At 69.7% G+C, this 108,199-nt stretch carries 116 protein-coding genes (2 of these 116 running past the window's edge); 52 read left to right on the top strand and 64 right to left on the bottom strand.

What is annotated here, in order from left to right:
- The 3 genes in view from recF to ACS5Q7_RS00825 are tightly spaced (at most 55 nt apart) and all read left to right on the top strand, a layout consistent with a single transcriptional unit that may run on beyond the window.
- Nucleotides 1-333, top strand: partial view of a DNA replication/repair protein RecF gene (recF, locus tag ACS5Q7_RS00835; protein WP_478337538.1) — the 3' end only. The gene continues 810 nt to the left of window position 1, outside the view; the window shows 333 of its 1,143 coding nt (coding positions 811-1,143); its start codon lies off the left edge, out of view; it ends in the stop codon at nucleotides 331-333.
- Between the two features lie 55 nt (nucleotides 334-388).
- Nucleotides 389-784, top strand: a complete 396-nt coding sequence (locus ACS5Q7_RS00830) for a VOC family protein (protein ID WP_478337537.1) — start codon at nucleotides 389-391, stop codon at nucleotides 782-784.
- Nucleotides 785-827: 43 nt separating this feature from the next.
- Nucleotides 828-1,418, top strand: a complete 591-nt coding sequence (locus ACS5Q7_RS00825; RefSeq protein WP_342163761.1) for a histidine phosphatase family protein — start codon at nucleotides 828-830, stop codon at nucleotides 1,416-1,418.
- A 130-nt stretch (nucleotides 1,419-1,548) separates the two neighbouring features.
- Here ACS5Q7_RS00825 and ACS5Q7_RS00820 read toward each other — a convergent pair whose 3' ends face one another.
- The 9 genes from ACS5Q7_RS00820 to bchO form a co-directional block, all read right to left on the bottom strand.
- Entirely contained in the window at nucleotides 1,549-2,292 is a 744-nt protein-coding gene (locus ACS5Q7_RS00820; protein WP_478337536.1) for an SDR family NAD(P)-dependent oxidoreductase, read from the bottom strand.
- The gene (locus ACS5Q7_RS00815) at nucleotides 2,289-3,236 is read right to left on the bottom strand and encodes a 3-hydroxyacyl-CoA dehydrogenase family protein (RefSeq protein WP_478337535.1); all 948 of its coding nucleotides are present in this window, start codon (nucleotides 3,234-3,236) and stop codon (nucleotides 2,289-2,291) included. The genes ACS5Q7_RS00820 and ACS5Q7_RS00815 overlap by 4 nt, the downstream gene beginning before the upstream one ends.
- Before the next feature lie 156 nt (nucleotides 3,237-3,392).
- The gene (locus tag ACS5Q7_RS00810; RefSeq protein WP_478337534.1) at nucleotides 3,393-4,421 is read right to left on the bottom strand and encodes a cyclase family protein; all 1,029 of its coding nucleotides are present in this window, start codon (nucleotides 4,419-4,421) and stop codon (nucleotides 3,393-3,395) included.
- Nucleotides 4,422-4,497: 76 nt separating this feature from the next.
- Nucleotides 4,498-5,607: an aldo/keto reductase gene (locus tag ACS5Q7_RS00805; RefSeq protein ID WP_478337533.1), complete on the bottom strand. Its 1,110-nt coding sequence runs from the start codon at nucleotides 5,605-5,607 to the stop codon at nucleotides 4,498-4,500.
- Nucleotides 5,608-5,682: 75 nt separating this feature from the next.
- Nucleotides 5,683-6,369, bottom strand: coding sequence for a nickel pincer cofactor biosynthesis protein LarB (gene larB, locus ACS5Q7_RS00800; RefSeq protein ID WP_478337532.1), 687 nt, complete (start codon nucleotides 6,367-6,369; stop codon nucleotides 5,683-5,685).
- A gap of 223 nt (nucleotides 6,370-6,592) precedes the next feature.
- The gene (gene larE, locus ACS5Q7_RS00795; RefSeq protein ID WP_478337531.1) at nucleotides 6,593-7,399 is read right to left on the bottom strand and encodes an ATP-dependent sacrificial sulfur transferase LarE; all 807 of its coding nucleotides are present in this window, start codon (nucleotides 7,397-7,399) and stop codon (nucleotides 6,593-6,595) included.
- Complete coding sequence (gene larC / locus ACS5Q7_RS00790) at nucleotides 7,396-8,691, bottom strand: nickel pincer cofactor biosynthesis protein LarC (protein ID WP_478337530.1); 1,296 nt, start codon at nucleotides 8,689-8,691, stop codon at nucleotides 7,396-7,398. Before larC ends, larE begins: the two co-directional genes overlap by 4 nt.
- 50 nt (nucleotides 8,692-8,741) lie before the next feature.
- Nucleotides 8,742-9,515, bottom strand: coding sequence for a gamma-glutamyl-gamma-aminobutyrate hydrolase family protein (locus tag ACS5Q7_RS00785; protein WP_478337529.1), 774 nt, complete (start codon nucleotides 9,513-9,515; stop codon nucleotides 8,742-8,744).
- Between the two features lie 65 nt (nucleotides 9,516-9,580).
- Nucleotides 9,581-10,489, bottom strand: a complete 909-nt coding sequence (bchO, locus tag ACS5Q7_RS00780) for an alpha/beta fold hydrolase BchO (RefSeq protein WP_478337528.1) — start codon at nucleotides 10,487-10,489, stop codon at nucleotides 9,581-9,583.
- Nucleotides 10,490-10,731: 242 nt separating this feature from the next.
- Here bchO and ACS5Q7_RS00775 point away from each other — a divergent pair, with 242 nt between their 5' ends.
- The gene (locus tag ACS5Q7_RS00775; protein ID WP_478337527.1) at nucleotides 10,732-10,875 is read left to right on the top strand and encodes a hypothetical protein; all 144 of its coding nucleotides are present in this window, start codon (nucleotides 10,732-10,734) and stop codon (nucleotides 10,873-10,875) included.
- A gap of 5 nt (nucleotides 10,876-10,880) precedes the next feature.
- Here ACS5Q7_RS00775 and ACS5Q7_RS00770 read toward each other — a convergent pair whose 3' ends face one another.
- Both ACS5Q7_RS00770 and bchI read right to left on the bottom strand, forming a co-directional pair.
- Nucleotides 10,881-12,527, bottom strand: coding sequence for a magnesium chelatase subunit D (locus tag ACS5Q7_RS00770; protein WP_478337526.1), 1,647 nt, complete (start codon nucleotides 12,525-12,527; stop codon nucleotides 10,881-10,883).
- Entirely contained in the window at nucleotides 12,524-13,534 is a 1,011-nt protein-coding gene (bchI, locus tag ACS5Q7_RS00765) for a magnesium chelatase ATPase subunit I (RefSeq protein WP_478337525.1), read from the bottom strand. Before bchI ends, ACS5Q7_RS00770 begins: the two co-directional genes overlap by 4 nt.
- Before the next feature lie 124 nt (nucleotides 13,535-13,658).
- On the opposite strand from bchI, the gene ACS5Q7_RS00760 reads away from it, so the two are divergent.
- Nucleotides 13,659-14,861: a hypothetical protein gene (locus ACS5Q7_RS00760; protein ID WP_478337524.1), complete on the top strand. Its 1,203-nt coding sequence runs from the start codon at nucleotides 13,659-13,661 to the stop codon at nucleotides 14,859-14,861.
- Nucleotides 14,862-14,886: 25 nt separating this feature from the next.
- Here the strand turns inward: ACS5Q7_RS00760 and hemA are convergent, their stop codons facing one another.
- The 14 genes from hemA to bchF form a co-directional block, all read right to left on the bottom strand.
- Entirely contained in the window at nucleotides 14,887-16,104 is a 1,218-nt protein-coding gene (hemA, locus tag ACS5Q7_RS00755) for a 5-aminolevulinate synthase (protein WP_478337523.1), read from the bottom strand.
- Between the two features lie 134 nt (nucleotides 16,105-16,238).
- Nucleotides 16,239-17,027 (bottom strand): putative photosynthetic complex assembly protein PuhE, encoded by a 789-nt coding sequence (gene puhE, locus ACS5Q7_RS00750; RefSeq protein WP_478337522.1) that lies wholly within the window; start codon nucleotides 17,025-17,027, stop codon nucleotides 16,239-16,241.
- 1 nt (nucleotide 17,028) lies between these two features.
- Nucleotides 17,029-18,093, bottom strand: a complete 1,065-nt coding sequence (gene acsF / locus ACS5Q7_RS00745) for a magnesium-protoporphyrin IX monomethyl ester (oxidative) cyclase (protein WP_243953381.1) — start codon at nucleotides 18,091-18,093, stop codon at nucleotides 17,029-17,031.
- Nucleotides 18,090-18,386: a hypothetical protein gene (locus ACS5Q7_RS00740; RefSeq protein WP_243953380.1), complete on the bottom strand. Its 297-nt coding sequence runs from the start codon at nucleotides 18,384-18,386 to the stop codon at nucleotides 18,090-18,092. Before ACS5Q7_RS00740 ends, acsF begins: the two co-directional genes overlap by 4 nt.
- Complete coding sequence (gene puhC, locus ACS5Q7_RS00735; RefSeq protein WP_478337521.1) at nucleotides 18,386-18,880, bottom strand: photosynthetic complex assembly protein PuhC; 495 nt, start codon at nucleotides 18,878-18,880, stop codon at nucleotides 18,386-18,388. Before puhC ends, ACS5Q7_RS00740 begins: the two co-directional genes overlap by 1 nt.
- A gap of 10 nt (nucleotides 18,881-18,890) precedes the next feature.
- Nucleotides 18,891-19,541 (bottom strand): photosynthetic complex putative assembly protein PuhB, encoded by a 651-nt coding sequence (gene puhB / locus ACS5Q7_RS00730; RefSeq protein WP_478337520.1) that lies wholly within the window; start codon nucleotides 19,539-19,541, stop codon nucleotides 18,891-18,893.
- A complete protein-coding gene (puhA, locus tag ACS5Q7_RS00725) occupies nucleotides 19,538-20,317 on the bottom strand; it encodes a photosynthetic reaction center subunit H (RefSeq protein WP_478337519.1) in 780 nt (259 codons plus the stop codon). Before puhA ends, puhB begins: the two co-directional genes overlap by 4 nt.
- 18 nt (nucleotides 20,318-20,335) lie before the next feature.
- Nucleotides 20,336-21,727, bottom strand: a complete 1,392-nt coding sequence (locus ACS5Q7_RS00720; RefSeq protein ID WP_478337518.1) for a BCD family MFS transporter — start codon at nucleotides 21,725-21,727, stop codon at nucleotides 20,336-20,338.
- Nucleotides 21,724-22,434 carry a magnesium protoporphyrin IX methyltransferase gene (gene bchM / locus ACS5Q7_RS00715; protein ID WP_478337517.1) on the bottom strand — a complete coding sequence of 237 codons (711 nt, stop codon included), beginning with the start codon at nucleotides 22,432-22,434 and terminating at the stop codon, nucleotides 21,724-21,726. The genes ACS5Q7_RS00720 and bchM overlap by 4 nt, the downstream gene beginning before the upstream one ends.
- Nucleotides 22,434-23,327 carry a ferredoxin:protochlorophyllide reductase (ATP-dependent) iron-sulfur ATP-binding protein gene (bchL, locus tag ACS5Q7_RS00710; RefSeq protein ID WP_243953374.1) on the bottom strand — a complete coding sequence of 298 codons (894 nt, stop codon included), beginning with the start codon at nucleotides 23,325-23,327 and terminating at the stop codon, nucleotides 22,434-22,436. The genes bchM and bchL overlap by 1 nt, the downstream gene beginning before the upstream one ends.
- A complete protein-coding gene (locus ACS5Q7_RS00705; RefSeq protein WP_478337516.1) occupies nucleotides 23,324-27,028 on the bottom strand; it encodes a magnesium chelatase subunit H in 3,705 nt (1,234 codons plus the stop codon). The genes bchL and ACS5Q7_RS00705 overlap by 4 nt, the downstream gene beginning before the upstream one ends.
- Nucleotides 27,003-28,574 carry a ferredoxin:protochlorophyllide reductase (ATP-dependent) subunit B gene (bchB, locus tag ACS5Q7_RS00700; protein WP_478337515.1) on the bottom strand — a complete coding sequence of 524 codons (1,572 nt, stop codon included), beginning with the start codon at nucleotides 28,572-28,574 and terminating at the stop codon, nucleotides 27,003-27,005. The genes ACS5Q7_RS00705 and bchB overlap by 26 nt, the downstream gene beginning before the upstream one ends.
- A 4-nt stretch (nucleotides 28,575-28,578) precedes the next feature.
- Nucleotides 28,579-29,853, bottom strand: a complete 1,275-nt coding sequence (locus ACS5Q7_RS00695; protein ID WP_478337514.1) for a ferredoxin:protochlorophyllide reductase (ATP-dependent) subunit N — start codon at nucleotides 29,851-29,853, stop codon at nucleotides 28,579-28,581.
- Nucleotides 29,850-30,368: a 2-vinyl bacteriochlorophyllide hydratase gene (gene bchF, locus ACS5Q7_RS00690; protein ID WP_478337513.1), complete on the bottom strand. Its 519-nt coding sequence runs from the start codon at nucleotides 30,366-30,368 to the stop codon at nucleotides 29,850-29,852. Before bchF ends, ACS5Q7_RS00695 begins: the two co-directional genes overlap by 4 nt.
- 311 nt (nucleotides 30,369-30,679) lie before the next feature.
- Between bchF and ACS5Q7_RS00685 the strand changes: the two genes are divergently transcribed.
- From ACS5Q7_RS00685 to ACS5Q7_RS00650, 8 genes are all read left to right on the top strand, one after another.
- Nucleotides 30,680-31,498, top strand: coding sequence for a cobalamin B12-binding domain-containing protein (locus ACS5Q7_RS00685; protein ID WP_478337512.1), 819 nt, complete (start codon nucleotides 30,680-30,682; stop codon nucleotides 31,496-31,498).
- A gap of 36 nt (nucleotides 31,499-31,534) precedes the next feature.
- Nucleotides 31,535-32,974 carry a transcriptional regulator PpsR gene (gene ppsR / locus ACS5Q7_RS00680; protein ID WP_478337511.1) on the top strand — a complete coding sequence of 480 codons (1,440 nt, stop codon included), beginning with the start codon at nucleotides 31,535-31,537 and terminating at the stop codon, nucleotides 32,972-32,974.
- A 125-nt stretch (nucleotides 32,975-33,099) separates the two neighbouring features.
- Entirely contained in the window at nucleotides 33,100-33,984 is an 885-nt protein-coding gene (gene chlG, locus ACS5Q7_RS00675; RefSeq protein WP_478337510.1) for a chlorophyll synthase ChlG, read from the top strand.
- Nucleotides 33,984-35,306 (top strand): BCD family MFS transporter, encoded by a 1,323-nt coding sequence (locus tag ACS5Q7_RS00670; RefSeq protein WP_478337509.1) that lies wholly within the window; start codon nucleotides 33,984-33,986, stop codon nucleotides 35,304-35,306. The genes chlG and ACS5Q7_RS00670 overlap by 1 nt, the downstream gene beginning before the upstream one ends.
- A gap of 3 nt (nucleotides 35,307-35,309) precedes the next feature.
- On the top strand, nucleotides 35,310-36,527 hold the full coding sequence (locus tag ACS5Q7_RS00665) for a geranylgeranyl diphosphate reductase (RefSeq protein WP_478337508.1): 1,218 nt from the start codon (nucleotides 35,310-35,312) through the stop codon (nucleotides 36,525-36,527).
- Complete coding sequence (locus ACS5Q7_RS00660; protein ID WP_478337507.1) at nucleotides 36,524-37,015, top strand: TspO/MBR family protein; 492 nt, start codon at nucleotides 36,524-36,526, stop codon at nucleotides 37,013-37,015. Before ACS5Q7_RS00665 ends, ACS5Q7_RS00660 begins: the two co-directional genes overlap by 4 nt.
- Nucleotides 37,015-37,335 (top strand): hypothetical protein, encoded by a 321-nt coding sequence (locus ACS5Q7_RS00655; protein WP_478337506.1) that lies wholly within the window; start codon nucleotides 37,015-37,017, stop codon nucleotides 37,333-37,335. Before ACS5Q7_RS00660 ends, ACS5Q7_RS00655 begins: the two co-directional genes overlap by 1 nt.
- Before the next feature lie 89 nt (nucleotides 37,336-37,424).
- The gene (locus tag ACS5Q7_RS00650; protein ID WP_478337999.1) at nucleotides 37,425-39,002 is read left to right on the top strand and encodes a cytochrome c; all 1,578 of its coding nucleotides are present in this window, start codon (nucleotides 37,425-37,427) and stop codon (nucleotides 39,000-39,002) included.
- Nucleotides 39,003-39,141: 139 nt separating this feature from the next.
- Here the strand turns inward: ACS5Q7_RS00650 and ACS5Q7_RS00645 are convergent, their stop codons facing one another.
- Nucleotides 39,142-39,441, bottom strand: coding sequence for a GIY-YIG nuclease family protein (locus ACS5Q7_RS00645; RefSeq protein ID WP_478337998.1), 300 nt, complete (start codon nucleotides 39,439-39,441; stop codon nucleotides 39,142-39,144).
- A gap of 85 nt (nucleotides 39,442-39,526) precedes the next feature.
- On the opposite strand from ACS5Q7_RS00645, the gene ACS5Q7_RS00640 reads away from it, so the two are divergent.
- Nucleotides 39,527-39,700 (top strand): YqaE/Pmp3 family membrane protein, encoded by a 174-nt coding sequence (locus ACS5Q7_RS00640; RefSeq protein WP_243953360.1) that lies wholly within the window; start codon nucleotides 39,527-39,529, stop codon nucleotides 39,698-39,700.
- A 10-nt stretch (nucleotides 39,701-39,710) separates the two neighbouring features.
- Here ACS5Q7_RS00640 and ACS5Q7_RS00635 read toward each other — a convergent pair whose 3' ends face one another.
- The 5 genes from ACS5Q7_RS00635 to ACS5Q7_RS00615 form a co-directional block, all read right to left on the bottom strand.
- Nucleotides 39,711-41,255 (bottom strand): L,D-transpeptidase family protein, encoded by a 1,545-nt coding sequence (locus tag ACS5Q7_RS00635; protein ID WP_478337505.1) that lies wholly within the window; start codon nucleotides 41,253-41,255, stop codon nucleotides 39,711-39,713.
- 144 nt (nucleotides 41,256-41,399) lie between these two features.
- Nucleotides 41,400-42,131 carry a DUF1796 family putative cysteine peptidase gene (locus ACS5Q7_RS00630; RefSeq protein ID WP_478337504.1) on the bottom strand — a complete coding sequence of 244 codons (732 nt, stop codon included), beginning with the start codon at nucleotides 42,129-42,131 and terminating at the stop codon, nucleotides 41,400-41,402.
- Nucleotides 42,128-43,090 (bottom strand): acetyl-CoA carboxylase carboxyltransferase subunit alpha, encoded by a 963-nt coding sequence (locus tag ACS5Q7_RS00625; protein ID WP_478337503.1) that lies wholly within the window; start codon nucleotides 43,088-43,090, stop codon nucleotides 42,128-42,130. The genes ACS5Q7_RS00630 and ACS5Q7_RS00625 overlap by 4 nt, the downstream gene beginning before the upstream one ends.
- Before the next feature lie 116 nt (nucleotides 43,091-43,206).
- Nucleotides 43,207-44,580: a PleD family two-component system response regulator gene (locus ACS5Q7_RS00620; RefSeq protein ID WP_478337502.1), complete on the bottom strand. Its 1,374-nt coding sequence runs from the start codon at nucleotides 44,578-44,580 to the stop codon at nucleotides 43,207-43,209.
- Between the two features lie 83 nt (nucleotides 44,581-44,663).
- Nucleotides 44,664-45,035 (bottom strand): response regulator, encoded by a 372-nt coding sequence (locus tag ACS5Q7_RS00615; RefSeq protein ID WP_243930743.1) that lies wholly within the window; start codon nucleotides 45,033-45,035, stop codon nucleotides 44,664-44,666.
- Nucleotides 45,036-45,108: 73 nt separating this feature from the next.
- Here ACS5Q7_RS00615 and ACS5Q7_RS00610 point away from each other — a divergent pair, with 73 nt between their 5' ends.
- The gene (locus ACS5Q7_RS00610) at nucleotides 45,109-45,411 is read left to right on the top strand and encodes a DUF3572 domain-containing protein (protein ID WP_478337501.1); all 303 of its coding nucleotides are present in this window, start codon (nucleotides 45,109-45,111) and stop codon (nucleotides 45,409-45,411) included.
- Nucleotides 45,412-45,435: 24 nt separating this feature from the next.
- Here ACS5Q7_RS00610 and ACS5Q7_RS00605 read toward each other — a convergent pair whose 3' ends face one another.
- The 6 genes from ACS5Q7_RS00605 to ACS5Q7_RS00580 all read right to left on the bottom strand — a co-directional run bounded on the left by ACS5Q7_RS00605 (nucleotide 45,436) and on the right by ACS5Q7_RS00580 (nucleotide 53,700).
- Entirely contained in the window at nucleotides 45,436-46,311 is an 876-nt protein-coding gene (locus ACS5Q7_RS00605; protein ID WP_478337500.1) for a cell envelope integrity EipB family protein, read from the bottom strand.
- Nucleotides 46,312-46,409: 98 nt separating this feature from the next.
- Nucleotides 46,410-47,513, bottom strand: coding sequence for a DUF4167 domain-containing protein (locus ACS5Q7_RS00600; RefSeq protein ID WP_478337499.1), 1,104 nt, complete (start codon nucleotides 47,511-47,513; stop codon nucleotides 46,410-46,412).
- A gap of 494 nt (nucleotides 47,514-48,007) precedes the next feature.
- A complete protein-coding gene (prmC, locus tag ACS5Q7_RS00595) occupies nucleotides 48,008-48,883 on the bottom strand; it encodes a peptide chain release factor N(5)-glutamine methyltransferase (RefSeq protein WP_478337498.1) in 876 nt (291 codons plus the stop codon).
- On the bottom strand, nucleotides 48,880-49,965 hold the full coding sequence (gene prfA / locus ACS5Q7_RS00590; RefSeq protein WP_478337497.1) for a peptide chain release factor 1: 1,086 nt from the start codon (nucleotides 49,963-49,965) through the stop codon (nucleotides 48,880-48,882). Before prfA ends, prmC begins: the two co-directional genes overlap by 4 nt.
- A gap of 95 nt (nucleotides 49,966-50,060) precedes the next feature.
- A complete protein-coding gene (gene ptsP / locus ACS5Q7_RS00585) occupies nucleotides 50,061-52,322 on the bottom strand; it encodes a phosphoenolpyruvate--protein phosphotransferase (protein ID WP_478337496.1) in 2,262 nt (753 codons plus the stop codon).
- A gap of 142 nt (nucleotides 52,323-52,464) precedes the next feature.
- The gene (locus ACS5Q7_RS00580; protein ID WP_478337495.1) at nucleotides 52,465-53,700 is read right to left on the bottom strand and encodes an aspartate kinase; all 1,236 of its coding nucleotides are present in this window, start codon (nucleotides 53,698-53,700) and stop codon (nucleotides 52,465-52,467) included.
- 215 nt (nucleotides 53,701-53,915) lie between these two features.
- On the opposite strand from ACS5Q7_RS00580, the gene ubiG reads away from it, so the two are divergent.
- Both ubiG and ACS5Q7_RS00570 read left to right on the top strand, forming a co-directional pair.
- A complete protein-coding gene (ubiG, locus tag ACS5Q7_RS00575) occupies nucleotides 53,916-54,665 on the top strand; it encodes a bifunctional 2-polyprenyl-6-hydroxyphenol methylase/3-demethylubiquinol 3-O-methyltransferase UbiG (RefSeq protein WP_478337494.1) in 750 nt (249 codons plus the stop codon).
- A gap of 46 nt (nucleotides 54,666-54,711) precedes the next feature.
- A complete protein-coding gene (locus tag ACS5Q7_RS00570; RefSeq protein WP_478337493.1) occupies nucleotides 54,712-55,257 on the top strand; it encodes a YbhB/YbcL family Raf kinase inhibitor-like protein in 546 nt (181 codons plus the stop codon).
- Between the two features lie 3 nt (nucleotides 55,258-55,260).
- Here the strand turns inward: ACS5Q7_RS00570 and ACS5Q7_RS00565 are convergent, their stop codons facing one another.
- Both ACS5Q7_RS00565 and gntA read right to left on the bottom strand, forming a co-directional pair.
- Entirely contained in the window at nucleotides 55,261-55,851 is a 591-nt protein-coding gene (locus ACS5Q7_RS00565) for a DUF1989 domain-containing protein (RefSeq protein WP_478337492.1), read from the bottom strand.
- Between the two features lie 34 nt (nucleotides 55,852-55,885).
- A complete protein-coding gene (gene gntA / locus ACS5Q7_RS00560) occupies nucleotides 55,886-56,641 on the bottom strand; it encodes a guanitoxin biosynthesis heme-dependent pre-guanitoxin N-hydroxylase GntA (protein WP_478337491.1) in 756 nt (251 codons plus the stop codon).
- 250 nt (nucleotides 56,642-56,891) lie between these two features.
- Here gntA and pyk point away from each other — a divergent pair, with 250 nt between their 5' ends.
- Nucleotides 56,892-58,328 carry a pyruvate kinase gene (gene pyk / locus ACS5Q7_RS00555; RefSeq protein WP_478337490.1) on the top strand — a complete coding sequence of 479 codons (1,437 nt, stop codon included), beginning with the start codon at nucleotides 56,892-56,894 and terminating at the stop codon, nucleotides 58,326-58,328.
- 137 nt (nucleotides 58,329-58,465) lie between these two features.
- Here pyk and ACS5Q7_RS00550 read toward each other — a convergent pair whose 3' ends face one another.
- From ACS5Q7_RS00550 to ACS5Q7_RS00530, 5 genes are all read right to left on the bottom strand, one after another.
- Nucleotides 58,466-59,476, bottom strand: a complete 1,011-nt coding sequence (locus ACS5Q7_RS00550; protein ID WP_478337489.1) for an alpha/beta fold hydrolase — start codon at nucleotides 59,474-59,476, stop codon at nucleotides 58,466-58,468.
- Between the two features lie 46 nt (nucleotides 59,477-59,522).
- Nucleotides 59,523-60,143, bottom strand: a complete 621-nt coding sequence (locus ACS5Q7_RS00545) for a tetratricopeptide repeat protein (protein ID WP_478337488.1) — start codon at nucleotides 60,141-60,143, stop codon at nucleotides 59,523-59,525.
- A 140-nt stretch (nucleotides 60,144-60,283) separates the two neighbouring features.
- The gene (gene ykgO / locus ACS5Q7_RS00540; protein ID WP_478337487.1) at nucleotides 60,284-60,409 is read right to left on the bottom strand and encodes a type B 50S ribosomal protein L36; all 126 of its coding nucleotides are present in this window, start codon (nucleotides 60,407-60,409) and stop codon (nucleotides 60,284-60,286) included.
- 152 nt (nucleotides 60,410-60,561) lie between these two features.
- Nucleotides 60,562-61,002: a DUF1036 domain-containing protein gene (locus tag ACS5Q7_RS00535; protein ID WP_478337486.1), complete on the bottom strand. Its 441-nt coding sequence runs from the start codon at nucleotides 61,000-61,002 to the stop codon at nucleotides 60,562-60,564.
- Between the two features lie 163 nt (nucleotides 61,003-61,165).
- The gene (locus ACS5Q7_RS00530) at nucleotides 61,166-62,488 is read right to left on the bottom strand and encodes a glycerate kinase type-2 family protein (protein WP_478337485.1); all 1,323 of its coding nucleotides are present in this window, start codon (nucleotides 62,486-62,488) and stop codon (nucleotides 61,166-61,168) included.
- Nucleotides 62,489-62,744: 256 nt separating this feature from the next.
- Between ACS5Q7_RS00530 and ACS5Q7_RS00525 the strand changes: the two genes are divergently transcribed.
- From ACS5Q7_RS00525 to ACS5Q7_RS00495, 7 genes are all read left to right on the top strand, one after another.
- Entirely contained in the window at nucleotides 62,745-63,500 is a 756-nt protein-coding gene (locus ACS5Q7_RS00525; RefSeq protein ID WP_478337484.1) for an N-formylglutamate amidohydrolase, read from the top strand.
- 23 nt (nucleotides 63,501-63,523) lie between these two features.
- Nucleotides 63,524-63,829: a DUF1244 domain-containing protein gene (locus ACS5Q7_RS00520; protein ID WP_478337483.1), complete on the top strand. Its 306-nt coding sequence runs from the start codon at nucleotides 63,524-63,526 to the stop codon at nucleotides 63,827-63,829.
- 104 nt (nucleotides 63,830-63,933) lie between these two features.
- On the top strand, nucleotides 63,934-64,212 hold the full coding sequence (locus tag ACS5Q7_RS00515; protein ID WP_478337997.1) for a DUF2312 domain-containing protein: 279 nt from the start codon (nucleotides 63,934-63,936) through the stop codon (nucleotides 64,210-64,212).
- Between the two features lie 263 nt (nucleotides 64,213-64,475).
- Nucleotides 64,476-65,702 carry an ABC transporter substrate-binding protein gene (locus ACS5Q7_RS00510; RefSeq protein WP_478337482.1) on the top strand — a complete coding sequence of 409 codons (1,227 nt, stop codon included), beginning with the start codon at nucleotides 64,476-64,478 and terminating at the stop codon, nucleotides 65,700-65,702.
- A gap of 234 nt (nucleotides 65,703-65,936) precedes the next feature.
- On the top strand, nucleotides 65,937-66,809 hold the full coding sequence (locus ACS5Q7_RS00505; RefSeq protein WP_478337481.1) for a branched-chain amino acid ABC transporter permease: 873 nt from the start codon (nucleotides 65,937-65,939) through the stop codon (nucleotides 66,807-66,809).
- Nucleotides 66,810-66,814: 5 nt separating this feature from the next.
- The gene (locus ACS5Q7_RS00500; RefSeq protein ID WP_478337480.1) at nucleotides 66,815-68,869 is read left to right on the top strand and encodes a branched-chain amino acid ABC transporter ATP-binding protein/permease; all 2,055 of its coding nucleotides are present in this window, start codon (nucleotides 66,815-66,817) and stop codon (nucleotides 68,867-68,869) included.
- Nucleotides 68,862-69,581 carry an ABC transporter ATP-binding protein gene (locus ACS5Q7_RS00495; RefSeq protein WP_478337479.1) on the top strand — a complete coding sequence of 240 codons (720 nt, stop codon included), beginning with the start codon at nucleotides 68,862-68,864 and terminating at the stop codon, nucleotides 69,579-69,581. The genes ACS5Q7_RS00500 and ACS5Q7_RS00495 overlap by 8 nt, the downstream gene beginning before the upstream one ends.
- Nucleotides 69,582-69,703: 122 nt before the next feature.
- On the opposite strand, the gene ACS5Q7_RS00490 is transcribed toward ACS5Q7_RS00495, so the two are convergent.
- From ACS5Q7_RS00490 to ACS5Q7_RS00480, 3 genes are all read right to left on the bottom strand, one after another.
- The gene (locus ACS5Q7_RS00490; protein WP_478337996.1) at nucleotides 69,704-69,964 is read right to left on the bottom strand and encodes a type II toxin-antitoxin system RelE/ParE family toxin; all 261 of its coding nucleotides are present in this window, start codon (nucleotides 69,962-69,964) and stop codon (nucleotides 69,704-69,706) included.
- A 29-nt stretch (nucleotides 69,965-69,993) separates the two neighbouring features.
- Nucleotides 69,994-70,281 carry a ribbon-helix-helix domain-containing protein gene (locus ACS5Q7_RS00485; protein WP_478337478.1) on the bottom strand — a complete coding sequence of 96 codons (288 nt, stop codon included), beginning with the start codon at nucleotides 70,279-70,281 and terminating at the stop codon, nucleotides 69,994-69,996.
- A 113-nt stretch (nucleotides 70,282-70,394) separates the two neighbouring features.
- Entirely contained in the window at nucleotides 70,395-71,429 is a 1,035-nt protein-coding gene (locus ACS5Q7_RS00480) for an aspartate-semialdehyde dehydrogenase (protein ID WP_478337477.1), read from the bottom strand.
- A gap of 329 nt (nucleotides 71,430-71,758) precedes the next feature.
- On the opposite strand from ACS5Q7_RS00480, the gene ACS5Q7_RS00475 reads away from it, so the two are divergent.
- Together ACS5Q7_RS00475 and ACS5Q7_RS00470 are read left to right on the top strand one after the other, a co-directional pair.
- A complete protein-coding gene (locus ACS5Q7_RS00475; RefSeq protein WP_478337476.1) occupies nucleotides 71,759-72,544 on the top strand; it encodes a hypothetical protein in 786 nt (261 codons plus the stop codon).
- 137 nt (nucleotides 72,545-72,681) lie between these two features.
- Nucleotides 72,682-73,104, top strand: coding sequence for a hypothetical protein (locus tag ACS5Q7_RS00470; RefSeq protein ID WP_478337475.1), 423 nt, complete (start codon nucleotides 72,682-72,684; stop codon nucleotides 73,102-73,104).
- Between the two features lie 112 nt (nucleotides 73,105-73,216).
- Here the strand turns inward: ACS5Q7_RS00470 and ACS5Q7_RS00465 are convergent, their stop codons facing one another.
- The 12 genes from ACS5Q7_RS00465 to ACS5Q7_RS00410 form a co-directional block, all read right to left on the bottom strand.
- The gene (locus tag ACS5Q7_RS00465; RefSeq protein WP_478337474.1) at nucleotides 73,217-74,287 is read right to left on the bottom strand and encodes a 5-oxoprolinase subunit C family protein; all 1,071 of its coding nucleotides are present in this window, start codon (nucleotides 74,285-74,287) and stop codon (nucleotides 73,217-73,219) included.
- Entirely contained in the window at nucleotides 74,284-75,012 is a 729-nt protein-coding gene (locus ACS5Q7_RS00460; protein ID WP_478337473.1) for a 5-oxoprolinase subunit B family protein, read from the bottom strand. The genes ACS5Q7_RS00465 and ACS5Q7_RS00460 overlap by 4 nt, the downstream gene beginning before the upstream one ends.
- Nucleotides 75,009-75,770: a LamB/YcsF family protein gene (locus tag ACS5Q7_RS00455; RefSeq protein WP_478337472.1), complete on the bottom strand. Its 762-nt coding sequence runs from the start codon at nucleotides 75,768-75,770 to the stop codon at nucleotides 75,009-75,011. Before ACS5Q7_RS00455 ends, ACS5Q7_RS00460 begins: the two co-directional genes overlap by 4 nt.
- A gap of 14 nt (nucleotides 75,771-75,784) precedes the next feature.
- A complete protein-coding gene (locus ACS5Q7_RS00450) occupies nucleotides 75,785-77,056 on the bottom strand; it encodes an MFS transporter (protein ID WP_478337471.1) in 1,272 nt (423 codons plus the stop codon).
- A gap of 178 nt (nucleotides 77,057-77,234) precedes the next feature.
- On the bottom strand, nucleotides 77,235-78,056 hold the full coding sequence (locus tag ACS5Q7_RS00445; protein WP_478337470.1) for a putative hydro-lyase: 822 nt from the start codon (nucleotides 78,054-78,056) through the stop codon (nucleotides 77,235-77,237).
- Between the two features lie 102 nt (nucleotides 78,057-78,158).
- A complete protein-coding gene (locus tag ACS5Q7_RS00440; RefSeq protein ID WP_478337469.1) occupies nucleotides 78,159-79,052 on the bottom strand; it encodes a LysR family transcriptional regulator in 894 nt (297 codons plus the stop codon).
- Nucleotides 79,053-79,117: 65 nt separating this feature from the next.
- Nucleotides 79,118-80,071 (bottom strand): hypothetical protein, encoded by a 954-nt coding sequence (locus tag ACS5Q7_RS00435; protein WP_478337468.1) that lies wholly within the window; start codon nucleotides 80,069-80,071, stop codon nucleotides 79,118-79,120.
- A gap of 103 nt (nucleotides 80,072-80,174) precedes the next feature.
- Nucleotides 80,175-80,825, bottom strand: a complete 651-nt coding sequence (locus ACS5Q7_RS00430) for an alpha-ketoglutarate-dependent dioxygenase AlkB family protein (RefSeq protein ID WP_478337467.1) — start codon at nucleotides 80,823-80,825, stop codon at nucleotides 80,175-80,177.
- Nucleotides 80,822-81,457: a 2,3-bisphosphoglycerate-dependent phosphoglycerate mutase gene (locus ACS5Q7_RS00425; RefSeq protein ID WP_478337466.1), complete on the bottom strand. Its 636-nt coding sequence runs from the start codon at nucleotides 81,455-81,457 to the stop codon at nucleotides 80,822-80,824. The genes ACS5Q7_RS00430 and ACS5Q7_RS00425 overlap by 4 nt, the downstream gene beginning before the upstream one ends.
- Nucleotides 81,458-81,578: 121 nt before the next feature.
- Nucleotides 81,579-82,376, bottom strand: coding sequence for a 4-hydroxy-tetrahydrodipicolinate reductase (gene dapB / locus ACS5Q7_RS00420; RefSeq protein ID WP_478337465.1), 798 nt, complete (start codon nucleotides 82,374-82,376; stop codon nucleotides 81,579-81,581).
- Between the two features lie 185 nt (nucleotides 82,377-82,561).
- On the bottom strand, nucleotides 82,562-83,059 hold the full coding sequence (bfr, locus tag ACS5Q7_RS00415; protein ID WP_243953321.1) for a bacterioferritin: 498 nt from the start codon (nucleotides 83,057-83,059) through the stop codon (nucleotides 82,562-82,564).
- A gap of 43 nt (nucleotides 83,060-83,102) precedes the next feature.
- The gene (locus ACS5Q7_RS00410) at nucleotides 83,103-83,378 is read right to left on the bottom strand and encodes a (2Fe-2S)-binding protein (RefSeq protein WP_478337464.1); all 276 of its coding nucleotides are present in this window, start codon (nucleotides 83,376-83,378) and stop codon (nucleotides 83,103-83,105) included.
- Between the two features lie 333 nt (nucleotides 83,379-83,711).
- Here ACS5Q7_RS00410 and ACS5Q7_RS00405 point away from each other — a divergent pair, with 333 nt between their 5' ends.
- From ACS5Q7_RS00405 to ACS5Q7_RS00395, 3 genes are all read left to right on the top strand, one after another.
- Nucleotides 83,712-85,328, top strand: coding sequence for a sensor histidine kinase (locus ACS5Q7_RS00405; protein WP_478337463.1), 1,617 nt, complete (start codon nucleotides 83,712-83,714; stop codon nucleotides 85,326-85,328).
- A gap of 274 nt (nucleotides 85,329-85,602) precedes the next feature.
- Entirely contained in the window at nucleotides 85,603-86,967 is a 1,365-nt protein-coding gene (locus ACS5Q7_RS00400) for an MFS transporter (RefSeq protein WP_478337462.1), read from the top strand.
- Nucleotides 86,968-86,998: 31 nt separating this feature from the next.
- The gene (locus tag ACS5Q7_RS00395; protein ID WP_478337461.1) at nucleotides 86,999-88,129 is read left to right on the top strand and encodes an L-talarate/galactarate dehydratase; all 1,131 of its coding nucleotides are present in this window, start codon (nucleotides 86,999-87,001) and stop codon (nucleotides 88,127-88,129) included.
- Nucleotides 88,130-88,149: 20 nt separating this feature from the next.
- On the opposite strand, the gene ruvA is transcribed toward ACS5Q7_RS00395, so the two are convergent.
- Nucleotides 88,150-88,767, bottom strand: a complete 618-nt coding sequence (gene ruvA, locus ACS5Q7_RS00390; protein WP_478337460.1) for a Holliday junction branch migration protein RuvA — start codon at nucleotides 88,765-88,767, stop codon at nucleotides 88,150-88,152.
- Between the two features lie 131 nt (nucleotides 88,768-88,898).
- On the opposite strand from ruvA, the gene ACS5Q7_RS00385 reads away from it, so the two are divergent.
- From ACS5Q7_RS00385 to ACS5Q7_RS00315, 15 genes are all read left to right on the top strand, one after another.
- Nucleotides 88,899-89,516: a YceI family protein gene (locus ACS5Q7_RS00385; RefSeq protein ID WP_478337459.1), complete on the top strand. Its 618-nt coding sequence runs from the start codon at nucleotides 88,899-88,901 to the stop codon at nucleotides 89,514-89,516.
- Entirely contained in the window at nucleotides 89,516-89,872 is a 357-nt protein-coding gene (locus ACS5Q7_RS00380; protein WP_478337458.1) for a hypothetical protein, read from the top strand. The genes ACS5Q7_RS00385 and ACS5Q7_RS00380 overlap by 1 nt, the downstream gene beginning before the upstream one ends.
- 176 nt (nucleotides 89,873-90,048) lie before the next feature.
- Entirely contained in the window at nucleotides 90,049-90,363 is a 315-nt protein-coding gene (gene rplU, locus ACS5Q7_RS00375; protein WP_243953315.1) for a 50S ribosomal protein L21, read from the top strand.
- Between the two features lie 65 nt (nucleotides 90,364-90,428).
- Nucleotides 90,429-90,695 carry a 50S ribosomal protein L27 gene (rpmA, locus tag ACS5Q7_RS00370; protein ID WP_243953314.1) on the top strand — a complete coding sequence of 89 codons (267 nt, stop codon included), beginning with the start codon at nucleotides 90,429-90,431 and terminating at the stop codon, nucleotides 90,693-90,695.
- 182 nt (nucleotides 90,696-90,877) lie between these two features.
- Entirely contained in the window at nucleotides 90,878-91,471 is a 594-nt protein-coding gene (locus ACS5Q7_RS00365) for a GNAT family N-acetyltransferase (RefSeq protein ID WP_478337457.1), read from the top strand.
- A 69-nt stretch (nucleotides 91,472-91,540) separates the two neighbouring features.
- Nucleotides 91,541-92,569 carry a GTPase ObgE gene (obgE, locus tag ACS5Q7_RS00360; protein WP_478337456.1) on the top strand — a complete coding sequence of 343 codons (1,029 nt, stop codon included), beginning with the start codon at nucleotides 91,541-91,543 and terminating at the stop codon, nucleotides 92,567-92,569.
- A 59-nt stretch (nucleotides 92,570-92,628) separates the two neighbouring features.
- Nucleotides 92,629-92,937, top strand: coding sequence for a hypothetical protein (locus tag ACS5Q7_RS00355; RefSeq protein WP_478337455.1), 309 nt, complete (start codon nucleotides 92,629-92,631; stop codon nucleotides 92,935-92,937).
- Between the two features lie 9 nt (nucleotides 92,938-92,946).
- Entirely contained in the window at nucleotides 92,947-93,351 is a 405-nt protein-coding gene (locus ACS5Q7_RS00350; RefSeq protein ID WP_478337454.1) for a type II toxin-antitoxin system VapC family toxin, read from the top strand.
- A gap of 60 nt (nucleotides 93,352-93,411) precedes the next feature.
- On the top strand, nucleotides 93,412-94,527 hold the full coding sequence (proB, locus tag ACS5Q7_RS00345; protein ID WP_478337453.1) for a glutamate 5-kinase: 1,116 nt from the start codon (nucleotides 93,412-93,414) through the stop codon (nucleotides 94,525-94,527).
- Between the two features lie 82 nt (nucleotides 94,528-94,609).
- Entirely contained in the window at nucleotides 94,610-95,908 is a 1,299-nt protein-coding gene (locus ACS5Q7_RS00340) for a glutamate-5-semialdehyde dehydrogenase (protein WP_478337452.1), read from the top strand.
- A gap of 25 nt (nucleotides 95,909-95,933) precedes the next feature.
- Complete coding sequence (locus ACS5Q7_RS00335) at nucleotides 95,934-96,536, top strand: nicotinate-nucleotide adenylyltransferase (protein WP_478337451.1); 603 nt, start codon at nucleotides 95,934-95,936, stop codon at nucleotides 96,534-96,536.
- 141 nt (nucleotides 96,537-96,677) lie between these two features.
- Nucleotides 96,678-97,073: a ribosome silencing factor gene (rsfS, locus tag ACS5Q7_RS00330; protein WP_478337450.1), complete on the top strand. Its 396-nt coding sequence runs from the start codon at nucleotides 96,678-96,680 to the stop codon at nucleotides 97,071-97,073.
- A 12-nt stretch (nucleotides 97,074-97,085) separates the two neighbouring features.
- Entirely contained in the window at nucleotides 97,086-97,580 is a 495-nt protein-coding gene (gene rlmH, locus ACS5Q7_RS00325) for a 23S rRNA (pseudouridine(1915)-N(3))-methyltransferase RlmH (protein WP_478337449.1), read from the top strand.
- A gap of 5 nt (nucleotides 97,581-97,585) precedes the next feature.
- Nucleotides 97,586-98,905, top strand: coding sequence for a murein hydrolase activator EnvC family protein (locus tag ACS5Q7_RS00320; RefSeq protein ID WP_478337448.1), 1,320 nt, complete (start codon nucleotides 97,586-97,588; stop codon nucleotides 98,903-98,905).
- A complete protein-coding gene (locus tag ACS5Q7_RS00315) occupies nucleotides 98,905-100,242 on the top strand; it encodes a S41 family peptidase (protein WP_478337447.1) in 1,338 nt (445 codons plus the stop codon). The genes ACS5Q7_RS00320 and ACS5Q7_RS00315 overlap by 1 nt, the downstream gene beginning before the upstream one ends.
- Nucleotides 100,243-100,294: 52 nt before the next feature.
- Here ACS5Q7_RS00315 and ACS5Q7_RS00310 read toward each other — a convergent pair whose 3' ends face one another.
- A complete protein-coding gene (locus ACS5Q7_RS00310; protein ID WP_478337446.1) occupies nucleotides 100,295-100,804 on the bottom strand; it encodes a ferritin-like domain-containing protein in 510 nt (169 codons plus the stop codon).
- Between the two features lie 332 nt (nucleotides 100,805-101,136).
- On the opposite strand from ACS5Q7_RS00310, the gene ACS5Q7_RS00305 reads away from it, so the two are divergent.
- The 3 genes from ACS5Q7_RS00305 (at nucleotide 101,137) to ACS5Q7_RS00295 (ending at nucleotide 103,621) form a co-directional block, all read left to right on the top strand.
- On the top strand, nucleotides 101,137-102,366 hold the full coding sequence (locus ACS5Q7_RS00305; RefSeq protein ID WP_478337445.1) for a divergent polysaccharide deacetylase family protein: 1,230 nt from the start codon (nucleotides 101,137-101,139) through the stop codon (nucleotides 102,364-102,366).
- A 62-nt stretch (nucleotides 102,367-102,428) separates the two neighbouring features.
- A complete protein-coding gene (locus ACS5Q7_RS00300) occupies nucleotides 102,429-102,968 on the top strand; it encodes an RNA pyrophosphohydrolase (RefSeq protein ID WP_478337444.1) in 540 nt (179 codons plus the stop codon).
- Between the two features lie 23 nt (nucleotides 102,969-102,991).
- On the top strand, nucleotides 102,992-103,621 hold the full coding sequence (locus tag ACS5Q7_RS00295) for a DUF2939 domain-containing protein (RefSeq protein ID WP_478337443.1): 630 nt from the start codon (nucleotides 102,992-102,994) through the stop codon (nucleotides 103,619-103,621).
- Nucleotides 103,622-103,629: 8 nt separating this feature from the next.
- On the opposite strand, the gene ACS5Q7_RS00290 is transcribed toward ACS5Q7_RS00295, so the two are convergent.
- Both ACS5Q7_RS00290 and ACS5Q7_RS00285 read right to left on the bottom strand, forming a co-directional pair.
- Nucleotides 103,630-104,001: a photosystem reaction center subunit H gene (locus ACS5Q7_RS00290; RefSeq protein ID WP_478337442.1), complete on the bottom strand. Its 372-nt coding sequence runs from the start codon at nucleotides 103,999-104,001 to the stop codon at nucleotides 103,630-103,632.
- A gap of 15 nt (nucleotides 104,002-104,016) precedes the next feature.
- A complete protein-coding gene (locus ACS5Q7_RS00285) occupies nucleotides 104,017-104,442 on the bottom strand; it encodes a response regulator (protein WP_478337441.1) in 426 nt (141 codons plus the stop codon).
- 207 nt (nucleotides 104,443-104,649) lie between these two features.
- Here ACS5Q7_RS00285 and ACS5Q7_RS00280 point away from each other — a divergent pair, with 207 nt between their 5' ends.
- Complete coding sequence (locus tag ACS5Q7_RS00280; RefSeq protein ID WP_478337440.1) at nucleotides 104,650-105,318, top strand: YoaK family protein; 669 nt, start codon at nucleotides 104,650-104,652, stop codon at nucleotides 105,316-105,318.
- A complete protein-coding gene (locus ACS5Q7_RS00275) occupies nucleotides 105,315-106,328 on the top strand; it encodes a WD40 repeat domain-containing protein (RefSeq protein ID WP_478337439.1) in 1,014 nt (337 codons plus the stop codon). The genes ACS5Q7_RS00280 and ACS5Q7_RS00275 overlap by 4 nt, the downstream gene beginning before the upstream one ends.
- A gap of 4 nt (nucleotides 106,329-106,332) precedes the next feature.
- Here ACS5Q7_RS00275 and ACS5Q7_RS00270 read toward each other — a convergent pair whose 3' ends face one another.
- A complete protein-coding gene (locus ACS5Q7_RS00270; RefSeq protein WP_478337438.1) occupies nucleotides 106,333-107,316 on the bottom strand; it encodes a GlxA family transcriptional regulator in 984 nt (327 codons plus the stop codon).
- A gap of 53 nt (nucleotides 107,317-107,369) precedes the next feature.
- Here ACS5Q7_RS00270 and ACS5Q7_RS00265 point away from each other — a divergent pair, with 53 nt between their 5' ends.
- On the top strand, nucleotides 107,370-108,080 hold the full coding sequence (locus ACS5Q7_RS00265; RefSeq protein WP_478337437.1) for a DJ-1/PfpI family protein: 711 nt from the start codon (nucleotides 107,370-107,372) through the stop codon (nucleotides 108,078-108,080).
- Nucleotides 108,081-108,147: 67 nt separating this feature from the next.
- Nucleotides 108,148-108,199, top strand: partial view of a heat shock protein HspQ gene (gene hspQ, locus ACS5Q7_RS00260; protein ID WP_478337436.1) — the beginning only. Its footprint extends 287 nt past the window's final position; 52 of the gene's 339 nt are visible here — the first part of the coding sequence; its start codon is at nucleotides 108,148-108,150; its stop codon lies beyond the right edge, outside the window.

The following is a 108,199-nucleotide window of genomic DNA, read 5'->3' as shown; positions in this document are numbered from 1 at the left end:
GCGGCGGGGCGCACCCTCAGCGGGCCGCAGACCAGCGACCTCGTGGTCCGCCACGGCCCCAAGGACGTGCCGGCGGGCACGGCCTCCACGGGGGAGCAGAAGGCGCTGCTGATCGGCCTCGTCCTCGCCCATGCGCGGCTGGTGCGGGCAATGAGCGGCATCGCCCCGGCGATCCTGCTCGACGAGGTTGCCGCCCATCTCGACCCGCGCCGCCGGCTCGGCCTGTTCGAGGCGCTGGACGCCCTCTCCGGCCAGGTCTGGATGACCGGCACCGACCCGGAGGCCTTCGCTCCGGCGGGGGCGATGATCGAGACCGTCCGCATCGGCCATTGAGCCGCCGGGCGACCGCACCACATTGGCACCACCCGAACACGGAAGCGACGAGACCATGGCCAAGCCCGTCCACAGCATGATCCGCGTGCGCGATGAGGCGCGTTCCCGCGACTACTACGCCCGCGCCTTCGGCCTGGAGCCGGCCGACCGGTTCGACTTCCCGGATTTCACCCTGCTCTACCTGAAGGACCCGTCCTCGCCGTTCGAGCTGGAGCTGACGGTCAACAAGGACCGGGAGAAGCCCTACGACATTGGCGACGGCTACGGGCACATCGCCTTCGTGGTGGACGATCTCGAAGCCGAGCACGCCAAGCACAAGCAGGCGGGCTTCACCGTCACCGACGTGAAGACCCTCGAGCACGGCGAGACGCAACTCGCGACGTTCTTCTTCGCCACCGACCCGGACGGCTACAAGATCGAGGTCATCCAGCGTGGCGGGCGCTTCTCGTAACGCCTTCCACCCTCACACGTTTCACAGGCCAGCTTCAGGTACCATGAGAGAGACCACGCGCATCGTCTGCCTCCGGCACGGGGAATCGACCTTCAACGCCGCCCACCGGGCGACGGGGATCGACCCGGACCACCGCGATGCGCGCCTCACCCCCAAGGGCGAGGCGCAGGCGCGCGCCGCCGCCGCCGCGCTCCGCGACATCCCCTTCGACCTCGTGGTGGTCTCGCCCCTCACCCGTGCGATCCAGACCGCCGCCCTGGCGTTCGAGGGGCACCCGAGCGAGCCTCGCATCCTCGTGGAGGTGCTGCACCGGGAATGCCAGGAGAGCAGCTGCGACGTCGGCCGGGCGGCCTCCGAGCTGGCGGCGGATTTCCCGCATCTCGACATCGGGCACCTTCCGGAGGTGTGGTGGCACGCCGAGGACGGCGCGGAGACCACGTTCGGCCTGCCGATCGAGCCCCGTCACCTGTTCGACGACCGGGTGGTCGCCTTCCGGGAATGGCTGCGGGCGCGGCCGGAGCGCACCATCGCGGTGGTGGGCCACGGCACGTTCTTCTACCACCTGACCGGCACGTTCCTCGAGAACTGCGCCACGATCGAACTGGATCTCGATGCGGAGCCGGTGGTGGCTTGAGTGCCGCCCCTCCCCGTCATTGCGAGGTACGAAGCAATCCAGGGCCGCTCCACAATCGGAAGCGGCCCTCCCGCCCCTGGATTGCTTCGCTGACGCTCGCAATGACGTCGTGCTTGTCGGTGGCGCGTCCCTACTTCGCGCCTCCATCCACCGTGATCGTCTCACCCGTGATGTAGGCCGCCCCGGCGCCGAGGAAGAAGATCGCCTCCGCGATGTCCTCCGGCGTCGCCAGCCGCGCGAGCATGGTCCGGTCGAGGGTGGCGGCCTTGCGCTCGGCGGGCCATGCGCTGGTCCAGGGCGTCTCCACGAGGCCCGGCGCCACGGCGTTCACGCGGATCTCCGGCGCCAGCGCCCGTGCGAGGCTGCGGGTGAGGTTGATCAGCCCCGCCTTGCTCGCCGAGTACGCGATGGATGAGCCCCGCCGCCCGAGACCCGCCACGGAGGCGGTGTTGACGATGGCCCCCCGCGTCTCCCGCAGGGCCCCGGCGGCGGCGCGGGCGCAGCGATATGGCCCGACGAGATTCGTGGACAGGATCGTGTCCCAGAACGCCTCGGTCATCGCGTCGAGATCCTCGAAGGCGATGGGCGCCGTGGTGCCGGAGGTGCCGGCATTGTTCACGAGCACGTCGAGCCCGCCGAGGCGGTCGATGGCCTGCGCCACCATCGCCTCGGCCTCGCCGGGCTTCGAGACGTCCCCCGCCACGGCGAGGACCGACAGCCGCTCCGCCTCGGCGGCGCCGCGTGCATCGTCGGGCAGGTGGTTGAGGGCGACCCTCGCGCCGTTGCGGGCGAACAGGGCGACGGTGGCGAGCCCGATGCCGGACGAGGCGCCCGTCACGAGCACCCGCTTGCCTGAGAGGTCGGCGCCGATCATGTGCCCTCCATCCGGCCGATCCCGGCCATGGCCGCCTTGAGCGCCAGGAGCTTGCGGTCGCGCTCGCGGAACAGGTCGGCCGGGTCGCGGCCGCCCCAGTCGAAATAGCCCCTCCCCGCCATCACCCCCGTGCGCCCCTCGGCGCAGAGGGCGTCCAGGGTCTCCGAGCGGTCGCGCTGCGGCGGGGGCGCGTAGCTGCCGTTGGCGAGCGCCCGCTGCGTGAGTTCGAGCCCGGTGAAGTCGGCCTTGGCGAGGTGCCCGAGGATCGGGATGCGCAACGACAGGCCGTGGATGATCGCCTCGTCGATCTCGCGGGGGCTGGCGTAGCCCTCGTCCAGCAGGTGGAACACCTCGGCGCTGATCGCCTGTTGGATGCGGTTGGCGATGTAGCCCGGCACGAAGCGCTTCAGCACCACGGGCTTCTGGCCGAGGCCGACCACGAGATCGCGCATCTGCGCGATCACCGCAGGATCGGTGCCGGGGCCGGGCACCACGTCCACGAGGTCGATGATGTAGGGCGGGGTGTACCAGTGCATCACCAGCGCCCGCGCCTGCCGGGAATCCGGCATCAGCGGGAAGACGTCGAGGTAGCTCGTGTTGCTGGCGAGGATCGTGTCCGCCCCGCAGAGCCGGTCGAGTTCGGCGAAGAGGGCGCGCTTCGCCTCCGGGTTCTCGGTGATCGCCTCGATCACGAGGCCAGCCCCCGCCACCGTGGCCGCCAGATCCGCCTCGATCCGCACGGCTTGCGACAGGCGGGCCTCGTCCCACCCCTCCGGCGCGGCGCCGGCTTCGCGGAGCGTCGCGAGGGCGGAGGCCATCAGGCCGGGCACCGCCGCGCGGGTCTCGGGTCGGGTGTCGGTGAGGCGCACCCCGTGCCCGGCGAGCGCGAGGACCAGGGCGATGCCGTGTCCCATCAGCCCGCCGCCGACGACAGCGATCTCCATTCGGACGTCCTTTCCGTTTCGTGCTCTAGCGGCCATCAGACACCGCCGTCATTGCGAGCGCAGCGACGCAATCCAGGGTGGCGGGACGCTCCCGAACGCGGCGCTGCTGGATTGCTTCGCTGCGCTCGCAATGACCGGCAGGGCTTCGAGACACCTTCACACCGTGGCGATGGGGGTGGCGGGCGAGCCGACGGCGCCGGGCAGGCGCAGGGGCGGCGCGGTGAGGAGGAAGCGGTGGCGCCCGTGGGCACGCAGCCAGTCGGCCAGCGGCGTGAGGTGCCACAACTCGCCGAGATTCACCCCGAGCTTGAACAGGCAATGCTGGTGCAGGGGCAGGATGGCGCAGCCCTCGCCCCTAGCCGGGCGGGCCGGATAGGCCTCGACGGCATAGTTGTCGGCGATGAGGGCGACGAGGCCGGAGCGGGTGATCCAGTCGAGGATGCCGGGGTCGCGCCCGTCGAGCGCCGCGCAGAGATTGTGCACGAGGTCCGGGTCTGGGTTTCCGCCCATCGCGATCAGGCGTTCCGCGAAGCCGGTATGGAGGCAGACCATGTCGCCCTCCTCCACGGTGATCCCGTCCGCGTCGAGGATGCCGCGCAGCATCTCCCAGGTCACGACCGTCCTGGCGTCGCCGAGATGGGCGCGCAGGTCGATCATCACCGCCCTGCCCTGCATCCCCGCTTCGGCGAGACGTTCGATGCCGAGATGCTTCGCCCGCGAGGGATTGTTCGCGTCCTCGGCGGTGCTCGGGCCGACGATGTCCCGCCCGCCCCGGAAGCCGTTGTAGAAGGTCGGCCCCGCGCCGCGCCCGTCCGGATCGTAGAGGCAGCCGACATGGGCGAGGGAATCCCACTGCGTCGAGTATTGCAGGTGGATCACCGCGAGGTCGTCGCAGATCACGTCGCTCGCGCCGTCCACCTCCTCGCAGACGAGGAAGTTCGTCACCGGCTCGCCGTTGGCGCGCTTGGTCGGGGTGATGCGCGGCGGGTGGCGGCGGGCGTTCAGGACGTTGCCGCCCGGCAGGTCGAGGGGCAGGCTGAGGCAGAAGGTCAGGCCCTCGCGCACCTCCGCGACGCCCTGGAGCACCTTCTGCGGCGTCAGCAGGTTGAGCCGGCCGCGCTCGTCGTCGGGGCCGAAATCGCCCCAGGTCGAGCCCTCCGGCCGGCGGGTCCAGCGCGGGTTCATCGGCGTCTCCCCTCGCGCGCCGTCTGTGCGGCGTCACGGGCACTGTCCCGCGCCCGGAGGCGCGGGACAAGGGGCCTCACTCCATGACGGGGGCGAGTTTCTTGACGCTCTGCACGTCTTCTCCCAGCCACGCCGCGTTCTTGGCGGTCCCGTCGAAGGTCGCGCTGGTCTTGAACAGCTCGTACTTGCCTTCGAGGGCGTAGGGCTTCGAGCGCGACAGCAGCTCGGCCACCTTCGCCTTGTCCATCGGCTGGAAGGTCTTCACCGCCTCGAAGGCCTGATCCAGATCGCGCTGGTTCTGGATGCCGGTGATCACCACCGAGACCGGCAGATTCAGGGAGAAGTGCAGGTACTCGATCGGCTTGATCGGCGCGTCCGACTTCAGGATCACCCCGTCGCCGAAGGTCTTCATCGCCAGCGGCGCGATGCCCTCGCGCACGAGATGCGGCAGCACGAGGTGGCCGAACGAGCGGAAATGCGCGTCCATCACGTTGAGTGGCATCTGGCAGGAATCGAAGTGGAAGCCCCGCTCCTGCGCGACCGACAGCATCTGCAGGTGGATGCGCGGATCCTTGTGGCCGGTGAAGCCGATGTAGCGGAGCTTGCCCTGCTTCTTCGCCTCCATGAACCCTTCCATGGCGCCACCTTCGGCGAAGACACGGTCGGGATCGTCGAAGCGCAGGATCTCGTGGTGCTGCACGAGGTCGATATGGTCGGTGCGCAGGCGCCGCAGGGATTGCTCGATCTGCTTGAGGGCTTCCTCCTTGGTCCGCCCGTCCATCTTGGACATCAGGAAGACCTTGTTGCGGTAGCCGTTCTGCTCCAGGGCGATGCCCATCCGCTCCTCGGAGCGGCCCTGATTGTAGTCCCAGCAATTGTCCATGAAGGTGATGCCGCGGTCGATGCCGGCATGGATCAGCCGGGTCGCCTCGTCGTCGGTCACGGCACTCTTGCCGAGGTGGAACCCGCCCATGCCGATGGCCGAGATCTTCTCGTCGGTCTTGCCGAAGGTCCGGTAGAGCATCTCGCCCCGGCGCTCGCCCGGATCGGTGACGAGCGGCAGGTCGGCCGGGTCCTGCGGCCGGGTGTTGGGCAGTCCGGGGTCGCTCACGGCCGCCCCCGCAGGGCTCGCGGCGGCAAGGCCGGCGCCGAGGGCAGCGCCCTTGAGGAAGTCGCGGCGTTCCATGTCGGTCTCCGTGAGGGTCGCTTCGGGTCTGTCATCGGGGCGCTCCGGGCTATGGGGATCAACCGCCGCGGGGCGTCATCGTTCGGCGGCGCGGGCGAGACGCTCCGCCGCGTGCAGGAGGCGCAGGGCCGCGCAGGCAGCGCCGTAGCCGTTGTCGATGTTCACGACGGTGATGCCCGGCGCGCAGCTCGCGAGCACCGAGTTCAGGGCGGTGTGCCCGCCCTCCGCGACGCCGTAGCCGACGGAGGTCGGCACCGCGATCACGGGGGAGGCGACGAGGCCGCCCACGACGCTCGGCAGGGCGGCATCCATCCCCGCCGCCACGATGACGATGGGGTGGGCGCGGATCTCCTCGACCCGCTGGGTCAGCCGCCACAGGCCGGCGACGCCGACATCGGCGATGAGGGTCGCGCCCCGGCCCTGGTAGTGCAGCGTGCGCAGGGCCTCGCGGGCGACGGGCACGTCCGAGGTGCCGGCCGCCACGACCGCGACGGCGGGCACCGCCTCCACCGGGCGCGGCTCGCCGAAGAAGGCGGTGCGCGAGACCGGGCAATAATCGAGGGCCCGGCGGTGGTGGCCCTGCAGGGCGTCGAGCTTGTCGGCATCCAGGCGGGTGAGGAGGAAGCGGGCGCCCCGCTCGGCGGCTGCGTCGAGGATGGCGTCGATCTGCGCCGCCGACTTGCCGGCGCAGTAGATCGCCTCTTCGAGGCCGATCCGCTCGGCCCGGCCGAAATCGAGGGTGATCTCATCCCTGACGCTCATGGACGCCCTCCCCCGCTCATCCCACGCACGACGTCATTGCGAGCGGAGCGAAGCAATCCAGCCGGCACTGCCTCATCCGGATAAATCGCGGCCTGGATTGCTTCGGCTCCGCCTCGCAATGACGAGGCGATTTCATTCGTCGCCGAGGTCTGTCCGGCCAGGATTTCAGGAGTGGGCGCCGCCCTGGTTTGCTTTGCCGCGCTCGCGAAGACGGAAGGGGCGCTCACGCCGCGTCTCCGGTGAGGAAGGCGCTGCCGACCTTGTAGGGCAGGAAGCGCACGCCGCCGCCGACGAGGCCCGCAGGGGCCGCCGCCGCGATCCGGCCGGCGAGGTCGTCCCGCGTGGATGCGTCGAGGGCGGCGAGGCTCGCGGGGTCGAGCTCGATCGCCACCCCCGCCGCGCGGACGCGGCAGCGCACGGCCCGGCGGGCATCGCCCGCCCCGAGGGCGCCGCCGACCATCCCCTCCACCGCATGGATGAAGGCGAGCGTCTCCGGCTCGATCCGCAGGCCGGTCTCGACGCGGCTCGACAGGCAGGGCGCGGAGGGCAGTTCCGCCACGTCGCCGAGGCCGAGATCGCGGGCGAGCGCCCGCACGGCGGACTTGTCGAGCCCCGCCTCGACATAGGGGTGGCGCACCCCGTGCTCGCGGGCGGCATCGAGGCCGGGGCGGTACTCGCCGAGGTCGTTCAGGTTCGCGCCCGACACCATCTGCCGGTCCGTCACCGTGCGGATCGTGCCGTAGAGGTTCGTCTTGCAGAAGAAGCAGCGGTTCACCGGGTTCGCCCGGTAGCGGGGATCGTCGAACTCCCCGGCCTGCACGACGGTCAGCGCCCAGCCCTCGCGCTCGGCCTCGCGCCGCACCCGCGCCGTCGCCTCGGCGGGCACGGCGGGCGAGGCGGCGTGGACCATGGCGGCGCCGTCCCCGAGCACCCGGTGGCTCAGGGCGGCGAGTGTCAGGCTGTCGACGCCGCCGCTTACCGCGACGGCGAGCGGGCCAATCTCGGTCAGCACCTCTTCGAGGCGTGTCATTCCCCGTCTCCCTGGTCGAGGGCGATGCGCTCGGCCGTCCGGCGCAGGCGGGCGCGGGCGGCGTGGTCCTCACCCGCGAGGGCGTCGTCGGCCTCGGCCTTGGCGGTGCGCCCGCCCGGCCGCATCACGCGCTTCACCCGGACCTCCCGGCCTTCCACCTCGACGCTCACGCTGTCCCGCTCCAGGGCGATGCCGGCTTCCTTGCGGTAACGCAGGCCGATCGTCGTGGTCTCGCGGAAGCAGGCGCCGATGGCCGCGTCGAGGGCGTCGGCGCGGGCGAGCACGCGGACATGGGTCATCATCCGGCCCTTCTTGCCGAAGACCGGCATCTGCACCGCGTCGAGCACCGCCTCGTGGGCGCGGATCCGGTCGAGGCCCTGCGCCAGGTCCTCGGCGGTCTGGTCGTCCACCTCGAACTCGACGATGCCGATCTCCCGCGCTCCGGCGGGCCAGTGCGCGGCGCCTTCCTCGAAGGCGAGCACGCGTAGGCAATTGCTGATGCCCGGCAGGCGCCGTGTGCCGAAGCCGGTGCCGGAGCGGGCGAGCACCCGCGCGCCCGGCGCCCGTCTGGTCCCCCCGCCGCAGAGGTGGCGCAGGATCGCGGCGCCGGTCGGCGTCACGCGCTCGCCGTGGATGCCGTCATCGATGAGGGCGAAGCCGTCGAGGAGCAGCGTCGTGGCCGGCGCCGGGACCGGCAGGGGGCCGTGCTGCGTCTTCACCCGCCCGCCGCCGAGCGGCAGGGCCGAGACCGTCCAGGCGCTCGCATCGAGGGCCGCCACGATATGGGCGGTGGCGACGATGTCGGCGATGGAATCCCAGGCGCCGACCTCGTGGAAAGCGACCTGATCCACCGGGATGCCGTGGACCCGCCCCTCGGCCTCGGCGAGATGCCCGAAGATCGCCAGGGCGTGCCGCGCCACCTCCGGCGCGAGGTCCGCCCGGCGCAGCCCATCGCGGATCTCGGCCCAATGCCGGTGGGCGTGAGGGTGGTGATGCCCGTGATGGGCGTGATCATGGTGATGGCCGTGATCGTGCCCGTGATCGTGGTGGTGTCCGTTCTCCTCGGCCGGGCGCCCGTCGCGCGTCACCGCGAAGCGGCGGCCGGTGAGGATGCCGTCGGAATGCGCGGAGAGGGTGCAGGCGACGCGGGCCGCCGCATCCGGCGCGGCCTCGGCCAGCGCAGCGCGCACGCTGCGGGCGACCCCGGCCTCGTGCTCGGGGAAGGCGTCGAGGAGAGCGGCCACGACCATGTCGCCGGCGACGCCGCCCAAGGCATCGAGATGGATCTGCATCCCGCCAGAGGTCGGGCGCCCGGCGGTTTTGTCGAGGGCGACATCGCGCCCTATCGGTGCCTTCGTGCCTTCTCCGCCACGGCTTGGCCGAAGGCCGCCACGAGGGGCCGGTTGACGTCGCTCGCGGCGGTGTCGTGCTCGGCGTGCCACTGGACGCCGAGCGCGAAGCCCGGCGCCCCGTCGATGCGGATCGCCTCGATGGTCCCGTCCTCCGCGATGCCCTCGACGACGATGCGCTCGCCCTTTTCGCGGATGCCCTGCCCGTGGAGGGAATTCACGCGGATCCGGTCGCGGCCGATCAACTGGGCGAACACGCCGCCCTCCGTCAGCGTCACGTCGTGGCGATCCGCGAACAGCACCTCGAAATCCGGGTGCAGCTCGCCGTTCGGCAGGCGCGGCATCCGGTGGTTGAGCCGCCCCGGCAGGTCGCGGATCTCCGGGTCGAGGGTGCCGCCGAAGGCGACGTTCATCTCCTGGAAGCCCCGGCAGATGCCGAACAGCGGCACCCCGCGCGCCACGCAGGCCTCGACCAGCGGGAGGGCCAGGGCATCGCGGGATTCGTCGTAGGGCTCGTGGGCGGGGTCCGCCGGCAGGCCGAAGCGGCGGGGATGGACGTTCGCCCGGCCGCCCGTGAGCAGCACGCCGTCCACCGTGTCGAGCAGGTCGCCGAGATCCGTCACCTGCGGACACCCGGCGAAGACCAGAGGCAGGGCACCCGCCACCTCGGCCAGGGCGCGCAGGTTGTTCATGCCCACGATCTGGGCCGGGAAGCGATCCTCGAGCAGGCGCGCATTGCCGATCACGCCGATTACGGGCCTGCCCATCCTCGCACCGCTCTCCCCGTCGACTGTATTTCGCATACGGAGGTAAGCGCGCCGGGGTTCGGGCGCTACCCCGGGGCCGACACGATCCCGAGCGCCCGCGCCTCCTCAAGCAGGATCTCGGCCACGCGCTCCGGCGCTTCCTCGTGCGCCAGATGGCCGAGGCCGCGCACCAGCTTCACCCGCGCATCGGGCAGGCGCTTGGCGAGGTCGAAGGCGGTGTCGGGGGAAATCGCCTTGTCGTCGCCGCCGACTATCAGGAGCGTCCGCGTCGCGAGCCTCGGCAGATCGCGGTGCAGCCGGTCCAGATCCCAGTTCGCCATCATGCCGAGGGCCCCCCGGACATGCCCGGCGCGGGCGAAGAGCCGCCGGTAGAGGTCGAGCCCCACCGGGTCGAGGCGCGAGCCCGTGCCCTCGATCAGCCGGCGCACGGCGGCGCTGTCGGCGGTCCAGGCGAAGAGGCGCGGGGTGAAGGGGTTCAGGAACAGCAGCCGCGCCATGCTCGGGAACAGGAAGCTCGCCGCCCCCGGCAGCGGCGCCAGCGCCCCGTTGAACGCCGCGAACAGGCGTGGGCCGACCATCCCGTCGAGACACATCCGCGCCAGGATCGCCGCCCCGGCCGAATGGCCCGCCACGATGGCGGGCGCCACCCCGAGACCCTGCACCAGGGCCGAGACCGCCTTCGCCATGCCCGGCAGGGAGAGCGTGCCATCCGGCATCGGATCGGTGAAGCCGTGGCCGGGCAGATCCGGCGCGATCACCCGGAACGGGCCGGCGAGCAGCGGCGCGAAGCCCCGCCAGGAATGGTTGGCCGCTCCCGTGCCATGCAGGAGCAGGAGCACGGGCGCGTCGGCCGGGCCGAATTCCTGGACATGCCAGGAGAGGCCGCCGGCCGTCACGAAGCGGCTCGCCACGCGGTGGGGCCAATCGTGGCCGTCCCGCTCCCAATCCGGCCGGTCTCGGGTGTCGACACTCACAGCACGGGCCTCGCAAAAATCGCCGGGTGGATCGCCCGATCTTGCCGCATCGCAGCATGGCGGGGCAAGGCGACCGCAGGTCCGGCGTTATCGTTCATGGGCGGAAGTATTTCGTAAGGCATTGGCAAACCATGCGATCTCCGCATGGCACGGGTGATCTGCGGGTGCTTGTTGCGATGCGGGATGGGGCGCACCCTAGCGTCACTCAACAAGAACATGCGCCCCCACCTCAGGAGCAGGTCATGATACCTCTCGTCCACACCAGCCAGCACGCCACCGCCGGCTTCGGCGGCTGGAACTTCGCCGCCTTCCTGCGCGGGGCGTTCGAATCCTGGATCTCTCATCACCAGCGCCTCGCCGATCTCGGCATCGCCGGCGAGCCGTAGGCCCCTCACCGGATCGCCTTCACGGCGGCGCCGATGGCGCCGCTGTCGAGCCGGGGCAGCGCGAGGTAGCGCGCCGCCATGGCCTCGGCCATGGCCTTCGCGCCGCCGCCCCTGGCGCCGGTATCCACCACCAGGGCCGGGAGCCCCGCCTGCCGGAGGGCGCGGGCCGCCTGCAACGCCTCGTCGCCGGCCCTCGCCCGTCCGCCCGCCCCGTCGCGGGCAACGTTGGCCCGCCCATCCGTCAGCACCACCACGACGGCGTTGCCCCCGCCCCGGCGCACGCCGAGCGCGACTGTGAGCGCGGCGTCGAGCCCGGAGGCCAGGGGCGTGCCCCCGCCACCGGGCAACCCCGCGAGGCCGCGCTTCGCCCGCGTGAGCGAGCGCGTCGGCGGCAGGACGAGATCCGCCCCCGTCCCCCGGAACGCCACCAGCGCGACCCGGTCCCGCCGGACATAGGCTTCCGCGAGTAGTGCCTCGACGGCGCCCTTCGCCTCGGCGAGCCGTTCGAGGGCAGCCGAGCCCGAGGCATCGACGCAGAACACCGTGGTCGTCTCGACCCTTCGACGCAGCTTGCGGATGCGCAGGTCGTCCCGCCGGATCGTGAGGCGACCCTCGCCCTGGCGCAGGCGCTGCCAGGGGGCAGCGGCGCGCAACGTCGCCAGGAGATCGAGGCGGCCCCGTCGCGGGTCGCCGGGCCGGTGGCCCACCGGCCGCCCGGTGCGCGACACCGCCTCCGGCCGGCCGCCCCGCCCCGCCCTCGCGTCCGACCGGCGCAGGCCCCCGGCGAGCAGCAGGTCGAGGAGGCGCGGGGGAATGGCCGCGCGCACGGCATCCAGCACCACATCCTCCGGCGGCGCGGGCTCGCGCTCCTCGCCCTGCCCCGGCGGGGTTTCCTCGCGCTCGTTCTCCGGCGGTGCCTCCGGCGGCGGCGCAGGTTCGGGCAGACGCTCGGCGCGGGGGGCGAGGACGAGCCGCGCCGCCGTGACGGCCGCGTTGTCCGTGGCCAGCGCCCGCGCCACCCGCAGGGCCAGGATCGGCGCGCGGGGCGAGGCGATGCCGAAGGCCGATGCGAGGGTGCACAGCATCGCGACCGGATCGGCCTCCTCCACCTCCGGTTCCTCCGCCGCGCGACCCTCGGTGAGGGCGACGCGCGGCGGGACGGAATCGAGGTCGATGCGGAAGGCGAGCCTGTCGGCCAGGGCGACGGGCGCGGCCTCGTCGTCCCGGCCTTCGTCGAGGAGCACGAGGCCGAACCGGGCCGGCGTATTCTCCGGCCCGGCGCGGCCGGTATCGAGGGCGGCGGCGAGGCGCGCGGCGGTGCCGGGCTCCAGCCGCTCGGCCATGGGCACGACGATCACCCCGCCATCGGCCGCCGCGAGGAGGCCCGTCCGCGTCACCGGCCGCCCGGCGGACAGGGTCGCGGTGAGGTCGAGGCCGCCGAGCAGCCCCTCGTCGCCGATGCCGGGGGGCATCCGGCGGAAGGCGCGCTCCGGCCCGAGGGCGTCGCGCAGGCGCTCGATCCAGGCATCGCGCACCGGACCCGGCCCGGCGCGGACCACGATGCCGCCGAGGCCGTGCGGGTCCTTGGCGAGGAGCCGGAGGGCGAGGAGGGCGTCGGCCCAGATGCGCTCCGGCTCGCCGGCCGTGGTCACGCAAACACCTCGGCCAGCGCCCGCTCCACGCGCACCGTCGAGCCCGATTCATCGAGCGGGTTGCGGCGCAGCCGGTGCCGCAGGGCCGCCGGGGCGATCCGGCGCAGATGGTCGTCGGTGACGGTCCCGGCGCCGTCGAGGGCGGCGAGCGCGCGGGCGGTGCGCATCAGCGTGAGTTCGCCGCGCAGGCCATCGGTGCCCAGCGCGAGGCAGAGCCGCGCCGCCTGTTCCAGGGCCGCATCCGGCACCGTGACGGCGGGGAGGCGCTTGCGCGCCGCCTCGATCCGCTTGCGGATGGCGGTGTCTTCCTTCGCATGGGCGGCGCAGAAGGCGTCCGCGTCGCGCTCGTACGCGTCGCGGGCGCGGACCACCGCGATCCGGGTGGCGATGTCGGTGGGGGTAGCGACCTCGCAGGCGAGGCCGAACCGGTCGAGCAACTGCGGGCGCAACTCGCCCTCCTCCGGGTTGCCGGAGCCGACGAGGACGAACCGCGCCGGATGGCGCAGGGACAGGCCCTCGCGCTCCACGGTGTTCACGCCGGAGGCCGCCACGTCGAGGAGCAGGTCCACGAGGTGGTCCTCCAGCAGGTTCACCTCGTCGATGTAGAGAAAGCCCCGGTTGGCGCGGGCGAGCAGCCCCGGCTCGAACGCCTTCACCCCGGCGCCGAGTGCCCGTTCGAGATCGAGGGTGCCGACCACCCGGTCCTCGGTGGCGCCGAGCGGCAGGTCCACCACCGGCACGGGTTTTTTCTGGGCTTTGCGCGGGCCTCCTTCCGCGCAGTGCGGGCAGAGGTCCGCCGGGCTCGCCGGGTCGCAATTGTAGGGGCAGCCGGCCACCGCGTTCATCGGCGGCAGGAGGGCGGCCAGCGCCCGGATGGCGGTGGACTTGCCGGTTCCCCGATCACCGAAGACCAGCACGCCGCCGACCGCAGGATCCACCGCCGCGATCAGCAGGGCTTGTCGCATCTCGTCCTGGCCGACGATAGCCGAGAATGGGAAGGGGGGCACCGGCTTACGCGCTCGTTCAAAAACTTCTGTAAATGCGTATCATTGTCGAGCGAAATTTTCCAAGTTCAACCGGCTTGTAGCTACATGATGCGGCTGGATAGGATCGTTACCAAACGGCAAGCTAATGAAGCAGAGCATCCTTGATGTGGAAAGCTGGCGAGCCAGCACAAGCCAAGAGATTTTGCAATCTCTGAAAAAGAGAAAGGAATATAAAAACAAAAACAAGAAAAAACTAGGTTCCGCAATTATCTTCCGGACTCACCTCCGGCCAGTAGATATCTACTCATACCTAAAGGCTCGCTTTGGGGCTCCAAACGGTATCCAGAATATATTAAGAAGCGACGATAGCGACAATATTTTTCATTGGGATTACAATATCAAAGCGGGATCTGCAGATATCTACGTCGTCGGCGGAACAAGGCAGACACATTTTCATATTTCGAAAGCAATTGAAGACCACGAATGGCCGATCTTATTGAAGGCGATAAAAGCCGATTTCAGGAGGGTTGCGAAAGACAAGGGCAAGGTAGTCCAAAGCTTTGAGAAATGGGCCATTTTTCAAAATAAATTCGCCGTAATTGCTGACAATTGTGCTGAACTCCACGAGAGAATATTAAACTCTCCAGAATTTGATCCCTCAAAGACGAGTGGCGGCAATAATAAAAAAATAAGCAAAAGTTTGAAGCGAATGAAAGTTGTTGCTTCAAGAGCTGCGGATTTACATGGCGATTGTTTAAAATTAAGGCTTCTTACGCCGGTAATGGCGGAGGCGTTCATCGCTCTATTTATACTTACGTTCTGCAAAGACGAAATTCGGAACGATAAGGAATTGTATAGCGCGTTTGTGCGTGCAAAAATTCCGGAGAGGATCGATTTAATTCACTACAACTGCTATGGCATTGTATCGAGAATAGATAAGAATTCTGATCTGTACCGCAAATTTATGACTATTATAAATAAACGTAATGATTTAATCCACGGCAATATGGATCCACAAAAAGATCTGATCGAAATTGTCTATTTTGAAGGTAAGCGCCCAATCTTCAGCGAGGCTGGAGATCATATAGCTACGTTCTTCCAGCAAATTGAAAAACTATACGATCCAAATGGCGCCATCGAAGACTACGAAAACACGCATCTTTTTCTGCTAGATATAGCAAACTGTCTAGATCTAACAATTTATAAATGGTTCTTGCAAATCATTAATGATAATTATCCCGGTTTTGAGATGAGACGGAAGCGTGTAACTAGACTTTTTCCGTCTCATCTCGCCACTGCAAGTTTTTCGGGTCTACGTTTCGATGATGAGTTAGATGTTAAATGGTAGATTGCGAGGGACTTCTATCTTTGTCCTACTCCGCCGCCTTCTGCCGGAGGCCGATGCGGCCCCAGATCGTGGAGAGCGCATCGACCAGATGGCCGATATCCTCGTCCGTATGCAGGGGCGAGGGCGTGATGCGCAGGCGCTCGGTGCCGCGCGCCACGGTCGGGTAGTTGATCGGCTGCACGTAGATGCCGAACTCGTCCAGCAGCGTGTCCGAGATCCCCTTGCACAGCACGGGGTCGCAGACCATCACCGGCACGATGTGGCTGTCGTTCGGCATGGTCGGGATGTCGGCGGCTTCCAGCGCCGCGCGGGTCTTGGCGACGCGCTCCTGATGGCGGGCGCGCTCGACGCCGCTCTCCTTCAGGTGGCGGATCGAGGCCGCCGCGCCCGCCGCCACCGTGGGCGGCAGGGACGTGGTGAAGATAAAGCCCGAGGCGAAGCTGCGCACGAAGTCGCACAGCTTCTCGGAGGCCGTGATGTAGCCGCCATGCACGGCGAAGGCCTTGCCCAGCGTGCCCTCGATCACGTCCAGCCGGTGGGCCACGCCGTCGCGTTCGGAGATGCCGCCGCCGCGCTCGCCGTAGAGGCCGACCGCGTGGACCTCATCGAGATAGGTCAGCGCGCCGTGCTTCTCGGCCACGTCGCAGATCTCGCCGATCGGGGCGATGTCGCCGTCCATCGAGTAGACCGACTCGAACGCCACCAGCTTCGGGCGGGAGGGGTCGATGAGGCCGAGCTTACGGTCCAGGTCTTCCGGGTCGTTGTGGCGGAAGATGTGGCGCTCGGCCCGGCTGAAGCGGATGCCCTCGATCATCGAGGCGTGGTTCTCGGAATCGGAGAACACCGCGCAGTTCGGCAGGCGGGAGGCGAGCGTGCCCAGAGCCGCCCAGTTCGAGACGTAGCCCGAGGTGAAGAGCAGCGCCGATTCCTTGCGGTGAAGGTCGGCGAGCTCCCGCTCCAGCAGCACGTGGTAGTGGTTCGTGCCGGAGATGTTGCGGGTGCCGCCCGCGCCCGCGCCGCAGCGGTCCAGGGCCTCGTGCATCGCGCCGAGCACGCTCGGGTGCTGGCCCATGCCGAGATAGTCGTTCGAGCACCACACGGTCACCGGCCGCGTGCCGCCGCCATGGTGGTGGGTGGCGTGGGGGAAGCGGCCGGCATGGCGCTCCAGATCGGTGAAGACGCGGTAGCGCCCCTCCCGGTGGAGACCGGCGATCTCGGCGCCGAAGAAGGCCTCGTAGTCCATTCCTCTACTCCCCGGTTGCCGCAGGTTCGGCCCGCTTGTTTGGTTAAACTCGTGTCGCTCAAGAACTCGCATACGACGAATTCTAAATCGAGGGGTGCACGGCGCCCGCGTGAGCGAAAACCGTGCACGGTGGATCAGTCCGGCGCGCCGCGCGCGCCGTCGAGGCTCCGCCCCGGCAGGCTCCAGCGCCACAGGGCGGCGGAGGGCAGCGGCAGCATCAGGAACCAGTGCTCCAGGGTCGCGAGCGCCATCAGCGTCGCGAGCACCGTGAAGCCGATCAGTTCGTGCGCCAGCACTTCGTCGGCGATCGCTGCCCGCCCGAGGAGGGCGGCGGCGGCGGTGCCGAGGGTGACGGAGACCGGGAAGAGCCGGTTCATCGGCGCCCGCGTCAGGTAGCAGGCGAGGTAGCCAAGATGGTCCGGCAGGAACTCGGAATGCAGGTTGCGCACCCCGAGGAACAGGTTGAGCCGGGCCGAGAGGTTCATCACCACCAGGGTGGCGTAGGTCCAGAGGGCGAACTTGTTCGGCTGGCCCCAGACGAGCGCGAGGATCGCGAGCCCGCCGATCACGATGGCGAATTCGTGCCACAGGCTGGTCGCCAGCGCCGCGAAGAACCGCTCGCTCCCCCGGAGGGAAGGCGGGCAGGCCACCGGCCGGGGGCCGGAGATGAAGCCCATGTAGTAGCTCATCTCCTGCCAGCCCCAGACGACCAGGGCGGCAGTGAAGGCCGTGTAGGCCCCGCCCGCGCCCGTATCCCCGGCGCTCGCCCGCACCATCACCAGCGCCCCGGCGAGCAGCAGCGTCGCCGCCGCCATGCTCCACGGATGGGTGCGCCGGGGGGCGTGGTCGAGGAGCAGGATCAGCCCGGTGGAGAACCACCAGAGCAGGACCGCGTAGACGACCGGGGCGGCGTATGTCGCCATGCTACCAGACCGGTTGGAGACGGATGTCGGCCGGCAGGGCGTTGGCCTTCACCGGGAGGAGGTAGAGCCGCGCGAAGGTAAGCGCGGCGCCGGCCGCGTGCAGCCCGTGCGAGACCTTGCCCATCAGCCCGCCCTTGGCCCGCGCCGCCGCGATGGCGCGGGAATGGGCCAGCAGCGTGTCGAGACCGGCCCGGAATTTCGGGTTGTCGATGTCGAGTTCCAGCGGGAACGTCTGCTTCGAGATCTCCGAGGTGATGCGGAAGACCTTGTAATCGTAGTCGGACGGATCGACGCCCAACGCCGCGTGGAAGGCGGGCCGGTGATGGTCGCGGACATACATCGTCGCGAACACGGCGAGGAGGAAGAAGCGGATCCAGTAGCGGTTGACGCCGCTCGTCAGCTTCGGGTTCGCGCGCATCAACAGGGCGAAGGCCTCGCCGTGGCGGAACTCGTCGTTGCACCACTTCTCGAACCACTTGAAGATCGGGTGGATGCGCCGCTCCGGGTGCTTCTCCAGCTCCCGGTAGATTGTGATGTAGCGGGCGTAGCCGATCTTCTCGGAGAGGTAGGTGGCGTAGAAGATGAACTTCGGCTTGAAGAAGGTGTACTTCTTCGATTTCGTCAGGAAGCCGAGGTCGACGCCGATCCCGAAATCCTTGAGCGTGTCGTTGATGAAGCCGGCGTGGCGGGCCTCGTCGCGGCTCATCAGGCCGAACAGCTCCTTGATGTCCTTGTTCTTCGCGCGCTTGCGCATCTCGGCATAGAGCACGCAGCCCGAGAATTCAGCCGTTATGGACGAGACGAGGAAATCCAGAAATTCCTTGCGCAGCTCCGGCTCCATGGCCGAGAGGTCGCAATCGAACTCCTCGTTGCGGGTGAAGTGGCGCTTGTTCGGGTCCGCCTTCAGCTCCGCGATCAGCACGTCCCAATCGCGGCGGACCGGCTCGACGTTCGTGCGGTCCAGTTCCACGAAATCGGTCGTGTAGAAGCGCGGCGACAGGAAGGTCGTTTCCTGGGCGGCCTTGGTCGATTCGTTGATCGGCAACTTCGGGACGGGAGCGTTCACAGCGTCCTCCGTTCGGAAAAGCTGACCTCGTAGAGTTCGGTCAGTTCGAGATGGGCGATGAGCTTGGTCCAGGCGCGCTCCAGCGCGCCGGCCCGGATCACGGTGGCGGTGCGGCGCACCGTGAGGCGCTCGCCGTAGGGCACCTCCGTCGGGGCGTCGTGCACCTGCACCTCGTCGCCGGGCTCGATGTCGAAGCCGGCATCGAGGGTGACATGCGCGTGCAGGCTCTCGGGCGTGTTCTCGAGTTCGACCGTGCAGGGCACGGTGACGGTGCGGGAGCCGGGCCAGCCCATCAGCGGGTCTCCGTCACCGGGGCGCCCTGCCCCGGCAGCAGCCGGGCGAAGGCGCCGAAATTGGTCGGGCCGAAGGCTTCGAGGGGCACGTGCCGGCCCGTCGCCTCGTCGGCGAGGTCGAGGCGTCCGTCGTCGAAGCGGGTCAGGCTGAACGGCGGCTCGCGGCCGAGCCCGTCGCGCTGGCGGGCCTGGGCGAGGCCCCGGAGGGTGCCGCGCACGAAGCCATCCTCGCCGGGGCGGATCCAGGCGACGATCTTCGCATCGGCCGCGTTGCGCAGGGCGATAGAGCCGTCCGCCTGATCCTCGGCGCGGAATTCGAGGCGGGCGACGGGCTTGGCGGGGGGCAATTGCGTCAGGCCGACACCCTCGCCCCGGCCGATCGCCACGGCGAGCATGGTGAAGCCGAGGAGCGCGCCCGCGCCGATCAGCAGCAGGGCGGGCACCGGCCCGACCTCCGACCGTCGCAGCCCCCGTCCTGGGATCGCTCCGCCCATCGCGTCCTCCCTATTCCGCCGCCACGAGGCGAGGCGCCTGCGGCTTGGGCCGTGCGACGACCACCGGCACCAGCGGCTCCCCGTCCTCGGCGAAGGCGTTCAACGCCTGCACCAGGAGACGGGCGACCGATTCGGCCTCCGGCACCGAGCGAAGCATGGGCTCGGTGCGGGAGACATGCCAGGGCCTCACATGCGGCCAGAGTTGAAGGTAGGCGATCCTCTGCCCCGGCTGCAACCGCAGCGGGATGTCGCCGCTGCCATCGGCGAAGGCGCGCAGGGCGCCGTTCTCGATCTGCGCGAAGGGCAGGTTGCGCGTCACCGGAAGGGCGATGCCGGCATGGAGCACGAGGCGCCGGTCGGTCAGCGTGTAGACGGTGGTGCGGTGAGTGAGCCACGACAGCACCCACAGCAGGCCGAGGGCGGCGGCGCCCGTGAGGAGCACCGCGCCGGCGGTGATCGCCGCCCGGCCCGGCGAGCCGGCACCGGCGGCGAAGACGCTCGCCCAGCCGCAGAACCACAGGGCGACCATCCGGGCATGGAACACCCGGACGAACACACCCATCGTCGTCGGCGCACCCTGCCAGAGCAGGCGCTCGCCGCGCGGCAGGGGGCCGGGCATCCCGCGCAGGGTGCCCTCGGGGAGGAAGTCGCCGCCGCTCACAGGATCGGCTCCGCGCGTGCCGGCGTGGCGTAGAGCGTGCCCGCGCCGAAGTAGGACATGATCCGCTCCTCCTCAAGGAAGGTCACGGTATCGGGGTTCTTGGTCGTCGGGATGCCCGCGAATTGCGCCCCGAGCAGCGCCTCGGACTTCACCGTCCGCGTGAAGCGCCCGGCGCGGCAGAAGACCGAGGGCATCAGCCGGCGGGAGCCGTCGGTGAGCTCGACCTCGTAGTAACGCACCAGGGACTCGCCCCGGTCGACCCAGAGGTCGGCGACCACGCCCGCCACCGCGTTGTCGGTGCCGAACACGGTCATGCCGATCGGGTTCGGACCCTGCTCGTGGACGACGAAGTTCGTGGCGACGCGCAGGGGGGCCATCCGGTCCTCGCCCTCCCAGGTCTTGTCCGTCACGTCGTGGCGGATGACGTAGGAGCCGGGGCCGACGCCGGCCGCGAGCGAGCCTTCCGTGCGCTCGTAGGGCGCGCCGGGCCACGGCTCGACCTTGCGGGCGGGGATGCCGGTTTCGATGTCCGTCCGGCCCTGCATCGCCTGCGGGGCGAAGGTGGTCTCGCCGCCGGGCAGCAGGAACGCCTTCGACGGGGGAATCAGGAACGGGTTGTGGCTGTGGCGCAGGCCCACCGCCTCGTCCTCGAGGGGGTAGCCCTCGCGGCGGTCTTCCCGGCGCAGGTAGAAGACCAGCCCCGCGAAGAACAGGAAGAACGCGTAGAGCACGACCTGTGCGACGTCGACATATCCGGTCAAGGCACCCGTTGGCATGTGATCCTCCCCCTGGCTTCAGGCGGTTCTCTCGATGAGCCGGCGACGCTCGCTGCTGCGCACCAGCGGCCCGAGGGCTACGAGGGCGGCGAAGAGCAGCGCGATTTCGATGTGGTAGACGATGAGGTAGCCGATGGCCGGCTCGTTCATCCCCTCACCGAGGATGCCGGTCTGGGCGATGGCGGCGCCGACATCGCGGACGATGCCGCTGGCGGCGATGGACAGCCCGGCGGCGGTGGCCTGCACCGCCCCCCAGGCGCCGAGCGCGAGGCCGGTATCCTCCGGTCCCGCCTTCTCCATGGAGGCGGTGAGCGTACCGTGGGCGAACAGGCCGCCGCCGAGTCCGATGAGGGTGACGCCGACCGCGAACAGGTTCTGCGAGGCGAGCGGCGCGGCGAAGACCACCGCCGAGAAGGCCAGGATGCCGATGCCGGCGCCGGCCGCGGAGACGCGGAACGGGTCGCCGCCCCGGTTCAGCCAGCGCGCGGCCAGCAGCAGGCCGAGGCCGCCGCCCGCCGCCAGCATAGCAGTGAGCGCGGTGGTGGCCGCCACCGGCAGGTGCAGGATCTGCCCGCCATAGGGTTCGAGCAGGATGTCCTGCATCGAGAAGCCCGCCGTGCCGAGGCCGATGGCGATGAGCCGCCGCCGGGCATGGCCCTGGCCGGCATAGGCGTGCCAGGATTCCTTGAAGTTCTGGCGCGGTGCCTCGCGGCTGCGATTGGGGTCGCGCGGCTCCTGCTTCCACAGGGCGAGACCGTTCAGCACGATGGTGACGAGGGCCGCGCCCTGGATCACCTGGATCAGGCGCACCTGCGAGAAGTTCGACAGCGCCAGCCCGAAGACCACGGCGCTCGCCATCATCCCGACGAGGAGCGCGGCGCAGAGGAGCGCCACCACCTTCGGCCGGGCATGGGCCGGGGCGAGATCGGTGGCGAGCGCGAGGCCGACCGTCTGCGTGGTGTGAAGTCCCGCACCGACGAGGAGGAAGGCCAGCGCCGCCGCCACGTCCCCGACCCAGAGGGGGCCGGTCGTGTCGCCGGACAGGATCAGCAGGGCGAAGGGCATGATCGCCAGGCCGCCGAATTGCAGCAGCGTCCCGAACCAGATGTAGGGCACCCGCCGCCAGCCCAGCACCGAGCGGTGCGTGTCCGACCGGAAGCCGACAATCGCCCGCAACGGTGCGAAGACCAGCGGCAGCGACAGCATCACCGCCACGACCCAGGCCGGCACGCCGAGTTCCACGATCATCACGCGGTTCAGGGTGCCGATCAGCAGCACGGCAGCCATGCCGACCGTCACCTGGAACAGGGCAAGCCGCAGCAACCGCCCCATCGGCAGCTCGACGGTGGCCGCATCCGCGAAGGGCAGGATCGACGGGCCGAAGCGCATGAGGGTGCGGGTGAGGTTCATCGTGACGCGCTCCGCGTCAGCGCCACGGCGTTCGACAGGTAGAAGCCGCTGTTCACCCGGTGGCTCTGCGCCCAGGTGAAGCCGTCGAGCGCGCGCTCGGCGGCGATGCGGCGCTTCAGGCCGCGCTCCGTCACCGGCACGATGGCCGGCGAGCGGTCACCACGGGGGAAGAGCTTCCCGGCCGCGTGCATCACGGTCAGCAGGGCGGTGCGCGGCGCCACGGTGAACAGCACCGAGCCGTCCGTGCGCTCGGCGAGCCGGGCCAGCGCACGGGCGATGTCGGCGGCGCGGTAATGGATCAGCGAATCCATCGCGACCACATGGTCGAACCGGCCGAGGCCTTCGTCGAGCATGTCGCCCACGCGGAAGTCGATGCGCCCGGCGCCGGTGATCGCCGGAAGGCGCTCCCGCGCCAGCCCGATCAGTGTCGGCGACACGTCGATGGCGACCACCTCCGCGCCGCGCTTGGCCGCCTCCACCGAGAGCGCCCCCGTGCCGCAGCCGGCATCGAGCAGGCGCAGGCCGGTCATGTCGGCGGGCAACCAGGAGAGCAGAGTGCCGCGCATCGCGTCCCGCCCGGCCCGGACGGTCGCCCGGACCTTGCTGACCGGCGCGTCCGAGGTCAGCCGCGACCACGCCTCGACGGCGGTGCGGTCGAAATAGGTGGTGAGTTCGCCCCGGCGGGCGTCGTAGCTGGCGCTGGCCATCAGTCGAACCCCAGGAACTCGAACAGGTCGCGGTCCTTCATCGGGGCCGCCTCGCAGGGCTCGCCGCCGGCCCAGAGGGTCTCGGCGAGGCGCATGTACTCGGCGGTCACGGCGTCGAGTTCGGGGGACGAGTCCATCTCGAACAGCGTCGACTTCTTGAGGCGCGAGCGGCGCACCACGTCGAGGTCGGGGAAGTGCGCGAGGCGCTTGAGGCCGACCGCGTCGTTGAACCGGTCGATCTCGTCGGTCTTGGCCGAGCGGTTGGCGATGACGCCGCCGAGCCGCACGCCGTAATTCTTCGACTTGGCGTGGATCGCCGCGACGATCCGGTTCATCGCGAAGATCGAATCGAAGTCGTTGGCGGTGACGATCAGCGCCCGGTCCGCGTGCTGGAGGGGCGAGGCGAAGCCGCCGCACACCACGTCGCCCAGCACGTCGAACACCACGACGTCGGTGTCTTCGAGCAGGTGATGCTCCTTCAGGAGCTTCACCGTCTGGCCGACGACGTAGCCGCCGCAGCCGGTGCCGGCCGGCGGGCCGCCCGCCTCGACGCACATCACGCCGTTGTAGCCCTCGACCACGAAATCCTCGACCCGCAACTCCTCCGAGTGGAAGTTCACGGATTCCAGCGCGTCGATCACCGTGGGGGCGAGGCGCTTTGTGAGGGTGAAGGTCGAGTCGTGCTTCGGATCGCAGCCGATCTGGAGCACCCGCTTGCCGAGCTTCGAGAAAGCGACCGACAGGTTCGACGAGGTGGTCGATTTGCCGATGCCGCCCTTGCCGTAGACGGCGAAGACCTTCGCGGTGTCGATCTTCAGATCGGGATCGAGGGCGACCTGCAGGCTGCCTTCCTCTTTCCGCACGGGGACGGGGTTTCGGATGGCGATATTCATGCGGCCACTCCTGCTGTGACGCCTTCGAGCCGGTCTTCCAGTTCCTCCTCCGCCCGGTCGAGGGCGTCGCGGGTCTCCGCGTCGGGGGTCCAGAAGCCGCGTTTGTGAGCCTCGATCAGCCGCTGGGCGACCTTGGCGGAGGCGGTGGGGTTGAGGGAGGCGATGCGCTCGCGCATGGCCGGATCGAGGACGAAGGTCTCGGTGATGCGCTCGTAGATCCAGGGCTGCACCGCGTTGGCGGTCGCCGACCAGCCCACAGTGTTGGTGAGATGCGCCTCGATCTGGCGGACGCCCTCGTAGCCGTGGCCGAGCAGGGGCTCGTACCACTTGGGGTTGAGCATCCGGGTGCGGGTCTCCAGCGCCACCTGCTCCGGCAGGGTGCGGACCCGGCCTTCGCCGCGGGTCTGGTCGCTGATGTAGATCGGCACCGCCTCGCCCTTGGCGCGGGCCACCGCCCGGCCCATGCCGCCGAGGCCGTCGAAGTAATGGTCGACGCTCGTCACCCCGACCTCGACGGAATCGAGGTTCTGGTAGGCGAGATCGACGGAGGCGAGCACCGCCTTCATCAAGGCCCGCTGCGGGGCCGGCTTGCCCGAGCGGTCATAGGCAAAGCTCTTGCGGCGGGAGAACGCCTCGCACAGCTCGTCCTCGTCGTCCCAGGCGCCGGAATCCACGAGGTGGTTCACGTTGGCGCCGTAGGCCCCCTCGGCGTTGGAGAAGACCCGGAGCGCCGCCGTGTCGATGTCGCAACCCTGCTCGGCCTGGATGGCCAGGGCATGCTTGCGGACGAAGTTCTGCTCGACGGGCTCGTCGGCGGTGGCGGCGAGGAAGCAGGCTTCGGCGATGAGCTTGGTCTGCAACGGCAGCAGATCGCGGAAGATGCCCGAGAGGGTGACGACCGCGTCGATGCGCGGGCGGCCCAGCGTTTCGAGCGGGATCAGTTCGGCGCCCGCGAGACGGCCGTAGCCGTCGAAGCGCGGGGCGGCGCCGAGGAGCGCCAGCGCCTGGGCGATGGGGCCGCCCTCGCTCTTGAGGTTGTCGGTGCCCCACAGGACGATGGCGACGCTTTCGGGCAGGGGTTTCCCCTCCTCGGCGTGCCGGGCGAGGATGCGGGCCACCTGCCGCGCGCCGTCGGCCACCGCGAACGCGGAGGGCAGGCGGCAGGGGTTGAATCCGTGGATGTTGCGGCCGGTGGGCAGGATCGCCGGGCTGCGGAGCAGATCGCCGCCCGCCACCGGGGGCACGAAGCGCCCGTCGAGGGCGGTGAGGATGCCGGCCACCTCGTGATCGGTCGAGAGCAGCGCGTCGGTCTGCGCGAGGCTCGCGAAGGCGGCGCGATTCTCGTCGGTCGCGGGCAGGCCCGAGAGGCGCAACGCCGCCTCGGCGCCCTCCCCCGCCACCAGGGCGAGGATCGCGGCCCGCTCCGGCTTCAGCCCGTGCGAGGCTTCCGCCACGGCGGCGAGGAGGTCGGCGCGCTCTTCCGCCGGCACGCCCTCGCCCACGACGTGGAGGCCGTACGGGATGAGCGTCTGTTCGAGTTCGCTGACGGCGGCCCACAGGGTGCCGACGCGGGCGGTGAGGTCGCCGTCCCAGGCCGGTTCGGCCGGCACGAGATCGACGCCCGCGCCCTGCGCCTGGATGAGCGCGGCGAGGTCGGCGCGCTCGCTCGTGGCCTCGGCATCGAGGCCCCGGAAGCGCTCGATGCTGCTCTTGAGGTCGAGGAGGCCGCGATAGAGGCCCGCCGCTGCGAGGCTCGGGGTCAGGTAGCTCACCAGCGTCGCCGCCGAGCGGCGCTTGGCGAGCGTCCCCTCGGAGGGGTTGTTGGCGGCGTAGAGGTAGACGTTCGGCATGGCGCCGATCAGCCGCTCCGGCCAGCAGGCTTCCGAGAGGCCGGTCTGCTTGCCGGGCATGAATTCGAGCGCCCCGTGGGTGCCGAAATGCAGCACGGCGTCGGCGCGGAAATCCTCGCGCAGGTAGCGGTAGAAGGCGCTGAAGGCGTGGGTCGGGGCGAAGCCGCTCTCGAACAGCAGCCGCATCGGGTCGCCCTCGTAGCCGAAGGCGGGCTGCACGCCGACGAACACGTTGCCGAACTGCGCGCCGAGCACGAACAGGCCCGCGCCGTCGCTCTGGTGGCGGCCCGGCGCCGGACCCCATTGCGCCTCGATCTCGGCGAGGTGCTTTTCCCGGCGGACATGGTCTTCGGCGGGGATGCGAACGTGGACGTTGGCCTGCGTGCCGTAGCGGCCGGCATTGCCGGCGAGGATCGCGTCGCGCAGGGCATCGACGCTGTCGGGCACCTCGACGCTGTAGCCCTCGGCCTTCATCCCCTTCAGGGTGTTGAGGAGCGAGGCGTAGACCGAGAGGAACGCGGCGGTGCCGGTGGCGCCGGCATTCGGCGGGAAGTTGAACAGCACCACCGCGACCTTGCGGGCGGCCTTCGCGGTGCGGCGCAGGGCGACGAGCCGCGCGACCCGCTCCGCCAATTGCGCGACGCGCTCGGGATGGGCGCGCATGTCGCGGGCGTTGTCGGCGCCCGAGGCGATGGAGCGTCCGCCGAACACGGTCGGCGCGGTGGCGCCGTCGAGTTCGGGGATGGCGACCATCATCGTCGCCTCGACCGGGGAGAGGCCGCGCGCGCCCGCCTCCCATTGCTCGATCGTCTGGAATTCCAGGGCGTGGGCGGCGAGGTAGGGCACGTCGAGCCGGGCCAGCGTCGTCTCGGCCGCCTTCGAATCGTTGTAGGCCGGGCCGCCGACCAGCGAGAAGCCGGTGAGGGAGACCAGGGCGTCGATGGTCGGCCGCCCGTCGGCCATGAAGAAGGCCTCCACCGCCGGGCGGTTGTCGAGGCCGGCGGCGAAGGCCGGCACCACGTCGAGGCCCCTGGCCTCCATGGCGGCGATCACCCCGTCGTAATGGGCGGTGTTGCCGGCGAGCACGTAGCTGCGCATCAGCAACAACCCGACGCGGCCCTTCGTGCCCTGGCGCCGGGGCAGGCGCGCGGCGTCCTCGGCCACGCGGCCCGCCATGCGGGGGTGGTAGAGGCCGGTCTCGGGATAGTGCAGCGGCGACGGGGCGGCGGGGAGATCCCGCCAGACCGCCCGCTCGCCCGCCGCGTAGCGCTGCACGAGGAAATGGATCAGCGCGGCGACGTTCTCGTCCGAGCCCGCGAGCCAGTATTGCAGGGTCAGGAAATAGGCGCGCACGTCCTGCGCCGAGCCGGGGATGAAGCGCAGGATCTTCGGCAGCTTGCGCACCAGCGCCATCTGGCGGGCGGCGTTGCCCTCGGCGCCGGGCTTGCCGCGCAGCTTCTTGAGGAAATCCAGCGCGCTGCGCTTCGTGCCGCTCATGTCGAAGCGGTTGAGCCGGGTGGTCTTCACCACGTCGCCCGCCGAAAGGCAGCCGATCATCGCATCGCAGGAATCCCGCCGCGCCTTCAGGGCGGGGAGGATCGCGCGGACATGCTCGTCGAGGAACAGCATCGCCGAGAGGACGATGTCGGCGCGGGCGATGTCGGCCTTGCAGGCTTCCAGCGCGGCGGTGTCGTTGTCCCACTCGGCGGCGGCGTGGAAGGCGAGGTGCAGGCCCGGCATGGCGCCGCGCAGGCGCAGGCGCGCCCGCTCCACCGCGCTCGCCAAATGATTGTCGAGCGTGACGATGACGACGCGGATGTCAGGTCTAGCGACCGAAATGCGCTTTTGCATCGTACAAGGTCTCGAGGGTGATGAGCGGGAGCCGCCGCTCGCGGGCAAAGGTCTCCGTGTTGCTGCGCGCTTTCCCGCGCACGAAGAACGGGATCTTCTTCAGTTCCTTCTCGGCGTCGGGCGCCCAGGTGAGGACGATCGGGCCGTTTGTCTCGGAAACGGGTGCCGGTGTCGGAGGGGGAGAAGCCGGCACCCGTTCCACGGCCTCGGGCCGCACCACCGGCGCGGCGCCGAGATGCGACGGCCCGACGCCATCGTGGAATTCGGGGTCCTCCCGGAACATGCCCAGGAGATGCTCTTCGAGACCCATCATCAGCGGGTGGACGAGGGTGTCGAACAGGACGTTGGCGCCCTCGAACCCCATCTGCGGCGAGTGGCGGGCCGGGAAGTCCTGCACGTGGACCGGCGCCGAGATCACCGCGCAGGGCAGGCCCAGCCGCTTGGCGACGTGCCGCTCCATCTGGGTGCCGAGCACCAGTTCCGGCGCGGCGGCGCGGATGGCGGCCTCGACGTCGAGGTAATCGTCGGTGATCGTCGCCTCGATGCCGTGGGCCTCCGCCTCGGCCCGGACCTCGCGGGCGAACTCGCGGGTGTAGGTGCCGAGCCCGACGAGCTTGAAGCCGAGTTCCTTGGTCGCGACCCGGGCGAGGCCGAGCGCATGGGTGGCGTCGCCGAACACGAAGACGCGCTTGCCCGTCAGGTAGGTCGAATCGACCGAGCGCGAGTACCAGGGCAGGCGCGAGCCCTCGCCCTCCAGGACCGGCGCCGGATCGACGCCCGCCAAAGCCGCGACCTCTTCCACGAAGGCGCGGGTGCCGCCGACCCCGATGGGGATCGCCTTGGTGAAGGGCTGGCCCAGCGCGCGCTTCAGGTGCTCGGCGGCCGAACGGGCGGTCTCGGGATAGAGCACCACGTTGAAGTCGGCCGCGCCGAGCCGTGCGAGGTCGGCCGGGCTCGCGCCCAGCGGCGCCACCACGTTCACGTCGATGCCGAGCTCGGCGAGGATGCGGCGGATCTCGATCAGGTCGTCCCGGTGGCGGAAGCCCAGAGCCGTCGGCCCGAGGATGTTGCACAGCGGACGGCTGCCGGCGGGGCGCTTCTCCACCTGGCCGGAGAGGGCGCGGACCAGCCGGTAGAAGGTCTCGGACGCTCCCCAGTTCTCTTTCTTCTGGTAGGCTGGCAGGTCCAGCGGGATCACCGGAACCGGCAGGTCCAGCGCCTTGGCGAGGCCGCCCGGATCGTCCTGGATCAGCTCGGCGGTGCAGGAGGCGCCGACGATCATCGCCTGCGGCTGGAACCGGGCATAGGCCTGCGCGCAGGCGGTCTTGAACAGTTCGGCCGTGTCGCGGCCGAGATCCTGCGCGCGGAAGGTCGTGTAGGTGACGGGCGGGCGGTGGTCCCGCCGCTCGATCATCGTGAACAGCAGGTCGGCATAGGTGTCGCCCTGCGGGGCGTGCAGCACGTAGTGCAGCCCCTTCATGGCGGTCGCTACGCGCATCGCGCCGATGTGGGGAGGGCCCTCGTAGGTCCAGAGGGTGAGCTGCATGGCCCTACACCTCCAGCAGCGCGCGCCGGCCGAGCGGCCGCGCGAAGAGTTCGGCGAGGTCGCCCGCCTGCTCGTAGCCCTGGACGGGGGTGAAGAGCAGTTCGATCGACCACTTGGTCGTCAGCCCTTCCGCCTCCAGCGGGTTGGCGAGGCCGAGGCCACAGACCGTCAGGTCGGGCCGGGCGGCGCGGCAGCGGTCCATCTGGTCGTCGAGGCTCTGGCCTTCGGTGACGCGGGTGCCCTCCGGCAGAAGCTCGATCTCGGCGGCGAGATGGGCGCGGTGCAGGTAGGGCGTACCGACCTCCACGAGAGTCGCGCCGACCTCCCGCGCCAGGAAGCGCGAGAGCGGCACTTCGAGCTGCGAATCGGGGAAGAAGAACACCCGCTTGCCGCCGAGCTTTTCGCGGTAAGGTGAGAGCGCGGTCTCGGCCCGCGCCCGGCCGGCGGCGGTGGCGGAATCGAAGGTCGATTGCGATACGCCGAACGCTTCCGCCGCAGCGGCGAGCCAGCCGGTGGTGCCCTCGGCGCCCAGCGGGAACGGGGCGGCCAGCCGCTTGGCGCCGCGCTCGTCGAGCGCCCGCGCCGTGCCGGTGAGGAAGGGTTGCGCCAGGAGGTAGCGGGTGTTCCGCCCGACCGCCGGCATCGCGTTGGCGTGCCGGGCCGGCAGGAAGCGCACATCCGCGATGCCCATCGCGGCGAAGAGGCGGAGGAACTGGTCCTCGACCACGTCGGCCAGCGCGCCGACCACGAGGAGCGAGGGGGCCGCTTCGGGCGATTCGGCGGGCAGATCCGGCACCAGAGCGGCGAGGCAGGCATCCTCGCCCTCGGTGAAGGTCGTCTCGATGCCCGAGCCCGAATAGTTCAGCACCTTCACCGACGAGAGCTTGGCCGAGAGGCGCTGCGCCGCCCGGCTGAGATCGAGCTTGATCACTTCGGACGGGCAGGAGCCCACAAGGAACAGGAGCTTGATGTCCGGCCGCCGCTCCACGAGGCGCGCGACCACCCGGTCCAGCTCCTCGTTGCAATCGGCCAGCCCGGCGAGGTCGCGCTCGTCGATGATGGCGGTGGCGAATCGCGGCTCGGCGAAGATCATCACGCCGGCCGCCGACTGGATCAGGTGGGCGCAGGTGCGCGAGCCGACGACGAGGAAGAAGGCGTCGCGGATCTTGCGGTGCAGCCAGACGATGCCGGTGAGGCCGCAGAAGACGGCGCGCTGGCCGTCCTCCCGGTGCAGGTCGATGCCGCCGCAGCCGGGCGTATGGGGGAGCGGCGCGTTCATGACATCGCCCCCGCCGGGTGCATGGCCGAACCGGTGCCCTGCAGCCGGGCGGCGCGCAGCTTCAGGACGAACTGCCCGGCATTGACGACGTAGGTGGCGTAGGCGGCCAGCGCGAGGAGCAGCAGGCCCCGTTCGCCTAGCGCCCCGGTCGTCAGGGCGGCGAGGTAGGCGGTGTGCAGGGCCAGCACCAGCATGCTGACCATGTCTTCCCAGTAGAAGGCCGGGGCGAACAGGTAGCGCCCGAACACGTCCTTCTCCCAGATCGAGCCCGTGATCATGATCGCGTAGAGGGCGAGCGTCTTGACGACGACGGAGGCCTGGGCGGCGGCGGCGCCCTCGCCCGTGGACAGGGTGCGCAGGACGAGGCCGAGGCTCACGAGGAAGATCGCGAATTGCAGGGGGGCGAGCACGCCCTGCACCAGCGTCCACGGCGAGGCATCCCGCCTCAGCCGCTCATCTGCCGTGTAGAGCGGAAGTGCCGGCCGGGTTCCGCGACCGAGGTCCTGCCGACCCATGGGTTCGCCCTCGCCTGCCAATCCGGTCCGTAACGCCGTCCCGGTTGGCCTCGAACCTATCTGCCCCCCGGAAAGTGTCAATCCCGCTTGACGGTTTATGGTCGTGACACTTTTCTGCGAGGTGTCCGCGTCAATCCGTTGCCAAAGTCTTTTTCCCGCGTAGGCTGTACCCGCCGAGGTTCGGCTGCCGGTCAATGCAGTAGGGAGTGTCCCTTTCAGCCGATGACCGGCCGATTATAGCGACAAGCCAAGTATGACGACGCGACCATAGGAGCGGGCCGTCAGAGCCCGCAGTGCCGGGAGGGATGCCGATGGACGATCTGGGGCACCTCTGTGACGACGGCTATTCGGGCCTGATTCTCGATCGCGAGCAGGGCGACGGCGACCGCGACGTGCTCGCGTGGCTCGTCGAGGCCGAGATTCTTCCACGGCTGATGCTTGCCCACAGCCGTCCGACGCGCAGGGCGCCGGTCGCGCCGCTGCACGACCCCGAGGCGCTGGCGGCGGTGCTGCTGCACCCCGATCCCTTCGATCTCGACACGGCGGTGGAGGCGCTGCTCGGCGCCGGCCTGTCCCTCGACAGCCTGCTTCTCGACATCCTCGCCCCGGCGGCGCGCCGCCTCGGCACGATGTGGGAAGAGGATACCTGCGACTTCCTGGCGGTGACGGAAGGGCTCGGCCGGCTCCAGGCGCTCACCCGGCGCCTGTGCGCGGGCATGGAGCGCTCGGCGGCCCCGTCCGGACGCAGTATCCTGTTGATGCCTTGCCCCGGCGAAACGCATGTCTACGGGCTGTCGATCCTTGCGAGCTTCTTCCGCGAATCGGGTTGGGAGGTGACGAACCTCGGCCATTCCGATGCCGACGCGGCCGATCTCCTGAGTTCCGGCTGGTACGACATGCTCGGCCTTTCGCTCTCCTGCGATGTCTGCGCCCCTGCGGTTCAGACGCTGATTCCGGCCCTTCGCAGGGCTTCCCGCAACCCTTCGCTGTTCGTGTTGGTTGGCGGATCGTATTTCGCGCGCACCGGAGCCGATCCGATCGCGTTCGGGGCCGATGCCTTCGCCCCGGATGCGTGGTCAGCGCCCGGTCTTGCGGAAGCCATGCTGGACAGACCGGCCGTGGCTTGCTGAAAGGTTAGACGAATCGACGCACTGCGACAGACATCCGTGACACCCCGACCACGCACCGCTCAGCCGGTCTCGAATGAGGCCCTGCCCAAGGTCGCCGCTCTCCTCGGCGGCAACGCGGCGGGGCTCGCCGTAACGGCTGCCTCCGACCTGTCGCTCATCGTCGATGCGGACGGGGTGATTCGCGGCGCTGCGGGCGCGGCGGATTTCGCCGAGGAGAAGATCGGCGGCTGGCTCGGCCGGCGTCTTGTCGACACCGTCACCGTCGAGAGCCGCACCAAGGTCGATGAATTGCTGCGCGATGCCGGCGCGGGGGAAATCACCCGCTGGCGGCAGGTGAACCACCCCTCGCCCACCGGCATCGACCTCCCGATTCGCTACACCGCCCTGCGCCCCGAGGCGGACGGGCCGATCCTCGTCCTCGGGCGCGACATGCGCACCGTCGCCGCCCTTCAGCGCCGCCTCGCCGACACGCAGCAGACGCTGGAGCGCGATTACGACCGGCTCCGCGCTGCCGAGACCCGCTACCGCCTGCTGTTCCAGATCTGTGGCGAGGCGGTGCTGGTGGTGGATTCGACGACCCGCCGGGTGATCGAGGCCAACCCTTCGGCCGCGCGGCTGCTCGGCCGGGCGGTGCGCCGGCTCGTCGGCGTCGATGTGGTCGAACTGTTCGATCCGGCGAGCCTGCGCACCCTCGAGGCGCAGCACGGATCGCTCCGCGCCACGGGTCAGGCGACCGACATCCGTGCCGCGCTGCTCCAGGGACGCGGCGAGGTGACGATCTCGGCCTCGCTGTTCCGCGGCGAGGGTGGGACCAGCGCGATCCTGCGCCTCATTCCCGACCAGGGCGCCGCCGAGCGCGCCCCGCAGGACACGTCCGGCACCTTGCCGACCCGCGCGCTGATCGAGGCGATGCCCGAGGGCTTCGTCATCACCGATTCGGGGCACCGGGTGGTCTGGGCCAACGCCGCCTTCCTCGAACTGGCGCAACTGGCCGCCGAGGGACAGGCGCGGGGCCGCCCGATCGAGGAATGGCTCGCCCGCGACGAGACCGAGGCGCGGACCCTTTTCGCGACCTTGCAGGACCACGGCTCCGTCCGCCGGTTCGCCACCGTGGTGCGCGGCGCCTATGGCGGGATGGAGGATGTGGAGGTCGCCGCCGTGGCATCGGCCGGCACGCCGGCCTGCATCGGCCTGTCGATTCGCGCCCTCCCGCCCCGCTCGGCGCTGAATGTCGGCACCCGCGCGGAGCCGCGCTCGGTGGAGCAGATGGCCGAACTGGTCGGTCGCGTCTCGATGAAGACCTTGGTGCGGGAGACCACCGATCTCATCGAGAAGCTGTGCATCGAGGCGGCTCTGCGGATCACCCGTGACAACCGCGCCTCGGCGGCCGAGATGCTGGGCCTGTCCCGGCAGGGGCTCTACGCCAAGATGCGCCGCTACGGCGTCGGCGACCTCGACCCCGGCGACGACGCGTGAGCAGTTGACGAATATTGAATCCGTTACTGCCGCGGTTCGCAGGCGCCGTTTCGGAATCGACGCCATATGACGCGGCCAGTGTCATTCTGACTTGACACCTCGCGGGGCTGGCATAGCCTCCCGCCATGGCCGCCACGCCCGCTCCCAGTGCCGTCGTCGAGCTTCTGAAGCCGCTTACGTGGTTCGCGCCGATGTGGGCTTTCGCCTGCGGCGTGGTCTCATCTGGCGTCCCCGCGCATGGCCAATGGCCGGTGATCGCGGCGGGGATCGTACTGGCGGGCCCGTTGGTCTGCGCCACGAGCCAGGCGGCGAACGATTGGTTCGACCGGCATGTCGACGCCATCAACGAGCCGAACCGGCCGATTCCGTCGGGCCGCATCCCCGGCCGCTGGGGTCTCTACCTCGCGATGGGCTGGACCGCCCTCTCCCTCGTCGTCGCGGCGGCACTCGGACCGTGGATCCTCGGCGCCGCCCTGTTCGGGCTGGTGCTGGCGTGGCTCTATTCCGCGCCGCCCCTGCGCCTGAAGGGCAATGGCTGGTGGGGCAACTCTGCGGTGGCGATCTGCTACGAGGGCCTGCCCTGGTTCACGGGCGCGGCGGTGATGGCCGCCGCCATGCCCGATTGGCGGGTGCTCCTCACCGCGCTGCTCTATTCCATCGGCGCGCACGGCATCATGACCCTCAACGACTTCAAGTCGGTGGAGGGGGATATCGCGACCGGCGTGCGCTCCCTGCCGGTGCAGCTCGGCCCGGCGCGGGCCGCGCGCTTCGCCTGCCTCGTCATGGCGCTGCCGCAGGTGGTGGTGATCGGCCTGCTCTTCGCCTGGGGGCGGCCGTGGCACGCCGCGATCATCGTCGCGCTGCTCGCCGGGCAGGCGGCGCTGATGGTCCGCTTCCTCGACGACCCGCGCGGCCGGGCGGCCTGGTACAACGGCACCGGCACGACCCTCTACGTGCTCGGGATGCTCGCCACCGCCTTCGCCCTGCGCCCGCTGGTGGGAGGCGCCTGATGGCCCGCGAGCCCGCGCAACTCTCCTGGCCGTCGATCCTGCGGCTCGGCCTCGTGCAGACCGCCCTCGGCGGCGTCGTGGTGCTGATGACCTCGACGCTGAACCGGGTAATGGTGGTGGAACTCGCCCTGCCGGCCCTGGTGCCGGGGCTGCTGGTGGCGATCCACTACGCCGTGCAGGTTCTGCGTCCCCGCTGGGGCTATGGCTCGGACCGGACGGGCCGGCGCACCCCGTGGATCCTCGGCGGCATGGCGACCCTCTGCCTCGGCGGCTTCGGGGCGGCCTGCGGGACGGCGCTGGCGCAGACGCATCTCGTCGCCGGCTTGGCGCTCGCCGCCCTCTCCTTCCTGCTTGTCGGCCTCGGCGTCGGGGCGGCGGGGACCTCGCTCCTCGTCCTGCTCGCGGGCGGCGTCGCCCCGGCGCGGCGCGGGGCGGCGGCGACCCTCGTCTGGGTGATGATGATCCTCGGCTTCGCGCTGACCGCGCCGCTTGCCGGGCATTTCCTCGAACCCTTCACGGTGATGCGCCTCGTGGCCGTCTCCGGCGGCGTGTCCCTCATCGCCTTCTGCGTCGCGGCCCTGGCCGTCACCGGCATCGAAGCGCGATTGCCGGCCGCGCGGCCGGAGGCCCCGGAGGCCAAGCCGCCCTTCATGCAGGTTCTGAGCAAGGTGCTGGCCGACCCCGTCGCCCGGCGCTTCACGATCTTCGTCTTCGTCTCCATGCTCGCCTACAGCGCGCAGGAACTCATCCTCGAACCCTATGCCGGGCTGGTCTTCGGCATGGGGCCAGGCGCCACGACGAAGCTCGCCGGGCTCCAGCATGGCGGCGTGCTCGTGGGGATGCTCCTCGTGGCGGCGGTGACGCTGCTGGCCAAGGGCACCGCCCTCGCCTCCCTGCGGCTCTGGATCGCCATCGGCTGCGGCGCCTCGGGCCTCGCCTTGTTCGCCATCGCGGCGGGCGGACCCTCCGGGCCGGACTTTCCGCTACGCGGCGCGGTCTTCGCCCTCGGCTTCGCAAACGGCATCTACGCGGTAGCGGCGATCGGCTCGATGATGGCACTGGCCGGAAGCGGCGGCGAGCGCGAGCGCGGCACCCGCATGGGCGTCTGGGGGGCGGCGCAGGGCGTCGCCTTCGGCAGCGGTGGGGTGCTCGGCACCTTCGCCGTCGATGTCATGCGCCTCGTCGTGGCCGATCCGGTCCATGCCTACGCCACCGTCTTCGTGGCTGAGGGCGTGCTGTTCCTCGTGGCGGTCGCGGTGGCGCTGCGCCTCGACGCGGCGCCCTCCTCCTTCCCGCTCAATCCGGCATTCGAGGCGAGGTGAGCCATGATCCAGCACGAACGAGCGGGCGAGACCTTCGATATCGTGGTGGTGGGCGGTGGGCCGGCGGGGGCGACGACGGCCCACGACCTCGCCGCAGGGGGGCGCTCGGTGCTGCTCCTCGACAAGCCGGGCCGGATCAAGCCCTGCGGCGGCGCGATCCCGCCCCGGCTGATCCGTGACTTCGCGATCCCCGACCATCTCCTCGTCGCCCGCATCCGCGCCGCGCGCATGATCGCGCCGAGCGGCAAGGAGGTGGAAATGCCGGTCGGCGACGGCTTCGTCGGCATGGTCGACCGCAAGGATTTCGACCCCTGGTTGCGCGAGCGTGCGGCGCAGGCCGGCGCCGACTTGCGCGAGGCCACGTTCGAGCGCATCGCGCGGTCCGACGACGGCCCCGCCGTCATCCACTTCACCACCGGCAAGGGCGAGAGCCTGAAGCACCACAGCGTGCGTGCCAAACTGGTGATCGGCGCGGACGGGGCCACCTCGCCGGTCGGTCGCGCCGAGGTGCCGGGCCACGACAAGATGCGGCAGGTCTTCGCCTATCACGAGATCGTCCGCGTGCCCCGCGCCGGAGAGGCGGGCGAGGCGGCCATCGGCCCGACCCGCTGCGACGTGTTCTACCAAGGGCGGCACTCGCCGGACTTCTATTCGTGGATCTTCCCCCACGGCGAGACCGCGAGCATCGGCACGGGCAGCGCCCGCAAGGGCTTCTCGCTCCGCTCCTCGATCCGCGCCCTTCGTGAGGCGACTGGCCTCGCCGAGGCTGAGACGGTGCGGCGCGAGGGGGCACCCCTGCCCCTGAAACCCCTGAAGCGCTGGGACAACGGACGCGACGTGCTCCTCGCGGGGGACGCGGCGGGTGTCGTGGCGCCGGCCTCCGGCGAGGGCATCTATTACGCCATGCTCGGCGGGCGCCTCGCGGCCGAGGCGGCCGAAGCCTTTCTCGCCAGCGGCGACGCCAAGGCGCTCGGCCTCGCCCGCCGCCGCTTCATGAAGCAGCACGGACGGGTCTTCCTGATCCTCGGCATCATGCAGTGGGTCTGGTACCGCAGCGACGGGTTGCGCGAGCGCTTCGTCTCGATCTGCCGCGACAAGGACGTGCAGCAGCTCACCTGGGATTCCTACATGAACAAGGAATTGGTCCGGGCGAAGCCGGCGGCCCATGTCCGCATCTTCTTCAAGGACCTTGCCCACCTGTTCCGCTGGGTCTCGCCGTGAACGCCCTTGCGCAGGCGGATTGGAGGACGGCCCTCGTCGCCGCCGTCTGCGCCGTGCTGGTGGCCGTGGCCGGCGGCGTCGCGACGCGTACGGACGCTTGGTACAAGAGGCTGCGCGTGCCGGCCTGGAAGCCGCCGGATTGGGCCTTCGGGCCGATCTGGGCGACGATCTTCGCCATGACGGCGGCATCCGGCGTCCTCGCCTGGGGCGCCGATCCGGCCGCCCGACCCGTGATCGCCACCGTCTTCGCCATCAACAGCGTGCTCAACATCGCCTGGAGCGTGCTGTTCTTCCGCATGCGCCGGCCCGATTGGGCGCTGGTCGAGGTCGCGATGCTGTGGCTCTCGATCCTCGTGCTGATGCTCGCCGTGGGGCGCACGAGCCTCACCGCCGCGCTCCTGAATCTCCCCTATCTCGCCTGGGTCAGCGTCGCGGCCTGCCTCAACCTGCGCATCGTGCAATTGAACCCGCGCCGGAGCCTCGTGTGATGGAGGGGCTGTTCGCCTCCGGCCGGATCATCGACCTCATCCTCGTCGGCGTAGCGGCCGAGGCGGTGTTGCTCGTCTTCCTCTGCCGGGGGGCGGCCCGCTTCGCCCCCTTCGGCGCCACCATCGCCGCCGGGGCCGCGCTGATGCTCGCCCTGCGTGCCGCCCTCACCGGATCGGCCTGGCCGGTCGTCGCTTGCTGGATGCTCGCTGGGCTCGTGGCCCACGTCGCCGACCTGATCCTGCGCCGGAAGAGCCTGCGCCCTGCGGCATCCCCGCACGGCGCTCCACAAAAGGACGCTTGGCCGCAGGTTCGCGGCTAGCGCGGCAGGAACAACAGTTTCCGACCCCGCGTTCACGCGCGGCAACCGTTTTGAATTCTTCTGAAGTCCTCGCCCTGGAGGTGCAGGCCATGCAGCGCAGCTTCGTCCTTGCGTCCGGCCTGCTCGCCGGCACCATCCTCGGGGCGCCCGCCTGGGCGCAGGACAGCCAGGATCCGGTCGAGCGGGGCAAGTATCTCGTGACGATGGGCGATTGCGCCGCCTGCCACACGGCGCCCGGCGGCAAGTACCTCGCCGGCAACTACGCCCTGAACATGCCCTTCGGCGTCATCATGACCCCGAACCTGACCCCCGATAAGGAAACCGGCCTCGGCGACTACTCCTACGAGGATTTCGACAAGTCCTTCCGGCAGGGCTACAGCAAGCACGTCGGCTACCTCTACCCGGCCTTCCCCTTCGGCTGGTTCACGAAGGTCACCGACGAGGACACGAAGGCGATCTGGGCCTACCTGCAGTCGATTCCGGCGGTGAACGAGAAGCGGCAGGAAAGCCAGATCCCATTCCCGTTCAGCGTCCGCACCGCCCTGGTGACGTGGCGTACGGCGTTCTTCACCGAGAAGCGCTTCGAGCCCGATCCGAATGCCAGCGCCGAGGTCAACCGCGGCGCCTACCTCGTGGAGGGTCTCGGCCACTGCGCCATGTGCCACAACGAGAACAAGCTCGTCGGCAATTCGAGCTTCGCCGGGCGGTTCGGTGGCGGCGTGATCGACGGCTGGTACGCCCCGAACATCACTCCCGACGGACACCAGGGCATCGGCGCCTGGACCGACGAGCAGGTCGTGACCTACCTCAAGACCGGCACCGCCCCCGGCGACCGGCCGGGCGTCGCCGCTGGCCCGATGCGCCAGACCATCATGGAATCCCTCTCCAAGGTGAAGGAGGAGGATCTGAAGGCGATGGTCGCCTACCTGCGGACGGTGCCCGCCAAGCAGACCTACAAGGCCAAGGACCTCGCCGCCTTCGACACGAAGGACGCCCCCGGCGCCTCGACCTACCTGACCTATTGCTCCTCCTGCCACCAGCCGGACGGCAAGGGCATCGAGGGCGCCGTGCCCGCGCTCGCCGGCAACACCTCCGTGCAATCCCATGGGCCGGAGACCGTGCTGCGGGTGATCTATGGTGGCCTCGCCGCCCAGAGCGGCCTCGCCCCGATGGTCGCCATCGGCCAGCAGATGACCGATGTCGAGGTGAAGAACGTCACCGATTACGTCCGCAACGCCTGGGGCAACAAGGCGCCGGTCCTGTCCGGCTCCGAGGCCTCCGACGCGCGTGCCGCGACGAAGACCATGCTGGCGGGCACCGCGCCCTGCGCCGAGATCGAGCAGGACAAGCTCAAGGCGGCCTTCGACAAGCTGAATATCCAGGACAGCCTGAAGGGCCTGAAGCAGCAGGACTTCGTGCCGACGCTCGCCCGGCTGACGCCACAGATCAAGGCCGAGCAGACCGGCGCGACCGACGACGACATCGTCAACGGCCTCACCACCGCGTTCTGCAAGGTCGGCCGCGACGATCCGCAATACGCCAATCCGAGCTGGCCGGCGGTGATCGGGACGTTCTCGAACGTCTCATACAGCCAGGTGAAGAACCCGGAGAAGCAGGCCGCGAACGTCCCCGCCGCCATCCCGGGCGCAACCACGCCGCCGAAATGAGGCTGCGGTCGCTCTCTTCTCGTCATTCCGGGGCCGCGTAGCGGAGCCCGGAATCCAGACGCACGACGCTCCCTGCTGGAGCTGGCGCGGTTCTGGATTCCGGGCTCTCGCTTTGCGAGCCCCGGAATGACAAAGCGGGCTAATGGCCAGTCCAGCCCGCAAGCGTCATGTAGAGATCGGACCAATCCGGGTTGAACTCTTCAATCAGCCGAATCTTCCAGTCACGACGCCACTTTTTCAGCACCTTCTCGCGATCAATCGCGTCGGTGATCTTGTCATAGAACTCGTACCAGACGAGGCGGGTCACACCGTATCGGGTAGTAAAACTCCCAGTTCGGCCGCTCTTGTGTTCATAGACCCTGCGGGCGAGATCGTTCGTGACACCGACGTAGAGCGTCCCGTGGCGGCGGCTCGCCAACATATAGATCGCATGAGGCATCGCGGCTCGCAACCTTTCCGGCGGAACCGTCACCGCTCCGCTTCGTTACCGCGGCGCAACCGCCCTCACCTCTCACGGAGTTCCCGTGTCCAGCCTCATCCGGATTCTGCTCGCGATCTTTTTCCCGCCCATCGCCGTACTGGTCACGACGGGCTTCGGCATTCAGTTCCTGCTGAACATCGTGCTCTGGATTCTGGGCTGGCTGCCCGGCACGGTTCACGCCCTGTGGCTCATGAACCGCGACCGGCCGCTCCTTTGAGATCGCGCCCTTAGGGCTTCGCGTCCGCCTTCGCGACGGCTTGGCGATGGGCCGGCTTGGCCGGCTCCGGCTTCTTCGCCTCGACCTTCTTCTCTTCGATCTTCTTGCCTTCGACCGTCTTGGCCTCGGCCTTGTGCTCCCCATGCTCCTTGCTCGCATGGGCCGGCTTGGCGGCGGCCGGCTTCGAGACCGGCGGCTCGATATGCGCCGCGACCTTGATCGGCTCCACCGTCGCCGCATCGGTGGCGGGGGTGACGACCGGCGCGGGCTTGTCCTTCGCGAACAGCGAGCCGAGCAGCTTTCGGTAGCCGTCCGAATCGTCGTCCGCGTCCGCCACGGCGATACGGGCAGGCTTCTCCGGCGCGACGGCCGGCTCCTCGGGGCGAGACGCCATCAGCGTGGTCGGCGCAGGCTTCACCGGACCCTTCGCCTTGTCCGCAGGCTTGAGAGCCACGGCCTTCGGCGTGGTCGAGGCCGTGGTGGTCGGCCCCGCGGCGGAGGCGAGCATCACCGGCCGGCCCTTCACGTCGATCTCGACTTCCTCCGGCCCGGCGGCCAGGGTCTCCGGCCGGCTCACCTCTCCGAGGTTGTGGCGGCCGTATTCCTTGGCGTCGTAGGGTAGGACCGTTTCGGTGCCGCCGAGGCTCGCGAAGGTGGTCGGGTTGTTCTGCGGGCGGAAGACTGGGTTCTGGCCGCCGTCCTGATAGGCCACCCGCACCGCAGGCGTGCCCTTGGCGACGAGTTCGGCGATCTCGCGCTCGTCCTCGGCGCGCTTCTCCGCGACCAGGGGATCGACCTTCGGCTTGCACGAGCCGGCCGCGACGTCCGCCCCGCCGAACACGTAGCGGGTGCCGCAGGCGCCGATCTTCGGCTCCTCGCGCAGGGCCTCGAAATAATCCGAGCCTTCCTTGAGGTTCCGCCAGAACGGGGCGTTCGGGTCGTTCCTGAACTTGGCCATGTTCTTGGCCGTCATCCGGAACGGGTAGGACTGGAATTGGAAGCTGCGCTGGCCGCCGATGAAGGCCTCGCGGGCGATGGCGTAGATCTCGGCGATCGAGGCGTCCGTCATCGCGAAGCAGCCCGCCGACGAGCAGGTGCCGTGCACCATCAGGTAGCGGCCGGAGCGCCCGTTCGCCCGGTCCACGGCGTTCGGGAAGCCAGTGTCGAAGGACAGATAGTACGAGGAGTTCGGGTTCATCAGGCCCGGGGTGATCGTGTAGAAGCCCTCGGGCGTCTGGCGATCCCCTTCCCGGGTCTTCGGGCCGAGCTGGCCGGACCAGCGGCAGATCGGGAAGGTCTTGAGCAGGGCGTATTTGCCGTCCGCGCCCTTCTTCCAAACCTCCATCTCCGCTTCCTTCTTGTAGGCGCGGATCAGGATCGGGTCGGATTGCTGCATCCCCTTGGTCTGCATCAGAGCCAAGGTTTGCGGAGCGATGGGGGCAATGCTGCGGGCCGTGGGACCGTAAATCCCGCTGCCGTCCTGGCAGGCGCCGAGCAGAAGGGCGGTCAAGGCTGCGGCCGCCAGCATCCTCGCAAGTGCGGGACGCGCCGTCATGGGGAACCTCGTCCTCGAACTCTCGCCCGGAGGCCGTTGGCATCGGCCGGCTTCAGGCGTCACTCCCCAACCGTCTACCGTCGTTAAGCTTGCGCCTTCGTTACCGCAATGGCGCCGTTGCAACACGCCGCCGCGATCTGTGGATCACGTCAGGCGCTCGGGACGGCATTCGGCTTCCACGCGGAGGATGCCGACGAGCGCCGCGTCGTCGGCCGGATTGGCGAGGCGCAGGCCGACCGGTTCGGTGGGGCTGTTGATCGTCAGGCAGCGCAGGCTTTGGGACACATCGACAGCCTCGATCACTTCGACCCGCGCGTGGCCGGGCATGAGCTGTACGAAGGTCAGGTGGTTGGTGCTCGCCCGCCGGCCGAGCAGCGCATCGATCTCCTCCACCACCGGGCGGGGGGTGTAGAGGTGCGTCATCATCCACAGGCGGTTGCGTGTGCCGGGCGTGTCGAGGGCCACGCGCATCCGGCGCACGCCCTCGGTCAGGAAGGCGTAATCGGTCGGGTCGGCGGCCGGATCGTGGTGGTTGAACACGCAGTCGAGGCCATGCCGCGCGCGGTAGAGGCGGTGGCGCCCCTTCCAGATGCCCTCGCCCCGGCGTTCGGAGACGGGAATGCTCTCCAATTCGCGGCGGTCGGTCAGCGCGGCGAAATCGTCCTCAAGGCAATCCCGCACCATCCCCGGCATGGTGAAGATCCAGTCGAACGGACCGGACCACGCGCGCAGGTCCAGTGTCTTGAGGACATGCGCCATCTGGCAATTGCAGCCGAGGGAGATCGTGTTGAACGCCCCCGGCTCGCGGGTGTCGCGGCGGGCGAAACGGCGGCCGAGACGGCCGAGCGCGCCGCGCAGCCCGGCCGCTGCCGTCACAGGCGCCTTCCGATTTCGAGGAACTTGTCGGCCCGGCGGTTCCGGATCGTGGCGGCGTCAAGCCCGTCGAACATCGCGAGCGACTCCGCGATGGCCTGCCCGGCGGCCTGCACCGCGCCCTCCCGGTCCCGGTGCGCGCCGCCCACCGCCTCGGGAACGATGGCATCGATGACGCCGAGCCGCAGCAGGTCCTGCGCGGTGATCTTCATGGCGGTGGCGGCTTCGTGCGCCCGGCCGCCGTCGCGCCACAGGATCGAGGCCGCGCCCTCCGGCGAGATCACGCCGTAGATCGCGTGTTCCAGCATCAGCACCCGGTTGGCGGTGGCGAGCGCGATGGCACCGCCCGAGCCGCCCTCCCCGATCACCAGCGCGACGTTGGGCACCGACAGGCCGAGGCAGGCCTCGGTCGAGCGGGCGATGGCCTCGGCCTGCCCGCGCTCCTCGGCCTCGATGCCGGGATAGGCGCCGGCCGTGTCCACGAAGGCGATGACCGGCAGGCCGAACCGGTCGGCGGTCTCCATCAGGCGCACCGCCTTGCGGTAGCCCTCGGGGCGGGCCATCCCGAAATTGTGGCGCAGGCGCGCCTCGGTGGTGGCGCCCTTCTCCTGGCCCAGCACGCAGACCGGGCGGCCGTTGAACCGGCCGAAGCCGCCGACGATGGCCTCGTCCTCGCCGAAGGCGCGGTCGCCCGCGAGCGGGGTGAATTCAGTGATGAGCCCGGCGCAATAATCGACGAAGTGCGGGCGCTGCGGGTGGCGGGCCACCTGCGTCTTCTGCCAGGGCGTGAGCGCGGCGTAGATCTCTGCGAGGGCCTGCCGGGCCTTCGCCTCCAGCCGGCCGACCTCCTCGCTGATCGCGACGGCACCGTCCTGGCTACCCACGGCGCGCAGTTCTTCGAGCTTCGCTTCGAGCTCGGCCACCGGCTTCTCGAAGTCGAGATAGGAGCGCGTTACCGCCATGGAGTTCCGTAACCGAGTCGTGGGGTGTCGCACGCCCGGTAGGGAGCCCGGCCGCGGCCGGCGCGAGGTGTTGGCGCAAAGCCCCCCGCTGTCAACCTCTGCCGTCCGTCGGCGGTTCAGGCGGCCTGGGCCACGACCCGGTTCCGGCCCCCGGCCTTCGCCTCGTACAGGCCCTCATCCGCCCGCCGGAGCATATCGCCCGGCGAGGCATCGTCGGCGCAACGGATGGCGACGCCGATCGAGACGGTGACGGGCAGGCTGCGCGTGTCGCGCTGGATCGCGAAGGGCACCGCCTGGATGCGCTCGCGGATGCGCTCGGCGATGGCATGGGCCTCGGCGAGGCCGGAATCCGGCAGGATCACCACGATCTCCTCGCCGCCGTAGCGAGCCACGATGTCGATCGGCCGGGTGTGCTGGCGCACGCGCTCGGCGAAGGCGCGCAGCACCTCGTCGCCGGCCTCGTGGCCGTAGGTGTCGTTGATCGCCTTGAAGCGGTCGATGTCGAGGATGAGCGCGGCGAGCGGCCGAAGGCGCATCGCCTCCTCGGAGAACAGGACGCCGAGGTGGTTGTCGAGGTAGCGGCGGTTGTGCAGGCCGGTGAGCCCGTCCGTCACGGCCATCTGCAGCGACGCCTGCATGGCGCCGCGCAGCACGTCGGAATAGCGCTTGCGGCGCACCTGGGTCCGGGCGCGGGCCAGAAGCTCGTTCCGGTCCACCGGGCGCATCAGGTAATCGTGCACGCCGAAATCGAGACCGCGGACGATCCGCGCGCGGTCATGCGCCTCCGCGACCATGATGAGCGGCATACCCCGCGTCCGATCCAGCGATCGGAGCTGGCTGCACAGGCGCAGCCCGTCATGGTCCTGAAGGTCGAGGCTCACCAGAGTGAGATCGAAATCACCCTCGGCGGCCACCTGGATGGCGAGATGCGGATCGGCCTCGACGGTCACGCGATGGTGCTGGCTCAGCGCCATCGCCATCCGCTCGGCGGCGCCGGGCCGGTCCTCAACGAGGAGGATGCGGGCGTCGAGCCCGGTCTCGGCGGCGGCGGTGATGAGAGGGTCGCCCATCCCGAAGGCGCGGGAGGCGAGCGCGCGCTGGCGCAGCTCATCCGTGACGGCCTTCAGGCGCACGAGGCTGCGCACGCGCGTGAACAGCGCGGTGTCGTCGACGGGCTTGGTCAGGAAGTCGTCCGCGCCCGCGTCGAGGCCCTTGAGCCGGTCGGAGGGCTGGTCGAGGGCGGTGACCATCACCACCGGAATATGGGCGGTGACGGGATTGCTCTTCAGGCGGCGGCACACCTCGAATCCGTCCATGCCCGGCATCATCACGTCAAGCAGGACGATGTCGCACAGGCCCTTTTCGCAGATCGCGATGGCATCGGGGCCGTTCATCGCCGCGAGCGTGTCGAAATATTCGAGGCCGAGCTTCGTTTCGAGCAGTTTGACGTTCGGGAATAGATCATCGACGATCAGGACGCGGGCCGACATGCTACCTCGCTTGCGTCGCTCGCCGTCGCCATCCTCAGGCGCGACTCAAGATCTCGCGACGAGGGAGACGGCCCTGCGCCGCGTCATTTGGGTTCAAGATACGCGCGAACCGTTGCCAAAAACTTCGCGACCGAGATGGGCTTGGACAAATAGGCCTCGCAACCGCCTTCGCGGATGCGCTCCTCGTCACCCTTCATGGCGAAAGCAGTGATGGCGATGATCGGAATCGACTTCAGATCGTCGTCTTCCTTCAGCCACTTCGTGACCTCCAGGCCGGACACCTCCGGCAGCTGGATATCCATGAGGATCAGGTCGGGATGATGGGCGCGGGCGAGCTCGATCGCCTCGATGCCGTTGGCGGTCTTCAGGGTCGCGTAGCCGTTCGCCTCGAGGAGGTCGTTGAACAGCTTCATGTTCAGTTCGTTGTCCTCGACGATGAGCACCGTCTTCGACATGGTTCCTTGCCTCGGTCAGAGCCGATCATGATTAAGGACCCATCAGCCCCATTGCGTCGGTTTTAAGGGTTACATGTTGACGAAAGGCAAACCGCATCAAGCGGATGACTCGACGGAAAGCCTCGCCCTCGATGTTCTTCTGTGGATCCTTGGGGATGAAGACCGCCTTTTTCCCTTTCTCGCCTCGACCGGGCTTGATCTGGAGGCTGTCCGGGCCGGTGCCAAGGATCCCGCCTTCCTCGCGGGCGTGCTCGACCATGTCGCGGGGGACGAGCCGGTGCTGCTCGCCTGCGCCCGCGCCCTGGAGATCAAGCCGGAACGGATCATCGCCGCCTGGCAGAAGCTCTCGCCCCGGCCTGACGACGAATGGGCCTGACGCCGACGGAGTCCGGCCCTGCGGTTAAGGCGTGCAGCCCTTGCCCGTGGCCTTCGGCGCCGACGTGTCGAGGTCGAGGGTGGTCATCGTGCCGGCCAGCACGAACTCGCCGTAATCGAGCTTGATCCGCCCGCTGACGCCGTTCTCGTAGAGGTCGAAGCTCAGCGTATAGATCGGCGTGCGCTCGCCCGCGCCCTCGGTGTAGTAGGTCAGCTTCACCGGCCAGCGCTTCACCGAGGCGATGGGGCCGGTCTGAAGCGGCTTTTCCAGGTCCGTGCCGGCGACCGCCTCATGGCCGATCACCGCGAAGGTGTCGTAGACTTTCCGGCCGTCATCCGAGCCGTCGTAAACCTTCACCGAGAGCGTGGTCTGCCCGGCGCGGGCCACCTCCACCAGCTTGCGCATGTGGGCGCTGGGGAACAGCACCGGACCCGCGACCGTGACAGGCTTGCCCTTGCCCTTCAGCTTCACCGTCAGGCCGTTGTCGTCCTCGGTCGCCATGCCGTCGACGGGAGCGGAATTGTCGCCGTCCGAGATCGTGGTGGTCTTGAAGCGAAACTCGCGCGCGTCCCCGCTCTCGAAGGTGGTGCTGCGCAGGTCCGAGACGCGGGTCCCGGTCTCGCTGGAGGTCAGCTCCGTGACCTGACGGGTCTGCATCGTGTAGCCCCGGCAGGCATCGCCCCGGAAATCGATGACGATGCGCCCGCGCGCCGACTCGACGGAGCGGGTGCTCGAGCTGCCGGTGAGGGCGAGATCGTAGACCGCTCGGTGATTGGCCAGGATGACGGGCGCTGGCGCCTGGGCGGGCGCCTCTTTCGGCTCCGGCGTGGCGGGGGCTGCGAGCGCGGGGCTCGCAAGAACCAGAAGGCCGGCAAGGAGGCGTCGGGGCAGAGCGGCCATCGGAATCCAGGGTTTCACGGCCGACGCGAGATAGACAGCCCTGGGTCGCAGGACAATCCCCGCCGCCCGGCATGATCGCGGGGCGGCGGGGTCGAGCCTCACTCGGTGGGCGTGTCGTCGGAGGACGGGGCGCTGCCTTCGCCGGCCTCGGCCGTCGCGCTTTCGAAGCGCGGACGACGGCGGCGGCGGGCCTTCGGCGCGGGCGCCTCGTCGGCGGCAGCCTCGGTGGCCGGCGGCGGCTCGACGGGCTCCGGCGTGGCGGCGGGAGCGGCCGGACGAGCGGGGGCCATCAGGAAGGCCGGCAGGGCTGCCGCCTCCTCGGTGACGGCGGCCGGCTCCTCGCGGCGGCGCTCACGGCGGGGCGTCCCCTCCGGGCGCTGGAACTCGCCGCGCGGCGTTTCGGGGCGGAACTCGCGTCGCTCCTGACGGTCCTGCCGCTCAGGACGGTCCTGCCGTTCGGGACGGTCTTGGCGCTCTTGGCGCTCGGGACGGTCCTGGCGGAACTCCTGGCCCTCGTTGCGCTGGTAATCCTGGCGCGGACGATCCTGGCGGTCCTGCCGGCCATTCTCCTGCTGGCCGCGGAACTCCTGGCGCGGATAATCTTGGCGGTCCTGCCGCCCGTAATCCTGCCGGTTGTTGTCTTGCCGATTGTCCTGCCGCTGACGGTCCCGGCCGTAATCCTGGCGGTCCTGCCGGCCGTTGTCCTGCCGCCCGTTGTCCTGGCGCGGCTGGCCGTCGAAGCGGCGCTGGTCGCGGTTCTGGAAACGGTCGCGGTTCTGGCGTCCGTTGTCCTGGTAATCCTGGCGGCCTTCGTAGGGCTGAGGCTGGTGACCGGGGTCGCCGTACTCGTCCTGGCCGTAGCCCTGGCCGTTATAGGCATGCCCGTTCGGCTGGCCGCCCTGCTGGCCCTGAGCCTCCTCTTCGCCCTCTTCCATGTCCTCGTCGAAGGCACGGGCGGCATAGCCGCCGGCGACGGGGCGGCTCGGCTCCTGCGCACCGGAGATGATGCGGAAGTAATGCTCGCCGTGCTGGAAGTAATTCTCGGCCGCAACCGGGTCGCCGGCCGCCAGCGCATCGCGCGCGAGCTGGGCGTACTTGTCGGCGATATGCTGAGCGGTACCGCGGATCTTGACGTCGGGGCCGTTCGATTCGTACGAGCGCGTGAGCGGATTGGGACCCTTGGGGCGATTGCGCCCGCGCATCCGTCGATTCTGGTTCGGTCTCATCGGTCTTCAGTGACCCTCAGTTCACGCCAGACAAGTCTAAAGGGACGTCCGGGATCGCGCACAGCTGCGGTGCGGCGTCCCGACCCGTACTGCCCGAAAGCAGCCGTGCAACACCTCGCACGAACCTCAACGATCGCCTGAACCACCCCTCGCGTCGCAGGCCGAGGCATCGGCGCGGACCACAAGCCGGTTGTCAGATTCGAGCGGTACCGGACCGGCGCGCGAGCCTCGCGTACACCATCTTCCGGATCTTGAGGGGGTCGGCGAACTACGTGGCGGCCGTGGTCTCCACCGACCCTATCGCGGTTCGTCTTAACGAAACGTTCGCGATCTTCAAGCGGACTCTACCGTCTTCTGCGCGCTGCAACAAGCTTTTTTCGGTTTGCGGCTCCTCGCGGGCGCTACGCTGGCTGCGGGCGACGGCTCGACTTGTATTCGATGGCTCGATCTGGGAGCCCACGCGGCCAAATTCAATGCACGAAGCTGAGAGCACGGTCGAGTCCGGCGAGATCCTGAAACAATCCCGCAACGTGAAGCCCGCTGGCCACGCCGATTGCTCGGACGGACTCGGCCTGATCGTATCCGATCTCGAGGATCGCGGGCGCGCCGGGCTTCAGGATGTCGCCCTGCCCGAGGGCGCCGAGGATGCCGCGATAGGCATCGAGCCCGTCCGCTCCGCCGTCGAGGGCGGCGCGGGGATCGTGCTCCGCCACCTCCCGGTCGAGCCCGGCGATGATGGCGGCGGCGATGTAGGGCGGGTTCGAGACCACGAGGTCGAAAGGTCCGCGCAGGGCGGCGCACCAATCCCCCCGGACGAGATGCGCCCGGCCGCCGACCCCGTTCACCACCGCGTTGGCGCGGGCGATGCGCAGGGCCGCCTCCGAGCGGTCGAGGCCGAAGCCGGTGGCGTTCGGCAACTCGCTGAGCAACGCCACGAGGATGCAGCCCGAGCCGGTGCCGAGATCGAGAACGCGGAGCGGCGCGTGCCGGTCGGGCAAGGCGGCGAGCGCCGCCTCCACGACGGTCTCGGTGTCCGGGCGCGGCACCAGGGTGTCCGGTCCAAGGGTGAAGGGCAGGCCCCAGAACTCCCAGGCGCCGAGGATGCGCGCCACCGGCTCCCCGGCCACACGCCGCGCCAATGCTTCCGACAGGCGAGGCGCCTCCCCGCCGATGGGGCGGTGGCCGTCGAGGGCGAGATCGCGGGTGGACAGGCCGAGCAGGCCGAGCACGAGGAAGCGCGCATCCCCCTCGGCCTGCGCGATGCCGGCGGCGGCGAGGACGGCGCCCGCCCGGCGGATCGCGTCGCGCAGGGACAGGGAGGCGTCGAGGCCGCCCTCCCCGCTCACGCCATGCCCTCGGCGGCGAGCAGTTCCGCCTGGTGCTCGGCGATGAGCGCGTCCACCACCTCGTCCAGGGCGGTGCCGGCCATCACCTCTTCGAGCTTGTAGAGGGTGAGGTTGATGCGGTGGTCCGTCACCCGCCCTTGCGGGAAATTGTAGGTGCGGATCCGCTCAGAGCGATCACCGGAGCCGACCTGCGCCTTGCGGTCGGCGGCGCGGGCGGAATCCTTGGCGGTGCGCTCGGCGTCGTAGAGCTTCGCGCGCAGGAGCGACATCGCCCGCGCCCGGTTCTTGTGCTGCGAGCGCTCCTCCTGGACGAAGACCACGATCCCCGTCGGCAGGTGGGTGATGCGGATCGCCGATTCCGTCTTGTTGACGTGCTGGCCGCCCGCGCCCTGGGCACGCATCGTGTCGATCTTCAGGTCGGCGTCGTTGACGACGATGTCGACATCCTCGGCCTCCGGCAGCACCGCGACGGTGGCGGCGGAGGTGTGGATGCGGCCTTGCGTTTCCGTGTCGGGCACGCGCTGCACCCGGTGGGCGCCGCTCTCGAACTTCATCCGGGCGAACACGCCCCTGCCCTTCACCTCGGCGATCACCTCGCGGTAGCCGCCGACCGTGCCCTCGCTCTCCGAGACCACCTCGACCCGCCAGCCCTTCGTCTCCGCGTATTTGGCGTACATGCGGAACAGGTCGCCGGCGAACAGGGCGGCTTCATCGCCGCCGGTCCCGGCGCGGATTTCGAGGATGGCGCTCTTCTCGTCCGCCGCATCCTTCGGGAGCAGCATCAGTTGCAGGGCGCGGTGGGCGGCCTCAAGCGCCTCCTCGGCCGGCGGCTTCTCCTCGGCGGCGAAGGCGCGCATCTCCGGGTCGGTGCCGGCCTCGTCGATCATCGCCTCGATGCCCCGCAGGTTATCGAGGGCGGAGCGGTACTCGCGGATCGCCGCGACCACGGGATCGAGATCCGACAATTCGCGCGAGAGCTGCACGACCATCTCGGCCTCGCCCTCGCCGGAGGCGAGCTGCGCGGTGACGAGGTCGTGCCTAACGAGGATGGCGTCGAGGCGTTCGGGGGGGAAAGGTATCATCGCCCGTTATTCTGTGGGGACGTCGGTGTGTCGGCCCGGTTCCGCGAGGGGGTACAACCCCGGCGGAAGGTTTCGCAAGGTGGCAGCGGGCGTCGCTAGATCGGGACGCCGTTGTCGCGGGCGTAGGCGGTGAGCAGCGGGCGCAGGGTCTGGCCGTCGTGCATCGTCGTCATCTCGGCCTCGATCAGCCGGGCGACCTCCCCCGCGTCGAGGCTGAGCACCATCGCCTTCAGGGGGCCGATGGCGGCGGGCGACATCGACAGGTTGCGGAAGCCGAGCCCGATCAGCGCCATCGCGTCGAGGGGGCGCCCGCCGATCTCGCCGCACACCGTCACCGGGCAGCCGGCCGCGTTGGCCCGCTCCGCGATCAGGCGGAAGGCGCGCAGGGCCGCCACTGAGAGCGGATCGAACCGGTCGGCCACGCGCCGGTTCTCGCGGTCCACCGCGAACAGGAACTGCATCAGGTCGTTGGAGCCGACCGAGAGGAAATCCGCCTCGCGGGCGATCTCGTCGATCTGGAACAGGAGCGAGGGCACCTCGACCATCGCCCCCAATTCGCAGGGCTGCGGCAGCCTGTAGCCGTGCCGGGCGAGGTGGGCCTTCTCCCGCTCGACGATCTCCCGCGCCTGCACGAACTCGTGCACGGTCGCCACCATCGGGAACATGATCTTCAGGGGCCGCCCCTCGGCCGCCTTCAGGAGGGCGCGCAGCTGCATCCGCAGGAGCGCGGGCCGGTCGAGGCCAATGCGGATCGCCCGCCAGCCCAAAGCCGGGTTCTCCTCCTCCAGCTTGGCCATGTAGGGCAGGATCTTGTCGCCGCCGATATCGAGGGTGCGCACCGTCACCGGCCGCCCGCCCGAGGCCGCGAAGGCCTGGGAATAGAGCGCCTGCTGCTCCGCCGCCGAGGGCATCCGCTGGGCGACCATGAACTGCAACTCGGTGCGGAACAGGCCGACGCCCTCCGCGCCCGTCTCCTCCAGATGGCTGAAGTCGATGAGCAGTCCGGCATTGAGGTTGAGGCCGACCTTCACCCCGTCGCGGGTGATGGCGGGCACGTCCCGCAGGGCACGGTACTGTTCCTGCCGCCGGGCGCGCAGGCGCACCATCTCGGCGTAGGAGGATTCGATCTCCGGCCCCGGCCGGACATGGACCTCCCCCGCGACGCCGTCCACGATGATCGCGTCGCCGGATTCGCACAGCGCCGTGGCGTTCTCGACCTCGCCCACGGCGGGGATGCCGAGCGCCCGCGCCACGATGGCGACGTGGCTCGTCGGGCCGCCCTCCTCCAGCACGATGCCCCGGAGCGTCCCCGCATCGTAATCGAGGAGCGCCGCCGGCCCCATGGTGCGGGCGACGAGGATCGCGTTCTCCGGCAACGGCGCCGTGCCGGCCGCGCCGGGGCCGATCAGCGCCCGCAGGAGGCGGTTGGCGAGGTCGTCGAGGTCATGCAGGCGCTCGCGCAGGTAGGGGTCGGACTGGCGCAGCATCCGCGCCCGGTTGTCCGACTGCACCCGCTCCACGGCGGCCTCGGCGGTGAGGCCCGAGGCGACGGCCTCGCGCATCCGCCGCAGCCAGCCCTGGTCGTGGGCGAACATCCGCACGGTTTCCAGGACCTCGCGGGACTCGGCGGTGCCGATCCGGTCGCCCCGCTCCACGAGAGCATCGATGGCCGAGCGCACGCCCTCAATGGCCGCATCGAGACGGGCGACCTCGCGGTCGACGTTCTCGGCGATGAGGGTCTTCACCACGAGGCGCGGCTCGTGCAGCACCACGTGGCCGAGGCCGATCCCGTCCGAGAGGGCGACGCCCCGCGCCATGACCGGGCGGCGGTTGGCTGTGCTCGCCTGCGAGCCGAGCCCCTCCAGCTCGCCCGAGGCGATCATCTCCGAGAGCACCATCGCGGTGGTCTGGAGCGCCTCGATCTCCTCCTCGGAATAGACGCGATAGGTCTTGTTCTGGACGGTCAGCACGCCGAGCGTGTGGCCCGCCCTTAGGAGGGGCACGCCGAGGAAGGCGTGGTAGATCTCTTCCCCCGTCTCCGGCCGGTAGGAGAAGGCCGGGTGCTTCTGCGCGTCCGACAGGGCGAGGGGTTCGGCGGTGGAGGCGATGAGGCCGACGAGGCCCTCGTCGGCACGCAGCCGCGTGAGATGCACCGCCTCGCGGTTCAGGCCCTCGGTGGCGAAGAGTTCGAGGATGTTGTCGTCGCGCAGCACGTAGACCGAGCAGACCTCGGCCACCACGTTCGCGGCGATCAGCACGACGATCCGGTCGAGACGCGCCTGCGGGCTCACCGGCTCCGCCATCGCTTCGCGGAGGCGGCGCAGCAGAAGGCGCGGGCCTCCGAGCGCAGCGGGCATCGTATCGTCGTTCCAGCGTCGGCGGGCGGCCGTGGCGTCGGCCCCCTGCAACCTTGGCGCCAATCGCCCCGGGACGGCAATCCGTCCCGGGGCGTTTAGTTCATCAAAGCACGGCTTATCAAAGGCCGGCGGCCCCCGCGCCTCAGGCTCGGTCGAGCCCGTAGAGCGAATGGAGCGTGCGCACCGCAAGCTCTGTGTAGGCGGCGTCGATCAGGACCGAGAACTTGATCTCGGAGGTGGTGATCGCGCGGATGTTGATCCCCTTGGCCGCGAGCGCCCGGAACGCCTTGGCGGCGACGCCGGCATGGCTGCGCATCCCGACGCCGATGGCCGAGACCTTCACCACATCCGTGGCGCCCTCGATCTGCGCATAGCCGATATGCTCGCGGGCCTGATCGAGGATGGCGCGGGCGCGCTCGTACTCGGCGGAGGGCACCGTGAACGTCATGTCGGTGGTCGACTGGTCGCCCGAGACCGTCTGGATGATCATGTCGACGTTGATGTTGGCATCGGCTAGCGGCCCGAAGATCGCGGCGGCGACGCCGGGGCTGTCCTTGACGCGGCGCAGGGTGATCTGCGCCTCGTCCCGGGAAAACGCGATCCCGGTGATGATCTGCTGTTCCACGATGTCGTCCTCGTCGCAGATGAGGGTACCCGGGCGCGCGGCGTCCGGCGGGTCGAAGGAGGAACGGACGGTGGTCGGCACCCGGTGCACCATCGCGAGCTCGACGGAGCGCACCTGCAGCACCTTGGCGCCGAGCGAGGCCATCTCCAGCATTTCCTCGAAGGTCACGCGCTCCATGCGCCTGGCCTTCGGCACGACGCGGGGGTCGGTCGTGTAGACGCCGTCCACGTCGGTATAGATGTCGCAGCGCTCGGCACCGATGGCCGCCGCGATCGCCACGGCCGAGGTGTCCGAGCCGCCGCGCCCGAGGGTCGTCACCCGGCCGCTCTCGGGATGGATGCCCTGGAAGCCGGCGATCACCGCGACCTCGCCCCGGGCAAAGCCGGCGTCGAGGTTGGCCGAGGGAATGTCGGCGATGCGCGCGGAGCCGTGCGCGTCCGAGGTCAGGACCGGGATCTGCCAGCCCTGCCAGGAACGGGCCGCGATGCCTTCCTTCCGCAGGGCGATGGCCAGAAGACCGGCGGTCACAAGTTCGCCAGAGGCGACGACGGCGTCGTACTCGGCGGTGTCGTAGAGCGAATTCGCGTCCTTCACCCAATCGACCAGCTCGTTGGTCTTGCCGGACATCGCCGAGACGATGACGGCGACCTCGTAGCCGGCCGCGACCTCGCGGGCGACATGGCGCGCGACGTTGCGGATGCGCTCGACGTTGGCGACGGACGTACCGCCGAACTTCATTACCAGACGGGGCATTCTTCGAACGTTTCCAAGCCCGTGCAGCCGGAGCGGGCGTCCCGCCGCAGACCGGCCGGGGCCCGCCCCCGGACGGGTTTCGCGGGTACTCGGGCCGGTCCCCCCTGTCAACGTCCGGCCCGGCCGGCTCCGCTCCTTTGCCGCGACCTCCTTCCGGGTTGCGCTCGGGCGCCGGATGAGGTGGAGGTCGTCCGGGGACACGGAGGTTCTACGGCATGGCGGCGGAGACGACGGGCGGGTTCGTAGACCGGGAGGAGGTCGCGCGGTTCGACGCCATGGCCGCCACGTGGTGGGACGAGGCCGGGCCGATGCGGGTGCTCCACCGCTTCAATCCCGTGCGCGTCGGCTACATCCGCGACGCCCTGTGCCGCCATCACGGCCGCGACCCGGAAGTGCCCTTCGCCCTCGACGGCCTGACGATCTGCGATGTCGGCTGCGGCGGCGGTGTCCTGTCCGAGCCGCTGGCCCGCCTCGGCGCCACAATGACGGGGCTCGACCCCGCCGAGCGCAACCTCGCCGTCGCCCGCGCCCATGCCGAAGCGTCGGGCGTGCCGGTCGATTACCGGGCTCAGACCATCGAGGAAATCGTCGCGGCCGGCGAGACGTTCGACGCCGTGCTCATCATGGAGGTGGTCGAGCACGTCTCCGACATGCCGGCCTTCGTGCGCAGTGCCTGCGCGGCGGTGAAGCCCGGTGGGCTGCTCTTCGCCGCCACCCTCAACCGCACGATGCGCTCCTTCGCCCTCGCCATCGTCGGGGCGGAATACGTCCTCGGCTGGCTGCCGAAGGGCACGCACGATTGGGAGAAGTTCGTGAAGCCGGACGAGTTTTCCGCCGCGATCCGCTCCGGGGGACTCGACGTCACCGACACGACCGGCGTCGTCTACAACCCGCTGGCCGACGGCTGGCGCCTGGGGCGCGACACGGCGGTGAACTACATGCTGAGCGCCGCCCGCCCGGCTTGAACCGCGGGACCCTTCCGCCGTTGACCGGCGACAGAAGGAGTGCCCGATGCTTGAGAAGATGCCCCGCGTGCTGGGCGAGGCCCTGTCCGGCCTGAAGGCCGGTCTCGACGGAACCACCTACCACTCGGAATTTCCCGGCGTGGTGGAGACCATCCGCGTGAGCAGCGGTGCCTTCGCCGACCGCGCTGCCCTGCCCCCGCGCTTCACCGCCGATGGCGAGGGCGTGTCGCCGCCGCTCTCCTGGGACGGCCTGCCCACGGGCACCATGTCCGTCGCGGTAATCGTGGAGGATGCCGGCAGCCCGACGCCGCGCCCTCTGGTTCACCTTCTCGCCTGGAATCTCGACCCCGCCGCGTCCCTCCCGGAGGGCGCCACCGGCCCGACATTCGGCAAGAACAGCTTCATGAAGACCGGCTGGCTGCCGCCGGACCCGCCCACCGGCCATGGCGACCACGCATACCTGTTCCAGGTCTACGCGCTGTCTCAGCGCCTCGACCTGGAGGAAGGCTCGGGCCGCGAGGCACTGATCGATACGATGCGGGATAATGTCCTCGCGAAGGGTGGCCTGATCGGCACCTACGCGCGGACCTGATCCTCAGGCGGCCGAGTCGATCCGGTAGTGGATCGGCTTGAAGCTGCCGTTGTTCGATTGCAGCGCCGAGCAGGCGGTGAGGCCGATCACGAGGTCGGCCTCAGCCACGAAGACGATCCGGTCCCCCGCCTTGCTGAGGGGCGGCTCCACGGTCAGGGCGCCTGTCGTGCCGTCCACCGGCACGTTCATGAAGCAGTTGAACGCCACCGGGATCCGGTCGGGCGCGATGCCGTAGGGCTCCAGGGCCGCCGCGAGATTGCCGAAGCAGCCGCGATGTGGGTTGGTGTCGCCGTAGATGATGCGGAACGTGTCCGCCGAGCACGGCGTCAGCAGGAAATCGTGCCGGCCCACCGTGTCCTCGACGATCCGCAGGAGCACGTTCGACCGGTTCGAATAGAGCGGATCGCCGGTCGTGAGATAGATCTTGCTCGCGTAATCGAGGGTGCGGCCGTTCGAGATCACTTCATCGAGATCGTGCCGGTTGAAGGCCACGAGGTCGGCGACCTGTTCGCCGTGCGGGTCGATCACCGTCAGCCGGTCGCCCTTGGCGAGCGTGAAGGCCACGCCCGAGCGCGGCGAAATTTCGTGGGTCACACCATGCCTCCCATCCCCGTGCCCGACATCTGGGTCACGTTCCGCTTCCGAGCAGGGGGAGATCGAAGGGGTGGACCGGTTCCCGTGCCTTGGCCAGCGCGGCCGGATCACGCTCTGTGCGCGGGGTGAAGGGGCAGCGCCATTCCGGCCCGACCTGCCGGCCGCTGTACTGGCGCGCCTCGGAGGATTCGCCGTGGCGGGAGAGCATCGGGTTGATGCTGCCGGCCAGGGCCTCGTCGCGCTGGAGGATCGAGGCGCGCAGCTTCTCGTAGCGGCCCTCGGCGCGCAGGCGCTCGAACTGCGAATGCAGGTTGAACACCATGACCGGCGAGGGGAAGCGCCGGGCCGGGCGGCTCGCGCCGGGATGCAGGCCGACCACGAAGAAGGCCTCGCCGCCGAAGCTCAGGGAGAAATGCGCATCGTCCGGGTCGGCATCGACGCTGCCGTCATAGGGCTGGCCGAGCCAGAAATCCTTGTCGGACAGCGATTGCGCCCGCTGCCACAGGCTCGTCTCGAAGGTCTCCTCGGAGATGCGGTCGGGGCCTTCGAACACCACGGCGAAGCTTTGGAACAGGGCCGGTGATTCCCGATAGCTGGCAATGAAAGACAACAGAGCGGGATAAATCCGCATGTCGTCCCAGCTGGACGTGATGTCGCGCGCCACGACGATCCGCATCTTCCCGCGCGACAGGGCCGATTTCGCGCCGACGCAGGGGAATGGAGGATCTTGGATGAACTCTCGAAAGGCCTGAGCCCGAGGATGCTCGCGGTCGTCGCGTGGAAATTGCATTGGTCGTCTGCTGCTCGATTACTCTGGAACGCCTACGCCTTGGGCAGGATCGGCCCGGCTTTTCGGCAACCTCATTCGGCAGGCGGCGTTCCTGGCTGCGACAGAAGGTTCTGTGGAGAGCTTTTCGACCGACCGCGATGGCGTAGCTCAACGGCATGGCTTGACGGCACGGCTTGGCCGATGCTCAGACCGCCGGAACGGACCACAGGGTCGCCGAGGGCGGCCGAGACGAGTCCCGGAGGGCCGCCGCTTGAAACGTTCCCGTCGCACCAAGATCGTCGCGACCCTCGGCCCCGCTTCCGACACGCCGGAGATGATTGAACGGCTGTTCCGGGCCGGCGCCGACGTGTTCCGGCTCAACATGAGCCACCTCTCGCGGGAGAAACTGCCCGAGAAGGTCGAGGTGATCCGGGCCATCGAGCGCGAGGCCAAGCGGCCGATCGGCATCCTCGTGGATCTCCAGGGACCGAAGCTGCGGCTCGGCGTCTTCGCCGAAGGCGCGGTGATCCTGGAGAAGGGCGCGACCTTCGTCCTCGACGGCGACCCCACGCCGGGCGACATCGGCCGCTGCCACCTGCCGCACCCGGAAATCCTCCAGGCATTGGAGCCGGGCCACGCGATCCTGCTCGATGACGGCAAGCTGCGCCTCTCCGTTCTGGAAACCACCGGCGACCGTGCGGTGACCCGCGTCGAGGTCGGTGGGCGCATCTCGAACAAGAAGGGCGTGTCCCTGCCGCACACGGTGCTGCCGGTGCCGGCCATGACCGAGAAGGACCGCTCGGACCTCGAAGCCGGGCTCAATGCCGGGGCCGACTGGATCGCCGTGTCCTTCGTGCAGCGGCCGGAGGACGTGGCCGAGGTGAAGAAGGTCTGCGCCGGACGCGCCCTGGTGATGGCCAAGATCGAGAAGCCGCAGGCGCTGGCGCGGCTCGACGAGATCATCGAGGTGTCGGACGGGCTGATGGTCGCCCGCGGCGACCTCGGCGTCGAGATGCCCCTCGAACAGGTGCCGGGGGTGCAGAAGCGCCTCACCCGGGGGGCGCGCCGCTCCGGCAAGCCGGTGGTCGTCGCGACGCAGATGCTGGAATCGATGATCACCGCGCCGGTCCCGACCCGCGCCGAGGTTTCGGACGTGGCGACCGCCGTCTACGAAGGCGCGGATGCGGTGATGCTCTCGGCCGAGAGCGCGGCGGGCGCCTTCCCCATCGAGGCGGTGACGACCATGAGCCGGATCGCCGAGCAGGTGGAGCGCGATGCGCTCTACTGGTCGATCATCCGCGCGCAGAAGGACACGCCCGACCACACCGCCGCCGACGCCATCGCGGCGGCCGCGCACCAGATGGTCGACGCCCTCGACCTCGACGCGATCATGGCCTGGACGAATTCCGGCTCGACGGTGCTGCGCCTCACCCGCGAGCGCCCGAACGCCTCGGTGATCGCCCTGACGCCCCGCCGGGAGACGGCGCGGCGGCTCGCCATCGCCTGGGGCGTCCACCCCATCGTGACGAAGGATGCGAGCGACGTGGACGACATGTCGTTCCGCGCCGCCAAGTTCGCCGTTCGTGAGAAGTTTGCGGCGGTGGGCGACCGGATCATCGTCGTCGCCGGCCTGCCCTTCGGCACGCCGGGCGCGACGAACCTCGTGCGCCTCACCTTCATCACGCGGGAACACGCCGAGAAGGCGTGAGATTGTTTACGCTCGACCAACCGCCGTCGTCATTGCGAGGCGGAGCCGAAGCAATCCAGAGCGCGACGTGTCCGGAAGAGTCGGCACCGGCTGAATTGCTTCGAAGACGCTCGCAAGGACGACGGAAAGCCCCAGGTTCACGGCAACGCGGCGGGCACCGCGCCTTGCCGGATCGTCGCTTCGAGGTCGGACACCGCGCCGGCCAGGGCTTCCGGTGCGGTGTAGTGGATCATGTGCCCCTGTCCGGTGAGCAGGACGAGACGCGCGCCCGGGATCGCGCGGGCGAGCGGCTTGGCCTGTAGATCCGGGCGCACGATCGGGTCGGCGGCGCCGGAGACGATCGTCGTCGGCAGGTGGAGGCTTCCGTAGCGCGGGCTCATGGCGGCGAGCGAGGATGGCAGCCCGACGAGATCCTGCACGTTGGCGCGCAGCGTGTCCGGCCGCAGGACGAGGGCGGCGCGGGAGGTTTCGATGTAGCCGGGCACCGGCTCTTCGGGCTTGAACACCCGGTTCCCCGCCTCGCGGAGATAGGCCTGGGCGATGGGCGGCCCCACCGTCCGGCTCAGCACCCAGAGGACCGGCGGCTTGAGGGCGAGGCGCCAGTACCACGGCAGGGTGATCGGCCCCGGCATCGGCATCCCGACCGGCGCCGCGAGGACGAGGCCTGCCACGCGCTCCGGGTGGTCGAGGGCCAGCGCCAGGGCCAGCGCCCCCGCCCAGGAATGGCCGAGGACGATGGCCGGGCCGACCCCCATCGCCGCAAGGGCCTCGGCGATCAGCGTCGCCTGGGCCTGCGGCGCGGCGTCGGCGCCGCCATGGGGGCGGTCGCTCCAGCCGAAGCCGGGCCGGTCGAAGGCGATGACGCGGAACCCCCGCGCGGCCAGCAGATACCCGACGCCGCCCATCGGGTCGGCGGCATTGGCCGAGGCCCCGTGCAGCAGCACGACAGGCTTGCCGTCGGCGGGGCCGGCCTGGATCGTCGCGAGCCGCCCGCCGGGCACGTCCACGAACGGCCCGGCCGGCGGGTAGAGGGAGCCGACCCGCAGCGAGATGATCAGGCTCGCCACCGCCCCGAGGGCGAGGACGAGCCCCGCCACCGCGAAGGGCAGCGCCAGGAGGACGAGCACGAGACCGAAGGCGCGCGCCATCACAGGCAGGCCGGGCACAGGCAAGCCGGGGCGCCGGTGCGGGCAATCACAGGTCGCGGCCGTCCACGTCGGGGGCGAGGCGGTCCACCGCGTCCTGCACCTTCTCCATCTTCGGATAGAGCGCCAGCGCCCGGCGGAAGGCGGCGAGCGCGCGGCCCTTGTCGTCCATCGATTCGTAGATCTTGCCCATGGCCGACCACGCCTCGAAATGGCGCGGCTCCAGAACCAGGGCCCGCTGCAGGTCCGCGAGGGCTTCGCTCTTGTCGGAGAGCAGCCAGAACACCGTCGCCCGGCGGTTCCAGCCCTCGGACCAGGTCGGGTCGAGGGCGGTCGCCCGGTCCATCAGTTCGGCGGCCAGCGCGAAATCGCGGCCGGTCATGGCCTGCCGTGCCCGGTCGGTGAGGAGATCGACGGTGGCGCTGCCGGAGCGATCGAGCCGCTGCTCGATCAGGCGGGCGACGCCCTTGGCCTCGGCCGGATCGTCGGCGGCCTTCAGCCGGGCGAACAGATCGTCGAGGCTCGGCGGCTTCGGGACGGGCTTGGCCGCCGGCTTCTCCGGCGCGGACCGGGCGCCGGGCCGTCCCATGCCGTCGGACGGGGCCGCCACGGCCGCGCCCGCCAGGGGCAGGATGGCCAGAAGGAGCAGAAAGGGGTTCGCGCGCGCCATGGTTGTAAGCTGCGGCGGACGGGCGCTCCCGTCAACGCGCCGTCGTGCCGCGTGGGCCGACGCGCAAAAGCCGCGCCCTCGCGGACGCGGCTTCGCAAACCAACGGACCAGCGCGCCCGACCGAAGCCGGGCGGCGGGCTTCAGCCCTGGCGGGCCTTGAAGCGCTTCTGGGTCTTGTTGATGATGTAGACGCGGCCCTTGCGGCGCACGAGCTGGTTGTCGCGGTGGCGGTCGAGCAGGGACTTGAGGGAGTTGCGGATCTTCATGGGTCTCTCGGCCCGCGAGGGGCCGTCCAGGAACGGGGTTCGTCGAAAACGTCCGGCCGGTTTCGGAGCGCGCGGAACGCGCCCGGCGATGACGGCTCAAACATCGCGGGATCGGCGTCGCCATATCAGGATTCGTCCCCCGGAGGCAACCCTCAAGGCTTGTCCAATGGCTTGGGCGCCGACCGATCCGGCTCGGTGAGCTGGATCGTCCAATTCTTCTGCTCGCCGGTATCGATCTCGAAGAAGCCGTTCCGGTCGAAGCCGCGCGCAAGGCAATCCTCGATCCCGCGGATCGTGAATTCCGCGTCGCGGGTGCACATCAGCGAGCGCCCGCCCCATTCGCCGCCGCGCGTGTAGTCCACGGCGAAGACGTAATAGAACCGGGCCGCCAGGGAGCCGGAGAGCAGCGTCTCGCAACCCTTCGGCTTCAAATCCCACCAGCCCTCCGTCACCCAGCCCTGCGTGTCGCGGTAGCCGAGCGACACCCCGACCTTGCTCTCGGTCTGGTTGCAAAGGCGAAGGTCGGCCCGCGCCGGGCCGGCGAGGAGGACCAGGGTCGCCAGCAGCCCGGTTCGTCCCAACCACGCCCTCATCCTGAGGTGCCGTCGCTCGCGCGACGGCCTCGAAGGAGTGTTCCAGAATGGGCGGCGACTCCTGGAGCCCTCCTTCGAGGCCGCTTCGCGGCACCTCAGGATGAGGGGGAGCCAGGGAGCAAGGAGGCCGGTCAAGGCGCCGAGGGACCGGCCAGACGGGTGCTCAGCCGACGAGGATGATGCGGCAGTCGTTGACATTCGTGCAGGTGGGGCCGGGATTCACCAGATCGCCGAGGGCAGCGAAGAACGCGGTGGAGTCGTTCTGGTCGAGCATCGCGGCCGGATCGAGGCCGGCGGCGCGGGCGCGTGCGAGAGTCGTCGGGTCGATGAGGCCGCCGGCCGGGTCGGTGGCGAGGCCGCGCCCGCCATCGGTGCCGTCCGTGTCGGCGCTGATCCCGCTGATGCCGGGGGTGCCATCCAGCGCGATGGCGAGGGCCAGCGCGTATTCCTGGTTCGGGCCGCCATGGCCCTCGCCCCGGATCGTCACCGTCAATTCGCCGCCGGAGATGAGCGCGACGCGCCGGCCGGCTTGCTTGTAGCGCTTGGCCTCCACCGCGTGCTCGGCGGCGACCGCGCGGGCCTCGCCTTCGAGGTCGGAGCCCAGCATCACCGGCTCGTAGCCGGCCTCCCGCGCCGCCGCCGCCGCCGCGTCGAGGGCGTCCTGCGGGCGGGCGATGATCTTGTACGTGCTGTTGGCGAAGAGCGGGTCGCCGGGCTTCGGCGATTCGTTCGCCGGATCGTTCAGCAGCCGCTTGGCCGCCTCGGGGAGCGGAATGTTCCGGCGCTCGCAGATTTCCCGGGCATCGGCCAGGGTCGAGGGGTCGGGCACGGTCGGGCCGGAGGCGATCACGGCGGGATCGTCGAAGGGCACGTCGGAGATCGCGAGCGTCAGGACCGAGCGGGCGTTGCGCGCCGCGCGGGCGAGGCGGCCGCCCTTGACCCGCGAGATGTGCTTGCGCACCGTGTTGAACTCGCCGATCGGCGCGCCGGAGCGCAGGATCGCGCGGGTGATGCCCTGCTTCTCGGTGAGGGTGAGGTCGCCGGCCGGGGCGATCCAGTTGGCCGAGCCGCCGCCGGAGAGCAGCACCAGCACCTCGTCGTCCGGCCCCGCCGCCGCCGCGAGGCGCAGCACCTCCTCCGTGGCGTCGATGCCCGCCTGATCGGGGACCGGGTGGCCCGCCTCGACCATGCGGATGCCGGGCGCCTCCTGGCCGTAGCCGTGGCGCGCCACGGCGAGGCCGACGATGCGATCATCGCCCAGGCCGTGCTCCTGCCGGTAGAACCGGCTCGCCACGGCGCTCATGCTGCCGGCGGCCTTGCCGGCGGCGAGGATGATCAGCCGGCCGGGGCTCGGCGGCGGCAGATGCGCCGGCAGGCAGAGATCCGGATGGGCCGCGCGGATCGCAGCGGTGAGGAAGGCATCCAGATGGGCGCGCTGGGTCTGGACGTCGGTGGCGGGGGTCTCTGAAGCGGGGGTCTCGGACATGGCGTGCAACGGGCTCCCTCGGCGCCGTGGCCCGGGGGGCGGCGCGCGTTTCTTGATTGCCGGGGGCCTCCCGCCGACGGGAGCGCCCGACCAGGCCGTGCGATCCCCGCCCCTCTCGAGACGGCGGGCCCGTTCCTTGCCGTGAGCGCACGATCCTTGATAGGTGCTGTGCCCGAGCCGCCGCGCGACGGCAAGCGGGCCGCCCGCGCTATCCGCCACGCTCTTCGCCCTTCCCGACCCGGCCAGCGAGTTTTGCGTGATCCGCCCGCAGCCTGACGCGCCCTCCCATCCCTGCGAGATCATCGAGGGCGACCCCGCCTGCGGGCTGGTCCTCGCCTGCGACCACGCCTCGAATTTCGTGCCGCCCGACATCCATCTCGGCGTCGCGCCGGAGGAGTTCTCCCGGCACATCGCCTACGATATCGGCGCCGCCGCCGTGACGCGGGCGCTCGCCAGGGCGCTGAACGCGCCGGCCGTGCTCACGAACTTCTCGCGCCTGATCATCGATCCGAATCGCGGGCGGGCCGACCCCACCCTGGTGATGCGCCTCTCGGACGGCGCCGTGGTGCCAGGCAACGCCCGGATCGACGAGGCCGGCAAGGCGGCGCGCATCGCCCGCTTCTACGATCCGTTCGATGCCGGCATCGCCGCCGCGCTGGCGGCCAGCGAGGGCGCGGGGCGTGTGCCGTCGCTCGTGACGATCCACAGCTTCACGCCCTATTGGCGCGGCGTGCCCCGGCCCTGGCACGTCGGCATCCTCTACGACCGCGACGACCGCCTCGCGCGACCGCTCATCGACGCCCTGAAGGCCGATCCGGCGGGCCTCACCGTGGGCGACAACGATCCCTATGGCGGCGGCCTGCCCGGCGACACGATCGACCGCCACGCCACATTGCGTGGCCTGCCCAACGCCCTGGTGGAGATCCGCCAGGACCTCATCGCGGGCGAGGACGGGCAGCGCGAATGGGCGGACAGGTTCGCCCGCATCCTCGCGCCGCTCATCGCCGCCTGACCCGTCACGGAAGGACCCATCCCATGGCTGAGATCGACCAAGCGACCCAGACCGAACTCGAGGCTGCGGTGTTCCGGCGGCTCGTCTCGCACCTGCGCAACCGCACGGACGTGCAGAACATCGACCTGATGAACCTCGCCGGCTTCTGCCGGAACTGCCTGTCGAACTGGCTCAAGGACGCCGCCGACGAGAAGGGCATCGCCATGACGAAGGACGAGAGCCGCGAGGCGGTCTACGGCATGCCCTACGAGACGTGGAAGGCGCAGCACCAGACGGAGGCGAGCCCGGCGCAGCAAGCGGCCTTCGGCAACCGCGAGGGCGGCCACTGAACGGGGACTCCCGCAATAAGAATCGGGTAAGCTTGACGGCTTAACCAGCGGGTCCAAGGCGCCCGTTCGGCGCAGAAGCGGAGATCTCCATGAACGCGCATTCGATGCCCCGAGCGGGCGCGCCGGCCTCCGGCGACGTCTCCTCCGCCGAGGGCGTGGCCGCCGACGAACTCAAGCAGTTCATCGAGCGCCTGGAACGCCTCGAGGAGGAGAAGGCCGGCATCATGGGCGACATCAAGGAGGTGTTCGCCGAACTGAAGGGCCGCGGCTTCGACGCGAAGGCCATCCGCACCATCCTGCGCATCCGCAAACAGGATCACAGCGAGCGCCAGGAGCAGGAAGCCATCCTGGAGTTGTACCTGCAGGCGCTAGGTATGGCGTAGCCAAAATACCAGGAACCCCGGGGGACGTGACGTCTTCCGGGATCTTTCCTGTATCCATTACGCAGAAACCTCTGCCAGACCTTGACGCTTCGGTGACGTTGCCTTCAAAGGTGCGTTACCGCACGACAGTTGCCACGGTGAAGGGCAAGCCGCGCGGTTACCGGACCGCGACGACGAAGCCCGAAGTGGCTGGCGGCGCGGCCGGTCGTACGACTCAAAGATTCGTAGAGCCGTAACGCCGCCCCGGCATGGGAGAGGAAACGATGATCGTGACCAAACGCGCCCTCGTGGGTGCGCTGCTCTGCGCGACCGCCCTCGGCGTCGCCCCCTTCCACGCCGCCTTCGCCGCCGACGCGATCAAGATCGGCCTGACCGGACCCTACACGGGCGGCTCGTCGTCCATGGGCGTGTCGATGCGTGACGGCGCCAAGCTCGCCGCCGCCGAGATCAACAAGAACGGTGGTGTGCTGGGCAAGCAGATCCAGCTCGTCGAGCGTGACGACGAGGCCAAGAACGAGGTCGGCGCGCAGGTCGCGCAGGAGCTCATCAACAAGGAAAAGGTCGTCGCCACCGTCGGCTTCATCAACACCGGCGTGGCGCTGGCCGCCCAGCGCTTCTACCAGGAAGCCGAGATCCCGGTGTTCAACAACGTCGCCACCGGCACGATCATTACCGAGCAGTTCAAGGCGCCGGATTACGACAACAACTACGTCTTCCGGAACTCCGCCTACGACGTGCTCCAGGCCGGCATGATGGTGGACGAGGCCCTGCGCCAGAACTTCAAGAAGATCGCGGTGCTGGCCGACTCGACCAATTACGGCCAGCTCGGCCGCGAGGACATCGAGAAGCAGCTCGCCGCCAAGAAGATGAAGGCGGTCGCCGTCGAGAAGTTCAACATCAAGGACGTCGACATGACGGCCCAGCTTCTCAAGGCCAAGGAAGCCGGCGCCGAGGTGATCCTCGCCTACGGCATCGGGCCGGAGCTGGCGCAGATCACCAACGGCATGGCCAAGCTCGGCTGGAAGGTGCCGATGATCGCCTCGTGGCCGGCCTCGATGCAGAGCTTCATCGATATCGCCGGCACCAACGGCAACGGCGTGGTGATGCCGCAGACCTTCATCGAGGATAAGTCCGTGCCGAAGCGCGCCGCCTTCCTCGACGATTACTACAAGACCTACGGCGTGACGAAGATCCCGACCCCGGTGGCGGGTGCCCAGGGGTATGACTCGATCTATCTGATCGCCGCCGCGATCAAGCAGGCCGGCTCCACCGACGGGCCGAAGATCCGTGAAGCCCTGGAAAACCTTAACACCAAGGTCGAGGGCGTGGTGACGACCTACGATCACCCCTTCACCGCCAAGGACCACAACGCGATTTCGCGGAACATGGTCGTGTTCGGCAAGGTGCAGGACGGCAAGATCGTCTACGCGAACCCGGACGATGCCAAGAACGCGAGCACCGTCCGCGTGAAGGAAAAGTCCTCGAACTGATCGTTCGAGGTTGCGCGCTCCGGGTGAAAGCCCGGGGCGCATGACGCCGCACCGTCATCCCGGGGCCGCGCAGCGGAGCCCGGGATCCAGACCCGCCGACGCGGCAGGCTTTGCGCAAGTCGGCGGGTCTGGATTCCGGGCTCGCCTTCGGCGCCCCGGAATGACGAACGGGGTTGCGAACCCCACACCGCTCCCACGACCGACCTCCGCGACAGACTGGACCCCAGGCCGGCCATGACCATCTTCCTGCAACTCGTGTCCTCGGGCGTTGCGGTCGGCATGATCTATGCCGCCATCGCCTTCGGCTATCAGCTGACCTTCGCCACGTCGAAGACGCTGAATTTCGGCCAGGGCGAAGCGCTGGCCGTCGGCGCCCTGTTCGGCCTGACGCTGGTGCCCTTCACCGGCTACTGGCTGATGATCCCCCTCGTCCTCGTCTTCGGCTTCGGCCTCGGCGCCGTGGTCGAGCGGCTGGCGGTGCGGCCGGCCATCGCGATCAAGTCCGAGTACGGGTGGATCATGGCCACCATCGCGCTGGGCATCATCTTCAAGAACCTCGCCGAGAACATCTGGGGCCGGGACGACCTGCCCTTCCCCTCCCCGCTGCCGGACGTGCCCTACGAGATCGCGGGCGTGCGCATCCTGCCGATGGAGATGCTGATCGTCGCCGGGGCGCTGCTGATGATGCTCGCCGTCGAAATCTTCAACCGCAAGTCGATCTGGGGGAAGGCGGTCGTCGCCACCTCGAACGACATCGACGCCGCCGGGCTGATGGGCATCAATACCAAGCGGGTCATCACCCTCTCCTACTCGATCAGCGCCATGACCGCCGCCTTCGCGGGCGTGCTGGTGGCGCCCGTCACCCTCACGGGCGCGACGATGGGCTCGGTGCTGGCGCTGAAGGCCTTCGCCGTGGCGATCATCGGCGGCCTCGAATCCGGGCTCGGCGTCATCGTCGGCGGCCTCATCCTCGGCGTCGCCGAGACGCTGACCGGCTTCTACATCTCGACCGGCTACAAGGATGTGCCGGGCCTGATCCTCCTCCTCGTCGTGCTGTCGATCCGCCCGGTCGGGCTGTTCGGCAAGGCCGTCATCAAGAAGGTCTGACCGCCATGGCGAACAGCGCCCTCGCGCCGGCGGCAGAGCCCGCCGCCACCCCTTCCATGAGCCGTGGCATCGGCTGGGTCGGCGGGCTCCTGCTCGTCGCCTTCCTTGCCGGCTTCCCGCACGTCGTCACGAGCACCTACTACGTGCACCTGATGATCGTGATCGCGATCTACGCCATCCTGATCCTCGGCCTCGACATCGTCGTCGGCTATACGGGCCAGGTCTCCCTCGGCCATGCCGGCCTGTTCGGCATCGGCGCCTATGCGGCGGCGGCGCTGTTCTTCCACTTCAAGATCGGCATCTGGCTCGGCCTCGTGGCTGGGATCGGGCTGACGGCGGCCTTCGGCGCCATCCTGGCGGTGCCGGCGTTGCGGGTGAGCGGCCCCTACCTCGCCATGGTGACGCTGGCCTTCGGCACGATCATCCAGATCTTCATCAACGAGCTGACGCCGATCACCAATGGCCCGCTCGGCATCACCCTGCCCCCGGTGCGCGTCCTCGACTTCTCGCTGATCGGGATGCAGGCCCCCTGGGGCTCCGCCGGCCGCAAGCTCGAGTTCTATTACCTCGTCTGCGCCTGCCTGCTCGCCACCATCGTGCTGGTGAACCGCGTGGTGCGCTCGCCCTTCGGCCGCGCCTTCGAGGCGCTGCGCGACTCCCCCATCGCCTGTGATTGCATGGGCGTCTCGGTCTACCGCTACAAGGTCTATGCCTTCGTGGTCTCGGCGGGTCTCGCCGGGCTCGCGGGTGCCTTGTTCTCGTGGTCCGAGCGCTACGTCTCGCCGAATACCTACAGTTTCGAACTGACGGTGCTGTTCCTGCTCGCCGTCACCATGGGCGGGCGCAAATCGCGCTCCGGGCCGCTGATCGGCTCGGTGATCATCGTGATGATGCCGAACATCCTGGCGGATATCAGCCTCGTGCGGATCATGGCCGGCATCATCGCGGTCGCCGCCGTGATCGTCGGTGCGCAGGCCTTCCTGCGCAAGCGTGAGAACCGCTTCGCGATCCTCATCCCCGTCGCGCTCTGCATCCTGTTCTTCCCGGCCACGATGGCCATGGAATCCGTGACCGACTTCCGCCTGACGGTGTTCGGCCTGCTGATCCTGTTCGTGGTCTATTACCTGCCGGACGGGATCGTCGGCTTCCTGCGCCAGATGATCCCGGCGCTGCGCCCGGCTCATACCGGCGAGGGGCGCAGCGTCGCCGCCGAGGGCTCGGCCCTCATCGCCCAGCGCGGCGATGCCGGGGCGGACGTGCTCCTCAAGGTCGATCAGGCGCTGATGCAGTTCGGCGGCCTGAAGGCGCTCGCCGGCGTCGACCTGACGGTGAAGCCCGGCACGATCCACGGGCTCATCGGCCCGAACGGCTCGGGCAAGAGCACGATGATGAACGTGCTCACCGGCATCTACAAACCCACGGCCGGCTCGGTGACGCTCGCCGTGGCGGGCGGCCAGCGCATCGACGGGCGCACGCCCTCCGAGATCGCCCTCTCGGGTGTGGCGCGGACCTTCCAAAACGTGCAGCTCTTTCGCGAGATGACCGCGCTGGAGAACGTGCTGGTCGGCCTCCACCACACCTTCAAGGGCACGCTGTTCGACGCGATCCTCGGCACGCCCCGGCGTCGCCGGGAGGAGCGCGAGGCGCGCGCCCGCGCCATGGCGATCCTCGACTTCATGGGGCTGCATGCCCTGGCGCAGACGGAGGCGCGCAACCTCCCCTACGGCAAGCAGCGCCTTCTCGAGATCGGCCGCGCCTTGGCGCTCGATCCGGTGCTGCTGCTGCTGGACGAGCCGGCGGCGGGCCTGACGGCGCCGGACATCGCCGACCTCGTGGCGATCATCCGCAAGATCCGGGATGCGGGCATCACCGTCATCCTGATCGAGCACCACATGGACGTGGTCATGGGTCTCTGCGACCGGGTGAGCGTCCTCGATTTCGGCCACAAGATCGCCGAGGGCGGCGCCCGCGAGGTGCAGGCGGACCCAAAGGTGATCGAAGCCTATCTCGGCGCCCCCGGCGAAATGGGCGGCACCGCTGCGGAGACCGCCCATGCTTGAGGTCCAGGGTCTCCACGCCGGCTACGGCCTGGTCGAGGTGCTGCACGGCCTGACCTTTCAGGTGCCGAAGGGCCAGGTGGTCACGCTGATCGGCTCCAACGGGGCCGGCAAGACGACGACGATGCGAGCGCTCTCGGGCATGATCCGCCCGCGCTCGGGCACGATCTGCCTGAACGGCAAGGACATCGCCGGCCTCGAAAGCCACGATGTCGCCCGTGAGGGGCTGGCCCATTCGCCGGAGGGGCGCCGGGTGTTCCCGACGCTCTCCGTCGAGGACAACCTGACGCTCGGCGCCTTCCCGCGCCTGACCGGCTCCCGGCCGAAGGGCGACATCGCCGCCGACCGCGACCGCGCCTTCGCCCTGTTCCCACGCCTGAAGGAGCGCCGCACCCAGCTCGCGGGCACCCTCTCGGGCGGCGAGCAGCAGATGCTGGCCATGGGCCGGGCGCTGATGCTGAAGCCGGAAATCCTCCTCCTCGACGAGCCCTCGATGGGCCTCGCCCCCAAGCTTGTGGAGGAGGTTTTTCGTATCATCCGCCAGCTGAAGGAAGAGAAGGTGACGATGCTCCTCGTGGAGCAGTTCGCCATGGCGGCGCTGGGCGTGGCGGATCATGCCTACGTGCTGGAGAACGGCCGCATCCGCTTCCAGGGCCCGGCGGCTCAGCTGAAGAACGATCCGGCGGTGCGCGCGGCTTATCTCGGCGGGCATTAGCGCGCCGCCCTGCACCCCACGCCGTCATTGCGAGCGCAGCGAAGCAATCCAGGGACGCGCTACGTTCTGAAACGCCCCGCTACCCTGGATTGCTTCGCCTAGCTCGCAATGACGGGGGACGCTCAGGTGAAGGTGCCCCGGTTCACGAGCGCGGCGAGATCGCGGGCACCGTGCAGCACACGTACGACCGTGAGCGCGACCTCGTCATGGGTGTAATAGATCGCGTACCGACCCTCGAACGTCACGCGCAGCCCCATGGCCAGGGCCGCGCGAGCCGGTCCCGAATCCGGAAATTGGCAGGCCGACCGACACGCGCCGTCGATACGGCCGATCAGCCGGTTGGCCACGTCCTCCGATGCTTCGGATGCGAGGTAGCTCCAGATCGAAGCGAGATCGGCTTCCGCCGCCTCGGTCAGACGGAGGACGAGCGGTCGGCTAATAGCTTCTTCCCCCGCGCAACGATGCGATCGGGGTCGAAGTCCCTGACACGCCCTGCAGCCACATCGGCGAGGCCCCGGTCGATATCGGCCTTGAGCGCCGCCAACTCGTCCAATTGGAGGGCGCGCTTGGTCTTCCAATCCCGCAGGGCGGCCCGCATGACTTCGCTCGTCGAGGCGTAATCGCCGGCCTCGACCGCGTTCCTGATGCTGACTGCCATCTCGGTCGGCACAGTGACCGTCAGACGCTCAAGGTCCGGCATGATCCGCCTCCCAAAAGGACTCATACGTTATCATACTTCGTATGACGCGGCCATGCGGGACAACGGTCAAGCGATCTCCCCTCCCCCGCCAGGGAGAAGGGAGAGTTGAGTGCCTACGCCGCCGACTTCGCCTTGATGAGCTTGCGGTTCACCAGCACCTCGGCGATCTGCACCGCGTTGAGAGCGGCGCCCTTGCGCAGGTTGTCCGAGACGCACCAGAAGTTCAGGCCGTTCTCGATCGTCGCGTCCTCGCGGATGCGGGAGATGTAGGTGGCGTCCTCGCCCGCCGCCTCGTGCGGGGTGATGTAGCCGCCGTTCTCGCGCTTATCGATCACCAGGATGCCCGGCGCTGCGCGCAGGATCTCGGTCGCCCGCTCGGCCGACAGGGGCCGCTCGAATTCGACGTTCACCGCCTCGGCATGGCCGATGAAGACCGGCACGCGCACGGCGGTGGCCGTGAGCTTGATCTTCGGGTCGAGCATCTTCTTGGTCTCGGCGACCATCTTCCACTCTTCCTTCGTGTACCCGTCCTCCATGAAGACATCGATGTGCGGGATCACGTTGAAGGCGATGCGCTTGGTGAACTTGCCGCCCTGCTTGATCTCGCCGGCAGTGAAGACGGCGCGGGTCTGCTGGAACAGCTCGTCCATCGCCTCCTTGCCGGCGCCGGAGACCGACTGATAGGTCGAGACCACGACGCGCTTGATCGTCGCCGCGTCGTGCAGCGGCTTCAGGGCGACGACGAGCTGGGCCGTCGAGCAGTTCGGGTTGGCGATGATGTTGCGCTTGGTGAAGCCGGCGACGGCGTCGGCGTTCACCTCGGGCACGATCAGCGGCACGTCCGCGTCGTAGCGGAAGGCCGACGAGTTATCGATCACGACGCAGCCTTGGCTGCCGATGCGCGGCGACCACTCCTTGGAGGCCTCGCCGCCGGCCGACATCAGGCAGATGTCCGTGTCGGAGAAATCGTAGGAGTCGGGGGTTTTGACCTTCAGGGTCTTGTCGCCGAAGGAGACCTCCTGGCCCTGGCTGCGGCGCGAGGCCAGCGCCACGACCTCGTCGGCGGGGAAAGCCCGCTCGGCCAGGATATCGAGCATCTCGCGGCCCACGTTGCCCGTGGCGCCGACGACGGCGACCTTGTAACCCATCTCTCGTCTCCGCGCGTTCAGGACCCCGAACGATCCGGGGGGTTGCGCCTCTCCTCGGGTTCATGCCGGCGGCGGGATCGTTCGCGCCGGTCCGTCTCGCCCCAAATGAGCGCGGCCGCGGATCCGGTCCCCAGCGGGGCCGGCATCGACGGCCAGGGCGCCAGCAAGGCACAGGAAGCCGGGGGCCTGTCAAGGCCGCATTGCCGCGCCGCAGCAACGGCAAGGGTGGATTCACCCTGTCCCGCGAAAGGCCCGTGCCGGAAACCCTTCGGTTGTTTCGCCCCGTGCAGGTTGGCCCCGGCCGCAGGGCCGGAGGATACGGGGACGACATGCGGATCGGAGCCATCGACGACGCCGACGACGAGCGGTCCGAGCGCGGGTTCTCCGCGATCGGCCTGCCCGTCCGCGTCGCGGCGGCGGCCCTGATCGTGGCGCTCATCGTCCTCGCGGTGAGGATGCCTGCCGCCCCGGTGCCCGTGCCGGTGCTCAACCGGACGAGCGAGGTGCCTGCCATCGTCGGCACGGCACCGCTGCGCCTGAACGAGCCCGGCATCGATCCCGTGCGCGTCGAACCCGGCCGCATCGACCCGAAGACCGGCCTGCGCGAGGACGTGCTCGGGCGCGGCAACTTCGCCGCCATCGAGGCGCCCGTGCTGCGGCTCGCCGTGACGCGGGGCATCGGCGCCGAGCGCGCGCCGGGCCTCTTCGTCCTCGTGGCCCGGCGGGCGGCGCTCGCCGCGCGGGGGGAATTGCCCTTGTCGGTCTCGCGGGTCGTGCCGCGCGGCGTCGTCGCGACCCGCTTCGGACCGGCGGAGATCGCGGAGGCGACCCTCTCCGGTCCCACCACCCGCACCTGCACCGGTTTCGTCCTGGCCCAGGCAGGGTTGCGGATCGACGGGTTCCTGTGCGCTCCGCTCGGCGGTGCGGCCGAGCCGAATGCCGTGGCCTGCACCCTCGATGCCCTGGATTTTGACGATCAATCCGACCCAAGCGCGAGCGCGCTGTTCCGGCAGGCGAAGGCGCGCAGCGCCTGCGAATCTTCCGGCGTGATGGCCGCCGACCCGGCCGGACGCACGGGCTCCATCGAGCGGCGGCGGTCGTCCACCAAAAATTGAGGCGCTAATGTGGCAAATCGCACAAGCGCGGCCGTTCGAGCGGAACCATGGCAGGTGTCAGACGTCTTCTCCACAAGGGCGGCGAACTGTTAAGCTTCGGCCGCCACAATGATGGCACTCTCATCCGAAGGACGGCCATGCGCTCCCTCAAGATCGCCCTCCTGGGCGCCCTCACCGTCGCCGGCCTTTCCGCCGTGTCCGCCGCGCCGGCTCAGGCGCAGGACGGCTTCGCCCGCGGCCCGTTCTACAGCGTCAGCCGCCCGCTCCCGATCCGCGTCCGTCCGCGGTCGTGGCTCGATGCTGGCAATGTCCCGCTGACCTCCGGCGTTCCCGGCGCCGGCGGCTCGCGCAACCCGGCCCTGAACCCCTACCTGATCGCGGCCTCGAACGCCCTGACCCCGCCCTACGGCCCGAGCGACCGTTACGGCGCCGGCATCCTGCCCGATCCGATCACCAACGGCCCGTTCATCGGTGCCCGGTCGAGCGCGGTGCGCAACGTCGACCTCTCCTTCGTGGACCGGCTCGACCCGACCTCGCCGCTCTACGGCCGCCCGTACTAAGGTTCGGCGGTTTCCCAACGCAGGGCGCGGATCCGAGAGGGTCCGCGCCCTTTTTCGTTGTCCGCCAGCGTCATCGCGGGTGCAGCGAAGCGACCCAGGGCAGCGGAACGCTTCAGGATGTGGCGGCTCCCTGGACGGCGTCGCTTCGCTCGCCATGACGGTGAGGAGCATCCCGCCCATCGGTGACGCCGCCGACGAGGTTCAGACCGAGCAGGAATTCCGCCGGGAAATCCGTGCGCAGCAGCGGCTCGCGCGGCACCTCGCCGCGAAGGGCCTCCGCCTCGGCCCGGCGGGCGGCGACGGCCTCCGCAACGGAGACCTGTGAGAACGCGATGCGCGTGCCCCCCTGCGCCTGCGCCAGCCGCCCGAGATCCGGCCCGATCACCGTGGCGATCTTCGGATAGCCGCCGGTCGATTGCCTGTCGGCCATCAGGATGATCGGCAGGCCGTTGCCCGGCACCTGGATCGCCCCCATCGCCACCCCGTCCGAGACGATGTCGTGGCCCTTCGCGTGGGTGAGCGGCGTGCCGTCGAGGAAGCAGGCCATCCGGTCGCCGCGCGGCGAGACCGTCCAGGGGCCGGCGAGGAAGGCGGCGACCTGATCCTCCGCGAAATAATCGTCCTGCGGCCCGAGCACGACGCGGATCCGCGACGGGTCACGGTCGAGCCAGGGGGTGAGCAGCCGCTGCGGCGCCCCGTCGCCTGAGCGGCCTTCCGACACGCCGAGGCGATCCCCGGCCCGCAGCCCGCGCCCGTCCAGTCCGCCGAGGCCGGAGCGGGTGTGGGTGGCCGTCGCACCGAGGACCGGCGCCACGTCGAGCCGGCCCACCACGGCGAGGTAGCCCCAGGCGCCGGTGCTTCCCGCCCGCACGGCGAGAATCTGGCCGGGTTCGAGGGTCAGCGCGCAGGCCGGCGGCAGAGCCTCGCCGTCGAGGGTGGCGCGGAAGCCGCCCGAGACCAGGGCGAGGCCGAGCGGCCCTTCCGGCGCGGTGACGGTGAGGCCGCCGGTCGAGACCTCGATCGCCGTCGCGTCGAGGGGGTTGCCCACCGCCCGGTTGGCGGTGGCGAACATCAGCGGGTCCATCGGCCCGGCGGCGGTGATGCCGAAGCGGAGGTAGCCCTTCCGGCCGCCGTCCTGAAGGGTCACGCCGGGCCCGGCGGCCTCGATCGCCAGCACGCTCACGAAACCCCCTCCTCCCGCCGGGCGACCCGCTCGCCCGCCGCCTCGCGCTCCGCGAGCCGGGCGAAGGTCGCCGCGTCGATGGGTTCGAACCGCATGGAATCGCCGGGGCTCACGAAGAAGCTCTCCTCCCGCTCCGGCGCGTAGAGGCGCGAGGGCGTCGCGCCGAGGACGTACCAGCCGGTCGGCATCGGCACGGTGGCGACCGCCGCGAGGCCACCGCCGATCATCACCGCGTTCGCCGGATGCGGCGGGCGCGGGCTGGGGCGACGCGGCACCGCCAGGGCCTCGGGCAGGCCGCCGCAATAGGCGAAGCCCGGCGCGAAGCCGTACATGTAGACCCGGAAGGTCGCCCCCGCATGGAGCGCGGCGACCTGCTCCGGCGACTGGCCGATCTGCTCCGCAACCGCCGCGAGGTCTTCCCCGTGGGGCGCCTCGTAGCAGCAGGGCAGGACCCAGCGGGTCGGGGCCGTGGCCCGCTGGGGCGCGCCGCCCGCGAGCGCCAGGACGCGGCCCGCCAGGGTGTCCCGGTCGAGGACCAGCGGGTCGTAATGGATCATCAGCGAGCGGTAGGTCGGCACGGTCTCGGCGATGCCCTCCGGCCTGTCGGCCAGGAGCGCGTCGTCGAGGGCGAGCACGCGATCGCTGATCGCGGGATCGACGCTCGTGCCGAACTCGACCACCAGGGCCGCCTCGCCCGCGTCGAGGATGCGGGGCGCGGCGCTCACGACTTGAACGGCGCGAGGGTGACGCCCGCGCCTTCCAGCTTCGCCCGCACCGCGCGGGCGGTGCCGACCGCGTGGGCCGAATCGCCGTGGACGCAGATCGAGCGGATCGGTGTCGGCAGGTGCTTCCCCGAAGCGGTGAGGATCGCGCCCTCCCGCACCATGGAGAGAACGCGGCTGGCCGCCTCTTCCTGGTCGGTGATGAGGGCGCCGGGAAGGCTGCGCGAAATGAGCTGCCCGTCCTCGGTGTAGCCGCGATCCGCGAAGATCTCCTGATGCACGTCGAGGCCGGCCGCCTCGCCGGCCGGGACCTGCGCGGTGAGCGCGATGGCCAGCAGCGCGAGGTTGCGGTCCACCGCCCGCAACGCCCCCGCGATGGCATCGGCCACGGCGCGGTCTTCGGCGGCGAGGTTGGCGAGCGCCCCGTGGGCCTTCACGTAGGTGATGCGGTGGCCGGCATAGGCGGCGAGGGCAGCGGCGGCGCCGACCTGATAGGCCACCAGCCGCTCGATCTCGGCCGGGGTGAAGGGCATCCGCCGCCGGCCGAAGCCCCAGAGGTCGGGGAAGCCCGGATGGGCGCCCACCGCCACGCCCTTCTCCTTGGCGAGCCGGAAGGTGCTCGCCATGATCTCGGGATCGCCGGCATGGAGGCCGCAGGCGACGTTGGCCGAGGTGACCACGGCGAGCATCGCCGCGTCGTCGCCGCAGGCATAGGCCCCGTAGCCCTCGCCGAGATCCGCGTTGAGATCGACGCTCGCCATTGTCGTCACTCCACTCAGGCTATCGCCGCCGGGGCAGGCTCGGTGGGCGACTCGACCTGTGTGTCGAGTTCGCGCCCGGCCGTCTCCGGCAAGAGAAGCGCCGCCACGATCACGAGGCAATAGGCGCAGGCCGCCACGACGCCGATGGCGACGCCCAGCGTCAGCGACGCGCTGAGAAAACCGACGAGGGCGGGGCAGACGGCGCCGGTCGCCCGGCCGAAATTGTAGCAGAACCCCTGCGCCGAGCCGCGCACCCGGCTCGGGAACAGCTCGCTGAGGAAGGCGCCCATGCCGGAGAACACGCCGGAGAGGAAGAAGCCCAGTGGGAAGCCGAGGAACAGCATCGCCGTGTCGGTGATCGGGATCAGCGTGTAGCCGAGCACGAGAACGCCCGCGCAGAAGCCGAACAGGATGAAGCCCTTGCGGCGGCCGATCCGGTCGGAAAGATAGGCGCTCGTCAGGTAGCCGAGGAACGAGCCGAAGATCAGCATCAGCAGGTAGCCGCTGGTGTTGAGCACCGAGAGGTTGCGCTCGGTCTTCAGGTAGGTCGGCAGCCAGGTGGTGACGGCGTAGTATCCGCCCTGCATCCCCGTCGCGAGGAGGCTCGCCAGGGCCGTGCGGCCGATGAGGTCGCGGGAGAATATGTCGAGGAAGTTGCCGCCGTCGCCGACGATGCGCATCTCCGCGCGGGTCTGCCGGTAGACCTCCGGGTCCTCGATGTTGCGGCGGATCCAGAAGATCAGGATCGAGGGCGCGGCCCCGAGCCAGAACAGGATGCGCCAGGCCTGGGCCGGCTCGGCCACGGCGAAGACCGCCCAGAAGGCGATGGCCGCGCAGGCCCAGCCGACCGCCCAGCTCGATTGCACGAGCCCGACCGCCTTGCCCCGGTAGCGGGCCTGGATCGTCTCGGCAATCAGCACCGAACCCACCGACCATTCCCCGCCGAAGCCGAAGCCCTGGAGGGCGCGGGTGACGAGCAATTGCTCGTAGGAGTGGGTGAAGCCGGAGAGCACCGTGAAGACGGTGAACCACGCGACGGTGGCCTGGAGGATCACCACCCGGCCGTAGCGATCCGCGAGGATACCGGCGGCCCATCCGCCGATGGCCGAGGTGACGAGCGCGGCGGTGGCGATGTTGCCCGCCTCGACCTTGGTGAGCCCCCACACCAGGGTAAGCGTCGGGATGAGGAAGGTATAGACCATGTAATCGAAGGCATCGACGCCGTATCCGGCGAAGGCCGCCCCCAACACCCGGCGCTCCGGCGGGCTCGTGTCTTTCAACCACATGGTCTGGCTCCCTCAGGATGGATCGGTGGTCAGGTCATTCTTCAAATGGGACATTTGTCTCCGCCGTCATTGCGAGCGAAGTGAAGCAATCCAGGGCAGCGGGACGCTTCAGGACGTGGCGGTTCCCTGGATTGCTTCGCTCCGCTCGCAATGACGGGCTGGGGCCAGCGATGGCGCCCTAGCGGTACGGCAGGTCCCGGTTGAGCAGGTCGGTGATCAGCATGAAGCCGGGGGAATGGGTGATGCAGAGGGGCAGGCGCGCGGCCATCGCCACCGCCTGGGGCGTCACCCCGCAGGCCCAGAAGACCGGGATCTCGTCGGGCGAGATGGCGACCGGGTCGCCGAAATCGGGCTTGCCGATGTCGCGGATGCCGATCAGGCTCGGGTCTCCGAGATGGACCGGCGCGCCGTGGACCGCGGGCACACGGGACGTCACCTGCACCGCCTTGATCGCGTCGGCGGCCTTCATCGGCCGCATCGAGACCACCAGCGGACCGTGGAACGGCCCGGCCGGCACCGTCGGCATCGATGTCCGGTACATGGCGACGTTGCGCCCTTCCGCGACGTGGCGGAGGGGGATGCCCGCCTCGATCAGCGCCGCCTCGAAGGAGAAGGAGCAGCCGAGCACGAAGGTCACGAGGTCATCGCGCCAGTAGGGCGTCAGGTCCGGGACCTCCGCGACCAGCGCGCCGTGCTCGTAGACCCGGTAGCCCGGCACATCGGTGGCGATGTCGAGGTCGGTGCCGAGGGCGGGCAGGTCGCGGGCGCCCGGCTGCGAGACGCCGATCACCGGGCAGGGCTTCGGGTTCTGCTGGCAGAAGCGCTGGAAATCCGGGGCGAGCGCCGCCGGCAGGATCATGAGGTTGCCCTGGACGTGGGCCGGGGCGAGGCCGGAGGTGTGGCCGCGCCATTCACCGTGGCGGATGGCCCGGCGGGCGGCGCGCGCATCGTCGAAGGCCATGGCCGCACGGGGGGCGTCGGGTTGCGCGATCACCGGCATGTCTCCCTGTCGGGCGGTCGATTTGCCGCCTTATGAGACACGATCCCACCCTGCCGCTTTGCGCGCCAATCGTCATTGCGAATGGCGGGCGATAACCCGGCCTTATCGGGCGGCGGCCCAATCCCGCGCGACCTCTTCCGCGATGCGGGCGGCATCGGCCACGAAATGCCCCTCGGGGCGCTTGGCGTGGGTGGCGGTGAAGGTGAGGTCCGAAAGCGCCTGCTCGGTCGGCAGGACGCGCAGGGCGCCGGAGGCCAGCTCGTCCCGGACGATGGCCGGCGGGATCACGCAGATGCCAAGCCGCTCCACGCCCATCTTCACGATGGTGGCGAGCGACGCGCTGGTGTGGATCTGGCTCGGCAGGAGGTTCGCCTTCAGCACGAGGTCGCGCAACTCCACGTAGGGGCTGGTGTTGCGGGGATAGGTGACGAGGGGGTGGCGCATCAGCGCCCCGAGGCTCAGGGGCTCCGCGTCCGGCACGAGGCCGGGGGCCGCGATCCAGGCGACCGGCACCGCGAAGAGCGGGCGGTTCACGAGGCTCGGTACGGTGATCGGGCCGACGAGGAAGGCGAGGTCGAGTTCGTTGGCGACCAGGGCCGCCTGCATGTTCGGCGAGATGTCGACGGTGATGTCGACGCTGATGCCCGGATGCACCGCCCGCATCCGCTCGATGAAGCGCGACAGCCAGAGATGGACGACGGTCTCGGAGACGCCGAGGCGCAGGGTGCCCGTGGTGCGGCCGGTCTCGTCGAGGGCCGAGGCCATCTCGGCTTGCAGGGCGAGGAAGCGTTCCGCGAAACCGAGCAGCACGCGGCCCCGCTCGGTGAGCGCCACATCGCGGCTGCGGCGTTCGAACAGGGTGCCGAACTCGTGCTCCAGGGCGGCGATGCGCTGCGAGACGGCGGGCTGAGTCGTGTTCACCTGCTCGCTCGCCCGGCGGAAGCTGGAGAGCGTGGCGACCCAGTAAAACACTTCCAGGCTGCGGAAATCCGCCATCGCGCGACCGTCCGGCACCGTCACCGGGACCTATGCAGGTCTTGGGCCCCGGTGACGGATGGGTCTCACTTGATCTGGATGCTGTCCACCACCTGCCGGAAGGCGGCGAGCACGCCGTCCCGCTGGTCCTCGCGCACCACGCCCACGGCGCGCAGATAGCCATCCGGGTTGAATCGGATCGTCTGAGCCACCACCACCTGCTTGTTGGTGGGCATGTCGGTCGCCCGCGCCACGATCTCGTGCCAATCGACCCCGTTCGAGCGATAGCTCTGGGCGCGCTCGATCACGAAGTCCTTCATCGTCTGGTTGGCGTAGAGGGCCGCGCGGGCGAAGGCGTCGCGCTGCTCGGCGGTCGGCGGGGGCTGCACGGCCTGGGCGATCACCAGGATCGGCTGTTCCAGGTTCTGCATCTGGTCCTTGGGACCCTTGGTCAGCAGGACCGAATTGCCCGCCAGCACGCGAACCGGCCGGAAGCCCGCTGGGTCGGCGATGCGGAAGGGCAGCGCATCGACCTGTTGCGTCAGCGAGAGGGGCGCGCGAACCGTGATGTCGGTGACGAGCTTGCGCATCGTCTCCTCGGTCTCGGCCTCCGGCGTCGCCTGGGCGATGATCAGGCCGGTTACGCTCGGCGTGCCGATGACGGTGATCCATTTGCGGATCGCCGGGCCGGGATTGGCCGGGTCGCTCGGCTGCTCGCCGACGTAGAGCATCGCCTCGTTGTCACCGACCTTGATCGGCTCCTTCTTGGAGACGGCGAAGCCCTGGTTGAGCAGGTTCGAATCGGTGAAGCCGCTGACGAGTTCCGGGAAGGCGTTCGGCGGCAATTCCACCACGGAGACGGTGGCGCCTCCCCCCTCCCGCTCGAAGCCGGAGAAGCGTTTGGACAGCACCATGTCCGAGGGCGGCTCGAAGCCGAAGCGGGAGCCCGCCGGAAAGACCCTGTCCGCCGCCGAGGCCGGCATGAGCCCGGCGGCCATGACGAGCGCCGCGAGAGGCCACCTGAGATCGCGCAACGGCATGAAACTCAACGCTCTCCACCTGCCGTCCAATGGCGGACGGACAGGAACGATGGGTCCGACGCGGCGTGCCCGGAGTCAAGCGACCGATTCCGGTTCCGGCGGTTCACGTTACCGCATGGCTCGGCCTCACCCGCCGGAGGGTGAGGTTGCAGCGCCCGCCGGGCGGGAGGAAGCCGGCGAGGAGGTCCTGCGCCAGCAGGCCGGGCTCCCGGTAGATCCGGTCGATCCCGTGGAAGATCAGGCGGGACGGGCCGCCGATCACCACCGCGTCGCCGGGCATCAGGCGCACCGAGCGGGTTGGGTCGGTGCGGGCGAGGCCGCCGTAGCGGAACAGGGCCGGCGCGCCGAGCGACAGGGACAGGACGGGCGCGTCGAAATCCTCTTCGTCCCGGTCCTGATGCAGGCCCATGCGAGCCTCCGGGCCATAGAGGTTGATGAGGCAGGCCTCCGGCGGCGCCTCGTAGCGCGACAGGCTTTCCCAGGCCGCGAGCGCGGTGGGCGGGATCGGCGGCCAAGGCTCGTCCGTCTCGGGGTGGTGGGGCTGATAGCGGTAGCCGCGCTCGTCCGACACCCAGCCGAGCGGCCCGGCATTGCCCATGCGCACGGAGAACGGCTTGCCCGTTCGCGGCATCCGGGGCGTGAAGGGCGGCGCGGTCGCCAGCACCGCGGCGACTTCCCCGGCCAGCCGCGTCCGGGCCGCCTCATCGAGGAAGCCCGGACAGTGGATCAGGCCGGGGCGGAGTTCGACGCTCACGCGTCGTCGATGTCGCGTTCCAGGACGGACTTCGAGGCCACCGTCGTGTCGCCTTTGAGGCGGTAGACCAGCGGCACGCCGGTGGCGATCTCCAGGCCGGCGATGGTCGCCGGGCCGAGATGGTCGAGCACCATCACCAGGGCGCGCAGGGAGTTGCCGTGGGCGGCGACGAGCACCCGCTGCCCGTCCATGACGCGGGGCAGGATGGTCTCGATGTAGTAGGGCAGCACGCGGGCGGCGGTGTCCTTCAGGCTTTCGCCGCCGGGGGGCGCCACGTCGTAGGAACGGCGCCAGGTATGCACCTGCTCCGCGCCCCACTTGGCGCGGGCGTCGTCCTTGTTGAGGCCGGAGAGATCGCCGTAATCGCGCTCGTTGAGGGCCTGCGAGCGGAGCACCTCGATGTTCGAAAGGCCCATTTCCTCGAGCATCAGGGCACAGGTGCGCTGGGCCCGGCCGAGATTCGAGGTGAAGGCGACGTCGAAGCCGTAGCCCTCGCCCTTCAGCCAGCGCCCGGCCTTCACGGCCTCTTCGACGCCACGCTCGGTGAGACCGGGGTCGCGCCAGCCCGTGAACAGGTTCTTGAGGTTCCACTCGCTCTGGCCGTGGCGAGCGAGGACGAGCAGGCGCTCCATAATAAGGTCTCTTCGGTCTCGTGTCGGCGGCGGGGTGCCGCTGTCGCCCGGGCTCGTATCAGGCCCGGGCCGGAGCCCAAAGGGTGGTGATCCGCTTGCGGTTATAAAAGAGCGTGGCCGTTCACAGGTCGAGAACATCCGCCATCGAATACAGGCCCGGCGGCTTCGGCTGGGCCCAGAGCGCCGCCTTCACCGCCCCGTTGGCGAACAGGCCCCGGTCGGCGGCGTGGTGGCTGATGGTCAAGGTCTCGCCGGCGCCCGCGAAGAGCACGCTGTGGTCGCCCACGACCGAACCACCGCGCAGGGTCGCGAAGCCGATATCGCCGGGCTTGCGCGCGCCGGTATGACCGTCGCGGGTGGAGACGCGCACGGAAGGAAGGTCGACGCCCCTCCCCTCGGCGGCGGCCTCGCCCAGCAGGAGCGCCGTGCCGGAGGGGGCGTCCACCTTCATCCGGTGGTGCATCTCCAGGATCTCGATGTCGAACTCGGCCCCGAGCGTCTCCGCGACCTTGCGGACCAGGGCGGCCATCAGGTTCACGCCGAGGGACATGTTGCCCGAGCGCACGATCCGCGCGTGATACGAGGCCGCCTTCAGCTTGGCGAGGTCGTCCTCCGACAGGCCGGTCGTGCCCACGATGTGGACGATCCGCGCCTGCGCCGCGAGTTCGGCGAAATGCACCGTCGCGGCCGGTGTGGTGAAGTCGAGCACGCCATCGGCGGCGGCGAAGGCCCGCAGCGGATCGTCCGTCACCGGAACGCCCATCGCCGGCAAGCCCGCCAGGGTGCCGGCATCCTGCCCCAGGGCGGCCGAGCCCTCGCGCTCGATGGCGGCCGCGAGGCTGCACCCCGCGGCCTGCGCCACCGCGCGCACCAGCATCCGCCCCATGCGCCCGTCGGCGCCCACCACGACGAGCCGCATCGTCAACCTGTCCGTCTAGTGCATCGATCCAGACGAAGGCGTCAGCCGTGACTGGAAAAATTGATGCAAAAACAAGGAGCTAGTGCGGAGACGCATGAACGGAGTGAGTGCGTCACTGCACTAGAAGTGTGCCGTGGGTTCCGCCCGGAGGCGGAACCCGTTCGCGCGGAGGAAGCCCAGAGGCCTCACTCCTTCTCGGGCGCGATCTGCTCCAGGCCGCCGATGTGCTTCTGCGCGTAGAGCGGCAGGCCGACCTGCTTGATGAGCTCCAGCTGGGTCTCGAGGAAGTCGATATGGCCTTCCTCGTCCTCGGCCAGATCCTCGAACAGGCGCTTCGACACGCGGTCGTTGATCGAGTCGCAGTACTTGGCGGCTTCGAGGTAGAGCGAGCGCGCCTCGTTCTCGGCGGCGAGATCGCTGTGCAGGATCTCCTCGACGTTCTGGCCGATCCGCAGCGGATCCAGTTCCTGCAGGTTCGGGAAACCGTCGAGGAACAAAATCCGATCGATGAACCGATCGGCGTGGTTCATCTCCTCGATGGATTCCTTCCGCCAGAACTTCGCCAGCTCGACGTAGCCCCAGTCATTGAGCATGCGGAAATGCAGCCAATACTGGCTCACCGCGGTCAATTCGCTGCGCAAGCCGCGATTGAGATACTCGATGACCTTGGTGTCGCCCTTCATCCCCGTACTCCCCGAGCAAATCCCCGGAGGACGACGCGCCCTATCAGGCGCCGGCCCGCTCCTCCGTTCTCTGGACCTTCACCAGAGTACAGGCGCTAGCGCAAGCGGTCGTGCAGGCATGGGCGGGTTCCGCGGCGGGGATGTCCTCACCGAGCGCGCTGCGCATGATCTCGCGGATCGTGCGCGCGCAACGCCCGCATTTCGGGCTGCAACCCAGGCACGCATAGACCTGCGCGGGGGTGCGGGGACAGCCGGGTCCGGCGCCGAGGCAATCGCGGACGGCGCCGTCCGACAGGACGTTGCAGGAGCAGACGATCATGCGATCGTGGTTTCCATGTTCCGGTCGTGCGCCAGTTTGGAATTCTTAAAAACTACAGGAGTTTCAAGCTCTTAGCGCGAGAGGGAGATGGCAGCGCGCGCCCGTTTGGTCAAGCGCCACTCAATCACGCGTCGTTGATTTTGTGCCTCGCGGTTCCGTGCGAAGTTGCATCGCACAGCCGAATGACGTTGCGGTGTCAGCTCTTGTGGTCCCGTCACCAACACATGTTCTGGCAGGTTTGCCGACCATTGTGCCCCATCGGCTTCTGGCGTTACCTGTGGTAGATTCAACTGAAAGTTGTAACGGTCGCACGTGACCCGGACCGATGAGAGATTGCGACGGTTCGCCGAGCTGAAGGCCGAGAACGCGCGGCTCCGTGAGGCCTTGCTGTCCCTCGGACTCGGCAGCGATGGCGGCGAACCGGTCCTCGCCTTGCCGGATGGCGACCGGCCGGAGCCGCGCGTCGAGCGGGCGCTCACCGCCGCCCTCTGGGAAAGCCAGGCGGCCCTGGCCCGCAGCGAGGAACGGCTGAGCCTCGCCTCCGCCGCCTCCGGTTTCCTGGCGTGGTGGGATTGGGACATCCCGGGCGACCGTTTCTATACCAGCGATTCCTTCGCCCGCCTGTCGGGGATGGAGCCGGGATCGGCGCCCTCCGCCGCCTTTCTCGACGGCATTCACCCCGACGACCGGGAATGGGTCCGGGCGCGGATCGCCCAGGGCATGGCCGACGGCGGCGACTTCGCCGAGGATTACCGCCTGTGCCTGCCGGACGGCACGGTCCGCTGGGTCCATGCGCGCGGGCGTTTCACCCGCGACCTGTCGGGCAGCCCGGAACGCTTCGTGGGCGTCGCCCTCGACATCACCGAGCGCAAGGCGACCGACCTGCGCAAGGATGCCCTGCTGGCGCTCGGCGATGCCCTGCGCGACATCGACGATGTCGAGGCCATGGCGCGCGCGGCGGCGCGGATCATGGCCGGGGCGCTCGGCGCCATCCGGGCCGGCTACGGCACGGTCGATCCCCTCCGCGAGACGGTGCACATGATGCCGGGCTGGCACGCGCCCGGTGCCATCGAGATCGCCGGCCGTTACGCCTTCCGCGATTACGGCAGCTACATCGACGACCTGAAGCGCGGCGATGTGGTGATCATCGCCGATTGTCTTACCGATGAGCGGGCGCTCGCGGGCGCGCTGCTCTCCCTCGGCATCCGCGTGTTGATCAACGTTCCGATCCTGGTCAGGGGCCGGCTGACCGCCCTGGTCTTCGTCCATTTCGATCGCCCGCATTCCGTCTCCGACAAGGAGATCATGTTCATGCGCAACGTGGCCGACCGAACCCAGGCTGCGGTCGCCCGTGTGCAGGCCGAAGACGAACGCCGGATCCTCACCAACGAGCTGTCGCACCGGCTGAAGAACACCCTCACCCTGGTGCAGTCGATCGCCAGCCAGACCCTGCGCAACGCGCCCGACGTCGAGACCGCGCGGGATGCCCTGTCGCTTCGGCTGATCGCGTTGGGGAAGGCGCACGACATTCTCCTCGCCGGCCGGCGGGACGGGGCCGATGTGGCGGAGGTGGTGCGCGGCTCCCTGGGCCTCCACGCAGACGGGCCGGAGCGATTCCGCCTCGACGGGCCATCGCTGAACATCGGACCGGGCGCCGCCCTGTCGCTGGCGCTGATCCTCCACGAGCTCGCGACCAACGCCGCCAAATACGGCGCCCTCAGCGCCGAGACGGGCCAGGTCACGGTGGAATGGACGGCGGACGACGCGGTGCTACGGCTGTCCTGGCGGGAAGCCGGCGGCCCCGCCGTGGCGCCGCCCAAGCGCAAGGGTTTCGGCACGCGGCTGATCGAGCGGGGGCTGGCCGGGGGCGAGGTCCACACCGCGTTCGATGCGGCCGGATTGTCCTGCGTGCTGACGACTGCGCTCAGCGAACTCGGCGTGACGGACTGAGGACCGAAGTCGCTCCGCGCCACGTCTTGCCGACAGGCCCGGGCTCAGGGGCGTTACGGCAAGGTGGCCCATGGTTTCCGCAGGCGCCAGTGCAGTGAGCGAATGGCTTGCCGCCGCCACTTCACAGTCGCAGCGATGCATTGTTGCGGGAACAGCAATAAACAATCCAAAATTGGCGTTGGACAGCCATAGTGAGCTGCGCCACCGATGGTTCCGAACGAAGGCCTGCCGCCGCTTGATGGGGTGAGACGGGCCTCGACATCGGAGGAACGTCATGGCTTCGGCAGGGCAAGCCCAGAAAAAGACCAATGCCCGGTACGTGATCCTGGCACTGATCTTCCTCGCCACCACCTTCAATTACGTCGACCGCGCCACGCTCTCGGTGGCCGCTCCGGCGATGCGCGCCGAGTTCGGCTTCGACGCGATCACGATGGGCCTCGCCTTCTCGGCCTTCGGCTGGGCCTACACGGCGATGCAGATCCCCGGCGGCTGGGTGCTCGACAAGTACGGCGCCCGGCTCGTCTACGGCATCGGCCTGATCCTGTGGTCGGCCTTCACGATGATGCAGGGCCTCGTCCACGCCGTCTCGTTCACCTTCCTCGCGCTCTTCGCCCTGCGCTTCCTGATGGGCATCGCCGAATCACCCGCCTTCCCGGCCAACAGCCGCCTGACGGTGATGTGGTTTCCGACCAAGGAACGGGCCTTCGCCACCTCGATCTTCCAATCGGCCCAGTATTTCGCGCTGGCCGTCTTCACCCCGATCATGACATGGATCCTGCACAGCCATAGCTGGCAGGCGATCTTCTATTGGGCCGGCGGTGTCGGCATCGTGCTCGGCGTCGTGTGGCTGCTCTACGTCCACGAGCCGCGCCACCACCGGGGCGTGAACCAGGGCGAACTCGACTATATCGAGGCCGGCGGCGGCCTGCCGAACATGGGCGACAAGCGCGACCGCATCCGCTGGTCCGAAGTGAAGGCGCTCGTCAGCAACCGCATGATGGTCGGCATCTATATCGGCCAGTTCTGCCTCACCACGATCACGTGGTTCTTCCTGACGTGGTTCCCGACCTACCTGCTCGAGGCGCGGGGCATGTCGATCCTGAAGGTCGGCCTCGTGGCGGCGATCCCGGCGATCTGCGGCTTCCTCGGCGGGCTGGCGGGCGGCCTGTGGTCGGATTGGATGCTCCGGCGCGGCTTCAGCCTCACGATGGCGCGCAAGCTGCCGATCATCGTCGGCCTGCTGTTCTCCTCGATGATCGTGCTCGCCAACTACGTCCAGTCCGACGTGTTCGTGATCGTGGTGATGAGCGTCGCCTTCTTCGCCAAGGGCATCGGCAACCTCGGCTGGTGCATCGTCGGCGACGTCTCGCCCAAGCAGATCATGGGCGTCAGCGGCGGCATCTTCAATCTGTGCGGCAACCTCGCCAGCATCGTCACGCCGCTCGCCATCGGCATCATCGTCAAGGAGATGGGCTCCTTCGATCTCGCCCTCGTCTACATCGGCGTGGTCGCGCTGATCGGCGCCCTCTCCTACCTCGTCATCGTCGGGCCGCTGAACCGCCTCGAGATCCGCAGCGACGAGCGCAGCCCGGATCCGGCGTCCGCCCTGCCGCGCGACGTCGGCGCCGCCCGGGCCTGAGCGCCGCATTCCCACCCCTCTGGAGGACATCATGGCTCAGGACACAGTCACCGGCATCCGCCTGCGCTCGGTCTACCTGCCGCTCAACACGCCGATCAGCGACGCCAAGGTGCTGACCGGCCGGCAGAAGCCGATGACCGAGATCGCGATCCTGTTCTGTGAGGTCGAGACGAGCGAGGGCCATCGCGGCCTTGGTATCAGCTACTCGAAGCGGGCCGGTGGGCCGGGACAGTTCGCCCATGCCCGCGAGATCGCCCCCGCGCTCCTCGGGGAGGACCCGAGCGACATCGCCAAGGCCTGGGACAAGCTCGCCTGGGCCGGCGCCTCGGTCGGCCGAAGTGGCCTCGCCGTCCAGGCGATCGGCGCGTTCGACGTGGCGCTCTGGGACCTGAAGGCGAAGCGCGCCGGGCTGTCGCTCGCCAAGCTCCTCGGGGCGCAGCGCGACAGCGTGCGCTGCTACAACACCTCCGGCGGCTTCCTGCACACCCCGCTGGAAGAGCTTCTGGTGAACACCGACCGCTCCCGGGAGAAGGGCATCGGCGGCATCAAGCTGAAGGTCGGGCAGCCGGATTGGGCGCTCGACATCAAGCGCGTCTCCCGTGTCCGCGAACATCTCGGTGACGCCTTCCCGCTGATGGTCGACGCCAACCAGCAATGGGACCGGCCGACCGCCATGCGGATGGGCCGCATCTTCGAGCGGTTCAACCTGATCTGGATCGAGGAGCCGCTGGATTGCTACGACGCGGCTGGTCACGCGGCGCTCGCCGCCGCCCTCGATACCCCGATCGCCACCGGCGAGATGCTGACGAGCGTGTCGGAGCACTGGGACTTCATCCGTCAGAACGGCGCCGACTTCCTGATGCCGGACGCTCCCCGAGTCGGCGGCATCACCCCCTACCTGAAGGTGGCGACGCTCGCCGAATTCGCCGGCATGACCATCGCCCCGCACTTCTCGATGGAGCTGCACACCCACCTCGCCGCCGCGATGCAGCGGGAGCCGTGGGTGGAGCATTTCGAGTGGCTTGAGCCGCTGTTCAACGAGCGCCTGGAACTGAAGGACGGGCGGATGCTCGTGCCGACCCGCCCCGGCCTCGGCATCAGCCTCAGCGAGCAGGCCCTGGCCTGGACGCGGGAGACGAGCGGGTTCGGCAGCCTCGGCTAGCCTCCTTCGACGGCTCGCCGCTACTTGGCCAGCTCGCGCAACCCGAGGCGGATCAGGACCTTGGCCTCCGCGCCCTCGCCCGCGTTCTTCAGCACGGCGGCGATGGCGGCCGAGGCCTGGGCCTGCTGGTAGCCCAGGTTGACGAGGGCCGAGATCGCGTCGCTCACCGGCTGGGGCGCGGTGCCCTCCTCCACCGCGCCCGACAGGGCGACGAGGGCGGGGTCCACGGGGGCGAAGGCCGGCGCCTTGTCCTTCAGCTCCGCGACGAGGCGGGCGGCGAGGCGCGGCCCGACGCCGGGCGCGCGGGCTACGGCCCCCTTGTCGTTGGTGGCGATGGCGCTGGCCAGGGCCGGCGGTTCCAATACGGAGAGGACGCCGAGGGCCACCTTGGCGCCGACGCCCTGCACGGTCTGGAGAAGCCGGAACCATTCCCGCTCAACATCCGAGCGGAAGCCGTAGAGGCGGATCATGTCCTCGCGCACGAACGTCTCGATGGAGAGGGAGGTCGCCTCTCCCACCGCCGGCAGGCGCTGCAGCGTGCGCGCCGAGCAATGCACCACGTAGCCTACCCCCTGCACGTCGAGGATCACGAAATCCTCGCCGTAGGAATCGACCACGCCCTTCAGCTTGCCGATCATGCCCTGCCCATCCGTCCGATCCCGGGGGGATAGAGCACGGCGGGCGAAAGGGGAACGGACGCGCCGAACCTTGAGTGACGGACGGCTTCGTGGAAAGAGCCCGTCCAGACCGCACCGACCGACGAGCCCAGATGCGCGCCACCGCCCTCGCCTTCGCGGCCCTTCTTCTCCACGCGACCGGAGGCCTTGCGCAGGAGCAGGCCGCCGACCCGACCCAGGACCCGAACCAAGTCCGGGCGGGTGCCTACGTGCTCGATCCCGACCACGGCAAGATCACCTGGTCTGTGAGCCATCTCGGCTACTCGACCTATTACGGCCAGTTCACCGGGGTGAGCGCGCGGCTCAACCTCGACCCGAAGGCGCTGGCCAAGAGCCGGCTCACCGCCACGGTGCCCCTAAGCGGCGTGCTGACCGGCAGCCAGCACCTCGACCAGCACCTCGCCGGGCCGGATTTCTTCGACACACAGAAATTCCCCGAGGCCACGTTCGCCGGTACCGGCGTCGAGCCGACGAGCCCGACGACGGCCCGGATCACCGGCACCCTCACCCTGCACGGCGTGACGAAGCCCGTCTCGTTCGATGCCACCTTCACCCAGGCCGGCACCAACCCGGTCGACCGCCGTTACACGGTGGGTTTCGAGGGGCGCGCGGTCGTCAAGCGCTCCGATTTCGGGGTGAACGCCTACCTGCCCATGGTCGGGGACGAGGTGACTCTGCGCCTCGCGGGCGAGTTCAAGGCGGCGCCGTGATGAGACGATCGGCTCCCCTCGTCCTGTTGCTATCCCTGAGCGCGGCGGGGGCTTCCGCCGCCGAGCAGCCGGCGCCGCTCAACCCCCTCGACGCCTATGCCGAGGCGGCGGCGACCACGATTCTCGCCGAGCAGAATTGCCCCGGCACGCATCTGCGGGCGGGCCGGTTGACGACGTTGCGGCTCGCCGCCAAGGTCGTGCCGGCGCAGGAGGCGGCCCTCGAAGCCAAGCTCCGCAGCCGGGCCTCGGAGCTGCGCCAGCGCCTCGCGGCGGACGGGCGGGCCGCCTGGTGCGACGCGGCTTTCGACGCCTTCGGGCCGCAGGGGAGCGTGGCCAAGGACGTGCTCACGCGTTGAGTTCGGATTGACAGGACGCCACCGCGCGCTCTAGAGAGCCCGCAGCACGCGCGGCCTCCTGCAGGTTTTCGCGCGTCTTCGCGTTGTCCGGCTCGGCCCGGCCAATGACTCAAACAAGAAGCCGGTCCAGGGCCGCCGCAAGGCTCCCGGAGGCCGTTCGAGAGCACGAGAGAACGATGTTCGCAGTCATCAAGACGGGCGGTAAGCAGTACCGCGTCGCCGCTAACGACACCATTACCATCGCCACCCTTCCGGGCGAGGCCGGCGAGGCCGTGACCTTCGGTGAGGTCCTCCTGTTCGCCGACGGCGCCGGTGCCACCCAGGTCGGCGCGCCGACCCTGTCGGGCATCAACGTCACGGGCGAGATCGTCCGTCACGGCCGGGACAAGAAGGTCATCGCCTTCAAGAAGCGCCGCCGCCAGAACTCGCGCCGCAAGCGCGGCCACCGCCAGGACCACACCGTGGTCCGCATCACCGGCATTTCCGCGTGATCGAGCGCGGGCTCTTCTGAGCCTGCGATCCGCGCGACCCCTCAGACAGATTCGGAGTTCGAGAGATGGCACACAAGAAGGCAGGCGGCTCGTCCCGCAACGGCCGCGATTCGGAAGGCCGGCGCCTCGGCGTCAAGAAGTTCGGTTCGGAATCCGTGATTCCGGGCAACATTATCGTGCGCCAGCGCGGCACCAAGTGGCACCCCGGCGCCAATGTCGGCATGGGCAAGGATCACACCCTGTTCGCGCTGAAACCCGGCACCGTCGAGTTCCAGACGCGCCGCGGGCGCGCCTTCGTAGCAGTGGTGCCGCTGGCCGAGGCCGCGGAGTAACAGGCGGGCGCCCGAAAGGCGAAGCGAGCGTCCCGCGACGGTGTCCCACACCGGACCGGAGACGTGAGCCGCCCTTCATCGGGAGGGGTCTGACGGAACACCGGGGAGGATGGGACACCATCCTCCCCTTCGTCGTCTCTGGGCGCCGCCATCCCGAGGGGAGCGGTGCCGGTGAGGGCGCCATGTTCCCAGATCTGTTCCACGACGACGTCTTCCGGATCGAGACCCGCCGCCTGTGGCTGCGCTGGCCGACCGCCCGCGACGCCGAAACCATCCACCGTCTCGCCGGCGACCCGGCGGTGGCGGAGATGACGGCCCGCATCCCCCTGCCCTTCGAGCGGGCGGACGCCGAGGCGTTCGTCGTCGCGAGCCGTTCGGGCAACGCCGCCGGTACGGGGCTGACCCTGGCGCTCGCCGAGCGGGCCCGTCCCGCCCGGCCCATCGGGGTGATCGCCATCACCCCCGACGGCGAGGGTGGCGGCGCCCATCTCGGCTACTGGCTCGGGCAACCCTATTGGGGGGCTGGACTGATGGGCGAGGCGACGGCCGCGCTGGTCCATGCGTGGTTCGCCTGGACCGATGCCGAAAGCCTCGGCTCCTCGGTGCGGATCGGCAACGCGGCATCGCGGCGGGTGCTAGAGCGGGCCGGCTTCATCCCGACCGGCCGGGGCCTGCTGCATTGCCCGGCCCGTGGGGGCGATGTCGAGGTCGAGCACTTCCGGCTGGACCGGACGCGCTGGCTCGGCGAATCTCGCACGCTCCTCGCTGCGGAGTGAACGTGGAACTCCGCTCCTGCCGAAGGAATGAGTCCTTCGGCAATCTCTGACCTGACACGAGACGGTCCCGTGAAATTTCTCGACGAAGCCAAGGTCTATATCCGCTCCGGCGACGGCGGCCCGGGCTGCGTGTCGTTCCGGCGCGAGAAGTTCATCGAGTTCGGCGGCCCGAACGGTGGTGACGGCGGCCGGGGCGGCGACGTCTGGATCGAGTGCGTCCAGGGTCTCAACACCCTGATCGACTACCGCTACCAGCAGCACTTCAAGGCCAAGAAGGGCGAGCACGGCATGGGCTCGAACTGCCACGGGGCGGCCGGGTCCGACGTCGTGCTGAAGGTGCCCGCCGGGACGCAGGTCCTGGCCGAGGACGGCGAAACCCTGATCGCCGACATGACCGAAATCGGGCAACGTGTCCGCCTCGCCAAGGGCGGCAACGGCGGCTTCGGCAACGCCTATTTCACCACCTCCACAAACCGCGCGCCGAAGCACGCCAATCCCGGCCTGGAAGGCCAGGAGATGTGGATCTGGCTGCGCCTGAAGCTTATCGCGGATGCCGGGCTCGTGGGCCTGCCGAATGCCGGCAAGTCGACCTTCCTCGCCAGCGTGACGGCGGCCAAGCCCAAGATCGCCGACTACCCGTTCACGACGCTGCATCCCGGCCTCGGCGTGGTGCGCAACGATCAGCGCGAGTTCGTGCTGGCCGACATTCCCGGCCTGATCGAGGGCGCCCACGAGGGGGTCGGCCTCGGCGACAAGTTCCTCGCGCATGTGGAGCGCTGCCGGGTTCTGCTGCACCTCGTGGACGGCACCAGCGAGCATGCCGGCAAGGCCTACAAGCTGGTGCGCGGCGAGATCGAGGCCTACGGCCACGGCCTCGCGGACAAGCCGGAGATCGTCGCCCTGTCGAAGGTCGACGCCCTCGACCCGGAGACGCTCAAGAGCCAGACCGCCAAGCTGAAGCGCGCGGCCGGCAAGGCGCCGCTGGTACTGTCCTCCGCGAGCCGCAAGGGCGTGCCCGAGGCGCTGCGCGCGTTGCAGGACGCCATCGAGACGGGCCGCGCGGAGGAGGCGCCGGTTGCCGCGGAGTGGCAGCCGTGAGTGACATCAGGGACAAGCTGGGATAATTATCTTGATCGTGAGTCGCGAGGTTTGGGGTGATGACCGAGTCTCTGATCGTGGAACGCGAGGACGCCCTTTCTCTCGCCCGTGAGTTGGCCGACCGGCGGGGCATGTCGGTCGACGAGGCGGTGGTCGAGTCGCTACGCGGCACCCTCGCCCGCACCGAGCCGCCCTCGCGCGAGCCGCCGAAGCCGGTTCCGATTGTGCCCTACGAGCAAATGACGCCTGAACAGCAAGCCCGGTATGATCGACTGACTGCTCTGGTCGAAGCGGCCGCGCCTTTCCGGGTGCCGGGAGCGACGTCCGATCACAGTGACATGTACGACGAATACGGGTTGCCGATCTGAGTACTTAAGGTGATCGCTCTCGATTCATCGGCGGTTGTGGCCATCATTCTCGATGAACCGGAGGCGCCGAAGCTGAAGGTCATCGTCTCGCAACGGCATTGCGTGATCGGGGCGCCGACGCTCTGCGAAACGAGGATGGCACTCGACCGCCGTCTGCCGGGACGCGCGTGGCAGACGCTGGAGCGATTTGTGGCGGACGAGGGGATTGAAGTCGTCGCCTTCGATGATGCAATGGCCGTGACCGGGATCGACGCCTTCAACCGCTACGGCAAGGGCCGGGGCCACCCCGCGCAACTGAACTTCGGCGATTGCCTCTCCTACGCGGTCGCCAGGAGCCGGAACCTGCCCCTGCTCTTCAAGGGCGATGACTTCGCCCGCACGGATCTCGTGCCGGCCTACGATCCGGCGCTGTAGGCGCTGTTCAAAGGCGCCGTCTTCGGCCACATCTCGTCCGCGCTTTCGTAGACGAGTCCCATGATCCCCGCCCTCGATACCTTCCGCCGCGTCGTCATCAAGGTCGGGTCGGCCCTGCTGGTCGATCGTGCCCGTGGCCGCTTGCGTCATGCGTGGCTCGCGGCCCTGGCCGAGGATATCGCCGATCTGCATGCGCGTGGCGTCGACGTACTCGTCGTATCCTCGGGCAGCATCGCCCTCGGGCGCACGGTTCTCGGCCTGCCGCCGGGGGCGCTGCGGCTGGAGGAGAGCCAGGGCGCGGCCTCCGTCGGACAGATCGCCCTCGCCCGCCACTGGGCGGAAGCGCTCGGTCATCACGGCATCATCGCCGGCCAGATCCTCGTGACCCCGCAGGACACGGAGGAGCGCCGCCGCTACCTCAACGCCCGCTCGACGGTCCTGAAGCTGCTCGAACTGCGCGCGGTGCCGGTGGTCAACGAGAACGACACCGTGGCCACCGCCGAGATCCGCTACGGCGACAATGATCGCCTCGCCGCCCGCGTCGCCACGATGATCGACGCCGACGTGCTGGTGCTGTTCTCCGACATCGACGGGCTCTACACGGCGCCGCCGAACACGGATCCCACGGCGCGGCACCTGCCGCTGGTGGAGCGCATCACGCCGGAGATCGAGGCCATGGCCGGCGGCCCGGCCTCGGAGCTGTCGCGGGGTGGCATGCGCACCAAGGTCGAAGCGGCCAAGATCGCCGTGTCCGGCGGCACGCATCTCGTCATCGCGGACGGGCGGGCCAAGAACCCGCTGAAGGCTGTGCAGAATGGCGCGCGCTGCACGTGGTTCCTCTCGGGCTCGACGCCGAACGCCGCGCGTAAGACCTGGATCGCCGGCTCCCTCGAACCGCGGGGAAGCCTCACCATCGACGAGGGCGCGGCGAAGGCGCTGGCGGGCGGCGCGAGCCTGCTGCCGGTGGGTGTCCGCGCGGTCGAGGGCAATTTCTCACGGGGCGATGCGGTGCTGATCCGCGACGCCGAGGGACGGGCTATCGGGCGCGGCCTCGTCGGCTACGACAGCGGAGAGGCCGCGCTCATCATCGGCCATCCGAGCGCGCGGATCGCCGAACTGCTGAATTACCCGGGCCGCGCCTGGATGGTACACCGGGACGATCTCGCCTTGTTCTAGCGCACGTGGCGGCCCTTGTCGGGCCTCGCCGCGATGTGCCAAGACGACGGCCCCCTCAGCCCCGGAAGCCGGAGGCATCGCCGTGGCCGTCCTGAATCTCAGATCCGATTTCGCGGGCGCGGATTCGCTGCCGGAGCAGATGGCCGCCATCGGGCGCCGGGCGCGGCAGGCGGCGCGCAAGATGGCGCTGGCCTCGGCCCAGACCAAGGACATCGCCCTCCAGCGCATCGCCGAGCGCCTGCGCGCCGACCGGGACGCGATCCTGCGCGAGAACGAGCGCGACGTCGCCGCCGCCCACGAGGCCGGGCAGAGCGCGGCGCTGATCGACCGGCTGAAGCTCGACGGCCGGCGGCTCGACTCCATCGCCGAGGCGGTGGAGAAGGTGGGCGCGCTGGCCGATCCGGTCGGGCGGCAGCTCGCGGCCATCGAGCGCCCGAACGGGCTGCTGATCGAGCGCGTCGCCGTGCCCCTCGGCGTCATCGGCGTGATCTTCGAGAGCCGGCCCAACGTCACCGCCGATGCCGGCGCCCTGTGCCTCAAGGCCGGCAACGCCGCGATCCTGCGCGCGGGCTCGGACAGCTTCCGCACCTCCCAGGCCATCGCCCGCGCCATGAGCCAGGGCCTCGCGGATGCCGGGCTGCCGGCCGACGCGATCCAGATCGTCCCCACCCGCGACCGGGCGGCGGTGGGTCTGATGCTCGCGGGCCTCGACGGCTGCGTCGACGTCATCGTCCCGCGCGGCGGCCGCAGTCTCGTGGAGCGGGTCCAGGCCGAGGCCAAGGTGCCGGTCTTCGCCCATCTCGATGGCATCAACCACGTCTATGTCGACCGCGCCGCCGATCTCGACATGGCGCGCACGGTGCTGCTCAACAGTAAGATGCGCCGGGTCAGCGTATGCGGCGCCGCCGAGACGCTGCTCGTGGACCGGGCCTGCGCCGACACGCACCTCAAGCCCCTCGTCACGGCCCTGCTGGAGGCCGGCTGCGCCGTGCGCGGCGACGCGGCGACCCGCGCCGTCGATCCGCGCGTGACCGAGGCGAGCGAGGCCGATTGGGGCACCGAATACCTCGACGCGGTGATCGCCGCGCGGGTGGTCGACGGGCTCGACGAGGCCATCGCGCATATCGAGCGCTACGGCTCGCACCACACTGACGCGATCATCACCGAGGACGAGGAGGCGGCCCGCCGCTTTCTCGCGGAGGTCGACTCGGCCATCGTCACCCACAACGCCTCGACGCAATTCGCCGATGGCGGCGAGTTCGGCTTCGGCTCGGAGATCGGCATAGCCACCGGGCGGATGCATGCGCGCGGGCCGGTGGGCGTCGAGCAACTCACCACCTTCAAGTACCGGGTCCACGGTCGCGGCCAGACGCGCCCGTGATCCGCACTGCCAACGGCCATGCCTCGTGCGGCTGATTCTGCCGCCGAGCGCGCCGGGCATGCGGATCGGCCTCTATGGCGGATCGTTCGATCCCGCCCATGAGGGGCACCTGCACGTCTCCACCACCGCCCTGCGGCGCCTGCGCCTCGATCGGGTGTGGTGGCTGGTGAGCCCCGGCAACCCGCTGAAGGACCGCAGCCGCCTCGCGCCGCTGGAGGACCGCTGCGCCCAGGCCGCGCGGGTCGCCGCGCATCCGCGCATCGCGGTGACGGGGTTCGAGGCGGTGCTCGGCGTGCGCTTCACCGTGCAGACGTTGCGCTATCTGGTGCGACGGCGGCCGGGTGTGCGCTTCGTGTGGATCATGGGCGCCGATTCGCTGGCGACGTTCCATCGCTGGAAGGGAGCGGCGGAGATCGCCCGGCTGATGCCCATCGCGGTGATCGACAGGCCGGGCTCGACCCTCACCCCGGTCTCGGCCAAGGCGGCGCGGCGGCTGTCCGGCGCCCGGGTCCCGGAGGCGGCGGCGACGACGCTGGCCGGGCACAGGCCCCCCGCCTGGATGTTCCTGCACGGGCCGCGCTCGAAACTGTCCTCCACCGCGATCCGGGCGAAACGGCGCAGTCGCTAGCGTCGGGATCCCGTGATCCGGGACATCTCTCGCACAGACCTGTTGCAATCACGGTGCGAAGCCGCCACTTTCAGGCGGTAAGGCCGGAGGACGGCCCCACGAGGAATCAGGACGCTGCCCGAGACCCTTCGCACCGAGACCGTGCGCACCGAAACCCCATCCCGCCCCGGCGCCGAGGATAACGGCCTCGCCCGCGTGGGAGCCTTGAGGGATCTGGCGCTCGGGTGCCTCGACGAGATGAAGGCCGAAGAGACGGTCGAGATCGACCTCGCCGGCAAGACCTCGCTGGCCGATACGATGATCATCACCTCGGGGCGCTCGCAGCGCCATGTCGGCTCCATCGCCGACAAGATTATCCAGGAGATGAAGAACCAGGGCTACGGCACCGCCCGTGTCGAGGGCCTGCCGGCCTGCGACTGGGTGCTGATCGATGCCGGCGACATCCTGGTGCACATCTTCCGGCCAGAGGTTCGGGGCTTCTACAACCTCGAAAAGATGTGGGGCGCCGATCGCCCCGTCGGTCTCACCGCCGGCTGATCGCACCCCTCGTTGCGCCTTGTCGTCGCCACGGTCGGCCGCCTGAAGGCCGGGCCTGAACGAGAATTGGCGTCACGATATCGCGAGCGTGCGGCCCAACTCGGCCGCAGCCTCGGCTTTCCCGCCTGCGACCTCATCGAGATCCCGGAATCCCGAGCCCGGCGCGGCGCCGACCGTGCCGCCGAGGAGGCGGCGGCGTTGCTGCCGCTCCTGCCGCCGGGCAGCGCCCTGCTGACCTACGACGAGCGCGGTCGCGCCGACCTTCCGAGCGAGGATCTGGCCCGGCGGATCGCCGCGTGGCGCGATGCCGCCAAGCCCGCGCTGGCGGTGGTGATTGGCGGCCCGGACGGGCTCGATGCCTCATTTCGGACTCGGGCGGACCTGATCCTGTCCTTCGGGGCCACCACCCTGCCCCACGGACTCGTGCGCGTGCTCGCCCTCGAACAGATCTACCGCAGCCTCACCATTCTGGCGGGCCATCCCTATCATCGCGGCGAGCCGGGGTGAGCGTGGTGCATCGTCCACGGCTGGCGTGGCTCGCCTGCACGGCCCTCCTCGTTCTCGCGCCGGCCCCCGCCCTGCCCCAGGACGCGCCCGATCAGGACAAGATCCGGCAGGCGACCGAGGAGCGCGACCGGCGCGCGGAAAACCTGAAGCGTGTGCAGGACGCGCTCTCGGCGAGCGAGGGCCAGCGCGCGCAGTTCGAGAAGGAGATCGCTGCCATCGGCACGGACCGCGCCAAGCTCGACGCGGCCCTGCTCGATGCCGGGCGGCAGGCGCAGGCCACCGAGGAGCGGATGACCCGCCTGGAGGAGCGCCTCAAGGCGATGACCGACAGCGAGGCGGCGATCCGCCGCTCGCTCCAGGCACGGCGCGGCACTGTCGCGGAGATCCTGGCCGCCCTTCAACGGATGGGCCGCCGCCCCCCGCCCGCCGTGCTGTCGAGCCCCGAGGACGTGCTCGCCGCCATCCGCACGTCGATGCTCCTCGGCGCGGTGGTGCCGGAACTGCGCGGCGAACTCGATACGCTGGCGGCGGACCTCACCGAGATGGTCCGCCTGCGCGATGCCATCGCCCGCGACAAGGAAGGGCTCGCCGCCGACCTCGCCGGCTGGGCGCGGGAGCAGCAGCGTCTTCAGGCGCTGGTGACGGCCCGGCGGGCGCGCCAGGCCGATATCGAGAGCGGGCTCGCCGCCGAGCGCAAGCGGTCGGCGGAGTTGGGCGTCCAGGCCAAGAGCCTGAAGGACCTGCTGGAGCGGGTCGAGGGCGAGGTGAACGCGGCCAAGCGCACGGCCGAGGAGGCCAAGGCGGCGGCCGAGCGCGAGGCCCGCGTGACGCAGGAACGCTTTGCCGCAGCCGGCTTCCGCGATCCCGCGCGGCTGGCTCCGAAGGTGCGTTTCGCCGAGGCACGGGGCGAAGTGCCGCGCCCCGTGGCGGGCAGGCTGGTGCGGGCCTTCAACCAGCCCGATGGAAATGGCGGCTCGACGCGGGGCGTTTCCTTCGCTACGCGGCCAAGGGCCACCGTGGCCTCCCCGGCCGATGGCTGGGTCCAGTTCGCCGGCCCGTTCCGCTCTTATGGCCGACTCTTGATCATCAACGCGGGCGACGGGTACTATCTTTTGCTGGCAGGAATGGATCAGATCAGCGTCGAGGTCGGCCAGTTCGTGCTGGCTGGCGAACCGTTGGGCTCCATGGGCGAGGGGACGCCTGGACCCGATGGGGACCCGACCCTGTACGTCGAGTTCAAGAAGGATGGCGGCTCCATCGATCCGGAGCCGTGGTGGGCGAAGAGCCCCAATGACAAGATTCTTGGCGAGAAGGTTCGCGGCTGATGCGCAAGACATCCCTGATTATGCTCGGCGCCTTCCTGGGCGCCGGCACCTCGATGGTGGCGACCCAGACGGAGTTTCTCTCCGGTCCCCGGGCGGTCGCTGCCTCGGCCGAGACCTACCGCCAGCTCAGCCTGTTCGGTGACGTGTTCGAGAAGGTGCGGACCGACTACGTCGAGAAGCCCGACGAGTCGAAGATGATCGAGGCGGCCGTCAACGGCATGCTCACCTCGCTCGACCCGCATTCGAGCTACATGGACGCCAAGGCGTTCCGCGACATGCAGACCACGACCCGTGGCGAGTTCGGCGGCCTCGGCATCGAGGTCACGATGGAGGACGGCCTGATCAAGGTCGTGACGCCCATCGACGACACGCCCGCCTCCAAGGCCGGCCTCCTGGCCAACGACGTCATCACCCAGATCGACGACGATCAGGTCCAGGGCCTCACCCTGAACCAGGCGGTCGACAAGATGCGCGGCCCGGTGAACTCGCAGGTGAAGCTGAAGATCACCCGCAAGGAGTCGAAGGACCCGATCGAGGTCACGCTCACCCGCGACACGATCAAGATCAAGCCTGTGCGCTCGAAGGTCGAGGGCAACGACGTCGGCTACATCCGCCTGACGCAGTTCAACGAGCAGTCCTTCGACGGAATGCGCGCCGCCATCGAGAAGCTCACCAGCGACGTCGGCGCCGACAAGCTGAAGGGCTTCGTCCTCGATCTGCGCAACAACCCCGGCGGCCTGCTCGATCAGGCAGTGATGATCTCCGACGCCTTCCTGGATCGCGGCGAGATCGTTTCCACCCGTGGCCGCAACCCCGACGAGACGCAGCGCTTCTCCGCGAAGTCCGGCGACCTGACCAAGGGCAAGCCGATCGTGGTGCTGGTGAACGGCGGCTCGGCCTCGGCCTCCGAGATCGTGGCCGGCGCCCTGCAGGACCACAAGCGGGCGACCATCATGGGCACCCGCTCCTTCGGTAAGGGCTCCGTGCAGTCGATCATCCCGCTCGGCGGCTCCGGCGCCCTGCGCCTGACCACGGCGCGCTACTACACGCCGTCCGGCCGCTCGATCCAGGCGAAGGGCATCGAGCCCGACGTCGAGGTGCTGCAGGACGTGCCGGACGAGCTGAAGGGCAAGGACGAGACGAAGGGTGAGGCCGGGCTGAAGGGCCACCTGAAGCAGAAGGATACCGACGAGCGGGGTGGGTCGTCCGCCTACGTCCCGCCGGATCCGGCCAAGGACAAGCAGCTGATCTCGGCGGTGGACTTCCTGCACGGCATCCAGAAGGGCGCCGCCAACGGGACCCAGGCGCCGCAGCCGAAGCCCAGCGTTCCGAACTAGGTTCTCCTGCGCTGAAACAGCCGGTGCCCGCCAAGCGGGCACCGGTTTTTCGTTACCGGTCGGCCTTCTCGCCGCCGGCCGTCAGTGTGACGTAACGCTGCGTTGTCGGCACGATGAGGTCATGGACGCGCTGCGCCATGGCCTTTTCCTCGTCCAGCGACTGGCTGAACCCGGCCCGGTGCGCCGAAAGGCCCGCGGCTTCGCCGATGGCGAGGAGCGAGGTGTAGGCCGCGATCTCGAAGTTCTCGAACGCGTGGTTCGCGTAGGTGTTCTTCAGGATCTCGTCCTGCGCCGGCGTGTGGCCGAGCGCCATCATGTTGCCGACGAAGCCCAGGAAGCCCTCCTTGATCACCGAGTGAGTCTCGTTGAGGCCGTGAAGCGCCTCCTCGAGTCGCTGGCGTTGCCCGTGGGTCTCGTCGATGTGCTTGCGGAGGGCGTCGGACATCTCAGGGTAGCGCTCGAGCCGCTCGACCTGCCGCTCCATGATCTGAAGCGCCTGCATTTCGAGGGCATGGGTGTTCTTCAGGGCGGTGATGTAGATGTCGTGCGCGCTCGTGCTCATGGAATGGCTCCGCTCATGGGGCCGAGATCGTCGATTTCGGCGTCGCTCCGACGATGCCTCAGGTGAGCGAAAGTTCCCGGCTGAATTCATTGCCGCATGTTCATACGAAATACTGCCAAGCATCGACAGAGAAACATAAGTTGGCATGTATTGATCTATGATAACCTCGCACGATCATCCGCCCGGCGGGATTGATCGAGCGTGGCCGAAAAACGTCGGTGGACTGACTTGTCGGGGCGCGTTAGCGGAACGTTAACCACACCAACCGGCAGATATGGACGAGGATCGCCCGCTGCTCTCGGTTGCGGGCTGGCTCCTGCGACGAGTTCCACGTGACCGAGCCCGCAGACGATATCCTGACCAAGCCCCTCGGGGTCGACGAGGCCGGTGCCGCAGCGCCGCCGGCCGGCCGTGCCGCCGAGCTGATCGCCCGCGCTCGCCAGCCGCGCGTCGTGGCCGGTGTCAGTGCGGGCGTCCTCCTGGCCGCTTTCGGCCTCGTCCTGGCCTTCGGTGATCCCCGCGCCGGCGAACCCAGCGCGCGGGCGGTGATCGACCTGCGCGAGCCCGCTCCGGCGAAGCCCGCGCCCGTCGCGCCCGTCGCCGCCGCCATGCCCGCCCCGGACGAAGCCGCGCCGCCGTCGCAGCGCAGTGCGGAGGAACTGGAGACCGCCTCCGGCGTCACGGTGGTGCGCCCGCCCGGTTCCGCTCCGAGCGAGGCGGTGGTCATCCGGGTGCCGCCGGCCAACGCCCCCCGCCTCGCGGCCGCCCCCGACCCGCGCCTGACCGAGCAGGGCCGCCACGGCATCATGCCGCGCATCGGCGAAGGCCGCCTGCGCGCGCTCGACCTCTATGCCCGCCCCGACGAACCCGGCACCGGCCCGCGCATCGCGATCCTCGTGACCGGGCTCGGGATCGGCCAATCGGCCACGGCCGCCGCCACTGCCCGCCTGCCGCAGGCGGTGAGCCTCGCCTTCGCGCCCTACGGCAACGAGGTCGAGCGCGCCGCCGCCCGTGCCCGCGATGCCGGGCACGAGGTGTTCCTGCAATTGCCGATGGAGCCATTCGACTATCCCGACAGCGATCCCGGCCCCCAGGCCCTTCTCACCGCCTTGAAGGGCCCTGAGAACGCGGATCGGCTCGCCTGGGTGCTGTCGCGGTTTCCCGGCTATGTCGGCCTCGTCAACCTGATGGGCGGCAAGCTGATGGGCGATCCCGCCTTCGAGCCGATCCTGCGCGAGATCGGCGCGCGGGGCCTCGGCTTCGTCGATGACGGGACCGTGCCCAAGGGCCCTGCCCTGTCGACCAAGTCGCGCACGCCGTCGGCCCGCGCCGAGATCGTCCTCGACGCGACGCCGCGCCCCGAGGCCATCGACGCCGAACTCGCCCGCGCCGAGGCGCAGGCCCGCAGCAACGGCTTCGTCCTCGTCTCGGCGAGCGGATCGCTGATGAGCGTGGACCGCATCGCCCGCTGGGCTCGCGACCTCGACGCGCGCGGCATCCGCCTCGTGCCGGCGAGCGTCGCGCTGCGCGGCACGCCCAAGCGCGTCTCCAAGGCCGAGTAATTGCGATCCGGACGCGAATGCGCGTTGCCGCGCCTCGGCGCGGCGGCCTATGGTCGCCCGCGATGGCTCAGCACAGCGAATCGAAAGACCTGCCCTACCGGCCCTGTGTCGGGATCACCCTGATCGGACCCGATGGCGGTGTCTTCGTCGGTCGGCGGCGGCAGGATGCCGGCCCCGAGCACGTCGCCGGCCCGTATTCCTGGCAGATGCCCCAGGGCGGCATCGATCCCGGCGAGGACCCGGAGGCAGCGGCCAAGCGCGAGTTGTTCGAGGAGACCAACGTCCCGCCCGAGGCCGTGCGGCTGATCGGCGAGGTGCCGGATTGGCTCTCCTACGATCTGCCGCCGGAGGTGATGAAGCAGGCCTGGAAGGGCCGCTACCGGGGGCAGACTCAGAAATGGTTCGCCTACGGCTTCGTCGGCGCGGAGAGCGTGATCGACGTGCTGAATCCCGGCGGCGGGGCGCACAAGCCCGAATTCGAGGCGTGGCGCTGGGCGCGGTTCGACGAGTTGCCCGGCCTGATCGTGCCGTTCAAGCGCCCGGTCTACGAGCGGGTCGTCGAGGCCTTCTCCGGCCTCTTCGCCTGGGCGGAGCGGGTATGATCCGGCCCGGTCCGGTCTGAGTCATGCGGCGCTGGCTCGCGATTCCCCTCGCGATCGCGGTCGCGTGGCTCCTGTTCACGTTGAGCCCGCTCTGGTCGCTCTACAATCTCGCGGATGCGGTGCGGCGGCACGATGCCGCCTATGTCGAGACGCACGTCAATTTCCGCGCCCTGCGTCTGTCGCTGGTCCGGCAGATCGTCGCCGCCGTGCGCGTGGCGACCGATGCCGACGAGGATCTCGACCCCCGCGACCGTCAGCGCCTGAACGAGGCCGCCTACGGTCTCGCCCTGGCGCTGGCCGAAAGCCTCGTGACGCCCGACACGGTGATCGACCTGCTCGACGATGGCTGGCCCGAGAAGCTTGACCTGAAGAAGCCGGATGCGGCGAAGACGACCGGCCTGTCGATCCGCAGCCTGGGCCGGCTGATGCACTATTACGCGGCGGCCGAGATGCGGGGCTTCCGCGCGGTGGTGATCCCGATCCCGCCGGAGGGGCCGCGCGAGCAGCGCACGCGGATCCGCCTGCGCCTGCGCGGCTTCACGTGGCGGCTCGCCGATATCGAGATGGCCGATGCCCTGCGGGGCGAGATCGCCGCCAAGCTCGCCCGCGCCCTCGCCAAGGCGAGGATCAACGCAGGCGGCGGGGGGAAGTAGGGTCCGGCCTACTCGGCCTTCGGTGCCTTCTCGGCGCCGCCCTTCGGCTTGCGGGCCTCGATCAGGGTCTCGGCCTTGTCCTCGTCGGTGTCGCCGCCCTGCTCAATGGTCTTGGCGGGGTCCGACAGGAGGGAGCGGGCGATGCCGAGCAGCACCTCGCACTCACCCGGATACTTGTAGGTTTCCAGCACGATGGCCGCGTCGCGCAGCGTGCGCAGGTCGCGCACCGTCTGGGCGTTGGCGTCCTTCTGCAATTCCGGCTTGGCGGCGATCTGTTCCTCGATCTTCGCCCCTTGCACGTCGCAGGCGGCGAAGGCGGCCCCTGGCGGCGTCAGCGTGCCGAGCAACAGGCACAACAGGGCGGTCTGGCAGGGCCGCATGGGTCGAGTGTCCTCTCAGGCGTGGTGAAGGTCCACCGGGCGCAGAATCTCGTTCGTGAGGGCGACGAGCTGGCTCGGGCGGTAGGGCTTCGGGACGAAGACGGATTCCGGCACCGCTTCGCCGCTGGACAGGCAGGCGCGACCACCGGAGGTATAGACAACGGCCAAGCGCGGGCATTGCTCCCGCGCGTGGCGGGCCAGCACGATGCCGTTCGTGTTGCGGGCGAGGTCGATATCGGTGAAGAGCAAATCCACGCTCTCGCGGGAGAGGATGGCTTCGGCCTCCCAGGCGTCGGCGGCGGTGAGCACCCGGTAGCCCTCGTCCAGCAGCGCCTCGGCGGCGAGCTCGCAGACGGTGGGCTCATCCTCCACGACCAGCACCGTGGTGGCGGCGGGGGCGAGGTGCGGAACGGCCGGTACGGCGAACGCGAACGGGATCATGACGCAACTCCAACTCACCTGGGCGGAGCTGACGGCCCCGCTGGCAGATCGCAGGGGAAACGGAGCCCTGCGGCTCGGCGTTCGCCGGATATGCATCGAATTGCAGAGGTTAGGTGAGCATTGCGTTAACCGCGACGGCGGCGGCGTAAACGGAGGCGCCGGTTTGGTTAACGAATGGTTCACGCGCTGCGCGCAGGGAGCCGGTTTGTGAACCGCAAATGGCAGTTGGGGACGGGCCTGGTGCTCACGGCGCTGGCCGGATACGTCGATGCCCTCGGCTTCGTGAGGCTCGGGGGCCTCTACACGTCGTTCATGAGCGGCAACACGACGCAATTCGCGGTCTATGCCGGCGAGGCGGACTGGCACCGGACGCTCCTGCCGCTCGGGCTCGTCGCCGCCTTCCTGGCGGGGGCCATCCTCGGCAGCGTCCTCGGCATCCTCCTGGGGGAGCGCTGGGCGACGCCCGCCGTTCTGGTGTTCGAGACGGCTCTCATCGCGGCGGCCCTCGTCATCGGCCTCACCTCGCCGGAGCCCGGCCATGCGAGCCTCGCCATCGCCTGCGCGATGGGGGCGCAGAACGCCGTGCTCGCCCGCGTGAAGGGGTTCCGCGCCGGCACCACCTTCGTCACCGGCGCGCTGTTCAGCTTCGGGCAGAAGATCGCCGAGGCGCTGACCCGCACCGGCTCCCCGCTCGGCTGGGCCGGCGATGGCGTCGTGTGGCTGTCGCTTCTCGTGGGCGCCCTGTGCGGCGCCCTGGCCTATCGCGCCGTCAACCTCTACGCCCTGGTCCCGCCGGCTCTCGTCGCGGGGCTGCTCGCCTTGATCACCACCCTGCTCGTCGCCCGCGCCGGTGCCGCCGCAAAGGTTTCCTCATGAGCTCTTCCCTCTCCACCGCCTCGCTCACGAGCCATGTCGTCGATCTCGAGCCCGGCGCCCACGCCGTCGCCGCCCACTGGCTCGGCGACATCCCCTGCCTCGCGCTGGCCGACGGCCATGTCGCCCTGATCCGCGACGGCGATGTGTCCCGCGTCGCGGCCCATCCCGAAGCGGGCGTGCTCGTGGCGGCGGGCGGCCCGGCGCGCCTCGTGACGGGCGGCGACGACGGCCGCGTGGTCGAGACCCGCGCCGACGGCACCACTCGCGAGGTCGCCACCGCCAAGAACAGCGCCTGGATCGACGCCATCGCCCTGCATGGGGACGGCGGGGTGGCCTTCTCGGCCGGGCGCAACGTCGTGGCCCTCGACGCAAAGGGCCGCGAGAAGACCTTCCAGGCCCCCACCTCCGCGCGCGGCCTCGCCTTCGCACCGAAGGGCTATCGGCTCGCGGTGTCGCACTACAACGGCGTGAGCCTCTGGTACCCGAACCTCGAGACGGCGCCCGAGGACCTCACCTGGAAGGGCTCGCATATCGACGTGTCGTGGTCGCCGGACGGCCGCTTCGTCGTCACCACGATGCAGGAGAGCTCCCTGCACGGCTGGCGCCTCCAGCCGGACAAGGGCCACATGCGGATGTCGGGCTACCCCGGCAAGGTCCGCTCCCTGTCCTGGTCGGCGGACGGAAACTGGCTCGCCACGAGCGGCGCCGAGGCGGCCATCGCGTGGCCCTTCGATTCCAAGGACGGCCCCACCGGCAAGCCCCCGCGCGAATGCGGCGTGCGCCCGGCCCGCGTCTCTCGCGTCGCCTTCCACCCGAAGGCGCCCGTGCTCGCCATGGGCTACGAGGACGGCTGCATCCTGCTCGTGCGCTTCACCGATGCGGCGGAATTGCTGGTCCGCCCGGCTGTCGCCAGGAGCGGCGTGACCGCATTGGCCTGGGACGGACGGGGCGCGCGCCTGCTCTTCGGCTGCGCCGACGGCAAGGCCGGGCTCCTCACCCTGCCGGCTTGATCGTTCAGGCGCCGAACCGCACCCGGTAATCCTGCGGCGTCGCGTGGACGTGGCGCAGGAAGACGCGGCGCATGGTCTCCTCGGTGCCGAAGCCGCAATCGCGGGCGATCCGTTTCACCGGCGCCCGCGTCTCGGCCAGCGCCCGCCGCGCCGCGTCGAGCCGGAGGTGCTCGACGCCCTTAGCCGGCGTCATCCCCGTCGCCTCGCGGTAGCGGCGGCTGAGGCTGCGCTCGCTCATCCCCGCCTGCGCGGCCAGCGACGGCAGGGACAGATCGTGGGCGAGGTTCGCGCCGATCCAGTCGTGCAGGGCGGCGAAACGGTCCTCGCCACCCTGGAGCGCGAGGGCCGCGCTGAACTGCGCCTGCCCGCCGGGCCGCTTGAGGAACATCACGAGGTGCCGGGCGATGGCGAGCGCCGCCTGCCGGCCGAGATCGTCCTCCACCAGCGCCAGGGCGAGGTCGATGCCGGCGGTGACGCCCGCCGAGGTCCAGGTGTCGCCGTCGCGAACGAAGATCGGATCGGCCTCCACGCGGATACGCGGATGCAGGGCCTTCAGCCGGTCGCAATGCGCCCAGTGGGTCGCGGCGCGCCTGTCGTCGAGCCGGCCCGTCGCGGCCAGGAGGAAGGCCCCGGTACACACCGAGGCGACCCGCCGCGCCCGTGCGGCCCGCGCCGCAACCCAGGCGACGAGGGCGGGATCGCTCGCTGCCGCCGTCACGCCGGGGCCGCCGGCAACGATGAACGTGTCCACGGGAGAATCCGCGTCCGGCAGCGGCAGGGTCGCGAGGCCGAGCCCCGCCGAGGCCGTCACCGGATCCCCGCCCGGCGCCACCACGCGCGGCGCGTAGGGCTCCGTCGGCAGGCCCAGACGCTCGTTCGCCGTGGCGAAGACCTGCAACGGCCCCGCGACGTCGAGTAGCTGCACCTGGGGGAACGCCAGGATCTCGACCACGCGCGGTCCTGGCGAGAAATGTGGGGTCTTTGGCATTTCAGCCAGACGATGCCGCATTAGGATCGGCCCGTCCAGACAGGAGGCCCGCCATGATCCCCCACGACCAGCCGCTCGCCATCGGTGCGCTCATCTTCGAGGGCATCGACCAGATCGATCTCACCGGCCCGTTCGAGGTGTTCGGGCGCCTGCCCAACAGCACGGTGCGGCTCTACTCGCCGGATGGGGCTCCGGTGCGCGACGTGCGCGGCCTGCGCCTCGTGCCCGACGGGGCCATCGCCGAGGCGCCGCAACTCGATGTGCTCCACGTCCCCGGAGGCGCCGGGCAGGAGGAGTTGATGCGCAACGCGGCCGTGCTCGGGTGGCTGCGCGATCAGGCGGCCGGTGCCGGGACGGTCTTTTCCGTGTGCACGGGGGCTCTGCTCCTCGGCGCGGCGGGGCTGCTCCGGGGGCGGCGCGCGACGACCTATTGGAGCGCCGTCGACCTGCTCCCCCATTTCGGGGCGACGCCGGTCGATGAGCGCGTGGTGATCGACGGCGACTGGATCTTCGCGGCGGGCGTCACCGCCGGCATCGACGGGGCGCTGCGCCTCGCGGCGATCCTGCGCGGCGAGGAGACCGCCCGCGCCATCCAGCTGATGATGCAATACGCGCCCGAGCCGCCCTTCGACAGCGGCACGCCGCGGACCGCCTCGCCGGACACCGTGGCGGCGGTGCGGGGGGCCTCCGCCGCCCTCATCGCCCGCCGCGAGGCCACGGCACGGGCGATCGCGCGGGAATTCGGGATCGTGACAGGCTCGTGAAGCTTATCCCGCCAACGGTGACAGATCCGTCCATCGCGCTTATCTCACGCGCAGGACGGAACGACTGATGACGGACGTGACACTCAAGACCGCAAAATTCGGCATCGGCGCCATCGTGC

The sequence above is a fragment of the Methylobacterium sp. Gmos3 genome, assembly GCF_056430985.1.
Note: the sequence above shows the minus strand (reverse complement) of the source record. Positions and strands in the feature narration are given on the sequence as shown.

Excerpts from the sequence above, each read along its gene's own strand:
- ACS5Q7_RS00510 (WP_478337482.1), top strand. The coding sequence starts at position 64,476 with ATGATCGTGACCAAACGCGCCCTCGTGGGTGCGCTGCTCTGCGCGACC.
- ykgO (WP_478337487.1), bottom strand. The coding sequence starts at position 60,409 with ATGAAGATCCGCAACTCCCTCAAGTCCCTGCTCGACCGCCACCGCGAC.
- ACS5Q7_RS00500 (WP_478337480.1), top strand. The coding sequence starts at position 66,815 with ATGGCGAACAGCGCCCTCGCGCCGGCGGCAGAGCCCGCCGCCACCCCT.
- ACS5Q7_RS00830 (WP_478337537.1), top strand. The coding sequence starts at position 389 with ATGGCCAAGCCCGTCCACAGCATGATCCGCGTGCGCGATGAGGCGCGT.
- ACS5Q7_RS00625 (WP_478337503.1), bottom strand. The coding sequence starts at position 43,090 with ATGGCGGTAACGCGCTCCTATCTCGACTTCGAGAAGCCGGTGGCCGAG.
- larB (WP_478337532.1), bottom strand. The coding sequence starts at position 6,369 with ATGAGCGTCAGGGATGAGATCACCCTCGATTTCGGCCGGGCCGAGCGG.
- ACS5Q7_RS00470 (WP_478337475.1), top strand. The coding sequence starts at position 72,682 with ATGCGCTCCCTCAAGATCGCCCTCCTGGGCGCCCTCACCGTCGCCGGC.
- ACS5Q7_RS00695 (WP_478337514.1), bottom strand. The coding sequence starts at position 29,853 with ATGAACGCGCCGCTCCCCCATACGCCCGGCTGCGGCGGCATCGACCTG.
- ACS5Q7_RS00615 (WP_243930743.1), bottom strand. The coding sequence starts at position 45,035 with ATGTCGAAGACGGTGCTCATCGTCGAGGACAACGAACTGAACATGAAG.
- ACS5Q7_RS00365 (WP_478337457.1), top strand. The coding sequence starts at position 90,878 with ATGTTCCCAGATCTGTTCCACGACGACGTCTTCCGGATCGAGACCCGC.
- ACS5Q7_RS00655 (WP_478337506.1), top strand. The coding sequence starts at position 37,015 with ATGGAGGGGCTGTTCGCCTCCGGCCGGATCATCGACCTCATCCTCGTC.
- bchM (WP_478337517.1), bottom strand. The coding sequence starts at position 22,434 with ATGGCCAGCGCCAGCTACGACGCCCGCCGGGGCGAACTCACCACCTAT.
- chlG (WP_478337510.1), top strand. The coding sequence starts at position 33,100 with ATGGCCGCCACGCCCGCTCCCAGTGCCGTCGTCGAGCTTCTGAAGCCG.
- ACS5Q7_RS00805 (WP_478337533.1), bottom strand. The coding sequence starts at position 5,607 with ATGGAACGCCGCGACTTCCTCAAGGGCGCTGCCCTCGGCGCCGGCCTT.
- ACS5Q7_RS00265 (WP_478337437.1), top strand. The coding sequence starts at position 107,370 with ATGATCCCCCACGACCAGCCGCTCGCCATCGGTGCGCTCATCTTCGAG.
- ACS5Q7_RS00685 (WP_478337512.1), top strand. The coding sequence starts at position 30,680 with ATGGACGATCTGGGGCACCTCTGTGACGACGGCTATTCGGGCCTGATT.
- ACS5Q7_RS00355 (WP_478337455.1), top strand. The coding sequence starts at position 92,629 with ATGACCGAGTCTCTGATCGTGGAACGCGAGGACGCCCTTTCTCTCGCC.
- bfr (WP_243953321.1), bottom strand. The coding sequence starts at position 83,059 with ATGAAGGGCGACACCAAGGTCATCGAGTATCTCAATCGCGGCTTGCGC.
- ACS5Q7_RS00545 (WP_478337488.1), bottom strand. The coding sequence starts at position 60,143 with ATGGCGCGCGCGAACCCCTTTCTGCTCCTTCTGGCCATCCTGCCCCTG.
- ACS5Q7_RS00605 (WP_478337500.1), bottom strand. The coding sequence starts at position 46,311 with ATGGCCGCTCTGCCCCGACGCCTCCTTGCCGGCCTTCTGGTTCTTGCG.
- ACS5Q7_RS00480 (WP_478337477.1), bottom strand. The coding sequence starts at position 71,429 with ATGGGTTACAAGGTCGCCGTCGTCGGCGCCACGGGCAACGTGGGCCGC.
- bchL (WP_243953374.1), bottom strand. The coding sequence starts at position 23,327 with ATGAATATCGCCATCCGAAACCCCGTCCCCGTGCGGAAAGAGGAAGGC.
- ACS5Q7_RS00825 (WP_342163761.1), top strand. The coding sequence starts at position 828 with ATGAGAGAGACCACGCGCATCGTCTGCCTCCGGCACGGGGAATCGACC.
- ACS5Q7_RS00720 (WP_478337518.1), bottom strand. The coding sequence starts at position 21,727 with ATGAACCTCACCCGCACCCTCATGCGCTTCGGCCCGTCGATCCTGCCC.
- ACS5Q7_RS00810 (WP_478337534.1), bottom strand. The coding sequence starts at position 4,421 with ATGAACCCGCGCTGGACCCGCCGGCCGGAGGGCTCGACCTGGGGCGAT.
- ACS5Q7_RS00645 (WP_478337998.1), bottom strand. The coding sequence starts at position 39,441 with ATGCCTCATGCGATCTATATGTTGGCGAGCCGCCGCCACGGGACGCTC.
- rpmA (WP_243953314.1), top strand. The coding sequence starts at position 90,429 with ATGGCACACAAGAAGGCAGGCGGCTCGTCCCGCAACGGCCGCGATTCG.
- ACS5Q7_RS00740 (WP_243953380.1), bottom strand. The coding sequence starts at position 18,386 with ATGGGCTGGCCCGGCTCCCGCACCGTCACCGTGCCCTGCACGGTCGAA.
- larE (WP_478337531.1), bottom strand. The coding sequence starts at position 7,399 with ATGACACGCCTCGAAGAGGTGCTGACCGAGATTGGCCCGCTCGCCGTC.
- ptsP (WP_478337496.1), bottom strand. The coding sequence starts at position 52,322 with ATGCCCGCTGCGCTCGGAGGCCCGCGCCTTCTGCTGCGCCGCCTCCGC.
- ACS5Q7_RS00705 (WP_478337516.1), bottom strand. The coding sequence starts at position 27,028 with ATGCAAAAGCGCATTTCGGTCGCTAGACCTGACATCCGCGTCGTCATC.
- ACS5Q7_RS00505 (WP_478337481.1), top strand. The coding sequence starts at position 65,937 with ATGACCATCTTCCTGCAACTCGTGTCCTCGGGCGTTGCGGTCGGCATG.
- ACS5Q7_RS00315 (WP_478337447.1), top strand. The coding sequence starts at position 98,905 with ATGCGCAAGACATCCCTGATTATGCTCGGCGCCTTCCTGGGCGCCGGC.
- ACS5Q7_RS00295 (WP_478337443.1), top strand. The coding sequence starts at position 102,992 with ATGCGGCGCTGGCTCGCGATTCCCCTCGCGATCGCGGTCGCGTGGCTC.
- ACS5Q7_RS00440 (WP_478337469.1), bottom strand. The coding sequence starts at position 79,052 with ATGGCGGATTTCCGCAGCCTGGAAGTGTTTTACTGGGTCGCCACGCTC.
- ACS5Q7_RS00275 (WP_478337439.1), top strand. The coding sequence starts at position 105,315 with ATGAGCTCTTCCCTCTCCACCGCCTCGCTCACGAGCCATGTCGTCGAT.
- ACS5Q7_RS00310 (WP_478337446.1), bottom strand. The coding sequence starts at position 100,804 with ATGAGCACGAGCGCGCACGACATCTACATCACCGCCCTGAAGAACACC.
- ACS5Q7_RS00385 (WP_478337459.1), top strand. The coding sequence starts at position 88,899 with ATGCGCGCCACCGCCCTCGCCTTCGCGGCCCTTCTTCTCCACGCGACC.
- ACS5Q7_RS00785 (WP_478337529.1), bottom strand. The coding sequence starts at position 9,515 with ATGGGCAGGCCCGTAATCGGCGTGATCGGCAATGCGCGCCTGCTCGAG.
- ruvA (WP_478337460.1), bottom strand. The coding sequence starts at position 88,767 with ATGATCGGCAAGCTGAAGGGCGTGGTCGATTCCTACGGCGAGGATTTC.
- ACS5Q7_RS00520 (WP_478337483.1), top strand. The coding sequence starts at position 63,524 with ATGGCTGAGATCGACCAAGCGACCCAGACCGAACTCGAGGCTGCGGTG.
- ACS5Q7_RS00635 (WP_478337505.1), bottom strand. The coding sequence starts at position 41,255 with ATGACGGCGCGTCCCGCACTTGCGAGGATGCTGGCGGCCGCAGCCTTG.
- ACS5Q7_RS00475 (WP_478337476.1), top strand. The coding sequence starts at position 71,759 with ATGCGGATCGGAGCCATCGACGACGCCGACGACGAGCGGTCCGAGCGC.
- ACS5Q7_RS00515 (WP_478337997.1), top strand. The coding sequence starts at position 63,934 with ATGCCCCGAGCGGGCGCGCCGGCCTCCGGCGACGTCTCCTCCGCCGAG.
- rplU (WP_243953315.1), top strand. The coding sequence starts at position 90,049 with ATGTTCGCAGTCATCAAGACGGGCGGTAAGCAGTACCGCGTCGCCGCT.
- dapB (WP_478337465.1), bottom strand. The coding sequence starts at position 82,376 with ATGCGGCTCGTCGTGGTGGGCGCCGACGGGCGCATGGGGCGGATGCTG.
- gntA (WP_478337491.1), bottom strand. The coding sequence starts at position 56,641 with ATGCAATTTCCACGCGACGACCGCGAGCATCCTCGGGCTCAGGCCTTT.
- ACS5Q7_RS00820 (WP_478337536.1), bottom strand. The coding sequence starts at position 2,292 with ATGATCGGCGCCGACCTCTCAGGCAAGCGGGTGCTCGTGACGGGCGCC.
- ACS5Q7_RS00535 (WP_478337486.1), bottom strand. The coding sequence starts at position 61,002 with ATGAGGGCGTGGTTGGGACGAACCGGGCTGCTGGCGACCCTGGTCCTC.
- ACS5Q7_RS00530 (WP_478337485.1), bottom strand. The coding sequence starts at position 62,488 with ATGTCCGAGACCCCCGCTTCAGAGACCCCCGCCACCGACGTCCAGACC.
- ACS5Q7_RS00670 (WP_478337509.1), top strand. The coding sequence starts at position 33,984 with ATGGCCCGCGAGCCCGCGCAACTCTCCTGGCCGTCGATCCTGCGGCTC.
- ACS5Q7_RS00570 (WP_478337493.1), top strand. The coding sequence starts at position 54,712 with ATGCTTGAGAAGATGCCCCGCGTGCTGGGCGAGGCCCTGTCCGGCCTG.
- ACS5Q7_RS00410 (WP_478337464.1), bottom strand. The coding sequence starts at position 83,378 with ATGATCGTCTGCTCCTGCAACGTCCTGTCGGACGGCGCCGTCCGCGAT.
- ACS5Q7_RS00580 (WP_478337495.1), bottom strand. The coding sequence starts at position 53,700 with ATGCCCCGTCTGGTAATGAAGTTCGGCGGTACGTCCGTCGCCAACGTC.
- ACS5Q7_RS00455 (WP_478337472.1), bottom strand. The coding sequence starts at position 75,770 with ATGGCGAGCGTCGATCTCAACGCGGATCTCGGCGAGGGCTACGGGGCC.
- larC (WP_478337530.1), bottom strand. The coding sequence starts at position 8,691 with ATGCAGATCCATCTCGATGCCTTGGGCGGCGTCGCCGGCGACATGGTC.
- prfA (WP_478337497.1), bottom strand. The coding sequence starts at position 49,965 with ATGATACCTTTCCCCCCCGAACGCCTCGACGCCATCCTCGTTAGGCAC.
- ACS5Q7_RS00395 (WP_478337461.1), top strand. The coding sequence starts at position 86,999 with ATGGCTCAGGACACAGTCACCGGCATCCGCCTGCGCTCGGTCTACCTG.
- ACS5Q7_RS00665 (WP_478337508.1), top strand. The coding sequence starts at position 35,310 with ATGATCCAGCACGAACGAGCGGGCGAGACCTTCGATATCGTGGTGGTG.
- ACS5Q7_RS00815 (WP_478337535.1), bottom strand. The coding sequence starts at position 3,236 with ATGGAGATCGCTGTCGTCGGCGGCGGGCTGATGGGACACGGCATCGCC.
- ACS5Q7_RS00435 (WP_478337468.1), bottom strand. The coding sequence starts at position 80,071 with ATGCCGTTGCGCGATCTCAGGTGGCCTCTCGCGGCGCTCGTCATGGCC.
- puhE (WP_478337522.1), bottom strand. The coding sequence starts at position 17,027 with ATGGCGACATACGCCGCCCCGGTCGTCTACGCGGTCCTGCTCTGGTGG.
- ACS5Q7_RS00380 (WP_478337458.1), top strand. The coding sequence starts at position 89,516 with ATGAGACGATCGGCTCCCCTCGTCCTGTTGCTATCCCTGAGCGCGGCG.
- puhA (WP_478337519.1), bottom strand. The coding sequence starts at position 20,317 with ATGCCAACGGGTGCCTTGACCGGATATGTCGACGTCGCACAGGTCGTG.
- proB (WP_478337453.1), top strand. The coding sequence starts at position 93,412 with ATGATCCCCGCCCTCGATACCTTCCGCCGCGTCGTCATCAAGGTCGGG.
- ACS5Q7_RS00300 (WP_478337444.1), top strand. The coding sequence starts at position 102,429 with ATGGCTCAGCACAGCGAATCGAAAGACCTGCCCTACCGGCCCTGTGTC.
- ACS5Q7_RS00760 (WP_478337524.1), top strand. The coding sequence starts at position 13,659 with ATGAAGCAGAGCATCCTTGATGTGGAAAGCTGGCGAGCCAGCACAAGC.
- ACS5Q7_RS00285 (WP_478337441.1), bottom strand. The coding sequence starts at position 104,442 with ATGATCCCGTTCGCGTTCGCCGTACCGGCCGTTCCGCACCTCGCCCCC.
- ACS5Q7_RS00650 (WP_478337999.1), top strand. The coding sequence starts at position 37,425 with ATGCAGCGCAGCTTCGTCCTTGCGTCCGGCCTGCTCGCCGGCACCATC.
- ACS5Q7_RS00445 (WP_478337470.1), bottom strand. The coding sequence starts at position 78,056 with ATGCCGGTGATCGCGCAACCCGACGCCCCCCGTGCGGCCATGGCCTTC.
- ACS5Q7_RS00485 (WP_478337478.1), bottom strand. The coding sequence starts at position 70,281 with ATGCCGGACCTTGAGCGTCTGACGGTCACTGTGCCGACCGAGATGGCA.
- ACS5Q7_RS00600 (WP_478337499.1), bottom strand. The coding sequence starts at position 47,513 with ATGCGCGGGCGCAATCGCCCCAAGGGTCCCAATCCGCTCACGCGCTCG.
- bchF (WP_478337513.1), bottom strand. The coding sequence starts at position 30,368 with ATGGGTCGGCAGGACCTCGGTCGCGGAACCCGGCCGGCACTTCCGCTC.
- ACS5Q7_RS00400 (WP_478337462.1), top strand. The coding sequence starts at position 85,603 with ATGGCTTCGGCAGGGCAAGCCCAGAAAAAGACCAATGCCCGGTACGTG.
- ACS5Q7_RS00550 (WP_478337489.1), bottom strand. The coding sequence starts at position 59,476 with ATGGCGCGCGCCTTCGGTCTCGTGCTCGTCCTCCTGGCGCTGCCCTTC.
- ACS5Q7_RS00495 (WP_478337479.1), top strand. The coding sequence starts at position 68,862 with ATGCTTGAGGTCCAGGGTCTCCACGCCGGCTACGGCCTGGTCGAGGTG.
- hemA (WP_478337523.1), bottom strand. The coding sequence starts at position 16,104 with ATGGACTACGAGGCCTTCTTCGGCGCCGAGATCGCCGGTCTCCACCGG.
- ACS5Q7_RS00270 (WP_478337438.1), bottom strand. The coding sequence starts at position 107,316 with ATGCCAAAGACCCCACATTTCTCGCCAGGACCGCGCGTGGTCGAGATC.
- ACS5Q7_RS00610 (WP_478337501.1), top strand. The coding sequence starts at position 45,109 with ATGTTGACGAAAGGCAAACCGCATCAAGCGGATGACTCGACGGAAAGC.
- puhC (WP_478337521.1), bottom strand. The coding sequence starts at position 18,880 with ATGGGCGGAGCGATCCCAGGACGGGGGCTGCGACGGTCGGAGGTCGGG.
- ACS5Q7_RS00620 (WP_478337502.1), bottom strand. The coding sequence starts at position 44,580 with ATGTCGGCCCGCGTCCTGATCGTCGATGATCTATTCCCGAACGTCAAA.
- ACS5Q7_RS00425 (WP_478337466.1), bottom strand. The coding sequence starts at position 81,457 with ATGGAGCGCCTGCTCGTCCTCGCTCGCCACGGCCAGAGCGAGTGGAAC.
- ACS5Q7_RS00775 (WP_478337527.1), top strand. The coding sequence starts at position 10,732 with ATGATACCTCTCGTCCACACCAGCCAGCACGCCACCGCCGGCTTCGGC.
- ACS5Q7_RS00290 (WP_478337442.1), bottom strand. The coding sequence starts at position 104,001 with ATGCGGCCCTGCCAGACCGCCCTGTTGTGCCTGTTGCTCGGCACGCTG.
- ubiG (WP_478337494.1), top strand. The coding sequence starts at position 53,916 with ATGGCGGCGGAGACGACGGGCGGGTTCGTAGACCGGGAGGAGGTCGCG.
- bchB (WP_478337515.1), bottom strand. The coding sequence starts at position 28,574 with ATGCAGCTCACCCTCTGGACCTACGAGGGCCCTCCCCACATCGGCGCG.
- ACS5Q7_RS00450 (WP_478337471.1), bottom strand. The coding sequence starts at position 77,056 with ATGTGGTTGAAAGACACGAGCCCGCCGGAGCGCCGGGTGTTGGGGGCG.